Source organism: Curtobacterium sp. MCSS17_011, from assembly GCF_003224275.1.
In the GTDB taxonomy this organism is placed as follows: domain Bacteria; phylum Actinomycetota; class Actinomycetes; order Actinomycetales; family Microbacteriaceae; genus Curtobacterium.
Genome location: NZ_QKLE01000002.1, coordinates 170,510 through 267,251 on the forward strand (window position 1 = coordinate 170,510; position 96,742 = coordinate 267,251).

Genomic DNA, 96,742 nt, shown 5'->3' on the forward strand with positions numbered 1-96,742 from the left:
CAGATCCTCACCGAACCGAAGAACGCGCTGGTCAAGCAGTACCAGCGGATGTTCCAGATCGACGGCGTCGAGCTCGAGTTCGACCAGGGTGCGCTCGAGGCCATCGCGGACCTCGCGGTGCTCCGCCAGACGGGTGCCCGGGGGCTCCGCGCGATCCTCGAAGAGGTCCTCGGCCCGGTGATGTTCGACGTCCCGTCCGACGATGACGTGGCCCGGGTGGTGATCACCCGCGAGTCCGTGCTCGAGAACGCGGCGCCGACGATCGTGCCGCGGCCGCGGGCAAAGCGCGTCGAGAAGTCGGCGTAGCGCGCCGCCCCTTCGTCGTCCACAACAGACACGACCAGAACGACAGAACACCTCGAGATCTCGAGGTGTTCTGTCGTTTTGGTCGTGTCTTGCCGAGGCGCCGCCTACTCCAGCCCGCGGCGCCGCAGCAGCGGGCCGACCTCGGCGTCGCGGCCGCGGAAGTCCCGGTACGCCTCCAGCGGGTCCTTCGCCCCGCCGACCCCGAGCAGCCGCTCGGCGAACCGCTTGCCGGCCGCGCGGTCCAGCCCGCCGTTGTCGCGGAACCACTCCACCGTGTCGGCATCGAGCACCTCGGACCAGATGTACCCGTAGTACCCGGCGTCGTACCCGCCCGAGAACGTGTGCGCGAAGTACGTCGACGAGTACCGCGGCGGCACGGCCTCGACCGCGATGCCGGCGGACTCCAACGCCGAACGCTCGAAGTCCTCGACGGAGGTCACCGCCGCGGCGTCGGCCGCTGACAGCCGGTGCCAGGCCTGGTCGAGCAGCGCTGCGGCGAGGTACTCGGTGGTGCCGAAGCCCTCGTTGAACCCCTCGGACTCGCTGAGCCCCAGGACGAGCTCGGGCGGCAGGGGCGCGCCGGTCTCGTGGTGCTTCGCGTAGTTCGCCAGCACGGACGGCCACGACAGCCACATCTCGTTCACCTGGCTCGGGAACTCGACGAAGTCCCGCTCGACGTTCGTGCCGGAGAACCGCGGGTAGGTGGTGCGGGCGATGAGGCCGTGCAGGGCGTGCCCGAACTCGTGGAAGAGGGTCTCGACCTCGTCCTGGATGAGCAGGGTGGGGGAGCCGGCGGACGGCTTCGCGACGTTGAGGTTGTTGACCACGACGGGCAGGGTGCCGAGCAGCTCGGACTGCTCGACGACCGGGTTCATCCACGCGCCGCCGCGCTTGCCGTCGCGCGTGTAGAGGTCGAGCAGGTACAGCCCCACGGGCTCGCCCTCGTCGCCGGTGACCTCGAAGACCCGCACCTCGTCGTTGTAGCCGTGCAGGTCCGGGCGCTCGGTGAACGTCAGGCCGTACAGGGCGCCGGCGGCGTGGAAGACGCCGTCGTGCAGGACCCGGTCGGCCTCGAAGTACGGGCGGAGCGCGGTGCTGTCCGCCGCGAACTGCTCGCCACGCAGGATCTCGGTGGCGTACGCCCAGTCCCACGACTCTATGTCGAACCCGACCGTGCGCGACCGGACCGCGCGCTCGTCGTCGGCGTTCCGTGCCGCGGCGCCGACGAGCGAGGACAGCAGCCCGTCGACGGCCTCGGGGGTCTTCGCCGTCTCGTCGGCGGTGACCACGGCCGCGTGGTTCGGGAACCCGAGCAGCTCGGCGCGCTCGGCCCGCAGCCGGACGATGCGCAGCAGCACCTCGCGATTGTCGTACTGGTTGCCGCGACGACCGCGGGCGAGCGAGGCGCGCATGATCCGCTCGCGCAGGTCGCGGTTCGCCAGCGACGACAGCCACGGGTGTCCGGTGTACAGGGGCAGGGTGATGAGCCAGCCGTCCAGGCCCCGGTCGGCAGCAGCGGCGGCCGCGGCGGACTTCGCACCGTCGTCGAGCCCCTCGAGCTCGTCCTCGCTGGTCACGTGCACGGCGGAGTCGTTCGTGTCCTCGAGCAGGTTCCGCTCGAAGGTCGTCGTGAGGGTCGAGAGTTCCTGGTTGATCGCGGTCAGACGCTCCTTGCCCGCGTCGTCGAGCCCGGCACCCGCCAGGGTCATCTCGGCGTGGGTCCGCTCGACCAGGCGGAGTGCCTCGCCGGTCAGTCCGGCGGCCTCGGCACCGTCGAGCACCTCCTGCACGCGGGCGTACAGGCGGGAGTCGAGCGTGATCGCGTCGCGGTGGGCGGCGAGGAGCGGGGAGACCTCGGCCTCGAGGTCGTGCAACTCCGGGGTCGAGTCGGCCGACGACAGCGTGAAGAACACGTGGCTGACGCGGGTCAGCAGCTGCCCGGATCGCTCGAGTGCGACCAGGGTGTTCTCGACCGTCGGGGCGTGCGGGTCGGTGGCGATGGCCTCGACCTCGGCGCGCTGCTCGGCCATGCCGGCCTCGAACGCCGGTCGGTAGTGCTCGAGTCGCACGTCGCCGAAGGGCGGCAGGGCGTAGGGGAGGGTGCTCGGGACGTCGAACGGGGTTGCCATCTGCCCACCCTATGCACGGGTGCTGGAGTGCGTTCCTTCCCATGACGCCCGGACTGGGAAGCGAATTCGGGCGTACCTGGTCGAAACAACCCACCCGGTACGCCCGGAACCACCAGGTACGCCCGGAACGGCCAGGCACGCGCACCCGCGCCGGCGCGACCAACGAGCGGACGGGAGGCCCGTGGCGGTCTCGCCACGGGCCTCCCGTCCGCCCTGGGTCGCGTGTCAGCGCATCGCGGCGTCGATCAGGGTGACCGCGGCACGACGCGCGTGCGCGGCGGGCGCCGTGGTGCCGGCGATGGCGGCGGTGGTCTGCGCGCCCTCCGCGAGGAGTGCGAGCTGCGCCGCGAGCTCCTCGGCGTGCTCGGGGTCGGTGACGACCTCGGCGGTGAGCCCCTGCACGAACCGCTGGAACGAGTCCTTGTGCTTCCGCGCGATCTCGGCGACTGCGGGCGAGGTCGCGCCGAGCTCGCCGAAGGCGTTGATGAACCCGCAGCCGCGGAACGTGTCGTCGCCGAACCACGTCTCGAGGAAGTCGTAGACCGCGAGCAGCTTGTCGCGCGGGCTGGCAGCGGCCTCGACCGCGCCGTGCACGCCCTGCTCCCACATGTCGTGGCGGCCGGCGAGCACCGCGGCGATGAGCTGCTCCTTGCCGGGGAACGCCGCGTACAGCTTCTTGAGGGAGACCCCCGCGCCCGTGCGGATCTCGTCCATCCCCACGGACTGGATCCCGCGCGTGTAGAACAGCTGGTCGGCGACCTCGACGATGTGCGCTCGGACGTCCGGCTCGACAGTGCTGGTGGCCATGTGTGTACCCCGTTCCCTGAGTGTTCACCGTTCTCGACTTGCGGCGGGAACGGGCGTTCTCTACTGTAGTCCACATCGGCGGAGAACGATCGTTCTCCGCGATACTCAGGGAAGGAACGATCATGGGTGCCATCACCGTCGGAACCGAGAACAGCGTCGACATCGAACTCCACTACGAGGACAAGGGCCAGGGTCAGCCGATCGTGCTGATCCACGGCTTCCCCCTCGACGGCAACTCGTGGGAGGGGCAGGTCCCGATGCTCCTCGAGGCCGGATACCGCGTCATCACGTACGACCGCCGTGGCTTCGGCCAGTCCTCGCAGCCGTCCACCGGCTACGACTACGACACCTTCGCCGACGATCTGCACACGGTCCTCGAGATGCTCGACCTGCGCGACGTGATCCTCGTCGGCTTCTCGATGGGCACCGGCGAGATCGCCCGCTACATCGGCCGCCACGGTGAGGACCGGATCGCGAAGGTCGCGTTCCTCGCCTCCCTCGAGCCGTTCCTCGCCATCACCGACGACAACCCCGACGGCGCCGGCCCGATGTCGTTCTTCGAGGGAATCGCCGCCGACGTGGCGAAGGACCGCTACGCGTACTTCACGAGCTTCTACCAGGACTTCTTCAACCTGTCGGAGAACCTCGGCTCCCGCATCTCCGAGGAGCAGGTCCGCAACGCCTGGAACATCGCGGCCGGCTCCGGCTCGATCGCGTCCGCTGCAGCACCCCTGACCTGGCCGACCGACTTCCGCCAGGACATCCCGAAGGTCACCGTCCCCGCCCTGATCGTGCACGGCACGGCGGACAACATCCTGCCCATCGACGCCACCGGCCGACGCTTCACCCAGGCCCTGCCCGCGGCGGAGTACGTCGAGATCGAGGGCGCCCCGCACGGCCTGCTCACCACGCACACCGCCGAGGTGAACGAGGTCCTGCGCACCTGGCTCGCCGAGTCCTGATCCCTCGGCGATCACGCGGGCGCTCCCCGGAGGGGGCGTCCGCATCGTGAGCAGAAATGGTCGGGTCCCCACCGGGGACCCGACCATTTCTGCAGACCAAGGGGGACGCGCAGCGCGCCGCGCAGCGCGCCGCGCGCCGCGTCGCGCGCGCTAGTCCTCTTCGCCCGCGTCGTCGGGGTTCGTCACCTGGGCGTGCCCGAGCGCGTCGAGGTGGATCGAGGTGCCGTCGTCGAGCTCGACGATCGGCTTGCTCTCGAGGAAGGTCAGGGTCCAGCCCCACGTCGCCGTGTCGACGGACTCCGCCGCGAGCTCGTCCTCGACCTCGCGCACGGCGACGACCATCGCCTCGGGCAGTCGCGCAGGCGGCTCCCCACCCACGTTCCAGCGTGTGCCCAACTGCATCCGTGCCTCCAGTCCGTTCGTTTCGTGAGCAGGAACGGTCGGGTCCGCCTGACGGACCCGACCATTCCTGCTCACCATGCGTCGTGCGCGAGCCTACGACGCGGGCTGCTCCGCGAGCTCGATCTCGGTGACCGCGAGCTCGTCGCCGTCGACGAACGACAGGTTCTCGATCCGCCCCACGGCCGCCAGGTCCACCGCTGCGCGCTCGATGAGCACCCGCGTCTCGGCCGGCGCCGCGACGACCGCACGCGTCACGGGTGTCTTCTGGGACGCCTTCGCCGCCGTCTTCGCGCCGCGGATGCCGATGAGCGCCTGTCCGACGGCCGCGAGCAGCCCGGTGGGGGCCGCGTCGGTGGGCAGGTCGGCCGCGGTCGGCCAGGAGGCCCGGTGCACGCTGGTGTCGTGGGTCCAGGCCCACACCTCTTCCGTCGCGTACGGGAGGAACGGTGCCAGCAGTCGGAGCAGCACGTCGATGGCGCCGCGCAGCGCCAGGACCGCACTCGCCTGCGTCTCGTGGGTCGCGTCGGACGCGGTGCCGTAGGCGCGTTCCTTCACGAGCTCCAGGTAGTCGTCGCAGAACGTCCAGAAGAAGCGCTCGGTGATCTCGAGGGCACGGGCGTGGTCGAAGCCGTCGAACGCCGCGGTGGCCTGCTCGACGACCGCGCCGAGCTCGGCGAGCATGTCGACGTCGAGTGCCTCGGTGACGCTCGTGGCACCCTCGGGCAACGGGAAGCCGTAGACGAACTTCGCCGCGTTGAGCACCTTGATCGCCAGACGGCGGCCGACCTTGATCTGCTTCGGGTTCTGCGGGTCGAACGCCGCGTCGGTGCCGAGCTTGGACGAGGCCGCCCAGTAGCGGACCGCGTCGGCGCCGTGCTGCTCGAGGATCGACAGCGGCGTGACGACGTTGCCCTTCGACTTCGACATCTTCTTGCGGTCGGGGTCGACGATGAAGCCGGAGATCGAGGCGTGCTTCCACGGGACCACGTCGGCCTCGAGCTGGCTGCGGAGCACGGTGGTGAACAGCCAGGTGCGGATGATGTCCTGCGCCTGGGGGCGGACGTCGTACGGGTACACCAGGTCGTAGAGCGCCGGGTCGGTCTCCCACTTGCCCGCGAGCTGCGGGGTCAGCGACGAGGTGGCCCACGTGTCCATGACGTCGAGCTCGCCCTGGAACCCACCGGGCACGCCTCGCTGGTCCTCGGTGAAGCCGGGGGCGGGCTCGGAGGCCGGGTCGACGGGCAGCTGCGCCTCGGCCGGGACGATCGGCTGGTCGAACACCGGGTTGCCGTCGGCGTCGAGCGGGTACCAGACCGGCAGCGGCACGCCGAAGAAGCGCTGGCGCGAGATGAGCCAGTCGCCGGACAGTCCACCGACCCAGTTGTCGTAGCGGACGCGCATGAAGTCCGGGTGGAACGCGATCTCCTCGCCGCGCTGGCGGAGCGTGCTCTTCAGCTGCTCGTCGCGCGCACCGTTGACGATGTACCACTGGCGGGTCGACACGATCTCGAGGGGCTTATCGCCCTTCTCGAAGAACTTCACCGGGTGCTGGATCGTCTTGACGTCACCGATCAGCTCGCCGGACTCGGTCAGCGCGTCGACGACGACCTTCTTGGCCGAGAACACGGTCTTGCCGGCCATCTCGGCGTAGAGCTCCTGGCCCGTCGCCGACTCGATCCAGGCGGGCTCGTCCGAACGCACGCGGCCGTCGAAGCCGATGATCGCGCGGTTCGGCAGCTGCAGCTCGCGCCACCACACCACGTCGGTGGTGTCACCGAAGGTGCAGACCATCGCGATGCCGGCGCCCTTGTCCTTCTGCGCCAGGTGGTGTGCGAGCACCGGGACCTCGACGTCGAACAGGGGGGAGCGGACCGTGGTGCCGAAGAGGTCCTGGAACCGCTCGTCGTCCGGGTGCGCCACCAGGGCGACACAGGCGGGCAGGAGCTCGGGGCGGGTGGTCTGGATGACGACGTCGTCGCCGCCGTCGGTGCGGTGGAAGGCGATGCCGTGGTACGCGCCGGGCATCTCCTTGTCCTCGAGCTCGGCCTGGGCGACCGCGGTGCGGAACGTGACGTCCCACAGGGTCGGGGCGTCGGCCTGGTAGGCCTCGCCGCGCTCGAGGTTGCGCAGGAACGCGCGCTGGGCGCTGGCCCGCGAGGTGTCGTCGATGGTGCGGTACGACTGGGTCCAGTCGACCGACAGGGCGAGCGTGCGGAAGAGCTCCTCGAACTGCTGCTCGTCCTGCACGGTCAGGCGCTCGCACAGCTCGATGAAGTTGCGGCGGGACACGGGCAGCTGGTCGGCGGCCTTCGAGGACTTGCCGTCACCACCCTCGAACGGCGGCGTGAAGTCGGGATCGTACGGCAGGGTGGGGTCGCAGCGGACGCCGTAGTAGTTCTGCACCCGGCGCTCGGTCGGCAGGCCGTTGTCGTCCCAGCCCATCGGGTAGAAGACGTGCTTGCCGCGCATCCGCTCGAACCGGGCCTTGAGGTCGGTGTGCGTGTACGAGAACACGTGCCCGATGTGCAGCGAGCCGGAGGCGGTGGGCGGCGGGGTGTCGATCGACCAGACGGCGTCACGGTGACCGGCGGCCTCGCGGTCGAAGCGGTAGGTGCCGTCCTGTTCCCAGACGGGCCCCCAGACCTGCTCCAGTCCGTCGACGCTCGGCTTCTCGGGCATGGGTTTGGTCATGGTGCACCTTCCGTCCGTGTGTGCGGCACCGAGTCCGTGATGAGGTGCCTGAGTGTGCCGCGCCTGACGCGCGGTGCCCCCAATCGTAGCGGCCGCGCACGCGCGCGCAGCCCCGGACGACCGGCCGCTCGCGGCCATCACCGATCGGCGCGTAGCACACCGAACTGTCGGACACGCCCGGAGCCTGCTAGTCTTCCGGGGTTTGTCCGGCGAGCGCAGGGTTCGCAGGAGCTGCAACGTCGCCGTCCGCCGGACGCCCGAAGGAAGCACCGCACCCCGGAGGAACGACTTGGCACCGAACAACGCACCCCACCCGCACGGCGATCGGCCGTTGCGCACGAAGGGCGCCGCGAAGCGCGCTCGTCGCGATCTCACGAAGGACGACGTCACCGTCGTCGAGGAGTCGCTGCTCAAGCGTGCCGTCGCGGCTGCCGCGCTCGGCAACGCCATGGAGTGGTTCGACTTCGGCATCTTCGCGTACCTGACGGTCACGATCTCGCAGGTGTTCCTGCCGCAGGGCGACCCGGCCGCGAACATCGTCGCGACGTTCGGCTTCTTCGCCGCCGCGTTCATCGTGCGCCCGATCGGCGGTGCCGTGTTCGGCCCGATCGGCGACAAGATCGGCCGCCAGAAGGTCCTCGCGCTGACGATGATCCTGATGGCCGCCGGCACGCTCATGATCGGCCTGATCCCGTCGTACGACTCGATCGGTTTCTGGGCCCCGGTCCTGCTGCTCGTCGCCCGCTTCGTGCAGGGCTTCTCGACCGGTGGTGAGTACGGCGGCGCCGCGACCTTCATCGCCGAGTACTCGCCGGACAAGCGCCGCGGGTTCATGGGCTCCTGGCTCGAGTTCGGCACCCTCGCCGGCTACGTGCTCGGCGCCTCGATCGTCACCGGCCTGCAGTTCGGCCTGTCCGAGGACGCCCTGCTCAGCTGGGGCTGGCGCATCCCGTTCATCATCGCGGGCCCCCTCGGCCTGATCGGCCTCTACCTGCGCCTCAAGCTCGAGGAGACCCCGGCCTTCCAGAAGCAGCAGGAGCAGGCCGCCGAGCGCGAGGGCCAGAAGACCCCGTTCCTCAAGCTCTTCGCCGAGAACTGGCGCTCGCTCGTCATCTGCATCGGCCTGGTCCTGGTCTTCAACGTGACCGACTACATGCTGCTGTCGTACATGCCGACCTACCTGGAGCAGAACCTCGGCCAGAACGCCACGTTCGGCCTGATCCTCATCGTCATCGTGATGCTGCTCATGATGGTCGTCATCACCTTCGGTGGCCGACTGTCCGACAGGTTCGGGCGCCGTCCCGTGCTCGCCGCCGGCTGCATCGGCTTCATCCTGCTGTCCTGGCCGGCCCTCAAGCTGGTCCAGACGGGCACCGGCGTCGGCGTCTTCGCCGGGCTGCTGATCCTCGGCGTCGTGCTGGTCACGTTCACCTCGACCATGCCCTCGACGCTGCCCGCGCTGTTCCCGACGATCATCCGCTACGGCGCCCTCGCGATCGCGTTCAACGTGTCGGTGTCGCTCTTCGGCGGGACCACCCCGCTCGCGACCGCTGCGCTCATCAACGCCGCGAAGGACGCCGGGTACGGCTGGGCCGAGGACATCCCCGCGTTCTACCTGATGCTCGCCGCCGTGATCGGCCTGGTCGCGGTGTACTTCACCAAGGAGACCGCCGCGTCCCCGCTGATGGGCTCCGGCCCGACGGTCGGCTCCGAGGACGAGATCGCCGGCGTCATCGACGACTACAACGACCCGACGTCGGAGCTCGCGCAGTCCGACTGGGCGAAGGACTTCTCGACGAGCGAGATCCCGATCATCTCGGCCGACGCCGCCCAGAAGGAGCCGTCCGGCTCCTGACCACGGGCCGCCCCGCGGCAGACCCGGCCTGGAGGCACGGCGCACGTTCCGTCACGGAACGCGCGCCGTGCCTCCAGTCGGTTCCGGGCCCCGGTGACGTCACGCGCCCAGCGACAGTCCACGGGCGTGAGCCCGCGTGGACTGTCGCTCAGCCCGTGAGGTCGGTGGCGGGCCCGTCGGCTGCGGGGCCCGCTGCCAGCCGCTCGGCGGCGTGCAGCAGTCGCGCAGTCACCGGGTGGGCCGGATGGGCGAAGACCTCGGCGGCGGGGCCGTGCTCGACGATCGCGCCCCGGTGCACGACGAGCACCTCGTCGGCCATCCGCCGGACCGCCCGGAGGTCGTGCGACACGAACACCATCGCCACCCCGGTGTCGTCGCGGAGCCGTTCGAGCAGCCGCAGCACGGCGTCCTGCACGGTGGCGTCGAGGGCGGTCACCGGCTCGTCGAGCACGATCACCTCGGGGTCGGTCGCCAGCGCACGGGCGATCGCGAGCCGCTGTCGTTGTCCGCCCGACAGTGTGCGGGGGGAGCGGGACCGGAGCGCCGGGTCGAGGCCGACCTGCCGGAGTGCGGCGTCCACCCGGTGGCCGAGTGCACCGTGCGCCCGACGTTCGTCCCCGCGAGAGAGTGCGTCCGCGAGGACCCGCTCCACGCTCCACCGTTCGTCGAACGTCGCGCCGGGGTCCTGCACGACGGCCGCGACCCGGTGCCGTCGGGGGCGTCGTTCGCGCTCGGGCAGCGGGACCCAGGGCTCGTCGTCGAGGGTGACCGTGCCGGCGTCGGGCGTCTCGAGCCCGAGGAGCATCCGCGCCAGCGTCGTCTTGCCCGAGCCCGAGGCGCCGATCACCCCGAGCACCCGGCCACGTTCGAGCGCGAACGACACGTCGTCGACCGCGAGCAGCCCGCCGTACCCCCGCGAGAGCCCGTTCGCCGCGAGCACGCCGCCCCTCGCACCGTGCGAGGTCGGCGCGCAGGGAACGGCAGCGGGCGACGCAGCAGCGGACGACGCAGCAGCGGACGACGCTGCAGCAGGCGCCGCCGCAGCACCCGCCGCACGCACGAGCGCGCGGGTCGCGGGGTGCGCCGTCGCCGCGAAGACCTCGGCGACCGCGCCCTGCTCGACGATCCGGCCCTCGTGCACGACGGCGACCCGGTCGGCCCACCCGGCGACGAGCCCCAGGTCGTGCGTGATGACGAGCAGTCCGGCGCCCCGTGTCTGCGCCGCCCGCAGCTGCTCCATCACGGTGACCGCGACCCCGGCGTCGAGTGCCGTCGTCGGCTCGTCGGCGACCAGCAGTGCGGGGGACCCGACGGCGGCCGCGGCGATGAGGGCACGCTGTCGCATCCCGCCCGACAGTGTTCCGGCGAGCCGGCCGTCGGTCGCGATGTCCGGGTCGAGGCCCACCGCGGTCAGGGCGTCGCGCACGGCGTCCACGCGCTCGGCCGCACGCATCTCGGTGTGCAGGCGGAGGCTGTCGGCGACCTCGCGCCCGACGGGACGCAACGGGTCCAACGCGCCCAGGGCCTCCTGGCCGACGTAGCCGACCCGCGATCCCCGCAGCCGACGCCAGCGCCGGTCCGGGTACCCGCGGACGTCGACGTCGACGCCGTCGACCTCGAAGACGTCGGCGCGCACGGTGGCACCGGGCGCGGACAGGCCGAGCACGGCACGGGCGGTGACGGTCTTGCCGGAGCCGGAGGCGCCGACCAGGGCCACGCACTCGCCGGCGTCGACCCGCAGGTCGACACCGTGCACGATCGGGGTCCCGCCGATGGCGACGGTGAGCCCACGGACGTCGAGGACGGCGCTCACCGCGCGGCCCCGGTCCGTCGGATCGCCCGACCGAGCACGGTGACGGCGGTCGCGAGGACCACGATCGCGAGTCCGGGGAAGGTGCTCATCCACGGCGCGGTCTGCAGGTAGGTGCGACCGTCCGCGAGCATCGCGCCCCACTCCGGTGCGGGCGGGGGCGTGCCGACACCGAGGTAGCTGAGCGCCGAGGCCCACACGACCGCCTGCCCGACCCCGAGGGTGGCGACGGCGACGACCGGCCAGAGCGCCGTCGGCAGCACGTGCCGGACGACGGTGCGGGCGGGGGAGCGGCCGAGCAGCACCGCCGTCTCGACCACCTGCGAACTCCGGGCGGCCCGGACCAGACCGCGCACGATCCGGGCGTAGCCGGGAGCGGTCGCGAAGCCGACCGCGAGCACCGCCGGCACCGGACCCGGACCGGTCACGGCGATGACGACCAGGGCGACGAGCAGCAGCGGCAGGGCGAACGCGACCTCGGTGGCGCGGCCGATGACGGCGTCGAGCAGGCGTCCGAGTCGTCCGGCCCCGGCGCCGAGCCCGGCGACGACGCCGAGCAGGACGCCCGCCCCGCCGCCGATCAGGGTCGCGGCGACGCCGACGACGAGCGATGCCCGGGTCCCCGCGACCACCCGTGCCAGGACGTCGCGTCCGGACTCGTCCGTGCCGAACGGGTGCGCGCCGCTCGGCGGAGTCAGGGCGTCGGCGGGGTGCACCGCGAGCGGGTCCCCGCCACCCAGCAGGGCGGGCCAGGCCGCCGCGACGACGGCGACCAGGACGACCAGCCCCGCGGCGATGCCGCCGGCGCCGAGCGTCCCCCCACGGACGCGCTCGGTGCCGGCGGCGGTCTGGTGGCCGGGTGCTCCGGTCTGGAGGCCCGGGTCGGCGATCCCGCTCACCGCGCGCCCGCCGGACGGCCGGGTCCACGGCGGCGCGCGTTGCCAGGGCGGGAGGTCGCGTTCCGTGCGTTGCCACGTGGGTCGACGGCACGCTCGACGAGGTCGGCGACGGCCAGTACGACGACGTACGCGGCCGCCGACACCATCGCGATGCCGGCGACGAGCGGCATGTCCCGCTGGGTGACGGCGGTGACCAGGGCGCGGCCGATCCCGGGCAGGGCGAACACGGACTCGACGACCACGGCTCCGGAGACGAGCGACCCGAAGGCCCAGGCGGACAGCGCGATCCCGGGCAGGGCGGCGTGCCGGAGCAGGTGCCGCCCGAACAGCCCGAGGCGCGTCTCGCCCCGGCCCCGGGCGGCCAGGGCGAAGGCCGAGCGCTGTGCGTCCACCACGCCGTCGCGCACGGTCTCGGCCAGGTACCCGGCGACCGGCACGGCCACGGTCAGCACCGGGAGCACCCAGCCGCGCGCGGTGCCGTCGCTGACCGCCGGCACCCACCCCAGGGACGTGGCGAACACCACGATGAGCACGCTGCCGAGCCAGAAGTGCGGCATCACGCTCGCGGTGACGCTCAGGGCGCTCGTGAGCACGGCGGCGACCCGGCCGCGCTGCGTCGAGGCCCAGGCCGCGACGATCGCCAGCACCCAGGCGACGACGAGACCGGCGACCGCGAGCGTCAGCGTGACGGGCAGCTGCTGGGCGAGGAGCGTCGCGACCGGGGTGCGGAACGCGTACGAGTCCCCGAGCGCTCCGGTGGCCAGGCGTCCGAGGAACACCGCGTACTGCACCAGGACCGGTCGATCGAGGCCGTACTCGTGGCGGACCTGGGCGACGGCCTCGGCCGAGGCCTGCGAGCCCGGTCCGCCGAGGATCGCGAGCGCCGGGTCACCGGGGATGAGCCGGATCGCGACGAAGACGATCGTCGCGACGGCCCAGAGCACGCCGATGCCCCCGGCGAGCCGCCGGACGGCCCACCCGACCCATCGCATCCGGGTCAGCGGTCGATCCAGGCGGTGCCGAACCACGGCGTCGAGACCGGGGTCGTCTGGATGCCGTGCACGGCCGAGCGCACCAGGAAGTGGTTCTGCTGGTCGTAGAGGGGGAGCACGGTGTCGCTCGCCAGGATGGACTGCTGCGCCTGCTCGTACAGGTCGGCGCGCTCGTCGGCGTCCGAGGTGCCGGCGGCCTGCTCGAGCAGCCGGTCGAGCGCGGGGTCGTCGAGCTGGGCGAGGTTCGCGAAGTAGCCGGACGGCGCCGGCTCGATGCTCGCGCTGTCGTACAGGATCCGCAGGACGTCGGGGCCGACCTTCGTGTACGGGGCGCTGACGACGTCGTACTCGTTCGCGGCGAGGGCGGCGTACCAGCTGGACAAGTCGAGTTCGTCGAGCACGACCTTGAACCCGACGGCCTTCTCGGACGCCTGGATCTGCTGGAACAGGCTGCGCTCGGCCGGCACCGACTGGTTCGTCGAGACGGGGAAGGTCACGGTGAGCTGCTGACCGTCCTTCTCGCGGATGCCGTCGGACCCGACCTTCCACCCGGCGTCGTCGAGGAGCTGCTTCGCCTTGGTGGGGGAGTGGTCGAACCGGCTCTTCTCGGAGTACGCGAGCGGCTCAGCGCTCGAGAGCACCGAGTACGAGCGCTTCGCGGTGCCGAGGAACAGCGACTGCAGGCCGGGGTCGATCTCGGCACCGGCGATGAAGGCCTGGCGCACCGCCTCGTCGCGGAACACCCCGTGACCGGAGTTCAGCTCGAGCCGGTTCGAGGCGCCGGGGCGCGGGGCGTCGAGGTCGCGGATCGCGCCCTTCGACGACGCCACCTTGAGCTGGTCGGGCTGGGCGTTGTCGATCACGTCGACCTGGCCCGACTGCAGCGCGGCGTAGCGCGAGGTCGAGTCCGGCAGGAACCGCCACGTGATGCCGGACAGGCGCGGCTTCGTCGTCCCCCAGTAGTCGCTGTTCTTCGTCAGGGTCACGCGGTCGCCATGCTTCCAGCCGGTGACCTCGAAGGGGCCGGTTCCGACGGGGGACTCGCAGTTCGTCGCCTGCTTCCGCTCGAGCGCCTTCGGGGACTCCATGCCCACCCAGGGCTGCGAGAAAGACTCGAGCAGCGCGCTGTCCGGCCGGCTCAGCGTCAGCGTGACGGTGTGCTCGTCGGTGGCGGTCGCCTTCGAGATGGACTGCAGCGCCAGGTAGCCGGTGCTCGAGGCGGTGGCCGGGTCCTGCACGTGCTCGATGTTCGCCACGACCGCAGCGGCGTCGAACGGGGTGCCGTCCGTGAAGGTGACGTCGTCACGCAGGGTGAACGTCAGGGTCTTCCCGTCGTCGCTCGTGGTCCACTTCGTCGCGAGTTCCGGCGTGGGCTCGCCGTCCTCGAGCCCGACGAGTTCCTCGATGTACTGCGTCGCCAGGAGTGCCTGCGGGTAGTTGCCGCCGACGTGGGGGTCGAGGCAGGTCGGCTCGGCGTCGCCGGAGGCGTAGGTGAGCGTGCCGCCCGCGACGGGCGTGCTGCTCCCGGTGCTCGTGCCCGGTCCGCTGCAGGCAGCCAGGGTGAGCAGGATCGCCGAGGCGCCCGCGACTGCGGCGAGGGTTTTCTGTACTGAGTCCAAGATCATGGCTGATCGAGTCTAGCGGTTTACTGGGGCCCATGGACGAACCGATCCGCCGCGGTGGCCGACCCCGACGATCGAGCGCCGAGGTGCTCGCGGACGCCGCCGCCGAGCTCTTCCTCGAGCAGGGGTACGGACGCACCACGGTCGACCAGATCGCCGCCCGCGCCGGGGTCAGCCGCGCGACGTTCTTCAACTACTTCCCGGCGAAGGCCGACGTGATGTGGCTCGAGCTCGACGCCGCCGTCGCCGGCCTGCCCGGGTACCTCGCGGCGTCGACCGAGCCGAGCGTCGTCCGGGCCGTCGAGCAGGCGCTCCTCGCCGCAGCCCGTGCCCACGACCCCGAGCGGGTTCCGTGGGCCGTCGCGCAGGCCGAGGTGATGGGCATCGGGCCCGAGCTGGTGGCGGGCGTCGCGGTCCGGGTGACGGCGCAGCACGAGGCCGTCGCCGCCTTCGTCGCGAGCCGCACGGGGGAGCAGCCGAGGTCACTCTGGCCGCAGACGGTGTCCGGCGCGGTGCTCGGGGCCGCCGCCGCTGCGTTCGGGGTGTGGGTCACCGACGGGGTCGGCCGCCGTGCGCTCGTCGAGTACGTCGCGGCGGCGCTCACCCCGGTCGTCGCGGGCCTCGACGCCCGCTGACGCCGTCGTCTTTGCGTGACACCGCCTCGCCGGCGAGACGCCGCCGAATCCGGCGGCGTCTCGAGCACGTGGCGGCGTCTTGCTGACACGCCGGCGTCACCGCGCCGCGTGCGGGGCGGTGGACGTGACGGGCGGCGGACGGGAGGCCCGTGGCGGCCTTGCACCGCGCCTCCCGTCCGCCGCTCGGTCGCCCACGGAACACGCCGTCGTCTTCGCATGACGCCGCATCGATGGCGAGACGCCGCTGAATCCGGCGGCGTCTCGAGCACGTGGCGGCGTCAGACGAACACGCCGGCGTCTTGCGACACGAACCCCGCCGCCGGCCACCCACCCAGTCGACGCTCACTCCGTACGCAGGGTCCCCGCACCGCCGGACGCCACGTCCGAAGCCGTGCCGTCCCGCACGACCTCGGGCACGTCACCGTCGGTCGGCACCAGCGACTCGTCGCCCGGGTAGCTCAGGGTGAGGACGGCCTCCTCGATGTACGGGCTGTCCTCGAGCGACTTCTCCACCTCGCGCAACCGCACCGCGACGTGCTCCTCGGTCTCGTTGCCGGTCAGGTCGACGGCCGCGACGAGGTACACCCGCGACGGCCCCACGAACTCCAGGTGCAGGTAGGTGACCCGCTCGACCTGCGACCGGCCGAGCAGCTCGACGAGCACCGCGTTCTCGAGCTCCGGCGACGTGCTCTCGCCGAGCAGGAACCGCCGGTTGCGGTCGATCAGGACGATGGCGACGACCCCGAGCAGCACGCCGATCGCGATGGAACCGAGCGCGTCGAAGACCGCCAGCCCGGTGACCTGGTGCAGGAACACCCCGAGGAACGCCACCACCAGGCCGATCAGCGCCGCCGCGTCCTCGGCGAACACCGCACGGAGCGTCGGGTTCGACGACTGCAGCACGTGCCGCAGCACCGGCACCTTCCGCTTGGTCGCAGCACCGTGCGCCTGCCGGTACGCCTGCAGGAAGCTCGTGCCCTCCAGCAGGAACGCGAGCCCGAGCACGACGTAGTTGAGCACGACGTCCTCGGCCGGTCCGGTGTCCCCGAACTCCGAGATGCCGTGGTAGATCGAGACGATCGCCCCGGCGGTGAACAGGCCGAACGCGGCGAACATCGACCAGATGTACGTCTCGCGCCCGTACCCGAGCGGGTGCGCGGTGTCCCGCTTCTTGCCGCCCCGTCGTTCGGCGACGAGCAGGAACACCTCGTTGCCGGTGTCCGCCCACGAGTGCGCCGCCTCGGCCACCATGGAGGCCGAACCCGACACGAGCGAGGCGATCGTCTTCGCGATCGCGACGAGCAGGTTCGCCCCGAAGGCGATCAGGACGGTGACGAGTGACTCGGGGCGTTCTTCTGCGGGCATCACTCAAGCATGCTCCCGTCCGGTAAAGTCGTGTTCCAAGAGCGTCGATCCGGCCATCACCGGGGAGCTTCCGGAAGAACGCGGAGCGCACCAGTGACTCCGTCAGTAGAACCGGGCGGGTTCGGGACCGTCACCACCCCCGACACAGAGTGGTCGCACAGCGCACGTTGGGCGGCAAACGAGGTGGTACCGCGGAACCTGCTTTCCGTCCTCGTGGAGATCGAGCGAACCCACAAGGAGTCCCGGTGCCGTACCCGTTGAACGCCGATGCCGATGGCGTCGTCCCCTCCCCGAGCTTCCCCGCCGTCGAGCAGGGCATCCTCGCCTTCTGGAAGCGCGACGACACGTTCCAGGCGTCGATCGACCAGCGCGAGGGCTGCCCCGAGTGGACCTTCTACGACGGCCCGCCCTTCGCCAACGGGCTGCCGCACTACGGTCACCTGCTGACGGGGTACGCCAAGGACGTCTTCCCGCGCTACCAGACCATGCGGGGCAAGCAGGTGCACCGCCGCTTCGGCTGGGACACCCACGGCCTGCCCGCCGAGCTCGAGGCGATGCGGCAGCTCGGCATCACCGAGAAGCACGAGATCGACGCCATGGGCATCGACGTCTTCAACGCAGCCGCCAAGCAGTCCGTGCTGCAGTACACCGACGAGTGGCAGGAGTACGTCACCCGCCAGGCGCGCTGGGTCGACTTCGAGGACGACTACAAGACCCTCGACGTCACCTTCATGGAGAGCGTGCTCTGGGCGTGGAAGCAGCTCTGGGACAAGGGCCTGGCGTACGAGGGCTTCCGGGTCCTGCCGTACTGCTGGAACGACCAGACGCCGCTGTCCAACCACGAGCTGCGCATGGACGACGACGTCTACAAGATGCGCCAGGACCAGTCCGTCACGGTCTCCTTCCCGCTGCACGGCGACCGCGCTGCCGCGCTCGACCTGACCGGCGTGCGCGCGCTCGCCTGGACGACGACCCCCTGGACCCTCCCCACGAACGCCGCATTGGCAGTCGGACCGACGATCGCCTACGCGGTCGTACCGGCGGGCCCTGGAGGCGCGGCTGACGGTGCCGACGCCGGTTCCGTCTCCTACCTGCTCGCGTCGGACACCGTGGCCGCGCACGCGAAGGAGCTCGGCTACGCCTCGGGTGACGAGGCGCTCGCCGCCGTCGCGCGCACGCTGACGGGCGCCGAGCTCGACGGCGTCGAGTACGAGCGTCTGTTCGACCACCTGGCCGAGCAGGAGGGGTACGACAACGCCTGGCGCATCCTGGTCGCCGAGTACGTCGAGACCGGGGAGGGCACCGGCATCGTGCACCAGGCCCCGGCCTACGGTGCCGACGACCAAGAGGTCTGCGCAGCAGCCGGCATCCCCGTCGTGCTGTCGCTGGACGAGGGCGGCGTCTTCACGTCCCAGTTCGGCGAGGTCGCCGGGATGCTCTGGTCGGACGCGAACAAGCCGCTGACGAAGGCCGTCCGCGACGCCGGGCGACTGCTCCGCCAGGCGTCGTACGAGCACAGCTACCCGCACTGCTGGCGGTGCCGGAAGCCCCTCATCTACAAGGCCGTCTCGTCGTGGTTCGTCCGCGTCACCGAGCTCCGCGACCGCATGGGCCAGCTCAACCAGGACATCAACTGGGTGCCGGACAACGTCAAGGACGGCCAGTTCGGCAAGTGGGTCGGCAACGCCATCGACTGGTCGGTCTCGCGGAACCGCTACTTCGGCACGCCGATCCCGGTGTGGCAGTCCGACGACCCCGAGTACCCGCGCACCGACGTGTACGGCTCGCTCGCCGACATCGAGCGCGACTTCGGCCGCCTGCCGGTGAACGCCGAGGGCGAAGTCGACCTGCACCGCCCGTTCATCGACGACCTGACGCGGCCGAACCCCGACGACCCCACGGGCGGGTCAACGATGCGCCGGATCACCGACGTGTTCGACGTGTGGTTCGACTCCGGGTCGATGCCGTACGCCCAGGTGCACTACCCGTTCGAGAACCGAGCGTGGTTCGAGTCGCACAGCCCGGCCGACTTCATCGTCGAGTACATCGGGCAGACCCGCGGCTGGTTCTACGTCATGCACGTGCTCTCCACCGCGCTGTTCGACCGGCCGGCGTTCCAGAACGTCATCAGCCACGGCATCGTCCTCGGCTCGGACGGCCAGAAGATGTCGAAGTCGCTCCGGAACTACCCGGACGTCTCCGAGGTCTTCGACCGCGACGGTGCCGACGCCATGCGCTGGTTCCTGATGTCCTCGTCGGTGATCCGCGGCGGCAACCTCGTCGTCACCGAAGAGGGCATCCGCCAGGGCGTCCGCGAGTTCATGCTGCCGCTGTGGTCGACGTACTACTTCTTCACCCTGTACGCGAACGCCTCGGGTCCCGACGGCTACCGGGCCCAGCGCCGGACCGACTCGACCGACGTGCTCGACCGGTACCTGCTCGCGAAGACCCGGGTCCTCGTCACCGACGTCCGGACGCACCTCGACGCGCTCGACACCCCGCTCGCAGCCCAGGCCGTCCGCGACTTCGCCGACGTGCTGACCAACTGGTACGTCCGCCGTTCGCGCGACAAGTTCTGGACCGGGGCCGACGCCGACGCCGGGGCCGAGACCCGCGCGGCGTTCGACACCCTGTACACCGTGCTCGAGACGCTGACCCGGGTCGCCGCGCCGCTCGCGCCGCTCGTCACCGAGGAGATCTGGAAGGGCCTGACCGGTGGGCGCAGCGTCCACCTGACGGACTTCCCGGACCCCGACGAGTTCCCCGCCGACGACGCCCTCGTCGACGCGATGGACCGCGTGCGCGACGTCGCCTCGAAGGGGCTGGCGCTCCGCAAGGCCACGGGCAAGCGCGTCCGGCTTCCCCTCGCCACGCTGACCCTGGTCGTGCCGGACCCGGCGGCGGTCGAACCGTTCGCCGACATCCTGCGCGACGAGCTCAACGTGAAGCGGGTCGTGCTCGAGGAGCAGGCCGAGGAGTCGCTGGCGCAGTACGGCATCGAGCGGAAGCTCACCGTGAACGCCCGCGTCGCCGGTCCCCGCATCGGCAAGCAGGTGCAGCAGGTGATCCCGGCCGCCAAGAAGGGCGACTGGACCGCGACCGAGGCCGGCGTCACCGTCGGCGGCGTCGACCTGATCGAGGGGGAGTACTCGCTCGACCTCACCGTGGCCGACGCCTCGGTGGCGGTGGCGTTCCTCGACGGCGGCGGTTTCGTGGTGCTCGACACCGTGACCACGCCCGAGCTCGAGGCCGAGGGGCTCGCCCGCGACGTCGTCCGCGCCGTCCAGCAGGCCCGCCGAGACGCGGATCTCGACGTCAGCGACCGCATCGCCCTGACCCTCCGGGTGGACGACACGGCCGACGGCGCGGTCCGCGCGCACCAGGAGCTCATCGCGGGGGAGACCCTGGCGACGAGCGTCGAGATCGTGCCCCTCGGGGCGGACGACACCACCACCGACGTCGGTGACGGTGCGAAGGTATCCGTGGAGGTGGCACGCGCATGAGCGACGACGACCAGTACGACGACCACGAGGCGAACGAGGAGTTCGTCGGACACGACGAGTTCGACGGTCGCGACGAGGACGGCATCCGGATCCCGGTCGGCCCCTCCGGCGACGGTCCGTTCGAGGCCGTGCCCTACGGCGGCGACGACGACGAGGTCCGCCGCGTCGAAGCCGCCCTGTACGCCCGGATCGGTGAGCAGTCGCCCGAACACCGCCTGACCGCGACCCGCCGCGCCGTCGAGCTCCTCGGCGACCCACACCTGGCGTACCCGGTGATCCACATCACGGGGACGAACGGCAAGACGTCGACCGCGCGCACGATCGAGAGCATCGTCCGCGCCCACGGTCTGCGCACGGGCCTGATGACGAGTCCGCACCTGGTGTCGATCCGGGAGCGCATCGTCGTCGACGGCCAACCGATCGCTGCGGACCGGTTCGTCGAGAACTGGGACGACATCGCCCCGGTGCTCGAGATCACCGACCGCGAACTCGCTGACAAGGGCGAACTCCCGCTGACCTTCTTCGAGGCGCTGACCGTGCTGGCCCTGGCGTGCTTCGCCGAGGCACCGGTGGACGTCGCCGTGATCGAGGTCGGCATGGGCGGCGAGTGGGACTCCACCAACGTCGTGCAGAGCCAGGTCCAGGTGTTCACGCCGATCGCCATCGACCACGCGAAGCAGCTCGGCGCCACGGTGGCCGAGATCGCCCGCACCAAGTCGGGCATCGTCAAGCCGTCGTCCGCCGTGGTGTCGAGCCGGCAGGCCCCCGAGGCCATGGCCGAGCTCGAGCGCGCCGCCGAGCTCACCGAGTCCACGCTGGCCGTCGAGGGCACCGGTTTCTCGGTGCTGGACGTCACCCCCGCTGTGGGCGGCCAGCTCATCACCGTGCAGGGCATCGCCGGCCGCTACGACGACCTGTTCCTGCCGCTGTTCGGCCGGCACCAGGCCGACAACGCCGCCGTGGCCATCGCGGCGGTCGAGTCGTTCCTCGGACGCGGGGCCCAGGCCCTCGACGAGGACGTCCTGTCCGAGGGCATCGCCGGCACGACCAGCCCCGGTCGCCTGCAGCCCATCGCCACCGACCCGACCGTCGTCGTCGACGCCGCACACAACCCGCACGGCGCAAAGGCCCTCGCCGAGGCGCTGCCGGTCGCGTTCCCGTCGGAGCACGTCGTCGGCGTCGTCGGGATCCTCGGCGACAAGGACGCCCGCGGGTTCGTCCGCGCGCTCAAGGACACCGTTGCCACGTTCGTCGTGACGCAGCCACCGGGGGAGCGTGCGCTCGACGCGGACGAGTTCGCCCGGGTCGTCGTCGACGAGGTCGGTGAGGACCGCGTCGTCGTCGAGCCGTCCCTGGCGTCCGCGCTGCAGGAAGCGCGCAGCCTGGCCGACGAGGCGGATGCCGAGGACGCCCTCGTGCTCGTCGCGGGCTCCATCGTGATGGTGGGCGCGGTCATGGACCTCGTGCACCGCGAAGGCGAGGCGAAGTGACGGACGCACCACGTGCCTCCCGGCCGGGCCGCGCACCGCGCACCCGGAAGCCGCGCCGCGAACGCGGGGCGCAGGAGAGCCTGCTCTCGATCACCCTGGTGCTCGAGGCGATCATGTTCTTCTTCCCCATGCTCGTCGTGTTCGGCAAGGGCACGCTGCCGCCCGCCGCGGCCTTCGGCGGCGGCATCGGCGCGATCATCGTCCTCGCAGCTGCCTCACGTCTGACGGGCAACCCGGCCGGTGTATGGTTCGGGTGGCTGCTGCAGGCGGCCATCCTCGCCACCGGGTTCATCGAACCGTTCATGTTCGCGGTCGCCGTGGTGTTCCTGGCGCTGTGGGTCTTCTGCTTCGTCAAGGGCGGTCAACTGGACCGCCAGAACGCCGCGCGCCGAGCGGCCATGGGCGAGGACTGACCACCACATTCGACCCCGAACACAGGGAGTACTGCGTGTCCGACTTCGAAGAGACCCTCGTCCTCGTCAAGCCCGACGGCGTCGCCCGCCAGCTCACCGGCGAGATCCTCCGCCGGATCGAGGCCAAGGGCTACGAGCTCGTCGACCTGAAGATGCTCACCGCGCCGCGCGACCTGCTCGACGCCCACTACGAGGAGCACCAGGGCAAGCCGTTCTTCGAGCCGCTCGTCGAGTTCATGCAGTCCGGTCCGGTCGTCGCCGTGCGCGTCGCCGGCAACGGTGCGATCGCGGGCTTCCGCTCGCTCGCCGGCACCACCGACCCGACCTCGGCCGCGCCCGGCACCATCCGTGGTGACCTGGGCCGCGACTGGGGCCTCAAGGTCCAGCAGAACCTGGTCCACGGTTCGGACAGCCCCGAGTCGGCCGCGCGCGAGCTCGCGCTCTGGTTCGCCTGATCGACGGGGACGACGTGACGAACAACGACCGACCCACCAAGAACGAGCGGCGTCAGCACGCCCGAGAGGTCGCACGGCAGCGCGCCGACGCCGAGAAGCGCCGCAAGCGCCGCAACAGGTGGTTCCTGCAGGGCAGTATCGGCCTGGGCATCGTGGCGATCGCCGCGATCATCACCATCGTCGTGGTGAACGTGAACAACGCGCCCTCCGTCTCGGCGGCCGGGCCGAAGAACATGGCCACCGGCGCGATCCAGTTCACCGGCCAGGACGGCGAGGTCACCCCGGTGACCACGAAGGCCGTGCCCGCGAAGGGCACCCCGTCCGCGGTGCCGACGTCGAACACCGACGGCGCGGTCGCGGTCACCGAGTACGTCGACTGGGCGTGCCCGGTCTGCAAGCAGTTCGAGGCCGCCTACTCCGACCAGATCCTCGACAAGGTGAAGTCGGGCGACGCGACCCTGGCGATCCAGCCGGTGTCGATCCTCGACCGCAGCTACGCGGGCTCCCGGTACGCCAGCCGTGCCGCGAACGCCGCCATGTGCGTGGCGAACTACGCGCCGGACAAGTTCCTCGACGTGCAGACCCAGTTCTTCGAGAACCAGCCGGCCGAGGGCACCAAGGGCCTGACCAACTCCGAGATCGCGAAGCTCGTCAAGGCGGGTGGCGCGACCGGTTCGGACCTGTCCGAGTGCCTGTCGTCCGAACAGTTCAAGGGCTGGGTGACGAAGTCCACGCAGGCCGTCACCTCGAACGAGGCACTCGCGGGCGCGCAGGGCTTCGGTACGCCGACGATCGTCGTCGACGGCAAGCGCCTGGACGACCTGAGCACGGTCATCACCGCGATCGACGCCGCGGCGAAGTAACCGCACCGATCACGACGAACAGCCCCCGCTTTCGATCGGCGAGCGGGGGCTGTTCGTCGTACGACTAGGACGCTCCGCCGTGCTGCCGGACGAAGGCCGCGAACGCGTCCACGTCGGCGAGCGACGCCGAACCGTCGGCGTTGTACTGCTCGCCGTCGACGATGATCGTCGGCGTGCTCGTGATCCCGTCGAGCGACGAGTTCGGCACCGGGTCGTTCATCGCCCGGTTCGTGGCGTCGGCGACCCACCCGGCGAAGTCCTGCCCCGTGATGCACGGTGCCACAGCCGCGTCCTCCGCACCCGCTCGGCGCGCGAGGGACGCCAGCTCGTCGTTCGTGAGTCCGCGCGTGCTCTCCGAGGGCTGGTGCTCGTAGAGCGAGGTGTTGAACGCCAGGAACGCGTTCGGGTCGTGGTCCGCGACACAGGCGGCTGCCGCAGCCGAGCGGGTGGAGTACCGCGATCCGAGCGACACGCGGTCGAGCAGCCCGAGCGGATGCAGCTCGAGGGTGGCGCTGCCGTCCTCGACCCACTGCCGGATCCGGGGCATCTGGGCAGTCTCGAACTGGTTGCAGTACGGGCACATGTAGTCCGCGTAGATCGTGATCGCGGTCTTCGAGCCCTCCTGCACGGTCGGCGTCGGGGTCCCGCCGTCGGGCACCGCTCGCGTCTCGACGGGCACGATCCTGCCGTTCGCTCCGGTGAGCAGGACGCCGTCGCTCGCCGCGTTCCGCGGCCCGGGACCGGCGGGCTGCACGGAGTTCGCGATCACGAGGACGAGCACCGCGATCACCGCGAGCCCGCCGACGATGATGCCGCTGATGCCGAGCGTGCGGAGACGGCGGCGGCGCGACTGCTCCGCCACCCGTGCCGCTCGCGCGCGCTCACGTGCGGCGTCCCGCCGTGCCCTGCTGCTCTCGTTCTCGCTCATCGAACCCGAGCGTAGGGGCAGTGCGGACGGCTCAGAAGCTGGTGAGGACCGCGGGGAACTTGATGATGATCGTGACGATGATGACCAGGTAGTTCGCCAGCACGAACGCCCAGCTGAAGGGCAGGAGCGACCGCCCGACGCGCTGCGCTCCGGCCCCGAAGCGACCCTGGGCCGCGTTCCAGATCGTGAACACCCAGAACATCGGGATGGTCATCGACCAGACGAGCATGCACCACGGGCACAGGGCGCCGATGACGAAGACGGTCTGCGTGAACAGCCAGGTCACGAACACCCACGCCAGGAAGACGCCGGCGTTGAACACGATCCAGAACCAGCGCGAACCGTTCCGGAACCCGGCGAGCAGCAGCACCGCCACGGCGAGCGGGGCGACGAACCCCATGACGCCGAGCAACGGGTTCGGGAACCCGAACAGGTGCCCCTGCCAGCTGGCCATCACGTCGGAGCAGTTGATGAACGGGTTCACGTCGCAGCTCAGGACGGCCTTCGGGTTCTGGTACTTCGTGAACTCGTCGAGGACGAGCCGGAACGAGCCGAACAGGCCGACGAGCCCGGTGACGAGCAGGAAGACCGCCATCGCGATCGGACGACGGGGGGCAGGTGCAGACGCGGTCACGCGGTCATCATCGCATGCGGGTTCCGGTGCTTTCCGGGTGCGGCATGCGATAATGCCTGGAGGTCGTGCGGCCAACCGCACACCGAAGAGAGCTTTCCGAGCAGCACCCCACCGGGTGGTGCTCGGACGATCAGGTGCGGTGAGAGCGCACTGTGGTCGGGACAGCGTCACTCCGACGCCGAGCCGACCCGGGCCGGGTGCCCGGAGCGGAACGGGCGCGGACGCAAGCGAAGTCGACGCAGACCGGTCACGAGACAGCGAGCGCGGGGGCGTCGACGCCGCCCGCCACAACTACAGAATTCCCGCCGCCCGAAAGGGTGCGAGTGGGGCCGAGGAGTGCGCCAGTTCATGGTGGAGCAGAACAACGACAACACGACCAACGACGAGAACGCGCCGAAGCGCCGGAGCCGCCTGTTCGGCGGTCGCCGCGCCCGGTCGTCCGGCCAGGAGGCCCGTGAGGGCGCCGAGCAGGCACCCCACGCCGACGAGACGCTCGCGCTGACGGGCGGCGCTGACGCCCGTCCCGCGGCCGGCGTCGGGTCTCCCGACTCGCCGGATTCTCCCGGTTCGCCGGACTCCCCGGCATCGCCCGTCGAGCCGACCGACACCGGGGCGGTCTCCGTCGCGGTCGAGGCCGTCGCCGACAGCGGTGTCGAGCCGCACGACGTGAGCACGCTGACCGGTGACCTGCCGGTCGTCACGGGTGACCAGGCCACGGACGCGACCGACGGGGCGGACGCGGGCCGCGCCTCCCGTCCGGCGCAGGAGCAGGCGATGACCGAGGCGGGCGCACCCGCTGCTGCCGCCGAGGAGCCGTTCGTGCCGAAGGCCACGAGCACACTCAGCCTGATCTTCCACGCGCCGGTGCTGCCGGAGCTGCCGCAGCGTGCGCCCCGGTTCGATCGCGACCGCGACCGCGACCGCGACCGCGACGAGGACGACCGCTACGACCGCGAGGACCGATTCGACCGCGATCGCGACCGTGACGACCGAGACGACCAGGGCGGTTCGCGCCGTCGCTCGCGTCGCCGTGGATCGAGCGCCGACCGCGAAGCCCGCGAGCCGCGCGACCACCAGGAGCCGCGCCGTCGCGAGCCGGAGCTCATCACCGAGCCGCAGCGCATCAAGGGCTCGACCCGTCTCGAGGCGAAGAAGCAGCGCCGTCGGGACGGCCGCGATGCCGGACGCCGACGCCAGGTCGTGAGCGAGGACGAGTTCCTCGCCCGCCGCGAGAGCGTCGACCGCCAGATGATCGTGCGCTCCAGCACGTCGACGATCGAGATCGGCGTCCTCGAGGACGGCATCCTCGCCGAGCACTACATCACCAAGTCCGAGAACGTCTCGCTGATCGGCAACGTCTACCTCGGCAAGGTGCAGAACGTGCTGCCCTCGATGGAGGCGGCGTTCGTCGACATCGGCCGCGGTCGGAACGCCGTGCTCTACGCCGGCGAGGTCGACTGGAACTCCGTCGAGACCGGCAACCACGGTCGCCGCATCGAAGCAGCGCTCAAGCCGGGCGACAAGGTCCTCGTGCAGGTCACGAAGGACCCGGTCGGCCACAAGGGTGCGCGCCTGACCAGCCAGATCTCACTGCCGGGCCGCTACCTGGTCTACGTGCCGAACGGCTCGATGAACGGGATCTCGCGCAAGCTGCCGGACACCGAGCGTGCCCGCCTGAAGAAGATCCTGAAAGAGGTCCTGCCGGAGCACGCGGGCGTCATCGTGCGCACCGCTGCCGAAGGTGCGACCGAGGAGCAGCTCACCCGAGACGTGCAGCGCCTGACCAGCCAGTGGGAGGCCATCCAGAAGAAGGTCGCCGGTGGCCAGGCCCCGGTGATGCTGCACTCCGAGCCGGACCTGCTCATCAAGATCGTGCGTGATGTCTTCAACGAGGACTTCACGAAGCTGATCATCGACGGCGAGTCCGCCGGTGCGACCATCGACGAGTACCTGTCGGCCGTCGCCCCGGACCTGAAGGACCGCGTCGTCCGCTACGAGGGCCCCGACTCGTTCGAGGAGTTCCGACTCAACGAGCAGATCGACAAGGCGCTCGACCGCAAGGTCTGGCTGCCCTCCGGTGGTTCGCTCGTCATCGACCGCACCGAGGCCATGACGGTCGTCGACGTCAACACCGGCAAGTTCGTCGGTTCCGGCGGCAACCTCGAGGAGACGGTCACGAAGAACAACCTCGAGGCCGCTGAAGAACTCGTCCGCCAGCTCCGCCTGCGCGACATCGGCGGCATCATCGTCGTCGACTTCATCGACATGGTGCTCGAGGAGAACCGCGACCTCGTGCTCCGCCGCCTGGTCGAGTGCCTGAGCCGCGACCGCACGAAGCACCAGGTCGCCGAGATCACCTCGCTCGGCCTCGTGCAGATGACCCGCAAGAAGATCGGTGTCGGTCTGCGCGAGTCCCTCGACGAGGTCAACGCGAAGATCAACGACAACAACGCCGACCCGGGCCCGAGCAAGGGCCGTCGCAAGGGTCGCGGCGGGAACGGCACCGAGAACGGCCGCTCCGGCAACGGCGGCAACGGCGGCAACGGGAACTCCGGTTCCTCGGGGTCGTCCAACGGTGCGTCCGGCCAGGCGCACCAGATCACCGACGACGTGAAGAACGCGCTGTCGCGGATCGCCGCCTCGACCCTGTCGCACGACGAGCAGGAGGCGGCAGCTGCTGCGGCGACCGCGACGGAGGCCACGGCACCGTCGGCAGCCGACGCGTCCACCGCCACGGACAGCACGGGTGGCGAGCAGCCGGCCGGTTCGAAGCGCCGCCGTCGTGGCCGTGGTGGCCGCGGTGGAGACCAGCAGAGCAGCGACCAGCAGGCCGTTGCCCCGGCTTCGACCACCGACGCGCCGGAGGCACCCGCCGCCGAGCGGTCGGGCGCACCGGGCTCGTCGGCCACCGCTGAGCCCGACGTGATCGTCGAGTCCGAGGCGCGCGCGCTGAAGGCCAGCGCGCCGAAGGGCACTGCGCCGGCCGTCACCGAGCCCGCGTCCGCACCGAAGGCGAAGGCCCCGGCCCGTCGTCGCGTGAGCTCGAGCGCCACCGTCACCCCGACCGACAACACCGTCGCGATCCTCGACATCCCGATTGCCGCAGCGCCCAAGCGGGAGCCCCGTGCGGTCGCCCCGGACGCCGAGTCGCTGCTCGACTCGGTGCTCCAGGCGCTCCCGGAGCCGAAGCAGCCCGGACAGGGGCGCTCGCGCTCCCGCCGGGTCTCGTCGCCGAGCATCAGCGCTCCGGCCACGCCGACGGAGGAGCCGACCGACGACGCCGACGGCTCCGACGGCGCAGTGATCCTGGGGAACTGACGTGACGAACCCGGGCGACCCGCAGCAGCAGCGTGGGTACTACGGTGCGGGCTGGTCCCAGCCCGCACCGCCCGGCCCGGGTGCCCAGCAGCCCGGCGGCCCGGTGCCGCCGCAGCAGGGCGGTGTGCCGCCGTACGGCCGTCAGCCCGGTGCCGGCGCGCCGTACGCCCCGCCGCGTCCGCCACGTGCTCCTGCCGACCCACGCCGGGCCTTCGCGCCCGGGGCCTCGGTGACGAACACCGCCGGGGCGCTCATCGCCGTGGTGGCCCTGGTGCTCGTCCAGTTCGTGTCTGGACTGTTCGGTGTGCTCGGCACCTCGCTCGTGGTCAGTCCGTTCCAGCACTACGGCGCCGGGACGAGCCTGCTCGGCAGCTTCACGACCGGCGTCTTCGTGGCACCGTTCCCGTACTACGTCGGGGCGTTCCTCGCCCTGGCCTTCCTGACGCCGATCGACCGCCGCAGCCCGCTGCCGAGGCTCCTGCTCCGTGTCGTGCTCGCCGGTGCCGCGGGCACGGTGGCCCTGATGCTCGTCGGGGTCTTCACCGGATCGTTCGGCGCGGCCACGGCCGGCGGCTCGAAGCTCGTCATCGACGTCCTCACGCGGCCGCTGCAGAACGGCCTGCCGTTCACCGTGATGCTCTTGGCGACCGCCACCGCTGCCTGGCTCTGGCTCGGCCGCCCGCGCCGCGCACGTGGGACGGCGACGACCCCGGGCATGCCGGGCACGGTCCGGCCCGCCGACGCAGTTCCGCCGGCGACGATCCCGCAGCCGCGGCAGGCACCGTACGGGCAGGGGCGCGTGCAGCCCGACCCCCACGGCCAGCACGGCGGGCAGTACGGCGCCGGGCCGCGCTCCGACCAGCAGCAGCCCCCGGCGAACCCCTGGGGCCCTCCAGCGCCCCGCTGACCACGTGGAGGCCCTGCGAGCCGGCCCCGCACCGTGCGAGGTGCCTGGCGGTGCGGACCCGCGCCGGGCCTCCCGGCCGTCCGACGCGCCGTCAGCGGCCGCGCTTGTCGCGCTGCGCCACGCGCAACCCGCTGCGGATCAACCGCAGCACGAGCTCGCGACCGGTGACGGCCGAGGCGCCCGCGGCCACCAGTTCGTCGTACCGCGAGAGCGGGACGTCGTAGTGGTCGTGGTCGAACGCACGGCGCGGCACACCGGCACGCGCAGCGAACGCGTGGAGTTCCGCGTAGGATTCATCACTGACGAGGTGCGACCACAGTGTGTCGTGGGCGGGCCACGTCGGTGGGTCGATCAACACGGTCACCGTGCAATCGTACGGGTGTCGCCGTTTGACCGGACCCAGGGTGATCGAGTATTCTCGGTCCCTGGTGTCAGCGGGCCGTTCTGCCTGCGTCGCCGATCGGGCCCGGCCTTCCGGGAGCCGCTCGTGCAGAAGTGGGCACCCGAGACTTCCCTCAAGCAGAGTTACGTAAGGATTTCCACGTGGTTTACGCAGTAGTGCGCGCCGGCGGCCGTCAGGAGAAGGTCGAGGTCGGCACCATCCTGACCATCGACCGTGCCAAGGCCGACGACAAGGGCAACATCGACCTCGCCCCCGTGCTCCTCGTGGACGGTGACAAGATCACGTCGGCGGCTTCCGAGCTCGCGAACGTGACCGTCACCGCCGAGGTGCTCGACGACCTCCGTGGTCCCAAGGTCATCATCCAGAAGTTCAAGAACAAGACCGGGTACAAGAAGCGCCAGGGTTTCCGCGCTGAGCTGACCCGCGTCAAGATCACCAAGATCGCGTAAGGGAGTCAACTCATGGCACACAAGAAGGGTGCGAGTTCCACTCGCAACGGTCGTGACTCGAACGCACAGCGCCTCGGCGTGAAGCGCTTCGGTGGCGAGGTCGTCAACGCTGGCGAGATCATCGTCCGCCAGCGCGGAACCCACTTCCACCCGGGCGCCAACGTCGGCCGCGGTGGCGACGACACGCTGTTCGCCCTCTCGTCCGGTTCGGTCGAGTTCGGCACCAAGGGTGGCCGCAAGGTCATCAACATCGTGAACGCGTAGTCGTCCGAACGACTGCAGCTGGAGGGGCGGGCCGAGTGCCCGCCCCTCCTTCGCTTTTCCCGCCGACGATCCCGTCGGCACAACGAAACACCAGGAGTGGACCCATGGCGACCTTCGTCGACCGCGTGACCCTGCACCTCAGCGCGGGGCACGGCGGCAACGGCTGCGTGTCGGTCCGCCGTGAGAAGTTCAAGCCCCTCGCCGGGCCCGACGGCGGCAACGGCGGTGACGGCGGCGACATCGAGCTCGTGGCTGACCCCCAGGTGACGACGCTGCTCGGGTACCACCGTTCGCCGCACCGCTCGTCGAAGAACGGGCAGCCCGGCATGGGTGACCACCGCAGCGGCGTGAGCGGCGAGGTCCTCGAACTCCCGATGCCCGTCGGCACCGTGGTGTACGACGAGTCCGGCGAAGTCATCGCCGACCTCACCGAGCCCGGCATGCGCGTCGTCGTGGCCCCCGGCGGACAGGGCGGCCTCGGCAACGCGGCGCTCTCCACCACGAAGCGCAAGGCCCCGGGCTTCGCGCTGCTCGGCACCGAGGGCTGGGCGGGGGACATCAGCCTCGAGCTGAAGACCATCGCCGACGTCGCCCTGGTCGGGTTCCCGAGCGCCGGCAAGTCCTCGCTGATCGCGGCCGTCTCCGCCGCCAAGCCGAAGATCGCGGACTACCCGTTCACGACCCTCACCCCGAACCTCGGTGTCGTCGAGTCCGGTGACACCCGGTTCACCGTCGCCGACGTCCCCGGTCTGATCGAGGGTGCGTCCGAGGGCAAGGGCCTCGGCCTCGAGTTCCTCCGCCACGTCGAGCGGTGCGAGGCACTGCTGCACGTCATTGACTGCGCCACGCTCGACCCGGGCCGCGACCCGATCAGCGACCTCGACGTCATCCTGGGTGAGCTCGAGCGGTACCCGGTCCCCGAGGGTCAGGTGCCGTTGCTCGAGCGCCCCCAGCTCATCGCCCTGAACAAGGTCGACGTGCCCGAGGCGCAGGAGCTCGCCGAGTTCGTCACCGCCGAGCTCGAGGGGCGCGGGTACCGCGTGTTCCCGATCTCCACCGCGTCCCGCAAGGGGCTCCGCGAGCTGACGTTCGCACTGGCCGACATCGTCGAGCAGGCCCGCGCCGCCCGTGCGGCCGAGCCGCTGCCGGAGCGCATCGTGCTCCGCCCCCGATCGGTCAACGAGAAGCCCTTCACCGTGCGCGCCGAGGGCGGCGAGGAGCACCGCTTCTACCGTGTCCGGGGCGCCAAGCCGGAGCGCTGGGTGCAGCAGACCGACTTCACCAACGAAGAGGCGATCGGCTACCTGGCCGACCGGCTCGCGAAGCTCGGCGTCGAGGACGGCCTGTTCAAGGCCGGAGCCGTCGCCGGGTCGACCGTCGTCATCGGCGGCGACGGCGGCATGGTGTTCGACTGGGAGCCCACGCTCACGTCGACCGCGGAGCTCATCACGAGCGCCCGTGGCACCGACGCGCGTATCGGTGCGACCTCGCGGCCGACCCGCAACGAGCGGCGCGAGGAGTACTTCGAGCGGATGGACGCCAAGGCTGCCGCCCGTGCCGAGCTCGAGCAGGAGCGCGTCTCGGGGCTGTGGGTGGACGACGACGTGGTGACCAGCGACCAGCTCGGCACCAGCGACCGGGTCGAGACCAGCGACCAGAAGGACTGACCGCGGCATGACCGACACGACCGCCCGCACCGACCTCGGACCCGTCACCCGGCGCGAGGACATCCCGCGTGCGCGGCGGATCGTGGTCAAGGTCGGCTCGTCCTCGGTCAGCGGTGACGCCGCCGGCCAGATCGGCCCCTTGGTCGACGCGCTGGCTGCGGCCTACGGTCGGGGGACCGAGGTCGTGCTCGTGTCGTCCGGCGCGATCGCGACCGGGTTCCCGTTCCTCGGGCTCGAAGGCCGGCCGGACGACCTCGCCACGCAGCAGGCTGCGGCCGCCACCGGGCAGAACGTCCTGATGTTCCGGTACCAGAAGGAACTCGACCGGCACGGTGTCGTCGCGGCACAGATCCTGCTCACCGCGGGCGACCTGCAGAACCCCACGCACCGGGTGAACGCCCAGCGCGCGATCGACCGGTTGCTCGCGCTGCGCGTGCTCCCGATCGTGAACGAGAACGACACCGTCGCCACGCACGAGATCCGCTTCGGCGACAACGACCGGCTCGCGGCCCTGGTGGCCCGGCTGCTCGGGGCCGATGCCCTCGTGCTGCTCTCCGACGTCGAGGCGCTCTACACGGCACCCCCGGAGCAGCCCGGCGCGACCCGCATCGACGAGGTGCCGTTCGGCGACGAGCTGGCCGGGGTCACCTTCGGCTCGATCGGCACCGCCGGCGTCGGCACCGGGGGAGCGGGGACCAAGGTCGCCGCCGCGCGCCTGGCGGCCGAGGCGGGCACCGCGGTGCTCGTGACCGACACGGCGCTGGTCGACCGTGCGCTGGCGGGCGAACACCTCGGCACCTGGTTCCACCCCGCGCCGCGTCCCTGACACGGTTCGCAGCGCGCCGCGCCGGTGGCAGCGAGTGGTCACGACTCCCCGTCGGGAGCCGTCGTGTGGTCGGGAGCCGTCGCCGCGGGCGGCGCGGCGCGACGATCTGCGACCACTCGGCGGGCGGGGGACGACGTGTCGTGACCGGTCAGCGTGACCAGTCGACGGGGTGGACGCGACCGCCTGGAGGCCCGGTGCGGGTCCGGGGACCGGTGACGGGTCTCCAGGCGGTCACGACTCCCCGTTGCGTCGCGGTCGTGTGGTCGGGAACCGTCGCCTCCGGCGGCGCGGCGCGACGATCTGCGACCACTCGGCGGAGGGGGACGACGTGTCGTGACCGGTCGGCGCGGCCGGTCAACGGGGTGGACGCGACCGCCTGGAGGCCCGGTGCGTGTCCCGGGACCGGTGACGGGCCTCCAGGCGGTCAGGACTCCCCGTTGGGACGCGGTCGTGTGGTCGGGAACCGTCGCCGCGGGCGGCGCGGAGCGACGATCTGCGACCACTCGGCAGGCGTGGGACGACGTGTCGTGACCGGTCGGCGCGGCGGGCCGGGCCTGGAGGCACGGCGAGTGTCCGGCGCGCCCGTCATGAACCGGGGGCGGACCTAGAATCGGTCCATGTCGTCGATCGCGCCCGCCCCGACCCTGACCGACAAGCTCGTGGCGGCTCGGGCCGCCGCGTCGGCGCTCGCGACCGCGACGACCGCCGTCAAGGACGCGGCACTCGGTGCGATCGCCTCGGCGGTGCGTGCCGCGACCGACGAGATCGTGGCCGCGAACCACGACGACCTCGTCGCGGGCGAGGACGGCGGCCTGTCGTCCGGGCTGCTCGACCGGCTGCGACTCGACCCCGTCCGGATCGAGGCCCTGGCCGCCGCGGTCGAGCACGTCGTCGGGCTCACCGACCCCGTCGGCGAGCACGTGCGCGGGTCGCAGCTGCCGAACGGCCTCCAGCTCACGCAGGTGCGGGTGCCGTTCGGGGTCGTCGGGGCCATCTACGAGGCACGCCCGAACGTCACCGTCGACATCGCCTCGCTCGCGCTCAAGTCGGGCAACGCCGTCGTGCTCCGTGGCGGGTCGGCGGCACAGCGCACGAACGCGGTGCTCGTCGCCCGGATCCAGGACGCGGTCGAGTCGGTCGGGCTGCCGCGCGATCTGGTGCAGACCATCGACGAGTTCGGCCGTGCCGGCGCCACCGAGCTCATGCGCGCACGCGGCCTGGTCGACGTGCTCATCCCACGGGGGAGCGCCGCGCTCATCCAGACCGTCGTCACCGAGTCGCAGGTGCCCGTCATCGAGACCGGTGCGGGCGTCGTGCACGTGTTCCTCGACGCGTCCGCGCCCGAGCAGCGCGCGGTCGACATCGTCCTGAACAGCAAGGTGCAGCGGCCGAGCGTGTGCAACGCCCTCGAGACCCTCCTGGTGCACGAGGCCGCGGCCGAACGGCTCCTGCCGGTGCTGGCCGACCGGCTGCGGGCGTCCGGCGTCACCCTGCGCGGCGACGACGCCACGCGGGCGATCGTCTCCGGGGTGCTCCGCGCCACCGACGACGACTGGGCGACCGAGTCGATGGACCTCGACCTGTCGATCCGCGTCGTGCCCGATGTCGACGCGGCGATGGCGCACATCGCCCGGTGGTCCACGCACCACACGGAGTCGATCGTCACGAACGACGTCGACACCGCCGAACGGTTCCTGGCGACCGTGGACTCGGCGGTCGTGATGGTGAACGCCTCGACCCGGTTCACCGACGGCGGCGAGTTCGGTTTCGGGGCCGAGGTCGGCATCTCGACGCAGAAGCTGCACGCGCGCGGTCCGATGGGGCTGCCGGAGCTCACGAGCACGAAGTGGATCGTGCGCGGCTCCGGGCAGATCCGCGGCTAGACTGAACGGCGTCTTTCCCCGACCGAACGGAGCACGAACGATGACCCTCCTCGCAGAAGCTGCTGAGCACGCCTCCGGGGCGCCCGCGTTCGTGTTCCCGATGGTCGGCGCGCTCTTCTTCATCTTCCTCGGCTTCGTGACCTGGAGCTTCCGCGACGTGGCCTACCGTCACTCCCAGAAGTTCGAGGCCACCCGCCACCACGAGACGGGTGTCGACGAGTTCGGTCACACCAAGATCTGACCGACCACTCGATGCTCGAGACCACCGGACGGCCACGCATCGGCGTGATGGGTGGCACGTTCGACCCCATCCACCACGGGCACCTGGTCGCGGCGTCCGAGGTGGCGCGGGCGTTCGACCTCGACGAGGTCGTCTTCGTCCCCACCGGACAGCCGTACATGAAGTCCGACGTCACCGACGCCGAGCACCGGTACCTGATGACCGTGATCGCCACCGCGTCGAACCCGATGTTCACCGTCAGCCGCGTGGACATCGACCGCCCGGGCCCGACGTACACGGTCGACACCCTGCGAGACCTGCACGAACAGCGACCGGATGCCCAGCTGGTCTTCATCTCGGGCGCAGACGCCGTTCAGCAGATCGTCGACTGGAAAGACCATGATGGTCTCTGGGACCTGGCGCACTTCGTGGCCGTGACGCGTCCGGGACACGCCTTGAGCATCACCGGATTGCCCGAGCGGGACGTAAGCTTGCTCGAAGTCCCTGCACTGGCCATATCGTCGACGGATTGCCGTGACCGGGTTCGACGGGGGTTCCCCGTCTGGTACTTGGTTCCCGACGGTGTCGTCCAGTACATCTCCAAGCACCATCTGTATCGGAGCGTTGCATGAGTTCGTCCGACGCGCAGCCGCCCCTGTCGCGGCGCCAGGCGCGCGAGCGGGAGCGTGCCGCCGCGGCCGGTTCGCAGCCCGCGACGCCGCCGCCGACCGTCGCCACACCCGCCGCTGAGACCCCCGAGTCCCGTCGTCGCCCCGGGTCGCACGTCGCTCCGGCCCCCGGTGGTGCGGCCCAGTCGTCCACCCCTGCGTCGGCGCAGGCGGCCCCCGGGTCTGCTCCGTCCGTCCCGGTGTCGGCGCCCGCGGCCGGTGTGCCGCCGGTCCCGCCGGCCTCCGCGACCGAGATCGTCCCCGGCAGCGGTGGGCTCACCCGACGGCAGATCCGGCAGCTCCGTGCCGCCGAGCGCCAGGCGGTGCAGCCGGTGCCGCTGCAGGACCCCACGCCCCAGTCGTCCGACCGCACCGTCGAGGACGTCCTCGGGTCGGTGGACACGATCGACCCCACGGCCGCGCCGCCGAGCGCTCCGGACGCCGAGGCCACGCACGACCAGCAACCCGCTGCCCCGACGGTCCTCGACCAGGCCGCGGTCGCCCAGGCCACCGAGGCCGACGGCTCCCCGGACGCGCTCGAGCCCCTCGACGAGGCCGCCGCGCACGCCGAGGAGCCCCGCCGCCACCGGTCGACGTGGTCGCCTCCCGCCGACCTCGCCGAGACCGACGACTCCGGATCCGACGCCACCGACGCCGACGACTCCGGATCCGACGCCGCCGAGGCCGATGCCCCGGCGGTCGACGCGACCGACGATGCCCCGGCCGACGACACGACCGAGGACGCTCCGGCCGGGTCGGCCGACAGCACGCACGTTCCCGGGGCGCAGCCCGCCGTCACGCCGGTGCCGATCCCGACGAACACCGCCGCAGCGACTCCCGCGGTGTTCCCGCTCTCGCTCGACGCCGAGGACGACGACACCAACGAGGTGCCGCTGCCCGACCCCGCGACCGAGGCCCCGAAGGTCCCCGCGGCGTTCCAGCGTCCGACCGAGCCGAAGCCGGTGACCACGGCCTTCGCGCCGCCCGCCGGCCACTGGTCGCAGCAGGCGCACGACTCGAACGACTCCGAGGTACACGACGCCGAGACGGGCACCCGCCGTGTCGCGGTGACGAACACGAACGCGATCATCCTGCCGAACTCGGCCCTGGCCGACCCCACCGGTGCGCTCAACGCGACGGGCGAGGTGATCCTGACCGGGTCGATCGACCTGCCGGCGTCGCTGTCGTCGACGGGCTCGCACCGGCCGATCGACGGCGCCGAGGTCGACCGCCTGCTCGAGCAGCAGGACGAGCAGCCCGAGACCGACGCCAGCCCGGTCCGGGCCAGTCGCGCGGTGTCCAGTCACACCTCGACCCGTCAGGTCGTGCTCGCCGCCGCCAAGCCGAAGGAGTCGCGCACGCCGCTGATCCTCGGTGTGACGGTCGGCGCGGTCGGGCTGGCTGCGGCCGGCGTCATCATCACCGCGCTGCTCACCACCCACGCGTTCGGCGGCTGACCGCTGCCGTCCTCGACGTCCGTTCTCCACCACCCCGCCGACCCTGGCCTGGCCGCTGTCGGCGGGGTGGCTTATGATCGTGACCCATCAAGCGAACCGGCTGTCCGTCGGTTCGACGACCGGAAGGAATCCGTGACCGCATCCACTCGCGCACTGGAACTCGTGCAGGCCGCAGCACTCGCGGCCGACGCCAAGCAGGCCGAGGACCTCGTCGCTCTCGACGTGACCGGGCCGTTGCAGCTCACGGACGTGTTCCTGCTCGCAACCGGTCGGAACGAGCGCAACGTGCAGTCCATCGCCGATGCCGTCGAGGAACGCCTCCTCGAGCTCGGTGCCAAGACGCTCCGCCGCGAAGGCCGTGCCGAGGGCCGATGGGTCCTCATCGACTTCGGCGAGATCATCGTGCACGTCTTCCACGACGAAGACCGCCAGTACTACTCGCTCGAGCGTCTCTGGGCCGACTGCCCGACGATCCCGCTCGAGCTCCCGGTGGACCACACCGCCTGATCAGCGACGCGCCCGGGTGACGGCTTCGATTTCGTTGCCCGGCGTTCGCATGGTGTACGCTTCTATGGTGCCTCCGGGGAACCGGTTGGTGCAAAAGCAACACGATCTGGGTCTGTGGCGCAGCTGGTAGCGCACCTGCATGGCATGCAGGGGGTCAGGGGTTCGAGTCCCCTCAGATCCACCCTCAACCCCGCCGTTCCTCGGAACGGCGGGGTTTTTCGTGCACCCGGCGGGCCTCGGCGGCCCGATACGCTGAGCGCATGAGCAACGACGAGCCGCTGTCCGGGTCCCCGCTGACGATCGCCTCCGCCGGGTACACGGCCGACATCGCCACCGTCGGAGCGACACTGCGGACCCTGCAGCACGAGGGCCGAGACCTGGTCGTCCCGTTCGACGCCGACGAGGTCCGCCCGGTCTTCCGCGGTGCCGTCCTGGCCCCGTGGCCGAACCGGGTCGTCGACGGCGAGTACTCGTTCGGCGGCGTCGACCACGAGCTGGCCCTCACCGAGCCGGCACGGCACCACGCCCTGCACGGACTCGTCGCGTGGACGGACTTCCGTGTGCAGGAGAAGACGGACGACCGCGTGGTGCTCGACACGACCGTCCAGGCGCAGCAGGGCTACCCGTACCGCGTCGAGCTCACCGTGGAGTACCGGCTCGACGCCGAGGGGCTGCACACGACGATCACCGGCACGAACACCGGGGCCGAGGACGCGCCGTGGGGGACCGGTCCGCACCCGTACCTCGTCGCGGGTGCCGGCACCGTCGACGACTGGACCTTGACGCTCCCTGCCGCCCAGGTGCTCGAGGTGACGCCGGACCGACTCGTCCCGACCGACCTGGTCCCCGTGCACGACGAGTTCGACCTGCGGAAGCCCACGCTGATCGGCGACCGGTTCATCGACCACGCCTTCACCGGCTTCGACCGCGACGCCGCCGGTCTCGCCACCATCGCGGTCACGGCGGCGGACGGGCGCGGGGTCCGTGCGGCCTTCGGGTCGGAGTGCGGCTGGGCCCAGGTGCACACCGCCGACCACGTCGTCCCCGAGTACCACCGCGCCGGTCTCGCCGTCGAGCCGATGACGTGCGCCCCCGACGCCTTCAACGACGGCGAGGACCGCGGCCTCGTGGTGCTCGCGCCCGGTGCCTCGCACGCCGCCGCATGGACGATCGCCGCGATCTGAGCACCCCCGACCCCGGCGTCCGCGTCGAGGTCCGCCGACTCGACCCGGTCCCCGACCTCGCGGCGCTGGCGGCGCAGGTCGCCGGGGACCTGGTGTGGCTCGACTCCGGCTTGCCCGACGGTGCTCCCGCCACGGCTCGGCCCCGGGCGCGCTGGTCCGTGCTGGCGTGGACGGACGGGCCGTTCGCCGCCCGGTTCCGGCACCAGGATCGTCGTGCGCACCTGACCGTCGCCGCGCCCGCCGAGGAGTGGTTCGGGTCTGCCCGATCCGAGGAGCGTCCGGCCTTCGCGGTGCTGGCGGACCTGCTCCGACGCACGCCCCGCCTGCCTGAGCCGGTCGTCGGGTGCGGGTTCGCGCTGGGCTGGGTCGGGTTCCTCGGCTACGAGCTCGGCCGCGAGTCCGGCGGCCCGGACCGCACCGCCGACGGGCATGCCGACGCCGACCTGCGGTTCGTCGACCGAGCCGTCGTCGTCGACCACACCGGTGGCGCCTGGGCGCTCGCGCTCGTCGCCGAGGCGGAACCGGCGGCCAGTGCGCGCAACCGCGCGTGGCTCGAGGAGCTGAGCACCCCCACGACGTCGGCCGGCGTCGTGGACGCGGCCACGGGCCTCCCGGCCGGGGTGTCCGCGGCGACCGGACGCGTGACGCGTGCCGCCTACGAGCGGGCGGTCGACGTGTGCCGCGCGGAGATCCGCGAGGGGAACGCGTTCCAGGTCTGCCTCACCACCGCCTTCGCGGTCGGACAGGAGGCCCGTGGCGGCCCCGGTACGGACCCGCACCTGGGCGAGTACCTGCGGATGCGGGCGTCCGACCCGGTCCCGTTCGGCGCGTTCCTGCGGCTCGGCCCGCTGCGCGTGGCGAGCCGGTCACCGGAGCGGTTCCTGCGGGTCGACGCGGTCGGAGCGGTGCTCGCGGAACCGATCAAGGGCACGCGGCGGCGGCTCGCCGACGCGGTGGCGGACGCGGCCGCGCGGGACGACCTGGCGGCGAGCCCGAAGGACCGCGCCGAGAACGTGATGATCGTCGACCTGCTGCGGAACGACCTGCTTCGGACCGCGGTGCCCGGCTCGGTGCACGTCGAGCGGCTGTGCGCCGTCGAGACGTACGCCAGCGTGCACCAGCTGGTCTCGACGATCGGGGCGGTGCTGCCGTCGGGGACGTCGCGGGCCGACGTGGTGCACGCGGCGTTCCCGCCGGGGTCGATGACCGGGGCGCCGAAGAGCAGTGCCACGGCGATCGCGGACCGGCTCGAGGGGGCGCCGCGCGGGGTGTACTCGGGTGCGATCGGGTACTTCTCGGCCAGCGGGGCGGTCGACCTGTCGGTGGCGATCCGTAGCCTCGTGACCGTGCTCGACGAGTCGGGGGCGGTGCGCTCCCGGACCCTCGGAGCCGGGGGAGCGGTGACCTGGTCGTCGGTGCCCGCGGACGAGGCGGACGAGGTCGAGACCAAGACGCGGTCGGTGCTCGGCGGGGTCGGGGCGGTGGCCAGCTGGTGAGCTGATGCCCTGACCCGAACACGTGTTCGACCAGGACTGTCCACAGATGTCGGACGCGATTGACATCATCGAACACATGTTCGAATATGAGGGCATGCAGACGGCGGCGGCACTCCGGTCGCCCACCCCGGACCGGGGCGGGCGGAGCGGTGCTGCACGCGGCGGCAGCGGCGCGGGCGGTGGCAGTGCGCGCCGTGGGACGGACCACCTGAGCGATGCCCGGGCCGCGCTCGACCGCATCACGTCCCTGCGGTCCCGGGTGGCCGACATGGAGTCCACCCGGGTCGACACCGCCGGGCTCCCCACGGCCCCGGCGCTCGAACCCCTGCTGCCCGGCGGCGCGATCCGGGTCGGTGGCACCTACGCCGTCCCCGAGTCGGTGCTGCTCGCGATCACCATGCTGCAGGCGGCCTCGGCGGCCGGGGCGTGGTGTGCGGTCGTCGGGGTGCCGTCCTTCGGGATCGAAGCCGCCGCCGCCGCGGGGATCGACCTCGAACGGCTCGTGCTCGTCCCCGATCCCGGTGACCAGTGGCTCGCCGTGACGGCGGCGATGGCCGACGTCGCCCAGATCGTCCTCACCCGACCGCTCGGCCGGGTCGTGCCGGGCGACGTGGCACGCCTGTCGGCTCGGCTGCGACAGCGCGGTGGCGCACTCGTCGCGCTCGGCTCCTGGCCCGGGGCGGACGTCACGCTGCGGGTCACGTCCTCGACGTGGAGCGGCATCGGACAGGGCCACGGCCACCTGACGGAGCGCCGGGCCACCGTGACCGCGACCGGGCGTGCCGGCGCGGTGCGTCCGGCGACCGCCGAGCTGCTCCTGCCCGCGGCCGACGGTGCGGTCCGGGCCGCCACACCGGTGCCGACGGTGGGCTCCGGGGGCACCCGCGTGCTGCGGTCCGTGGCGGTGGCGTCGTGATCGCCCCCGGGCGCGTCCGGACCGACGCGATCACGCGGGGGGCAGCACTGCCCGAACCGCCCCCGACCCGGACGATCGTGCTCTGGTGCCCGGACTGGCCGGTCATTGCTGCGGCTCGGGCCGGTGGCACCCCGCCGGAGCAGCCACTCGCCCTGACCGCGAAGGGGCTCGTGTTCGCGAGTTCCGCGTCCGCGCGTGAGCAGGGTGTCGTGCGGGGGCTCCGCGTGCGTGAGGCGCAGGCGCGGTGCCCCGAGCTCCTCGTGCAGCCCTACGACGACGCCCTCGACCACCGCGCGTTCGAGCCCGTCATCCGTGCGGTCGAGGCAGCGGTCCCCGGAGTCGAGGTACTGCGGCCGGGCACCCTCGCGCTCCGCGCCCGTGGGCCGGCCCGGTACTACGGCGGTGAGCGCGCGGCGGCGGCGACCCTGGCCGGCATCGCAGCCGACCACGGCGCCCCCGCGGTGCGGGCCGGGGTGGCCGACACCCCGTTCGCGGCGGACCAGGCCGCCCGGGCCCGTCCCGTGCGTCCCGGTGAACGGGTGCGGCTCGTGCCCGTCGGGGGATCGGCGGACTTCCTCGCGCACCTGCCGCTCGGCGTGCTCGGCGACCCCGACCTCACGACGGTGCTCGACCGGCTCGGCATCACCACGCTCGGCGACTTCGCGGCACTCGGCGACGAGCAGGTGCGGGACCGCTTCGGCGTGGCCGGGGCGTTCCTGCACCGGTTGGCCGGGGGCCGCGACCCCCGCGAGATCGCGGCGCGGGAGATCCCGCCGGAACTCCGGGTCGAGGCGTCGTTCGAACCCCCGCTGGACCGTGCCGACCAGATCGCGTTCGCGTTCCGGCGCTCCGCCGACGACTTCGCCGAGCGACTCCGGGCCGCGGGGCTCGTGGCGACGACCATCCGTGTGGGGATCGTCGACGAGCGCGACATCCTGCTCGAACGGACCTGGGCGCACCCGCGCTGGTTCGACGCCGCCGACGTGGTCGACCGGGTGCGGTGGCAGCTCGCCGGCGGGGTGGACCCCAGCGGGCTCGAGGCGCCGGTCACCTCGGTCGTGCTCGAGCCGGTCGCCGTCGACGACATGGCGAACCACGAGCGCGGGCTGTGGGGCTCCGGGCCGGACGAGCGCGTGCACCACGGCCTCGCCCGGATCCAGGGCATGGTCGGCCACGACGGCGTGGTGAGTCCGCGCATCGGTGGTGGCCGCACCCTGTCCGAGCGCGTGGTGCTCGTGCCGTGGGGCGACGCGCCAGCCGGTGGTGAGCGTGCCCTGGCGACCGTGCGCGACCGTCCATGGCCCGGCAAGCTGCCCGGCCCGCCCCCCGCCACCGTGCTCGAGCGGCCCCGACCGGTCGACGTCGTCGCCGTCGGTGGTGCGAGCGTCGACGTCGACGAGCGCGGCGTGCTGTCCGGCGTACCCGAACGGTTCCGTGCCGAGGGCGACCGGGGCGGCGGCTTCTCGGCCGTGACGGCCTGGGCGGGTCCGTGGCCGCTCGTCGTGCGGTGGTGGGAGTCCGGCGGCCGACGCCTGCACCGGCTGCAGCTCGTCGACGCCGAGGGGCGTGCCTGGTACCTGGTGCTGGCGGACCACCGCTGGTGGGCCGAGGCGATCGCGACGTGACCCCGACCACCACCACCAACAGGAGCGTGACCTGATGGGCTACAGCAACCCACCCATCCCGTGGTCGCAGTTCGAGCGCGCGCTGTCCGACAAGCGGAGCCCGGGCACGGCGCACGACGGCGACGGCGGCGACAGCCCGGCGTGGTCGCGGAAGCGCGAGCCGTACGTCCCGTCACCGCTCGACACCGACGGCGGACCCGTGGTGCCGTACGCCGAACTGCACGCGCACTCGGCCTTCAGCTTCCTCGACGGCGCCAGCCAGCCCGAGCACCTGTTCGAAGAAGCCGCCCGGCTCCGACTGCACGCCCTCGCGCTCACCGACCACGACGGCTTCTACGGGGCCGCCCGGATGGCCGAGGTCGCCGAGTCGTACCCGCAGGTCGGCACCGTCTTCGGCACCGAGCTGTCCCTGGGGTTGACCGAACCGCAGAACGGTGTGCCCGACCCCGAGGGCTCGCACCTGCTCCTGCTCGCCGACGGCCAGGACGGCTACCACCGGCTCGCCGGCGCGGTGACGAGCGCACACCTGGCCGCCGGGTCCGAGAAGGGCAGCCCGCAGTACGACCTCGACGACCTCGCCGCGCGGGCGGACGGGCACTGGCGCGTCCTCACGGGGTGCCGGAAGGGCTCCGTGCGGCAGGCCCTCGAGCAGGGTGGGGAGTCCGCCGCCGAGACCGCGCTCCGGGTGCTGCTCGACCGGTTCGGCAGCCGCAACGTCGTCGTGGAGCTGCTCGACCACGGCGACCCGCTCGACAGCGCCCGCAACGACGCCCTGGCCGCCCTCGCCGCGAAGCACGCGCTGCCCCTGGTCGCCACCGGCAACGTGCACTACGCCACCCCCGACCGGTTCCCGGTGGCGACCGCACTCGCGGCGGTGCGCGCCCGCCGCAGCCTCGACGAGATCGACGGCTGGCTGCCGGCCGCCGACACCGCCCACCTGCGCTCCGGCGCCGAGATGGCCAGACGGTTCGGGCGCTACCCCGGCGCGATCGAGCGGACCGTGGAGCTCGCCGATGAGCTCGGGTTCCGGCTGAAGACCGTGCAGCCCGGGCTGCCCGACCTTGACGTCCCGGACGGACACACCGCGATGTCGTGGCTCCGCGAGCTCACGTGGACGGGTGCCCGGCGGTTCTACCCCGGCAGCGCCGACGGCGTCGACCCCCGCAAGCGGGAACGCATCGAGCGTGAGCTGTCCGTGATCGAGGAGAAGAACTTCCCGGGGTACTTCCTGATCGTGCGCGACATGGTGCAGTACGCCCGCGGTCGGGGCATCCTCTGCCAGGGGCGGGGCTCGGCGGCGAACTCGGCGGTCTGCTACCTGCTCGAGATCACCGCGGTGGACTCGATCCGGTACGGGCTGCCGTTCGAGCGGTTCCTGTCGGCGATGCGCGACGAGGAACCCGACATCGACGTCGACTTCGACTCGGACCGCCGCGAAGAGGTGATCCAGTACGTGTACGCCAAGTACGGCCGGCACAACGCCGCCCAGGTCGCGAACGTCATCACCTACCGGCCCAAGGGCGCGGTGCGTGACATGGCGAAGGCGCTCGGCCACAGCCCCGGGCAGCAGGACGCCTGGTCGAAGCAGGTCGAGCGGTGGGGTTCGGTGACCGAGAGCCAGGACCACGACATCCCACCGGCGGTCGTCGGGCTCGCGAGCGACGTCCTCGGGTTCCCGCGGCACCTCGGCATCCACTCCGGCGGCATGGTGCTGACCGACCGCCCGGTGGGCGAGGTCGTGCCGATCGAGCACGCCCGGATGGACGGCCGCACCGTGCTGCAGTGGGACAAGGACGACTGCGCCTACATGGGGCTCGTGAAGTTCGACATGCTCGGGCTCGGCATGCTCGCGGCCCTGCAGTACTCGTTCGACCTGGCGGCAGAGCACTGCGGGGAGCGCTGGGAGATGCACTCCATCCCGAAGGAAGAACAGGGGGTCTACGACCAGCTCTGCCGCGCGGACACGATCGGGGTGTTCCAGGTGGAGTCCCGCGCGCAGATGGGCACCCTGCCCCGACTGCTCCCGCGGCGGTTCTACGACCTGGTGATCGAGGTCGCACTCGTCCGACCCGGGCCCATCCAGGGCGGCGCAGTGCACCCGTACATCCGCCGGCGCACGGGCGAGGAACCGATCACCTACATGCACCCGGCGCTCGAACCCGTGCTCGAACGCACCCTCGGTGTCCCACTGTTCCAGGAGCAGCTGATGCAGATGGCGATCGCGGTCGGCAACTGCTCCGGTGACGACGCCGACCTGCTGCGACGGGCGATGGGGTCGAAGCGCGGGCACGAGAAGATCGACCGGTTGCGGGACAAGCTCTACACGGGGATGGCGGACAACGGCATCCACGGTGCGGACGCCGACGCGATCTACGCGAAGATCCAGGCCTTCGCGAACTTCGGCTTCGCGGAGAGCCACTCGATCAGCTTCGCCCTCATCGTCTACGCGAGCGCGTGGATGCGGCTGCACTACCCGGGGGCGTTCCTGGCGGCGCTGCTCCGGGCGCAGCCGATGGGGTTCTACTCACCGCAGACCCTGGTGGCCGACGCCCGACGGCACGGCGTCGGCGTGCTGCGACCGGACATCCTGCGGTCCGGGGTCGACGCCACGCTCGAACCGCTGCCGGACGGGGACGCCCCGGTCGGTGACGACGCGTGCCTCGCCACCGAGCAGCCCCCGGTGCTGCCCTTCGACAAGGCGCTCCCCGACGACACCGCGAGCCACCGTCGCGACGGTGCCTTCGCCGTGCGGCTCGGGCTCGCCGAGGTCGCGTCGCTCAGCCGGAAGAGCGCCGAGAAGATCGTCGCGGAGCGGGACGCCAACGGTCCCTTCCGCGACATGTCGGACCTGGCTCGGCGGGTCGGCTTGACCACGCCGCAGCTCGAGGCACTCGCCGCCGCCGACGCCTTCGCCCCGTTCGACATCGACCGCCGCGGTGCGATGTGGTCGGCCGCGCAGGCCGCCGCCGAGCGTCCGGACCAGTTGCCGGACACGCAGGTGTTCGTGCAGCCGCCGCTGTTCGGTCAGATGACGAGCGGTGACGTGCTGATCGCCGACATGTGGTCGACGGGCATGACGACCGACGACCACCCCGTCCGGCACGTGCGCGACCGGCTCGCCGCCCGCCGGGTGCTCAGCGTGCAGGACACCGCGACCGCCGAGACCGGACGACGGGTCGAGGTCGGCGGGATCGTGACCCACCGGCAGCGACCGGCGACGGCCTCCGGCATCACGTTCCTGAACGTCGAGGACGAGACGGGGCTCGTGAACGTCATCTGCAGCGTCGGGGTCTGGGGGCGCTTCCGCCGGGTCGCACGGGAGTCCCCGGCGGTGATCGTCCGGGGCATCCTCGAGCGGTCGCCCGACGGGGTGGTCAACCTGGTGGCGGACCGCATCGAGCACCTCTCGCTGTCCGTGCGCACCCGCTCGCGGGACTTCCAGTGAGCGGGCGTGCTCGAGCGAGCCGTCGTGCTCAGCGCACCTCGGGCAGGCTGATCGTGACCTCGAGCCCACCGGCGGGCACGTTGCGGAGCGACGCCGTGCCTCCCGCCCGTTCCGCCACCGCGCGCACGATCGCGAGTCCCAGCCCCGAGCCGCCCGGCAGGGCGCCGGCACCGGTCGACGGGTCAGGGTTCGGACGAGACGTCCGGGCCTCGTCCGGACGCGTGAAGCGGTCGAACGCCACCGGGATGAAGGACTCGGGCACGCCGGGACCGTCGTCGGTGATCTGCAGCACGCCCTGGCCGCCGGTGCTCCGCCAGGACACGAAGATGCCACCACCGCGGGGGAGTGCGGCCACGGCGTTGCCTGCGATGTTCGTGACGAGCTGGGCCATCCCGCCCGTGTCGATCCGGTAGCGCGGTTCCACGGTGCCGCCGCCGATGCCCGGGCCGGAACCGCCGACGGCGACGGGCGGCTCGAGGTCGAAGTCGACGGTGACGTCCTTCGCCGACGCGATGAGCCGGACGCGGTCGACCGCGGCCATCACCTCGTCACCCAGGTCCGACCACGCGGTCTCGGGGCGCCGGTCGCCGTCCTGTTCACGGCGCTCCGACTCCTCGATCCGCGACAGCGCGAGCAGGTCGTTCGCCAGCCGCGACAACCGCGCGACGCTGTGCTTGGCGCGTTCGATGTGGGCGGCGAGGGCGGCGGCGTCGTTCCCGTCGAGCGAGGCGAGGTCGAGCTGGGTCGTCAGGATCGCCAGGGGCGTCCGGAGCTCGTGGCTGGCATCCGACACCATCTGGCGTTCGCGCTCGGTTGCCTGACGGGTCCGGGCGAGGAAGGCGTTGAGCGTGGTCGCCAGGGACGCCAGCTCGTCCTGGGCGGGGCCCACCGGCAGTTCGGCACGCTCCGGGGCGACGGAGAGCCGTTCGGCCTCACGTCGCATCCGGTTCACCGGGCGCAGTGCGGTGGTCGCGAGCACCCAGGACGCCACGCCGAAGGCCACCAGGATGGCCAGGCCGGTCAACGACAGCGTCGTCGTGAGGTCGTCGACGACGATGGCTTCGGCCTGGGAGTTGCGGGCGGCGACGACGGTCCAACGGCCGGCCTCGTTGACGGGGTGCTCCACCACGACGCGGTACTCCGATCCGGAGACACGGATGATCGAGGTGCCGGCGGCGGTGGACCGCAGGCTGCCGAGCGCCTGCTCGACACGATCGGGCATCGTCGACAGCACGATCTCGCCGGACGGGGACACGACGGCGACGAGCTGCGCGTTGCCCGGCGGTGACAGGTCGGGGTCGCTGTCGACCTCGAGCGTGGCGACGTACGGGTCTGCGTCGGCGTCCAGCAGTGTGCGCGTCGCACTCGCGACGACGCTCACCACCTGGAACCGCATGACCAGGACGAGCAGCAGGATGACGATCGCGGCGATCGCTGTCGACCCGATCGTGATCCGGGCGCGCAGCGACAGCAGACGCAGCGGCCGGAACGGTCCGCCGCGTCGGCGGTCCGATCGTGGGGCGTCGTCGGCCCCGTTCACGCTCCGAGCAGATCCAGGCGGTACCCGCGACCGCGGACCGTGGCGATGGCGACCGTGGCCTCGTGCGCGGTGAGCTTCTTGCGCAGGTACGAGATGTACTGCTCGACCACGTTCGGGTCGACGTGCTGCGAACCGTCCCAGACCTCTTCGAGGATCTTCGGGCGGTCGACGACACTGCCGGCGGACCGGGCGAGCAGTCGGAGCAGGGCGAACTCGGTGGGGCTCACGGCGACGCGCTGCCCCTTGATCGAGATGCGGCGGGCCTCGGAGTCGATCGAGACGTCCCCGACCTCGATCGTGCGGGGAGCCCCGGCGGACTCGCGACGGCCGAGCGCTCGCAGCCGGGCCGTGAGCTCGGCGAAGGCGAAGGGCTTGGTGAGGTAGTCGTCCGCGCCGGCGTCGAGCCCGAACACGCGGTCGTCCACCGCGTCGCGCGCGGTCACGAGCAGGATGCGCACCGGGTCCTCGCGCTCACGGATCCGACGGGCGAGCTCGAAGCCGGACATGCCGGGCATCATCACGTCCACGACCGCCAGGTCGAACGCCTGCTCGCCGAGGGCGATGAGCGCCTCGACTCCGTTCTCGACCGCCGTCACGCGGTACCCCTCGGCCGCGAGTCCGCGCTCCATCAGGGCACGCATCTCGTCGTCGTCCTCGACCACCAACAGCCGCATAGTGGACCTCCTCGGACCCATCGTGGCATCGAACCAGCGCGGAGGGCCGTTCTCCGGCGCCGACTCGCTGAATCTCGTCACAGGACGAAGCAGAACGGTCTGTCCCACGTTCTAGGGACGTGAGCGTCGCTTGCTTCGTTGCTAGGCTCCGGCAGCGGACAGCGCGACCCGATGCGCCGCCCGCACTGGGGGATCATGAACGACTCGATCGACCACCCGGCCATCGTGCGCCTGCGCGCCGAACTGGACGCCGCGTGGAAGGGCATCGGCGCACTCGCGCAGCTGGAGGACGCGCCACGCGACCGGGTGGTCGCGGAGCTGCGGACGGCGGTCCCGGACGTGGCGAGCCGCGCTGCACGCGAGGTCGGCCCCGAAGCCGTCGTCGCCGAGATCAGCCGGTACGCCGATGTCGGCGTCCCGGGCTCGACCGACGTGGTGCCGACCGCGGTGATCTGGTCCGACGTCGTGCGGACGGCATCCGAAGCGGCCTGCGCCGCACGCTGACGTCGGCTGCCTAGTCGTCCTCGCCGAGCAGCTCCCCGCGCACCCGCCGGATGTCCTCGAGCAGTGCGCCGATGAGGACCCAGTGCCGGGAGTTCGGCCGGACCACCTCGAGCGGCGCGGTGAGCGCCGGCTCCGAGGCCTCCGCCCACGGCTCGTCGGCCGGTCCGGAGGCGGCGGCGGCCGCCCCGCCCACCCCTGGCACCGGGTCGAGCCGGGTCGACTCGACCCGTGCACTGAGTGCCCGCACGTCCGCGCCGATCCGCGCCACCTCGGTCGCGATGCCGTGCACCACCGGGTCGTCCCGCAGGTCCGGTGCGGTGTTGTCGCGGATCGCCCGAGTCATCCCGGTGACCCGGGTCACCAGGACGCGGAGGTGGTCGGTGATCGCCACGTCGCGGTCGAGGATCGTCCGGTGCCGGCCGCCGCGCGGGTTCATCGTGAGGGACTCACGCGCCGACCCCAGGGACGCCTCGGCCCTGGCGTGTTGCTGTCGGAGTGCCCGGGCCGCGACGAGGGCCTCGTCCCAGCGGTGGCGGTCCCACCCCTCGGTCAGGCCGATCGCGATCCGCTCGAACGCCACCGCGGTGTCGCGGGCGAGCCGGGCGACGGCGAGGTGCGCCGGCTCGAGCAGCACGGGCGGCACGATGAGCGCGTTCACGACCAGGGCGACGATCGCGCCGATCACGGTCTCGAGGATGCGGTCGGCGGAGTAGTTCGGCGTGACCACCCCGGCGGTGAGCACGAGCATCCCACTGATCCCCACCTGCGTGGCCGAGGTCGGGGTGAGCCGGAGCGCCCAGGCGATGAGGATCGCGAGCACGATGACGAGCAGCACGACGAACACGCCGTCGCCGAGCAGCAGGTGGAACCCGGTGGCCAGCACGACGCCGATCACGACGCCCGCGCTCCGCTCGAGCCCCTTCACGAACGACTGGTTGATGCTCGGCTGCACCACGAGCAGGGCGGCGATCGCCGCGAAGGTGGGGAACGGCCCCTGGATGACCAGGCGGCAGAGGAGCACGGCGGCGACCACCGCGACGGCGGTCTTCACGACCTGCAGGAACGGCGTGCGACTGGAGCTGCGGAGGCGCGCGACCGGGTTCACACGGACCACGGTAGCCACCGGCCGCGCGCCGAGCCGTGCACGAACGCGACGAAACCCGCGCGACACGGTTGACTGATGCCGTGTGGCCCAACCATGAGCGCGTCATCCCGCAGGCCTTCGCCGGCTCCGGGACCTCAGTCGTGGCCGCGCGGGCGCACTCCGTCGAGCCCTCGGGCAACGGCTACCTGTACGGCTACGAGGTCGACACGGTGGACCGCAACGGCCAGCGCGCCACGGTCCTGACCTACGTCGACACCGGCGGCACCCACGACCAGAACAGCGCGATCGTCACCGATCCGGCGACGGGCGACCCGGTGTCGGTGTGGGCGTACCCGAACGACCCCGGCCTGCCGGTGCTGCCGCAGGTCACCTTCCGCGACGCCGTCGCCGAGCTGCTGACCACGCTCGGCATGCCCGTCACCGACCCGGTGCTCACCGTGGCGGCGTACCGGCCCGGCAAGCGCGCGGTCGTGCGCGTCGACGCCCCCGAGCGCACCCTGTTCTTGAAGATCGTCCGTCCGCACCGGGTCGCGCCGATCGTGCAGTCGCACGAGCAGTTCGTCGCGGCCGGTCTGCCCGTGCCGCGTGTGCTGTCCAGCCGTGGCGACGGCCTGCTCGTGCTCGAGCGCATCCGCGGCGTGCCCGCCGGCAGCCGCATCCTCGACATCGCCGACGACCCCCGCTTCGTGGCGTCGCTCGCCGCGCTGAGCGGCCGGGTCGCCACCGTCCCGATGACCCAGCAGGCGCGCGCCGACGCGATGGACCACGCCGACTGGCACCGACGCACGCTCATCGCCGCCCTGCCGCGCGACGCCGAGGAGATCGACCGCCTGTACGACGCCATCGGCCGCCGCTCCATCGGCTGGTCGAGCTCGACCAAGCAGGTCGTGCACGGCGACCTGCACCTCGAGCAGGTGTTCGTCGACGAGGACGAGCCATGGCGCATCTCCGGCCTGCTCGACATCGACACCGCGGGCTGGGGCTTCCCGGTCCGTGACGTCGGCGCCGTCGTCGCCCACCTCGTGGTCACCGGGCTCTGGCACCGCTCCCGCGGGGACGCCGAGCGCGGCGCCGCCGCCGAGCGTCTCGCCGACGCGATCGCCCGCGACTGGGTCGCGCGGAACCCTCGCGAGGCCGACCGCATCGGACCGGCCATCGGCGCCCAGCTGCTCGCCCACGCCGGCGGTCAGGCGACCACCGGCTCCGCCAACGGGATCCAGACCGCCCAGCAGCTCCTCGCCGCGACGCAGGCCGCCTTGGCGGACGCGTCCCCGAGCCTCCCGACCGGTGGTTCGACCCGCCCGCGGTCCGCACCGCAGGTCTGAGACGCGACCGAAGGACGGACTGGAGGCGCGGGTCGGGCCCGCAACGGGCCTCCCGTCCGCCGTCGCGACGCGCGCGGGCAACGCGCCGGTCGCCTCTGTCGGCGGTCCCGGAGTAAACTGACCGCGCACGCACCGCGTTCCCGCGTGCCGCGTCGATTCCGGACGCAGCCGTCGATCACTTGATCGACGCGGGGACCGGGCCGTGGCCGCCCCGAGGGGGCACCACGTGCGTGTGACGACGCCGGATCCGGCGCGGACCGTCCGAACCTGCTCCCGGCAGGCGCTCGTGTGGAACGGCTCGCGGGAGTCCACCGGACGTCCCGATGCGGGGACCGGCGATGCGGTGGGCCACGGTGGCCCGCAGCTGAACCGGAGCCGCGCCAGGCCCCGGTGCAGGACTTCCCGCCCCACGGGCGGATCGCCCCGACGTGTGGGCGGAACAGGAGGAGCGTTGGCTCGATCAGGCACCCGGCGTGCTGCCGGCGGGACGCGGACCGCGTCACGTCGCACCAGGCCGCTGGACAACGACGGCGTCATCCCCGTCCTCGCCCGCGCTGTGCGCGAGGTCGAGGCCGCGGCACAGCGCGGACCGCTCAAGGCATCGAACCGGACGAAGTTCCAGGCGGTCGCCCTGCTCATGCGCGAAGAGCGCGCGCGGGTGAAGGCCGACGCGGAGCTCACGGACGCGCAGCGCGCCGAGCAGCTCAAGCGGCTCGACGGCGTGGCCACGATCCTGGCGAAGACGGCGGCGCGGGACACCAGCGTCATCCAGCTCCTCGCCGAAGAGGTGCAGGTCTCCGAGGCGACGCGTGCGGTCAAGCGGGACATGATGATCGCCGGCGGCATGGAACTGCAGCCGGAGGACCTCGTCATCGCGTCCGAGCCCGCCGCGGTCGTCGAGACCCCGGTGCGGGCCGTCGTGCCGCAGGCGGTCGTGCAGCGCCAGCTGGCGAACCCCTTCATGCCGCCGGACTTCGCCCTCGCCGACCAGCCCGTCGCGCACCCGCGTCGCCTGGCGAACTGGGAACTGTTCGGGCCGCTGTTCAAGTCGTTCGAGTACGGCGCGGGCGGGGGAGCGGCGTCGATGCAGCTGCCGGAGCCCACGACGCTGCACTCGCGCTCGGGCACCACGCTCATGAAGCACCAGGCGGAACTCGTCGCCGCCGCGGCGCAGGGCCACCGCACGTTCCTGCTCGCCGACGAGCCCGGCCTCGGCAAGACCGCGCAGTCGCTGCTCGCCGCCGACGCCGCGAACGCGTTCCCGCTGCTCGTCGTCGTGCCGAACGTCGTCAAGACGAACTGGGCGCGTGAAGCCGAGCGCTGGGTGCCGAACCACCGCGCCACCGTGATCCACGGGGACGGCAACGACCTCGACGGGTTCGCCGACATCGTCATCGTGAACTACGAGATCCTCGACCGGCACGCCGGGTGGCTCGGCAACTTCGGGTTCAAGGGGATGGTCGTCGACGAGGCGCACTTCATCAAGAACAAGGACTCCCAGCGCGCCCGGTTCGTGCTGCAGATCGCCGAGCGCATCCGGCAGCGCACCGCCGCGCCGCTGCTCATGGCGCTGACCGGTACTCCGCTGATCAACTCGGTCGAGGACTTCCGCACCATCTGGGAGTACCTCGGCTGGATCGACGACAAGAAGCCGCGCGCGAAGCTCATGAACGAGCTCGAGGAGATCGGCCTGACGCCGGCCGACCCCGGGTTCTTCGTCGAGGCCCGCCGTGCCGTCATCGACCAGGGCATCGTCCGACGCCGGAAGGTCGACGTGGCCGCGGACATCCCGGCTCGCCGGATCGCCGACATCCCCGTCGAGCTCGACGGGGACGAGGGTCGCTCGATCCGCGACGCCGAGCGCGAGCTCACCGCGAAGCTCGTCCGCCGCTACCACCAGGCGCTCGACGCCCGCACCGGGCAGGACCCCGTCGTCGGCATCGACCACAGGCTGGTCCGCCAGGTCGCACGCTGGGAGCTCGAGGACCAGGACGCCTCCTCGACCGGCGAGAACGTGTTCTCGATGGTCCGCCGCATCGGTCGGGCCAAGGCCCAGCTCGCAGCCGACTACGCGGCACAGCTCGCCTCGAACGTCGGCAAGGTCGTGTTCTTCGCGAAGCACCTCGACGTGATGGACCAGGCGGAAGAGGTGTTCGCCCGTCGCGGCCTGCGCACCGCCACGATCCGCGGCGACCAGACCCCGACGCAGCGCACGGCCGAGATCGACTCGTTCGTGAACGACCCCGACGTCGCCGTCATCGTCTGCTCGCTGACCGCCGCCGGTGTCGGCCTGAACCTGCAGGTGTCGTCGAACGTCGTGCTCGCCGAGCTGTCGTGGACGAGCGCCGAGCAGACCCAGGCGATCGACCGTGTGCACCGCATCGGGCAGGAAGAGCCCGTCACCGCGTGGCGCATCATCGCCGCGCAGACGATCGACACCAAGATCGCCGAGCTCATCGACTCGAAGGCGTCCCTGGCCGCCCGAGCGCTCGACGGTTCGGACGAAGAGGTCGTCGACTCCGGTGACATCCAGCTCGACGCGATGGCCGCGCTGTTGACCGAGGCGCTCGGCGGCTAGATCCGGCGCTCGGCGCTGTCCCGGACAGCAAAACACCGGTGTTCGTGCACTGAACCGCGTCATGCGCGTGTTCGGAGTGTGAACACCGGTGTTTTGCGAAGGGGTGCCGGAGGGCCGCCGCTCAGATGCGGGACTGCACCTCGGCCAGGGACGGGTTGGTCGCCGTCGTGCCGTCGGGGAACACCAGGGTCGGCACGGTCTGGTTGCCACCGTTGACCTGGGCGACGAGCTCGGCCGTGCCCGGGGTCTGCTCGATGTCGACCTCGGTGAAGGGCACCCCGGCCTTCGACATCTGGTTCTTCAGCCGGGCGCAGTAGCCGCACCACGTGGTGGTGAACATCGTGACGCCGCCGGCTTCGGGCGTGAACTGCTCGCGGGTGATCGTGTCGCTCATCCCTGCAGGCTAACCCCGGGTGCGGGGAAACCTCGCAGTGCCTGGTAGACAAGAGCGTGTGAGCCACACGCACCTCGAGATCGAGCGCACCTACGACCTGCCCGAGGGTGGTGCCCTCCCCGACCTCGTCGGCGCGGGCGGCATCCTCCGCACCGAGCACCAGGAGCCGTTCGAACTGGACGCGACCTACTGGGACACCGAGCGGTACGACCTGGTGGCCGCGCGGGTGACCGTCCGCCGCCGTACGGGTGGCCCAGACGCCGGCTGGCACATCAAGCGCTCGGAGTCGGACACGGTCCGCCACGAGCAGCAGTTCCCCCTGACCGACGACACCGACACAGTGCCCGACGAGGTCCTCGCCGCGCTCTTCACGGAGCGTCGCGGTCGCGGGCTGCGGCCCGTCGTCCGGATCACCACCACCCGCACCGTCACCCGACTGCTCGACGAGGACGGCGACCAGATCGCCGAGCTCGCCGACGACCAGGTCACCGCCCAGCGCCTCGACGACGATGCTCCGGAGACCCCGCGCACCTGGCGCGAGGTCGAGGTCGAGACCGTCGACGGCGTCGACCCGCAGATCGCCCACGAGCTGTTCGCGGCCCTCGACGGGCGCTTCGCGGCCGTCGGCGCCGGCCCCGCCGCCGTCGCGTCCAAGCTGGCACGGGGGCTGGCAGGAGCTCCGGCACCGCGCCTCCAGACCGAGGAGAAGCCGGCCAAGGGCACGACCGCACGCATCCTGGCGAAGCGGGTGCGCAAGCTGCGCGTCGCGCTGCTCGGCCAGGAGGCCCGGCTCCGCTCCGGCGACACGGCCGACCTCCGGCAGGCGGCCGACACCACCCTCGAGATCGCCGCGATCCTGGGCGCCTACCGCCCGGCGTTCCCCGACGGCGAGGCCGTCGACCGCGCCGCCGAGGCAGCGGACGGCCTGGCGGGCGTCACCGCCCGTGCAGCGCTGGCCGAGTACCTGATCGACCGGCTGCCGCGGGCGTCGTCGCCGGCGCAGGACGACCTGGTCGACGCGATGACCCGCGAGCGCATCCTCGCCTCGACCCGGGAACGTCGCGACCAGGCGGTGCGGGACGTCGTCGCGTTCCTGCACGGCGAGCCGTTCCTCGAACTGCTCGACGCCCTCGACGACGCTGCCGAGCGCCCGGCGCCGACGGCGTGGTCGCTCCGCGCACCGAAGCAGGTCGCGCAGGACGTCGGCGCCGACGTGAAGCCGCGCGTGCGCGAACTCGTCCGGGCCGCCGTCGCCGACGACACCTCGGACACCGCTGCCGAGCGCGAGGCCGCCGACCGGACCACCACCGAGGCTGCGTGGCAGGAGACGATGCGCGCCCGGATGGCGATGGACGTGCTCGGCGACGACGCGTTCCCGCACGCGCTGTGGAAGCGGATCGGCACGGCGGCCGACGTGCTGACCGAACGGGTCCGCTCGCTGCACGCCCTCGACATCCTGCGGGCGAACGCGGCCATCGCGGAGCGCGGGGGTGAGGGCACCTTCGGGTACGGGGTGCTCGCGGGGGACCGGGTGCGACTGGCCGAGGAGTCCTACGACGAGGCGGTGCACGCGCTCAACCGCGTGTGAGCGCCGCGCGCGCGCCACTGTTCGCTTGGTGAGCAGAAGAGGTCGGGTCCCGCGTTCGGACCCGACCTCTTCTGCTCACGAAGTGCGTGGCGCTGCTCAGCCCGCGGCGATCGGGTTGGCGTTGGCGGCGGCGGGCGTCTCGTCGGCGAGCCCGAGCACGTCGAGCAGCCAGGCGAGTTCGAACGCCCGCTCCTTCCACGATGCGTACCGCCCGCTCACGCCACCGTGGCCGGCGGACATCTCGGTCTTGAGCAGCACGGGGGCGCCGACCTCGCGGAGCTTCGCGGTCCACTTCGCGGGCTCGACGTACAGCACGCGGGTGTCGTTGATCGAGGTCACGGCGAGGATCCGCGGGTACTGCACGTCGTCGCGGACGTTCTCGTACGGGGTGTACTCGCTCATGTAGCGGTAGACCTCGGCGTCGTGCAGCGGGTCGCCCCACTCGTCCCACTCGATGACGGTGAGGGGTAGGTCCGGGTCGAGGATGCTCGTCAGCGCGTCGACGAACGGCACGGCGGCCAGGATGCCGGCGAACCGCTCGGGTGCGAGGTTGGCGACCGCACCCATCAGGAGCCCGCCCGCGCTGCCGCCCTCGGCCACGAGCCGGTCCGCGCTCGTCCGGCCGGACTCGATCAGGTGCTCGGCGACCGCGACGAAGTCGGTGAACGTGTTCTTCTTCGTCAGGGTCTTGCCGTTCTCGTACCAGTGCCGGCCGAGCTCACCGCCACCACGGACGTGCGCGACGGCGAAGACGACACCGCGGTCGAGCATCGACAGGCGCATGACGCTGAAGCCGGGGTCGATCGAGTGCTCGTACGAGCCGTAGCCGTAGAGGTGCAGCGGTGCCGGGGTACCGTCCTCGACGGCGTCACGACGCCAGACGAGCGAGATCGGCACGCGGGTGCCGTCCGACGCGGTCGCCCAGTCGCGCTCCTGCACGTAGTCGGCCGGGTCGTAGCCACCGAGCACGGGCTGGCGCTTCAGGACGGTGACCTCGCCGGTGGCCAGGTCGAGGTCGCTGACCTCGGAGGGGGTCACGAACGACGTGTACCCGATGCGGAGCGTCGGCTGCTCCCACTCCGGGTTGCCGCCGAGCCCCGCCGAGAACAGTGCTTCGTCGAAGGGGACCTCGTGCGCGTCGCCGTAGCCGTCGCCCTCGATCGGGATGATCGCGACGCGGGGGAGCGCCTCGGAGCGGTACTCCAGGGCGAGGTGTCCGGCGAAGGCGTCGACCGACTCGATGCGGCGCTCGGTGTGGTGCGCCACGACGACGCGGCGGTCACGCTCGGAGGTCGGGTCGTCGGCGGGGACGTCGACGAGCTCGAAGTTCTCGGCGCCGTCGTTGTGCAGCACCAGGAACCGGTCGCTGCCGCCGACGATGGCGTGCTCGATCTCGTACTCGACGCCCTCGCGGCGGGGCCAGACGACCTGGAACTCCCCGGTCGGGTCCGCGGCGTCGAGGACGTGCGCCTCGGACGTGATCTTCGAGCCGAGCTCGATGACGATGTACTGCGAGGAGCGGGTGACACCGACGCCGACCCAGTAGCGGTCGTCGGGTTCCTCGAACACCAGGACGTCCTCGGACGCCGCGGTGCCGACCGTGTGCCGCCAGATCTTGTCCGGACGCCAGGACTCGTCGACCGTGGGGTAGAACACGTAGCGCCCGGCCGGGTCGAACGTGGCGCCGGCCCCGGTGTTCGGGATCGCGTCGCCGAGGTCGGTCCCCGAGGCCAGGTCGCGCACGTGCAGGGTGTACCGCTCGTCACCCTCGACGTCGATGCCGTAGACCAGGCGGGTGCCGTCGTCGCTGATGTCGTAGGTACCGAGGGAGAAGAACTCGTGGCCGTCGGCCAGGGCGTTGCCGTCGAGGACCACCTGCTCGCCGGGGAGCGTCGACTCGCCCTCGACGACGGCGGGCGGCGTCCAGTCGTCGGGGCCGGCGACGGGCACGCGGCAGTGCACACCGTACTGACTGCCCTCGGCGGTGCGGGTGAAGTACCACCAGTCGCCCATGCGGACCGGCACCGAGAGGTCTGTCTCCTGCACGCGGCTCTTCACCTCGGCGAAGATGCGGTCCCGCAGCGGCGCGAGGTGCGCGGTCGCGGCGTCGGTGTGGGCGTTCTCGGCCTCGAGGTACGCCAGGGTGTCGGGGGATTCCTTGTCCCGCAGCCACTCGTAGTCGTCGACGAAGTCGATGCCGTGGTGGGTCCGTGTCACGGGCCGCTTGGCGGCGCTGGGCGGGGTGGATGCGGTGTGCTCGTTGCTCACCGTCCCACCCTATTCGCCCGTACCCCCGGTCAGGCCGCCGTACGCTCGCGGCCGCCCACAGCGGCGTGCACCCGCTGCTCGAACGCCTCGAGCTCGGCGACCACGGCGGGTGCGACCCACGCGCGGTCGCGGCGTCGACCGGTGACCGGACGGAGCACGCCCGCCAGCACCAGGTCGTGCGTGACGCGCTCGACCTCGTCGGCGGTGAGCAGGGTGTCCAGGTGCGCTTCGGTCAGGACGGGGTCGTCGGCGAGAGCCCTGCCGACCACGGCGTGCGGCCCCGATGCGCAGGGGCCGGTGGACCGATCGGCGTCGTGCTCGGCGAGCAGCAGGGCGCTCAGCGTCGCCTCGTCACACACCGTCCCGATCGCGAGGGCCAGATCGACCACGAACCCGGTGACCCGGCCGTCACGGTATTGCTCCAGGTGCCGGAAGTACCGCCGCCGATCAGCCGCGAGTGCGATGGCCACCGGTGCCGTCACCGTCGTCGTGACCCCGCGTCGCCGCAGCACGGCCCCGATCAGTGCCCGCCCGACCCGACCGTTGCCGTCGGTGAACGGGTGGATCGACTCGAACTGCGCGTGCGCGATGGCCGCCTGGGCGATCGGGTGCAGGTCCACGCGGTGCACGAACGCGAACAGGTCGGCCATCAGCGCTGCCACGAGGTCGGGCGGCGGCGGCACGTGCGTGGCGTCGCGGGGCGTGGCGCCGCCCCCGATCCAGTTCTGCACGTCGCGGTACCGGCCGGCGTGCCGCCCGTCCACCGGGTCGTCGCGCATCAGCAGATGGTGTGACTCGAGCAGGGAGGCCTCGGTGACGGTGCCCGAGTCCGCCGCGGAGACCAGGTGCTCGACGGCGCCGCCGGCCCGGACCACAGCGGTGGCGCCCGCGTTCGCCCGGATGCCGACGAGCGCGCGCGCCAGGTCGTCGATCGACGCGGACTCGTCCTCGATCCGGGACGACGCCACCGCTTCGGTCCGTCCGAGCACGGACCCGAGCGGCGCGAGTCCGGAGCCGTGGTGGACGTCGAGGGAACGCAGGGCCTTCGCACTCCGGTCGAGCAGCGCGAGGGTGTCGTCGTCGGGCGTCCAGCGAGCTCGTGCGATGAACGGGGGCAGCGACACCCGCACGGCGGTCACCAGCCGGTCGTCGCGGCATCCGCGGACCGCGCTCCGCCACGGGCGCTCCGCTTGGTCGTGGACGGGCCACTCGGGCGTGGGCCAGGTCTCGCTCCGGTGTGCCATCCCGCGACGGTAGGGCCGCCCGGACGTCCGGCGCCAGGAATCGGTATTCCGCCCGCTCGCCCCGCGTAGCGTTGGTGCCATGAGCAACTCCTTCGCGATCACCGGTGCCCACGTCGTCCCCGTCTCCGCTCCCGCCTTCGACGGTGGCGCGGTCGTCGTCGAGGACGGCCGGATCACCGCGATCGGTCCGGACGTCACCCCGCCCGAGGGCATGCCCGTGGTCGACGCCACCGGTTCGTGGCTGGTGCCCGGGTTCGTCGAGGCGCACGGACACGTCGGCATCCACGAGGAGGCCAACGGCGAGGCCGGCAACGACACGAACGAGATGACCGCGCCGAACACGGCCGGCGTCCGCGCGATCGACGCGATCGACATCGACGACGAGGGCTTCCGGGACGCGCTCGCCGGTGGGATCACGAGCATCGTCGTCAAGCCCGGCTCCGGCAACCCGATCGGCGGTCAGAGCGTCGCCATCAAGACGTGGGGCGGCCGGACGATCGACGAGCAGCTCATCTCCGACGCGGTGAGCGTGAAGAGCGCCCTCGGCGAGAACCCGAAGCGCGTCTACGGCGGCAAGGGCCAGACGCCCTCGACCCGGCTCGGTGTCGCGAAGATCATCCGCGACGCCTTCGTCGAGGCGCAGAACTACCGGGCCGCCCGTGACGCCGCCGCCGCGAAGGACGAGCCGTTCGCCCGCGACCTGACGAAGGAGACACTCGTCCGGGTGCTCGACGGCGAGCTCGTCTGGGACCAGCACACCCACCGCCACGACGACATCGCCACCGCGATCCGCCTGTCCGAGGAGTTCGGCTACCGGCTCGTCGTGAACCACGGCACCGAGGCCCACAAGATCGCCGACGTCCTGGCGGCGAAGGACATCCCGGTCATCTACGGGCCGCTCTTCACCAGTCGCTCGAAGGTCGAGCTCCGCGACCGCGGGATCCCGAACCTCGCCACCATCGCGGCAGCCGGGGTCCGGGTCGCCATCACGACGGACGCGCCGGTCGTGCCGATCAACATGCTCGTCGACCAGGCGACCGCCGCCGTGAAGGAGGGCCTGCCCGCCCAGACCGCACTCGAGGCGCTCACGGTCAACCCGGCGGAGTTCCTCGGCTTCGGCGACCGCGTCGGTCGCCTGGCCGAGGGCTACGACGCCGACCTGGTGCTCTGGGACGGCGATCCGCTCGACGCGACCAGCCGCGCGACGCGCGTCTGGATCGACGGCGAGCCCGTCTTCACGTGGGCCGACGGAGCCGGCGTCACCACCCCGCGCTGGTAGGGGCCACGAGACGCCGGCGTCTTGCGTGACGCGGTGGGCTCAGCCACACGCGGACGGGAGGGCCGTGTCGGGCCCGCCACGGGCCTCCCGTCCGTCAGGTGCCCGGTCGCGAGACGCCGTCGTTTCGGCGTGACGCCGTCACGCCCGCGAGACGCCTCCCGATTCCGCGGCGTCTCGCGGACACGACGGCGTCTTCCAGTCGAGCGGTCAGACCGTGCGTCAGACCTCGCGCGCCAGCAGGAAGTCGTTGATGCGCGTCGTGAGCTCGGCGTCGATCGGACGTGCGTCGCCGTTCACCGAACGGATCGGCGCCGCCTGCCGCACGCTCGACACGAGCCAGAGCGCGTCCGCGGCCGCCAGGTCGGCGAGCGTGACGAGCTCGTAGGCGGTCTCGATGCCCTCCTGCTGAGCGAAGCGGAACACGTCGGCCTGCGTCGTGCCGGCCAGGATCCCGATGTCGGTGCGGGGCGTGACGAGCCGGTCGCCCACCTTCATGATCAGGTTGGCGCGCGTGCCCTCGAGCACGTAGCCGTCGCTCGAGACGAACAGGGCGTCGTCGGCGCCGCGGCGGACGGCCTCGCGCAGGGCGGCCATGTTGACGCCGTACGACAGCGTCTTCGCGCCCTGCAGCAGCCACGGCGAGGTGCGCTCGACGTCGTGCCGGTACCCGCGGTCCAGGACGACGACGGAGATGCCCTCGGTGCGTGCGGCGGTGGAGTCGCCCGACGGCGCGGCGTACACCCAGCCGGTCGGGCGGGCGGTGCCCTCGACGCCGCGGGTCAGCACGGTCTTGGCGAAGGCCTCGCGCACCGGGTCGAGGCGCGCACAGACGGCCTCGATGGCCTGGCGCCAGGCCTCCGGGTCGGGGGCGGGCAGGTCGAGCATGGCGGCGGAGCGGCCGAAGCGGGCGAGGTGCGCCTCGAGGGCCTGGGGCCGGCCGTCGATCACCGTGATCGTCTCGAACACGCCGTCACCGCGCGTGACGCCGAGGTCCTGCACCTGCACGTGCTCCTCGAGTGGCTTCGCCCAGGTGAAGGCGTCCGCCGCGGGGTCGTGCGGCGCGGCGTCGCGGGAGGGCTGGTTGAGGACGGCGAGCACGGTTTCGGTCATGCCTCCATCCAACCGCAGCTCAGCCGGCTTCGGGCAGCGCGCCGAGCAGCTTCCACACGGCGGGCGTCAGCTCGGGGTGCTGCAGCGCGATCCGGCGCAGCCGGTGGTACTCCTCGCCCAGCCGGGTGCCCTGCCCCGACGCCGGGTGGCTCGACCACTGCGCGTGCCGCTTGCCGATCGCCTCGTCCAGGTCGACGGCGTCCGCGCGCAGGATCAGCACGACCTGCTCGTCGACGGTGGGGAGCGTCGGCATGAACTCCCACGGGTCCTCACCCTGGCGGCTCCGGTGCTCGACGAGCATCGAGATCTCTTCGGCAGCCTCGGCGCGCAGCACTTCGAGGCTGCGCCCGGTCCTGCGGGGCTCAGCCATGGTGCCCCCGCAGCACGCCTGCCATGGGAAGAGCGTACGACACTCCATCGGTCACACTGGACGCGTGACGCTTCGCGACGAGAGCAAGTCCCAGCATCCCCGGGTGGTGGTCGTGTACCTGCTGCGCGACGGCGAGGCAGGCCCCGAGGTGCTGCTGGGGGAGAAGCGCCGTGGCCTCGGCACCGGCCGTCTGGTCGGCCCCGGCGGCAAGCGCGAGCCCGGCGAGTCGGCGGTCGAGACCGCCGTGCGCGAGGTGCGTGAAGAGGTCGGCCTGCGGCTCGACGCGGTCGACCTGGAGGCCCGTGGCACGTTGGACTACCGGTTCCCGTACCGACCGTCCTGGTCCCAGGTCTCGGACGTCTTCGTCTGCCGCCGCTGGCAGGGAGACCCGTCGGGCTCCGACGAACTGGAGCCGCGGTGGATCCCCGTCGACGCCGTGCCCTACGACGCGATGTGGGACGACGCCCGCTACTGGTTGCCGGGGGTGCTCGCCGGGGGCAGCGTCCGCGCGCGGTTCACGTTCGCCGAGGACGACGCGACGGTGTCGGGGTTCACCGGCACCGGCGTGGGCGACTAGCGCGTCCGCTGGGTGCGGGTGCTGCCGGTGCGTGCTTCCTCGGCGGCGGCCATGACGTCGGCGTCGCCGCTCCGACCGCCCAGGGGGCGCACGAAGAAGTCGACGATGCCGACGACGATGGCACCGATCATCGAGAACATCGCCCACCCGACGAACAGCCCCGCGGTGCCGCGGCCGTCGGCGGGTGCGAGCAGGACACTCGCGGCGTAGAAACCGACCGTCAGCACGAGGAACACGACGACGACGGTGACGAGGACGCGGTGCCAGGTGATGCGCGGGTTCATCCGATCAGGATACGCGTCAGTGGCACCTCAGCGGTCCGCGTGCCGGCACGGATGATGCACGTGCATCGTGCGACAGAGCGCGCGTCGTTCGACTGGCGCATCGTCGGAACATGCGCACGCAGTAGATGCATGTGCATCATGCGACAGAACTCGCGTCGTTCGACTGGTGCACTGTCGGAAAGTGCGCAAGCAGTCGGTCTGCGCGAGCGGTGCGATCGTCAGGAACGAGCTACCGGTCCGCGTGCCGGCCGTGCTGCGGCTCGTCCGACGTGTCGGACCGAGCCGACGCCCTGGAGCCCTCGCTGCGGGGGACGGGACGGGTGCGCGGTCCGGTCCCCGCGCCTCCCGGCCGTTGCACCGGACCGGTGCGTTCGCCGCTCCGCACCACGGCGATCCGACCGGTCGGGGTCGCGCCCGGTTCGAGGCCGTCGCGACCACCGGTGAAGACGTCGCCGCCGGTGCGCTCGTCCTCCCAGTCGTCGTCCCGCAGCACGCTCAGGGTGCCGGTCTCGGTCGAGGTCAGGCCGTGGCGCTCGAGCTCGGCGTCGCGCTGCCCGCCGAGGAACTCGCGGTTGGCGGTGTTGGCGTCCTGGAACATCGTGGTCCGGCCGGTGACGATCGCCCGGATCCGTCGGCGCTCCCACCACTTCTTGCCGAAGTACATCAGCACCAGGCCGGCCGTGGCGTAGCAGGCCATCGTGATCAGGCCGCGGGCCGGGCCGGGGCCGACGCCGTAGACCTGGTGCTTGATCATGTCGACCATGCTCGAGCCGACCACGACGTTGTTCAGCCACGCGAAGGGCTCCGGCATGAACCACTTCGGGTAGGCGCCGCCGGACGACGGCATGGACAGGAAGACGAAGCAGACCATCGCGGGCGCGGCGATGAACCGGCCGACGAAGTAGCTCAGGCCGTTCACCGCCAGGCCGATCGCGACGATCCACCCCCAGGCGATGAGCACGAGCTGGATCCAGTGCCCGTGGATGGCGCCGAGCACCGGCCCGGCGAGCGTGTTCGTGATGAGCGAGATGACGAGTCCGCCGACCACGATGACCGTCATCCGGGTGCGGTGCCGGAGTGGGCCGCCCATGATGCCGATGAACATCGCGACCATGTAGCCGCCGATGCACCACGCGAGCATGACGTACATCGCGACGGTGCCGTACTCGTCCCACGCAGGCAGCGGTGCGAGCTCGGTGACCTTCGGGGTCGCGACGCCCATTCCGGTGAGCACCGCGGTGAGGGTGGCGGGCACGAGGCTCGCGACCTGGAACTGGTGCGCGCTGGCCTTGAAGAACTCGTTCGCCGCAGGGTCGTACGCGACCGCCATCGAGCCGCCCAACACGTCGCGCTTCGCCTGCGCCAGCGAGTCGTACGAGTGGAACACGAACTCGCCCGGCAACGCCCGCTGCACCGCCTGCACGAACGTCGGGTCACTGCCGATCAAGGCGATCGGGACGTCGTGCGGGTGCGGGGCGTGGAAGGCGAAGACGTAGCACAGGCAGAACCCGACGATGAAGAACAGCGGCATCCACAGCTGCAGACCGATGAGCTGCAGCGACGGGTGCAGCGTCGAGTACCAGCGGCGGTACGCGCTGTGTTGCTGCGGCGCGGGGACGGGAGCCTGCCGCCGGGGTGCCGAACGGGCGTGTCCGGCGACCTTGCCACCACGACGCGGCTTGGTCCCCCGTGCGGAAGGCCGGGTGCCGCGCGGCTTCGGTGGCGTCGGACGGGAACCGCCGGGGCGCTCCGGTCCGTCGTCGTTCCTGGGGACGTCGTTCCGCGGCGTGCTCACTCGGCGCTCTGCTCCTGCTCTCGATCGGAGCGCCAGGATACGCCCGGGGTGCTCAGGAGCGACTGCGCGACGCCTGCGCCGAGTCCATCGCGAGCTCCTCGGCGTCGAGGGTCACGAGCACACGGCGCATGACCTCCTCGTCGAGGTTCCCCTTCTCCCGCTCCTCGAGCACGATCTCGCGGCGGCGGTCGAGGAGCTCGCGTCGGATGTCCTGGATCTGCGAGCCCCGGAGGCGCAGTGCGACGTTCCGCCCTTCGTCCTCTTCTTCTTCCGCGTCCTGACGGAAGGTCTCGGCCTGACGCTCGAGGCGCGCCTTCAGCCGGTTCACCACGGAGTCGACCGCTTCCGAGCCGTACTGCTTCGCCCACGCCGGACGCCGCTTCTCGAGCAGCTCGATCGCGGCCTCGGTGGTGCGCTGGTTGAGCCGCATCTCGCTGCGGACGTCCTCCTCGCCCTCGGCCGGGTCCTGCACCTTGAGCGCACGGATGACGAACGGCAGGGTGAGTCCCTGCAGCAGCAGGGTGCCGACGGTGACGAAGAAGGCGATGATGAAGATCGTGTCCTGCGCCGGGATCTGTGTCGGACTCGCGACGACGGACACGGCTGCGGCCAGGGTCACCACGCCGCGCATGCCCGTCCACGAGATGACGGTGAGCTCCCGCCAGTTGAGCTTCGGCTCGGCGGAACCGCGCATCCACCGCAGCGAGGGGTGCCCACGGGACAGCTTGATCCGCAGTGGCCGGAGCCACTTCCCGTTGATGCGGTTGCGCGCGTAGGACTCGAACACGAACAGCGGTCGCACCAGGATGACGACGACGAGCACGACGGCCGCGGCGGTGAGCGTCTGCCCGAGACTCCGCTCGCTCTCGACGAGGTCCTGCACGACGGTGTTGAGCTGCAGGCCGATGAGCGCGAACACGAAGCCCTCGAGGATGACGTCGATGCTCGTCCAGAGCGGGCGCTCCTGCAATCGGGTGGCGTAGCCCTCCTTCGGCGAGTTGTAGCCGATGTACAGGCCCGCGGTGACCACTGCGATGACCCCGGAGCCGGACAGGTCCTCGGCGAGGATGTAGGCGACGAAGGGCAGCAGGATGCTCATGATCGTCTCGACCACGGGGTCGTTGATGCGCATCCGGATCCAGTGCACGACGACGCCGAGCACGATGCCGACGACGAGGCCCACCCCGATCGCCAGCCCGAAGATCCCGAGGTCCTGCCAGACCGTCAGCGACGTGCCCGCGATGATGAGCGTGAACACGCGCACCAGGGTCAGCGAGGCCGCGTCGTTGATCAGGCTCTCGCCGGACAGCACGGTCATGACGCGCCGGGGGAGACCGAGCTTCCGGCCGATCGCGGCGGCGGACACGGCATCCGGCGGGGCGACGATCGCACCGAGCAGGATCGCCGCCGGGAGCGTCATGTCCGGGATGAGCAGGTACGCCACACCACCGACCACGAGCGCGGTCACGATCACCAGGAAGATGCCGAGCCGTCGGATCTGCTTGATGGACCCGCGGAAGCTCTGCCACGACACGTCGAGGGCCGCCGAGTAGAGCAGCGGTGGCAGGATGACCGTGAGGATCACCTCGGAGTCGATCTCCATCGGGGGCAGCCCGGGCAGGAACGAGGCGGCCAGCGCGACCGCCGTGACGAGCAGTGGAGCGGGGAGGCCCTTGGCCCGGGCGAACCCCGTCACCGCGAGCGATCCGATCAGCAGGATGAGGAGCTCAGCGGTGTCCATGGGACTCATTCTCCCATCGGCATGGTTCCGAAGCTGAACGAGTGTGAAGCTGCGGTGAACAACAGGTTGCGGGTCAGGTTTGCTCGAAGGGCCGACGCCTGGGACACTTGCCCGCGGTGGACATCACACTCATAGTCGTCCTGGTCATCGCGTTGGCCCTCTTCTTCGACTTCACAAACGGTTTTCACGACACCGCCAACGCGATGGCGACCCCGATCGCGACCGGCGCCATGAAGCCCAAGGTGGCGGTCACCGTCGCTGCGGTGCTCAACCTGGTCGGTGCGTTCCTCAGCACCGCCGTGGCGACGTCGATCTCGCACGGGTTGATCAACGAGGGCCCCGGTGGCGTCGCCATCAGCCCGGAGATGATCTTCGCGGGCCTGATCGGGGCAGTCGTCTGGAACATGATCACGTGGCTCCGCGGGCTGCCGTCGTCGTCGTCGCACGCGCTGTTCGGTGGGCTGATCGGTGCCGCGATCGTCGGTGCCGGGTTCCAGTCCGTCAACTACGTCGCGCTGATGACGGTCGTGATCATCCCGGCGTTCGCGTCGCCCGTGATCGCCGCCCTCGTGTCGTTCCTGTCGACGCGCATCGCGTACCGGATCACCCGGCGCCCGGTGTTCCCGAACGAGCGCGGTGGCTTCCGCATCGGACAGGTCTTCACCAGCTCGATGGTGTCGCTCGCGCACGGCACGAACGACGCGCAGAAGACGATGGGCGTCATCACGCTGACGCTCATCGCATCGGGCGCGCAGTCCTCGAACCAGGGCGTGCAGTTCTGGGTCGTCGTCGCCTGCGCGATGGCGATCGCCCTCGGCACCTACACCGGCGGCTGGCGCATCATCCGCACCCTCGGCTCGGGCATCACCGAGATCCGTGCGACGCAGGGCTTCGCCGCCGAGGCCTCGACCGCCGCGACGATCCTCGCCTCGAGCCACCTCGGCTTCGCACTGTCCACCACCCAGGTGTCCTCGGGCTCGATCATCGGTGCCGGTCTCGGCCGCCGTGGGTCGAAGATCCAGTGGTCGACCGCCGGCAAGATCGTCATCGCGTGGTTCATCACGCTGCCGGCCGCCGCCGCGGTGGGCGCGATCGCCTCAGCCATCGCACGGCTGGGCGTCGCGGGTCTCGTGATCGACGCCCTGGTCGGTGCCGCGGTCATCCTCGGTCTGTACCTCTGGTCCCTCCGGAAGCCGCACGAGCAGGCGTCCGCGATCGAGGTGGACGTCGCCGCCAACGCGGTCCTCACCCGCAAGGAGCTGCGCGACATGCAGCGCAAGAAGCGCGCGGACGCTGTCGCACAGCGTCGCGCCGAACTGAGCCGTGAGCGCACGCTCCGTCGCATGGCGGCCCGCAAGGGAGGCCGTCGCTGATGGGCATCGACTGGTTCGCGTTCCTCACCGTGGCGCTCGTCGCCGTCGTGTCGGCGTGCTTCGTCGTCGCCGTGTACTCGGTCGGCCTCCGTCTGTGGAGTGCCGCCGACACCCGCGCCGGCAAGTTCACCGTGAAGGACGACGGCACGATCGGCCCGGCGACCGCCGGCTTCCCGAACCCCGCCGGCGCATCGGCGGCGAGTCGAGCGCTCCGTGCCGCTGCCGTCGCGTGCTTCGTCGTGTGCGGCATCGTCGTGCTCTACGGCATCTACCTGATCGTTCCGCAGTTCCACTGACGGGAACGCTCACCGGGTGAGCAGAAGACGCCGGGTCGTCCCTCGCGACCCGGCGTCTTCTGCTCGCTCGTCGTGCATTCGCCGCGCCCGCAGCGCGAGCGTCGGACGGGCGGGAGGCCCGTGTCCGCCGCTGCTTCCACCCCGCCATTCCGCCCGCTCGCGTCCGGGCGTGACGGCGGGGCGGACGGGAGGCCCGTGGCGGCCTGGCACCGCGCCTCCAGGCCGTCGCGGGCGAGCGGGCGAAATGCCGCCGTGCGTCGCGAAGGCGACCACGGTATTCCGCCCGCTCGCCCGGGCGGCGCGCTTGGTGAGCAGAAGATGTCGCGTCCCGCAGCGCGACCCGACCTCTTCTGCTCACGAAGCGACGGGAGGCCTGTGGCGGGCGCGCCGCCGGTCCCGCCAGCCCGGCGCGTTCCCGGACCGGCTGGACGGACGGGACTACCCTCGACGTGTGACCGGCAACGAGGAGGCACCTGTGACGACGACGCGGACCGAGAGCGACTCGCTGGGATCACGGGAGGTCCCGATCGACGCGTACTGGGGCATCAACACGTTGCGGGCACTGGAGAACTTCCCGATCACCTCCGTGCCGATCGCCGTGTACCCGGACCTCATCGAGGCGCTCGTCACCGTGAAGCAGGCGGCAGCGCGGGCGAACCGGGCGATCGGTGTCCTCGACGAGGAGCGCGCCGGGGCGATCGACCGCGCGGCGCAGGAGGTCCGTGACGGAGCGCTCCGCGAGCAGTTCGTCGTCGACGTCGTGCAGGGCGGCGCGGGCACGAGCACGAACATGAACACGAACGAAGTGCTCGCGAACCGGGCACTCGAACTCCTCGGGCGGGAGCGGGGCGACTACGCGTACCTGCACCCGATCGACCACGTGAACCGCAGCCAGTCGACGAACGACACGTACCCGACGAGCATCAAGATCGCGATGATCTTCGGCGTCCGTCGGCTCATCGTGCAGCTCGAGGAACTCTCCGCGGCGTTCGCCGAGCGTGGTCGCGCCTTCGCCGACGTGCTGAAGGTCGGCCGCACCCAGCTGCAGGACGCGGTGCCGATGACCCTCGGGCAGGAGTTCACCGGCTTCTCGCACACGATCCAGGAGGACGCCGACCTGCTCCGCAAGGTGATGCCGCTGCTCGCCGAGATGAACCTCGGCGCGACGGCGATCGGCACCGGGATCACCGCGGACCCGCTCTACCGCGACGAGGTCCGCCGGCAGCTGCAGGAGGCGAGCGGCATCGACGTCGTGACCGCGCCGGACCTCATCGAGGCGACGAGCGACGCCGGCTCGTTCATGACGCTGTCCGGCACCGTGAAGCGCAGCGCCGCGAAGCTCTCGAAGATCTGCAACGACCTGCGCCTGCTGTCGTCCGGACCGCAGGCGGGCCTGGGGGAGATCACCCTGCCGGCACGTCAGGCGGGCTCGTCGATCATGCCGGGCAAGGTCAACCCCGTGATCCCCGAGGTCGTGAACCAGATCGCCTACGCGGTCGCCGGGGCCGACACCACCGTGACGATGGCAGCGGAGAGCGGGCAGCTCCAGTTGAACGCCTTCGAGCCGATCATCGCCCACTCGATCCTGCAGTCGCTGCAGTGGATGGCCCGCGGCTGCGCGACCCTGCGTGAGCACTGCGTCGTCGGCATCGAGGCGAACGAGGCGAAGCTCGCGGCCCAGGTCGACACGAACGTCGGCGTCGTCACCGCGCTCACGCCGTACATCGGGTACGCGGCGGCTGCGTCGATCGCACACACGGCGCTGACCACCTCGACCCCGATCTCGACGCTCGTCGTGGCGGCGGGGCTCATGGAGGAGGACCAGGTCATGCGGGTGCTCAGCCCGGCACGGCTGTCGGGGATCGAGCTGGCGACGGGTGCGATCCCGATCATCACCGAGGAGATGCTGGACGCCGAGGCGCGCAAGTACTGACGTGGGGCGGGCGCGTGCAGGCACACGCGCACGCCGGCACAAGCGCGGGCACGCGCCCACGCACCCGCGACCCCGTCACGGCAGGGGGCGCTCGCCCACCCGCACCTGCTGCGCCATCGCCCGCAGGTGCTCCTCGCCCGGGGTGAGCTCGGCGTCCTCCTCCTCGGCCACCCGCGCGGCCTCGGCCCGGACGTGCTGCGCGGCCGCGATGTCCTGGTCCCGCCAGCGCGCGAGCGTGAAGTTGCGCGTGACGTCGCGCAGCGGGAGCCGGATCGACTCGTCGGCCTCGATGCCGGCGAGCAGCTGCCGCATCCGGATCACCTCGGAGTCGAGCTCCCCGCCGACCACGAGCACGAAGTTCGAGATGTACAGGTACACCAGCAGCAGGATCGCGCCACCGAGCCACCCGTACGCCCGGTTCCCGCCGCCGAGGGTCTCCACGTAGAGCGCGAACCCCAGGGTGGCGATGGCCCAGGTCACGATCGCGAACGCGGCACCCGCGGACACCCACCGCAACTGCGGGGTCTTCACGTTCGGCGTCGCGTAGTAGAGCACCGCCACCATCACGACGAGGTCGGCCGCGAGCACGGGCCACTTCACCACGTTCCACACGTCGTCGATCCAGGGCGCCCACCCGAGCTGTCGGATGACGGCCTCGGAGATCGTCGGCGTGCCGAGCAGGATGACGATGGCGACGGCGCCGCCGACCATGACGAGCAGCGTGACGAGGAGCATCATGCTGCGGAACTTCCAGATCCGCCGACCCTCCTCGACCTCGTACGCGGTGTTCATCGCCCGCCCGAACGCCGTCGCGTAGCCGGACAGCGACCAGAGCGTCAGCACGACGCCCATCGTGAACCCGAGCCACGGGTTGTCCAGGGTCAGCAGCTGCCGGAGCGGCCCCTCGAGGTGCTCGGCGGTCTCCGGCCGGACGATGAACCCGAGGACCTCGACGATGTCGGTCAGGCTGTCGCCCTTGCGGTCGACGATCGACAGCGCCGACACGACCGCCAGCGCGGTCGGGAACACCGTCAGCAGTGCGAAGAACGTCAGCGACGCGGCCGCGTCGACGACGCGGTGCCGGATCACCGAGTGGTAGGTGCGCCGGACGACGGCGCGGACTCCCGTCCGCTGGAGGTCGCGCGATGCGCTGTCCGGCATGTGTCGTACGGTACCCGACAGGTGCGGTCCTGGAGGCGCGGTGCGGCGTCCCCACGGGCCTCCCGTCCGCCTGTGGGTCGCGCTGGTGCACCTGCAAGACACCGGTGTTTACGCTCCGCACCACGGAACGCGGGTGTTCCACGCGCGAACACCGGTGATCCGCGGCCCCGACCCGCCCGTCAGTTCGCGTGCGGGTGCAGGGCGTCGTAGCGGCGGAACGACGGGACCATGCGGAGGAGCAGCGCGACGAGGCCGATGATCAGCACGCCGCCGATGACCGGCGGGTACGCGATGCCGGCCGCGACGACCAGGCCGGCGTACAGGTCGCCGAGCCGCGGGCCGCCCGTGACGACCACGATGAAGATGCCCTGCAGTCGCCCGCGCATGCCGTCCGGCGACGCCGCCTGCAAGATCGTGTTGCGGAACACCGAGCTGACGTTGTCCGCGCCGCCGGCCATCGCCAGGAACAGCGCCGCGAGCCCGAGTGCCGGCAGGATCTCGACGCCGAACGCCTCACCCGTGCGGCCGCCGAGCACGTGCGCCAGCGCGATGACCACACCGAACGCCGCGATCGCCCCGCCGTACGCGGTGATGGCCCATCCGACGGCCTCGCCCTGGCGTCGGACGTGCCCGAGCGGCCCGGAGAAGACGCTCGACAGCAGCGCTCCGATCGCGTACGCGGCGGTGAGGGTGCCGACGGTGATCGAACCGCCACCGATGACCAGTGCGCCGATCGCGGGGAACAGCACGCGCGGCTGCCCGAACGTCATCGCGACGATGTCGAGCACGAACGTCATCGTGATGTTGCGCGACCGCCGCAGGAACTTCGCGCCCTCGATGAGCGACCCGAGCCCGGGGCGCAGCGCGTCGTGGTCGGCGGCCATCCGCGGCAGCGTGAAGACCCCGAGGAACGCGAACGTGAAGAGCACGACGTCGATGGTGTAGGTCGGGGCGAACCCGACGGTCGCGATGAGCACACCGGCGATCGCCGGACCCACGGTGACCTGGAACCCCGACGCGATCCCGCCCAGTGCGCTCGCCGCGGGCAGCAGGTCGGTGCCGACGAGCCGCGGGACGATGGCCGAGCGGGAGGCGTTGCTGACGGTGGCGGCCACGGCGTTCACCGTCGCGAGCACGTAGAGCAGCGCGACGCTGTGCAGGTCGAGCCAGGCGTGCGTGGCGATCAGGGCGACCGCGACCCACGCGATGACGGACGACACGAGGGCGACGAGGCGCCGGTCGAAGGCATCCGCGAGCATCCCGCCGTACAGGCCGGCGACGATCATCGGCACGAGCGCGATGACACCGACCAGGGCCACGGCGAAGGTCGAGCGGGTGATCTCGTAGACCTCGAGCCCGACGGCGACGGTGGTCATCTGGGTGCCGATGCCGGCGATCGCGGTGCCGGCCCAGAGGCGGGCGAAGGCGGGGGAGCGGCGGAGCGGGGTGAGGTCGGCGAGCAGGCGGCGGCGCGGCGGAGCGGGAGTCGATGGTGTCACGGTGGAACCATTCTGCGGGCTGGACGCTCGTTGCGCGTGCCCGGTGCGCGCTCTGGTTGACTGATCGGCATGACTGACCTGAACAGCAAGCCCGAGTTCGACGCCCCCGAGGGCCCCGCCCCCACCGAGCTCGTCATCACCGACATCGTCGAGGGCTCCGGCGAGGAAGCGTCGTCCGGCTCGACCGTCAAGGTCCACTACGCCGGCGTCGAGTACGAGACCGGCGAGGAGTTCGACAGCTCCTGGAACCGCGGTGAGCCCATCGACTTCCCGCTCGCGGCCCTGGTGCGCGGCTGGCAGGAGGGCATCCCCGGCATGAAGGTCGGCGGCCGACGCAAGCTCGTCGTCCCGCCGGAGCTCGCCTACGGCCCTGCCGGCGGTGGCCACTTCCTGTCCGGCAAGACCCTCATCTTCGTGATCGACCTGCTCGGGGTCCGCTGATGCAGGTCGGCGCCCCGACAATCGAGCTGAACGACGGCCACCGGTTCCCGGAACTCGGCCTCGGCACCTACGGCCTGAACGGCGACGAGGGCGCGGCGGCGGTCGGCACCGCGATCACGAGCGGCTACCGGCTGCTCGACACGGCGCTGAACTACGGCAACGAGGACGCCGTCGGCCGCGCCGTCCGCGAGTCCGAGGTGGCACGCGAGGACCTCGTCGTCACCTCGAAGCTCCCGGGCCGGCACCACGGCTACGACGAGGCGCACCGCTCGATCGACGAGACCCTCGGCAACCTGGGGCTCGACCACGTCGACCTGTACCTGATCCACTGGCCGAACCCGTCGGTGGACAGGTTCGTCGACACCTGGAAGGCGTTCGTCGACCTGCGTGACAGCGGCAAGGTCCGCTCCATCGGCGTCTCGAACTTCACGCCGGAGCACCTCCGCCGCATCGTCGACGCCACCGGGGTCGCCCCGGCCGTCAACCAGGTGGAGCTGCACCCGTACTTCCCCCAGGCGGAACTGCGGAAGGTGCACCAGGAGCTCGGCATCGTGACCGAGAGCTGGAGCCCGCTCGCGAAGCGGTCGGAACTGCTCACCGAGCAGCCGATCGTCGACGCCGCCGCGGCGCACGGTGTGGCCCCCGGCCAGGTCGTGCTGCGCTGGCACGTCCAGCTCGGTGCCGTGCCGGTGCCGAAGTCGGGCGACGCCGCCCGCCAGAAGGAGAACCTCGACGTCTTCGGCTTCGAGCTGACCGACGACGAGGTGCAGGCGATCTCCGCGCTCGAGCGCGGTCGTCTGTGGGACGGCGACCCGGACACGCACGAAGAGATGTAGACGTGTCGCGTCCGCCGGGCGCACGGACGCACGGACCGGAGGCGCGGTGCCAGCTGGCACCGCGCCTCCAGTCATCCGTGTCGGTGCGCCGGGACTACACTGAACACCCCTCTTTCCCGAAGGGTTGCGTGTGTCCGAACCGACCGAGATCGACCGTGAACGCGGCTACGTCGACGGCCTCTTCCGCCGTCTCGACGAGCTGACCGCCGAGGCCGAACAGCGCCTCGCCGAGACCCGCCGACAGGCGGTCGGCGGGAACCACCAGAGCCGCAGCGAGCGCGACGCGTACGCGCGGCTCTACGAGGACACCGTCGCGACGCTCGAGCGGGTGGGGGACCGCCTGGTCTTCGGCCGCCTCGAGGTCGCCGAGCCCGACAACTCCGACGACACGTTCCGCTACATCGGCCGCGTGGGGCTTCGCGACGCCGAGCACCGGCCGCTGCTGCTCGACTGGCGCGTCCCCGGTGCGAGCGCCTTCTACCAGGCCACCGCCGCGCACCCGATGGGCATGCGGTCTCGCCGGCACCTGTCCCTGCAGGGCCGTCGGGTCGTCGGCGTCGAGGACGAGGTGTTCGACGCCTCGCTCTACGACGACGAGCGCACCCACCTGCAGGGCGAAGGGGCACTGCTCGCCGCGGTGACCGCCGAGCGCACCGGCCGGATGACCGACATCGTCGCGACGATCCAGGGCGAGCAGGACCGCATCATCCGCTCCCCGCTCGAGGGCGTGCTCATCGTGCAGGGCGGCCCCGGCACCGGCAAGACCGCCGTGGCGTTGCACCGGGCCGCCTACCTGCTCTACTCGTACCGGGAGCGGCTACGGGGCTCCGGCGTGCTCATGGTCGGTCCGTCCCCGGCGTTCCTGACGTACATCGAGCAGGTGCTCCCGTCGCTCGGCGAGACCGGTGTCGTGATGGCGTCGCTCGGCTCGCTCTACCCGGGCGTGCACGCGACGACGCACGACACCCGCGACGTCGCCGCCGTGAAGGGTGCAGCGCAGACGGCGTCGCTCCTGCGCCGCGCGGTGCGCTCGCGCCAGGTCGTGCCGACCGAGTCGGTCACGCTCGACGTCGAGGGCGAGCGGCTCGTCGTGCCGCCGCAGCTCGTCGCCGACGCCATGAAGCGTGCGCAGGACCGCGGCAAGCCGCACAACGCCGCCCGCGTCACGTTCAACAAGATCGCCCTCGACGCGATGACCCGCCTGCTCGCCGAGCAGCTGCGGGAGCGCGGCACCACGGTGGACGAGGCCGACGAGAAGGTCCTGCGCGAGGACATCCGGAGCTCGTACGACGCCCGCGTGCTGCTCAACACCGCGTGGTTGCCGCTGCCGCCGGAGAAGTTCCTCGAGGACCTCTACGCCCGGCCGAACTGGCTCGCCTCGCTCACCCCCGACTGGACCCCCGAGCGCCGTGCCCTGCTGCAGCGTGCCCGAGGCGCAGCCTGGACCGTCGAGGACGTCCCCCTGCTCGACGAGGCAGCCGAACTGCTCGGCCCGTTCGACCCGACCGGTGGCGCAGCAAAGCGCGCGGCGAAGGCCAGCCGGAACCGCGACATCGAGAACGCCCGCCAGGCGATCGAGAACATGGGTGTCGAGGGCATCGTCAGTGCCGAGCAGGTCGCCGGCTCGTTCGCCGAGGGCGGCGATCCCCGCTCCACGGCGGAGCGCGCTGCCGACGACCGCGAGTGGACCTACGGGCACATCGTCGTGGACGAGGCGCAGGAGCTCTCGCCGATGCAGTGGCGCGTGCTCGCCCGGCGCAACCCACTGCGCTCGTTCACGATCGTCGGTGACATGGCCCAGGGCTCCTCGCCGGGTGCCGCACGCACCTGGGACGACGTCATCGGGGCGCTCGCGCGTCGCCGCCGGGGCCGTGCGCCGCAGGTGCCGCTCGACCACCGCATCGAGCAGCTCACCGTCAACTACCGCACCCCGCGCTCCATCGTCGAGGCCGCGGGGGCCTTCGCCGACAGTGCCGGGCTGACGGTCACCCGCAACGAGGCCGTACGCGACGGCGATCCCGTCGAGCGCGTCCGCGTCGCCCGGGCCGACCTGCTCGACACCGTCGTGGCGGTCGCCGACGCCGAGCGGACCCGGATCGGCTCCGGCACCATCGGCGTCATCGTCCCCGAGGCCCAGGTCGACACGATCCGGCAGCGGCTCGCCCGCACCGAGGCGGACGTCCGGGGCCTCGCCTCGCCGAACGCCGGCTCGCTCACGGTGCTGACGGGTGCGGACGCCAAGGGCCTGGAGTTCGACGGCGTGCTGCTCGTCGACCCGGACGGCGTGGGGGCCGACGCCGCCCGTGCCGCCGCCGCGGTGTACGTCGCGATGACGCGTCCGACCCGTCGCCTGACGGTCATCGACGTCGACTGACGATCGCGCACGCGTCCTCGCGTGCGTCCTCGCCCACTCCGTGAGCAGGAATGGTCGGGTCCGCTGGGCCCACGCGACCATTGCTGCTCACGATCGGTCGGTGGTGGCGTCTCCGCGGGGCGGACGGGAGGCCCGCTGCGGGCCCGCCACGGGCCTGCCGGCTCAGGTCGGGTCGCCTTCGGACCGCACCCGCGCGACCAGGTCGGCCCACGGACCGTCGAGGCGGCGACCGGGGATCGTCACGGTCGTGCGTTCGAGGCTGATCGTCCAGCTGAAGTCGTCGGGGACGGGCGGGGCCGTCGGCGCAGGGGTGCGTTGCAGCGCGTCGACGACGTCGGACCACGCCGCGGGGTCGCTGCTCGTGTCGGTGTCGACCCGCCAGCGCCGTGTGGTGCCGGCGAAGCCCCCGGAGCGGCGGACCTCGATGCGCATGCCCCCGACGCTACGCCCGGGTGGCGCGCTCAGTCGAGCACGCCCACCCGCTGCCAGGCCTGACGGACCGCGGTCTGCTCGGCGGAGCCGTCCCCGAACCGTCGCCCGGCCGCGTCGACGGTGACGGTGGCGAAGCCCGCGAAGTCGATCGACGCGGTCACCTCGGGCGACGTCAGGGCGTCCCACCAGACGGCACCGGCACCCAGCCAGGCGGGGCCGCCGATGGCCGTGGCCGCCAGGAAGAACGCGTGGTTCGGGATGCCGGAGTTCGTGTGGACCCCGCCGGCGTCGTCGGTGGTGACGACGAACCCGCCCATGGTGGCCGGTTGCGGGTCCTTGCCGAGCACCGGGTCGTCGTACGCGGTGCCCGGGGCCCGCATCGACCGGAGCGCATCGCCCCGCACGGCGTCGGTGAAGAGCCCCTCGCCGATGAGCCAGCTGGCCTGTTCCGCCGACTGCCCCGCCGCGTACTGGGCGACGAGGGAACCGAAGACGTCGCTGATCGACTCGTTGAGGGCGCCGGACTGCCCCTGGTAGGTCAGGTCGGCCGTGTACTGCGTGACGCCGTGCGCGAGCTCGTGGCCGATGACGTCGAGCGCGACGGTGAAGCGCCGGAACACCTCGTCGTCGCCGTCACCGAACACCATCCGGCTGCCGTCCCAGTAGGCGTTGTCGTAGTCCTGGCCGTAGTGCACGGTCGCGTCGAGGGGGAGCCCGGCGCCGTCGATCGACACCCGGTCGAAGACCTCGAGCCAGAAGGCGTGCGTCGCGCCGAGGCCCGCGTAGGCCTCGTCGACCGCGGCGTCACCGGAGTCGGCGTCGCCCTCGCGCCGGACGACGGTGCCGGGCAGCGTGGTGGTGCCGTGCGCGTCGGTGATCGTGCGCTGCGGGGAGCGGTCGACGGTGCCGCTGGCGCCGCGCGGTGCGATCAGGTGCTCGTGCTTCGGCGCCTGCACGGTGTCGAGCGAAGCGAGCGCGGTACGTGCCGCCGAGGCCGCTCGGGGGAACGCGTCGGCGTCGGCGACGGCGCGGAGCAGGTAGGGCGGGACGACGGAGCGGAAGCGGTCGGTCGCGGTCATGCGCACATGCAACCACCGGGCACCGACACGGCCCTGCGCGGCCCTCCCGCGGCGGTGGTCAGTCGCGCTTGCGGTGCTCGACGAGGGCCAGCGCGTACGACTCCCACCACTGGCCGGCCGCGGGGCCGCCGTTGCAGGTGCCGTCGCTGAGCCCCGGCGTCTTGACCCAGAGCAGGGCGTCGAGCCGGGTGCTGCCGCCGGTGACGTGCGGCTCCTGGCCGAGGCCGGCGCCCTCGGGGTTGCACCACGTGCCACGCCACCCCTGCCCGTTGCGGGACACGTCGATGACGAAGTGCGGGTCGCCACCGATCGCGTCGGCGAGCTCGTCGGCGTACGGGCGCTCCTGGTCGACGCGGTAGAAGTTCGACACGTTCGTGAAGAAGCCCTGCACCTCGTCGACGCCGGCCTGCCGCAGCCAGTCCGCCATGGTGGCGGTCGGCACACGGTTCTCGTTGCCGCCGTCCAGGTACACGGTGAGCCCGTGGCCGGTCAGCGCGTCGACGGCCTTCCGCAGCAGGGGCAGGCGTTCGTCGCGCAGTCGCTCGCAGTTCTGGATCTGGGCGATCGAGTCGGGTTCGACGAGCACGACGGCGTGCGAGCCGGCCATCGCCCGGACGGCGGACCGGACCCACGGCAGGTAGGCGTCGTCCTCGGTGCCGCCCTTGGAGTAGCTGCCGCAGTCGCGGTCCGGGATGTTGTAGAGGACGAACACGGGGGTGGCACCACGGTCCTCCGCCGTGCTGACGACCGACCGGATCGTCGAGCGGGTCTCGGCCCGCGAAGTGTTCGTCAGCCAGGTCGCGATCGGCTGGTCGGCGATCACGGCGATCTGCTCGGCGGTCGCGGCGTCGCCCTCGGCCCGTGCCTGTCGCTCGCGGAGGCCGGCCTGGTTCACGGCCGTCGGCTGGCGCGCGAGCCCGCCCGGGAACGCCTCGGCCGCGGTCTTCCGCTCGGCGACGGTGCGCCCGCTCGGGGTGGCGTCGCCGTCCGGCTGGCCGCCGTTCCACGGGCCGACGACCACGAGCGTCGTGACGACCGCGGCGACGACGACCGCCGCAGCGGCGATCCACCCCCACTGCCGCAGGCCGCTCGAGCGGTTGCGGCGTTCGGCGCTGGGTGCCTCGTGCTCCGGCATGCTGCGGTGCTCCTGATCTGACCGTGCGGTGTCGGTGGTGCGGGCACCGATCGCGCCCGGACCCATGCTGACAGGTACGGGGGAGTCCTGACCAGCGCCGATCCGTGATCGCCCAGGTGTCGTACCGACGGCTGACAGGAGCGCTCCAGCGTCCGCGCAGGACCATGCAGCACACTGTCCGGATGTTCCGTCGACTCCTCCTCCTCGCCCTGACCGCGGCGTACGCCTGGGTGATCTGGCGGATGACGCTGACCCCGCAGGTCTTCACCTCGGCCCAGAACTCGCTCGTGCTGCACGCGATCGCATGGGTGCAGCAGCTGCCGCACGGTGCCTGGTTCACGTACGAGCGCACCGAGTTCCTCGCCAACATCGCGATGTTCGTGCCGGTCGGGATGCTCGCGGCGCTGTGGCTGCCCCGTCGCTGGTGGATCCTCGGCGCGCTCGTCGCGGTCGTCCTGTCCACGGGCATCGAGTTCGCCCAGGCCACCTACCTGCCGTACCGCGTCGCGGACCCGCGCGACGTGCTGTCGAACGGCCTCGGCGGACTGCTCGGCGCGACGCTCGTCGGGCTCGTCCGCAGTCTGCTGCCGGAACGTCGACGTCGACGCCGTCTGCATCCCAGGACCGCCTAGGACTCTGGTAGTCTTGGGCGGTTGCCGTCGAACGGCCGCGGACAAAGAGCGCTCGCGCATCAGGCACGGGCACCGCGCAACGGACAGGAAGGGGATCACCATGGCACTTGACGCACAGGTCAAGCAGGAGATCATCGAAGAGTACGCGACCCACCCGGGCGACACCGGATCCCCCGAGGTCCAGGTCGCCGTTCTGACGCGTCGTATCAACGACCTGAACGAGCACCTCAAGGAGCACAAGCACGACCACCACTCGCGTCGTGGTCTGCTCCTCATGGTCGGTCAGCGTCGCCGTCTCCTCGGTTACCTCTCCGACGTCGACATCGCCCGCTACCGTGCGCTCATCGAGCGCCTCGGCCTGCGTCGCTAGTCGACCGACACACGCTTGACCGAACGCCCCGGCCCTCCTCGTGAGGACCGGGGCGTTCTCCGTTCCCGGACCTGGTGCGTCTTCGGTCGGTCAGGACACGTCGCCCGCGCTGAGCCCGCGGTCACGACTCGTCGGCTCCCGCGGTCTCACGCGACACTTCGTGACCGCTCCGCAGTCAGCGCGCGGGGAGTCGTGACCGATCGGCACGCTGCTCGACGGCGGGAATGGTTGTGGCGGCAACCCGGTTGGATGCTATGTTCATGCAAACGCATCGAAAGTCGGGAAGCATCATGACCACCATCGCCGTCGTCTCCGCCGGACTCTCCGAGCCCAGCTCCACCCGCCTGCTCGCCGACCGTCTGGGTGAGGCAGCCGTCGCGTCGCTCGTCGCCGAGGGGACCCCCGCACACGTCGTGCACGTCGAGCTCCGGCCGCTCGCGCACGAGGTCACCGACGCGATGCTGACCGGGTTCGCGGCCCCTGCGCTCTCCGCAGCGATGGCCGCTGTGGTCGAGGCCGACGCCGTCGTGTTCGTCACGCCGATCTTCACCGCGGGCGTCAGCGGCCTGGCCAAGTCGTTCCTGGACGTGCTCGACAAGGACTCGATGGCCGACATGCCCGTCCTGCTCGGCGCCACCGGTGGGACCTCGCGGCACTCGCTCGCGATCGACCACGCCCTCCGGCCCGTCTTCGCGTACCTGCGTGCGGCGATCGTGCCGACCGGGGTGTTCGCCGCGACCGACGACTGGGGGACCGACGGTGACGCGGCCGCCCTGGACGGTCGCATCCGCCGGGCAGGAGCCCACCTGGCCTGGGCGATCCGGGCCTCCAGGAGGGCACCGCAGGAAGCCGACGCGCTCCCCGCGACCCCGGACTTCGCGAGCCTGCTCGGCGGCCTCGGTCACTGACCCGGTGCCGAGACGCCGTCGTGTTCACGAGACGCCGCCGAACCCGGCGACGTCTCGGGCGTTCGGCGGCGTCTCGGCGAGACGACGGCGTCGACCGGACGCAGCCACTGGACGCAGCGACCGGACGCAACGACCGGACGCCGCTGACCGACGCGCGACCAGCCCAGCGCTCAGTACCAGTGCGGGTTGACGCTCATCTCGTGGCCCCACGCCCCGCAGGGTGACCCGTAGGCGCTCTTGATGTAGGCGAGCCCCCAGTTGATCTGCGTCGCAGCGTTCGTCCGCCAGTCGGCTCCGGCCACCGCCATCTTCTCGGCCGGCAGCGACTGCGGGATGCCGTAGGCGCCGCTCGAAGCGTTCAGGGCGTTCGCCCGCCACCCGGACTCCTGCGTCCACAGCGACACCAGGCACGAGAACTGGTCGTCGCCCCACCCGTAGGACGCCAGGGCGCCACGCGCGTAGGCCTGGGCGCCGGCCGGGTCGACGACGACACCACCGGTGCTCGGGTAGGACGTGCCGGAGCCGCCGCTGCTCGCGCTGCCGCCGCCGGTGTTCGCCGCGGCCGCGTTCGCCGCCGCCTCGGCCGCCGCCGCTGCAGCCCGCTTCCGCTGCTGCTCCGCCTTCTGCGCGGCGACCCGCTGACCGAGCTCGTACCCGGCCTCCTGCTCCGCGGTGCTGTCCTTGAGCGACGCGAGCTGCGCGTACAGCTCGTCGCTGTGCTGCTCCGTCGACTCGACGGCGGCGTCCGCCGCCTGTTCCGCCGACTTCGCCGCGGCCGAGCGCTCCTCGGCCGCCTGCGCGCGCGTCGCGCGCTCCGTCTCGGCCCGCTGGGCCTGCTCGTGCAGCGACGACGCCGTGCCGGCAGCGACGGAAGCCTCGTCCATGACGCCGGACCACGTCTCCGACAGCTGGTCGAGTGCACCGAGCTGGTAGAGCAGCTGGTCCGGGTTCTCCGCGGTCGCGATCCGGGTGGTCATCTGGTTCGTGCTGCCGTCGCGGTACAGGTTCGCGGCCAGTTGACCGGCCCGCTGCTGAGCGCGGTCCGCCGTCTCACTCGCGTGCTGCGCCTGGGCCTGGAGGCTCGTGGCGGCCTGGGTGGCCGACGCCAACTCCGCCTCGGCTGCGTCCGCCTTCGACGAGGCCACCAGGGCGGCCTGCGACTTCGCCGCGGCTTCGTCCTGCGCGGACTGCAGCGCGGCCTGGACCTTCTGCACCTCGGCCCGCTTCGCGGTCTCGTTGCCCTTCGCGCGCTGCACGTCCTGCCACGTCGGGTACTCGGTCGCGTTCGCGGGGACAGCGGTGAGTGCCGGGGCGACGAGCGCGCCGACGACCACGGCGGCCGCGACGAGCACGCCCCGCGAGGGGGTGAGACGCATGGCGGCAGGCTACCGATGTTCACCAGCAGTCCAGCGAGCCGCGCCGCCCACAGCCTGAGGACTGGTAAAGTCCATCATGTCCGAGGACTCATTCCCCGGACGTCACACACAACACTGCGCAGGCCGGGCACGGAGCTGGTCATCGGTGGTGGCTCGCGGGCCGGAACGGTTTCCCGAGTGCTTCTACTGCTGGCCAGACATGCGTCCGGAACGATCGGCGCGCACGCACCATCGAGTGCCGTCGCCACGGCCTGCCGGAAACACATCAAGGAGGCGCCCTTTTGGAGGGTCCCGAGATCAAGTTCGCCGAAGCCGTCATCGACAACGGCAAGTACGGCAAGCGCACCGTCCGGTTCGAGACCGGCCGGCTCGCACAGCAGGCCCAGGGCGCGGTCGCCGCGTACCTCGACGAGGAAACGATGCTCCTCTCGGCCACCAGCGCCGGCAAGCACCCGCGTGAGGGCTTCGACTTCTTCCCGCTGACCGTCGACGTCGAGGAGCGTTCCTACGCCGCCGGCAAGATCCCCGGTTCGTTCTTCCGCCGCGAAGGCCGTCCGTCGACCGAGGCCATCCTCGTCTGCCGTCTCATCGACCGGCCGCTGCGCCCGTCGTTCGTCGACGGACTGCGCAACGAGGTCCAGATCGTCATCACCGTCCTGAGCATCGCTCCGGACGAGTTCTACGACGCGCTCGCCATCAACGCCGCGTCCGCGTCGACGCAGATCTCCGGTCTGCCGTTCTCCGGCCCGATCGCCGGTGTGCGCCTCGCGCTGATCGGTGACCAGTGGGTCGCGTTCCCGAAGGCCTCGCAGCTGGCCGACGCCGTGTTCGACCTCACCGTCGCCGGCCGTGTCGTCACGGACGAGGCGGGCAACGAGGACGTCGCGATCATGATGGTCGAGGCCGAAGCCACCGAGCACGCCTGGGACCTCATCCAGGGCGGCGCCACCAAGCCCGACGAGGCCATCGTCGCCCAGGGCCTCGAGGCGGCGAAGCCGTTCCTCAAGTCCCTCGTCGACGCGCAGGCCAAGCTCGCCGCACAGTCGGCCAAGGAGATCCAGGACTACCCGGTCTTCCCGCCGTACGCGCCCGAGGTCTACTCGGCTGTGGAAGCCCTCGCGCTCTCCGAGCTCGGTGACGTCTACAAGATCGCCGCCAAGACCGAGCGTCAGGACGCCGACGACGCGCTCAAGTCGCGCGTGAAGGAGGCCATCGCCGCCAAGGTCGAGGCCGGCGAGCTGCCGACCGAAGCCAACGGCCAGGTCAGCGCCGCGTACAAGTCGGTCACGAAGAAGGTCGTCCGCGGCCGCATCCTGACCGAGCAGGTCCGCATGGACGGTCGCGGCCTCGCCGACATCCGTCCGCTCGACGCCGAGGTCGCCGTGATCCCGCGCGTCCACGGTTCGGCGATCTTCCAGCGCGGCGAGACGCAGATCCTCGGCGTCACGACGCTGAACATGCTCAAGATGGAGCAGCAGATCGACTCGCTGTCGCCCGTCACGAAGAAGCGCTACCTGCACCACTACAACTTCCCGCCCTACTCGACCGGTGAGACCGGCCGCGTTGGTTCGCCGAAGCGTCGCGAAATCGGGCACGGCTTCCTCGCCGAGCGCGCCCTCGTGCCGGTGCTGCCGTCGCGTGACGAGTTCCCCTACGCCATCCGTCAGGTCTCCGAGGCGCTCAGCTCCAACGGCTCGACCTCGATGGGTTCCGTCTGCGCCTCGACCCTCTCGCTGCTCAACGCCGGTGTGCCCCTCAAGGCCCCGGTCGCCGGCATCGCGATGGGCCTGGTGTCCGACACCGTCGACGGTCAGACCCGCTACGCGGCCCTGACCGACATCCTCGGTGCGGAAGACGCGCTCGGCGACATGGACTTCAAGGTCGCCGGTACCTCGGAGTTCGTCACCGCGATCCAGCTCGACACCAAGCTCGACGGCATTCCGTCGACGGTGCTCGACGCGGCGCTCAAGCAGGCGAAGGAGGCCCGCTCGGCCATCCTCGGTGTGCTGAACGAGGCCATCGACGCCCCCGACGAGATGGCGGACACCGCTCCTCGCGTCATCTCGGTGCAGATCCCCGTCGACAAGATCGGCGAGCTGATCGGCCCGAAGGGCAAGACGATCAACGGCATCCAGGACACCACGGGCGCCGACATCTCGATCGAGGACAACGGCACGGTCTACATCGGCGCCGTCGACGGTCCGTCGGCCGAGGCCGCTCGTGCCCAGGTCAACGCGATCGCGAACCCGACCAACCCGGAGATCGGGGACCAGTTCCTCGGCACCGTCGTGAAGATCGCCACCTTCGGCGCCTTCGTGTCCCTGCTCCCGGGCCGTGACGGTCTGCTCCACGTCTCCGAGGTCCGCAAGCTCGCCGGTGGCAAGCGTGTGGAGAACGTCGAAGACGTGCTCGGCGTCGGCCAGAAGGTCCTGGTCGAGGTGACCAAGGTGGACGATCGCGGCAAGCTGTCGCTCGCGCCGGTCGTGACCGACGAGACCGAGGGTGACTCCACCTCGGCCGAGACGGTACGCGCCCACGCCGAGGACCCGGCCGAGGGCTGATCCTCCCCGCGTCCTGACGCACGAACGGCCGCCGTCCCTTCCGGGGCGGCGGCCGTTCGCCGCTGCGGGGGCGTGCGTGCGTTGGCCGTGCGTGCTTTGGCTGCGTGCGTGCTTTCGCGGCCAGCGACACCTCACGGGCACGGCGCCGCGTGAACTGTCGTCGGCCGCGAAAGATCGCGGCGCGGTGCCGCGTGCCGGTCAGGCCGCGGGGGTCTCCTGCGTGCCCATGAGCTGCGCGCGCCCGAGCAGGTGCCCGCGGAGCATGAAGCCCACGACCGCGGGGGTCGCGTCCGCGGGGACCTCGAGCACGGGGACGTCGAGGGCGCTCAGCGTGAAGAAGTAGCGGTGCACACCGTGGCCCGCGGGCGGAGCAGCCCCGAGGAACGTGTCCGTGCCGAACTCGTTGCGGCGGCGGAGTGCCTCGGCGGGCAGCAGGGCGTCATCGGTGCCGGCGCCTGCGGGGAGCGAGGTCGCCGAGCCCGGGATGTCGCTCAGGCTCCAGTGCCAGAAGCCGGAGCCGGTCGGGGCGTCGGGGTCGTAGACGGTCAGGACGAAGCTCTTCGTGCCCTCGGGCGCGTCCGACCACTCGAGTGCGGGGGAACGGTCCTCACCGCCGACGTCGGAGCCGCGTGCCGAGGTGGGCAGCTCGCCTCCGTCGGCGAAGTCGGGGCTCGTCAGGGTGAAGGACGGGACGTCGGGCAGGTTCCAGTTGGGGTCGTTGGCCATGTCCCAAGCCAACACCCGACGGCTCGGGCTGTGCTCCGTGCGCGCGCGGGGCTGTGGGAGTTCGCACGCGACGGCCTGGAGGCACGGTACGGGCCCGCCGCGGGCCTCCCGTCCGCCTGCGGTCACCTCGACCGCCCTGCGGAAGCGACAGATCCGCATCGCGTGGGTGCGTCAGTGCCGCGAAGGCGACAGGATGGCACGAACTGTTCGCGGTGATCTGTCGCTTTCGCGAGGGCGACAGCCGAACGCGACAGATCTGGTGACAGCCGGGCGTCAGCCCGCGAGCACCCGGTCGACCACACGGTTGAGCGCAGCGGTGGCGGCGATCGCGTCGCCGGCGTACGCCCCGGCCATCGCACCGTCGCGCGCGAGCATGAGTTCGTCGGCGCCGTCGCCGGGCAGGGGGTGCCCGGCTTCCTGCAGCAGGGTCGCGAGTCGCTCGGTGTACCAGTCGCGGTGCACGGCGACGACCTGGCGCACCGGGTCGCGCGGGTCGTGGTACTCGGCGGCGGCGTGCAGGAACGCACAGCCGCGGAACGCCGGGTCGTTGACGTCGTCGGCCAGGGCGGCGACCCACGCACGGACGGCCCGCTCGGGGGAGCCGGCGTCGGCGATGAGCTGCTCCATCCGCTCCTGCACGCGCTCGTGCTGGGTGCGGATGTAGGCGAGGATCAGGTTGTCCTTCGACCCGTAGTGCTTGTAGAACGTCGCCTTCGTGACGCTCGCCTCGGAGATGAGACGGTCGACGCCGACGCTGTGGATGCCCTCTTCGTAGAAGAGTCGCGTGGCGGTCTCGAGGACGCGGACCTTCGCGCCGCCGGAGCGGGGAGTCGGGGGGACGCTCGACCCGTCCGGCGACGCGAGGTTCGTGCTCGGGCCGGGGAGACGCTGGACGGCCGGTTGGGGGGAATCGACCGTCACAGCGTGTACTCCTCGGACTCATCGGCTCCGCGACCGGAGTGGGGGGACTCGGTGGTCGCGCAGGACTGATGTCCCGAGCCGCCGGATCGGAACTTAGGGGGGCTTTCGATCCGGCGTGGCCAACAGTAGCACAAGGAGGACAGACAGACGAGTCGGTCTGTCCACACTTTCTGTACCCCACTTCGAGTGGCACGCGACCGAGACCGGGAAACTGGGCGGGAGGCCTCGACGGATCAGTAGGCTCGTCTGCGATGAACCAGCCAGTGCCACTGCCGCTCGGGGCCCCGGACACGTCGTTCCTGACGTCCGGCGGGGCCTTCGTCCGTCGCACCGTGCTGCCCTCGGGCGTCCGTGTGCTGACCGAGGCGGTGCCGGGCGCCGCGTCGACGAGCATCGGGTTCTGGGTCGGCGTCGGTTCGCGGGACGAGCGCGACGGGCAGTTCGGGTCGACGCACTTCCTCGAACACCTGCTCTTCAAGGGCACCGAGACCCGGTCGGCGCTCGACATCGCCATCGCCTTCGACTCGGTCGGCGGTGAGCACAACGCCGCGACCGCCAAGGAGTACACCTGCTACTACGCACGGGTCCGGGACACCGACGTCCCGATGGCCGTGAACGTCATCGGTGACATGGTCACCGGCTCGGTGCTCGAACCGGACGCCTTCGCCGTCGAGCGCGGGGTCATCCTCGAAGAGCTCGCGATGGCCGCCGACGACCCGGCCGACGTCGCCGGCGAGGCGTTCTTCGCCGCGGCCTTCGGCGGACACCCCCTCGGCCGTCCGATCGGCGGCACCCCGGACAGCATCCGTGCGGTCCAGCGCGACGAGGTGCTGGCCCACTACCGCGAGCACTACGCGCCGAACGGCATCGTCGTGACCGCCGCCGGTGCCGTCGACCACGACCGGTTCTGCGAGCTCGTCGCCGGTGTCTTCCACGACGCGCCAGACGCCGACCCGCTGCCGCGCCGCACGCCCGAGACGGTTGCCGACCCGGTCGAGCCGAAGCTGTCCGTGGTGCACCGCCCCACCGAACAGGTGAGCATGCTCCGCGGGTCGCAGGGCCTCGACCTGCGTGACGACCGCCGTCCCTCGCTCAGCGTCCTGAACGCCGTGCTCGGTGGGGGCATGAGTTCGCGCCTGTTCCAGGAGGTCCGCGAGCGCCGCGGTCTGGCCTACGCGGTGTCGTCGTTCGCCCCCGCGTACCTGGACAACGGTGCCTTCGGTGTCTACGCCGGCTGCGCGCCGGACAACGTCGCGGGTGTCATCGACATCGTCGACGCGGAGTTCCGCCGGATGGTCGACCACGGCATCACCGACGACGAGCTCCGCCGTGCCAAGGGGCAGATCGAGGGTGCGCTGACGCTCTCGCTCGAGGACTCCGACGCCCGCATGACCCGCCTCGGCCGCTCCGAACTCGGTACGGGGGAGTACACCGACCTGTCGACGGCGCTCGAGCGCGTCGACCGCGTCACCACCGACGGCGTGCTCGAACTCGCGCGCGACCTGCTCACCCGGCCGACGATCACCTCGGTGGTCGGCGCCGTGCAGCAGGACGAACTCGCCGCGGCGATCGGGATCGGCAGCTGAGCGCGGACATGTCGCACTACCTGTACCTCGTCCGGCACGGCGAACACCAGGACGCCGAACACGGCCTGCGGGACGGCAAGCTCTCCGAACGCGGCAAGCGTCAGGCGACCCTGATCGCCGATCGTCTCGGCGGCGTGCCCTTCGACGGTGTGTACCACTCGCCGCTCGAGGCACCGAGCGAGACCGCGGCGTTCCTGTCGCAGCGCCTGCCGTCGATCCAGCCCGAGCCCTCGACGCTGCTGTTCGACTGCATCCCCTCGGGCCCGACCCCGGACATGCCGCACGCCTACCAGGGCTGGTACGGCGGCATCACCGAAGAGGAGATCGTCGCCGGGCAGGCCCAGATGGGCGACGCCGTGTCGGAGTGGTTCACCCCCGCGCGCGAGGACCGGCACGACCTGCTCATCACCCACAACGCCGTGATCGGCTGGTTCGTGCGCGAGGCGTTCCAGGCCCCCGAGTGGCGCTGGATGGGCACCAACGTCGCCCACACCGCGCTCACGATCATCCGGATCCGTTCGGCCAAGCCCGCCGAGGTCGTCACACTGAACGACCTGGCCCACCTGCCGGTGGAGCTCCGCACCGGTCTGCCGGTCGACCAGCCCGTCTAGCGGCTGCCGGTCCGGTCCGCGGCGGTGCGGCCGGGAGGCCCGTGGCGGCTCAGGCGATCGGCTTGCGGTACCAGGCGGTCGCGTTCGGGTTCTCGTTGAACGGCTCGACCCGCTGGTACCCGCGGCCGCGGTACATCGCGCCGGCCGCCACGAGCGAGTCGTTCGTGTCGAGGACGATGCTCGTCGCACCGAGGTCGGCCCCCGCGCGCTCGAGCAGGTCCATCACGGCCGTCGCCACGCCCTTGCCGCGCCCGGCCGGCGTCACGAAGACGTGCTTGACCTCGAACCGGACGTCGACGGCACCGGTCGCGTCGACCCCGTCCGCGATCCGCCGGAGACCGCCGCAACCGACCGCGGTGCCGTCCTCGTACGCCACCGCGAAGACACCGTTCGGCGGCGTGAACTCCGCAGCGGGGGTGCGCTTCCGCGAGTACGAGCCCTGCGTGCTCGGGAACGTCGCCTCACGCTCGTCCAGGTACGCGTCGAGCAGCTCGTCGACCTCGGGCAGATCGGCCGGCACGGTCCTGACCTCGACTGACATGCGTCGATCCTAGGATGGACCGCATGGTCACTCCCGTCGCCGTCGTCGGCGCCACCGGTCGTCTCGGGGGCCTCGTGGCCTCCGTCGTCGAGGAACTCCCGGAGTTCGAGCTCGTCGCCCGTCTGTCCTCGAAGGACGGCGTGCACGACGCGCCGCCGTCGGTCTTCGGCGGCGCGGCGCTCGTCGTCGACGTGACGGTCCCGTCGCTCAGCCCGGCGATCGTCGAGAACGCGCTGTCGAGCGGCGCGAACGTGCTCGTCGGCACCTCCGGCTGGTCACTCGACCGCCTCGCGAAGCTCCGCACCGGTCTGCAGGAACGCCCTGAGCAGGGGGTGCTCGTCGTCCCGAACTTCTCGATCGGCTCGGTGCTCGGCACGCACCTGGCGACGATCGCGGCACCGTGGTTCCCGGCCGCCGAGATCGTCGAGACCCACCACGCCGGCAAGATCGACTCGCCCTCGGGCACCGCGGTGCGCACCGCCGAGCTGATGGCCGACGCCCGTCGCGAGGTCGGCCCCGTGGACGCCCCGCACGTCGACCAGCGCGCCCGCGGCCAGCAGGTCGCCAGCGTGCCGATCCACTCGCTCCGACTGCCAGGGGTGAAGGCGGTGCAGGACGTCGTGCTGAGCGGCCCCGGCGAGACGCTGACGATCCGGCACGACACGAACGACGACGTCGCCTACGTGGCCGGCATCCGTGCGGCGCTGGCGAACGTCGTCGCGGCGCGGGGCCTCACCGTGGGCCTCGGCAGCGTCCTCGGCATCGGCTGAGGCGTCGTGGGTCGGATGGAGCGGGCCGGACGCACGATCCGCTCGCCGTTCTGGGGCGCGGCGCTGATGGCGGTGCTGCTCGCCCTGTACATCGTGCTGGTCGGGCAGCGCGCCGTCGCCTTCATCGCGACCGGCATCCCGGTCGGCATCGGCATCGGCGTCGCGCTGTTCGTCGTCGCCGCGATCGGGGCGCTCCTGCTCGTGCTGGAGTTCCGCTTCGGCATCCGCATCACCCGGCTCGGCGCGCGGCTCGAGGCCGAGGGCGGAACCCCGGACGACGTCGTCCCGGTGCGGCCGTCGGGTCGGCCGATCCGCGACGCCGCCGACGAGCTGTTCCCGCGGTACCGCGACGCGGTCGAACAGAACCCGGCCGACTGGCGTGCCTGGTACCGGCTCGGTGTCGTCTACGACGCCGCCGGCGACCGCAAGCGCGCGCGGTCGGCGATGCGCACCGCCCTGGCCCGCGCCATCGAACGCTGACCACGGGCTCGGCGTCGATCAGAAGACGGCGTCGATCGCGTCCGCAGCCTGCGGATACCGGAACGTGTAGCCGGACTCGAGCAGCTTCGTGGGGACCATCCGCTGGCTCGACAGGAGCATGTCGTCGGCGGCGTCCCGCAGCGCCAGGCGCAGGGCGAACTCGGGGATCCGGAACAGGTAGGGGCGGTGCAGCACCTCGGCGACGTGCTTCGTGATGCGGTCGGCGACGACGGGCTCGGGGCCCGCCAGGTTCACCGGGCCGGAGACCTCCGGGGCCGCGGTGGCCAGGTGCAGGATCGCACCGACCTCGTCCTCGAGGGCGATCCAGGGCCAGTGCTGGCCACCGGTGCCCAGTCGGCTCCCGACGCCGAGCTTCGTCAGCGGGACGATCGGCGCGAGCGCACCACCGCCCTTGCCGATGACGATGCCGGTGCGGAGCGTGACGACCCGCACCCCGGCGGGAGCGGCGTTCGCGGCGGCTTCCCACGCGGTGCAGACGTCGGCGAGGAAGCCCGAGCCCGGGGCGGCGTCGTCCTGCAGCACGTCGGCCGGGCGGTCGCCGTACACGCCCGAGGCCGATCCCGACAAGAACAGCGCCGGGGGAGTGGCGGCGTGCCGCATCGCCTCGACCAGGGTGTCGGTGGCGTCGATGCGCGAGCTGCGGATCTCCCCGCGGTAGGCGTCCGTCCACGGCAGCTTGCCGATGTTCGCGCCGGCGAGGTTGATCACCACGTCGGCACCGTCGACGATCGCGGGGTCGAGTGGACGCCGCCCCGGCGCCCAGCGGAACTCGGTCGCGGTGCGCGCTTCGCGGCGGACGAGCGTGGTGACGTGGTGCCCCGCTTCGCGCAGGGCGCGGACGAGGGGCGTCCCGATGAACCCGGACGAGCCGGCCACCAGGATCGAGAGCGGTTGTACCGTCGTGTCGGGCATGCCCGCAACGCTACTCACACCGACGTAGGCTTCTGTGTGTGACCGACAGCGAGACCGTACAGCCCGACGCCTCCGTCCCGACGCCCTACGAAGACCTGCTCCGCCGGGTCCTGACCGAGGGATCGCCGAAGGGCGACCGCACCGGCACCGGGACCCGCAGCCTGTTCGGCGCGCAGCTCCGCTACGACCTGTCGAAGGGCTTCCCGCTCGTCAGCACCAAGCGCGTGCACTTCAAGTCGGTCGCGTACGAGCTCCTCTGGTTCCTGCGCGGCGAGGGCAACGCGACCTGGCTGCAGGAGCACGGCGTCCGGATCTGGAACGAGTGGGCGGACGCCGACGGCGACCTCGGCCCGGTGTACGGCGTGCAGTGGCGATCGTGGCCGACCCCGTCGGGCGAACACGTCGACCAGATCGCGCAGGTCATCGAGCAGATCAAGGCGAACCCGGACAGCCGCCGGCTCATCGTCTCGGCGTGGAACGTCGCCGACGTGCCGGACATGGCGCTCGCCCCGTGCCATGCGTTCTTCCAGTTCCACGTGAACGACGGCAAGCTCTCGTGCCAGCTCTACCAGCGGAGCGCCGACATGTTCCTCGGCGTCCCGTTCAACATCGCCTCGTACGCGCTGCTCACCCACATGATCGCGGCGCAGACCGGGCTCGAGGTCGGCGACTTCGTCTGGACCGGCGGCGACTGCCACATCTACGACAACCACGTCGAGCAGGTCGAGGAGCAGCTGTCCCGCACGGCGTACCCGATGCCGACGCTCGAACTCGCACCGCGCGACTCGATCGACGACTACGAGTACGAGGACTTCACCGTCGTCGGCTACGAGCACCACCCGGCGATCAAGGCCGCGGTCGCCGTCTGATGATCGGCATGGTCTGGGCCCGCTCGACCACCGGTGTCATCGGTGCCGACGGCGGCATGCCCTGGCACGTGCCCGAGGACCTGGCGCACTTCAAGCAGGTCACCGGCGACGCGACCGTGCTGATGGGCCGGCGCACCTGGGAGTCCCTGCCCGAGCGCTTCCGGCCGTTGCCCGGTCGGCGCAACGTCGTGCTCACCCGTGACACGACGTGGTCGGCCGCCGGCGCCGAGGTCGTGCACGACCTGCAGGCCACGCTCGAGGGTGCAGAAGGCGCCGACGAGACCGTCTGGGTCATCGGCGGCGGCCAGGTGTACGGCGCCGCGCTCGACTCGGCCGACCACGTCTCCGAGACCCTGATCGACGTCGACGTCGCGGGGGACACCGCGGCGCCCGAACTCGGTGACGACTGGATCCTGGTCGACGACGGGCCGTGGCAGGAGTCCCGCGACGGCGGCACCCGCTACCGGTTCCTGGAGTGGCAGCGCCGCGCCTGAGTGCCCGATGTCGCCGGGCGCGACCGGCGGGGCGGACGCGATCCGGGCCTCCCGGCCGCGCCGCAGGCGGTCCACCGTCCACACGGACGGCCGTCCTCGCGCACATCCCCGGTACGCTGGTGCCCGTGTCCCCGCGTGAGAATCCCTTCGGTCAGGTCCTCGTCGCCCTCGTGACCCCGTTCACGGCCGACGGTGAGGTCGACTGGCCCGGCGTCGAGCAGCACATCGACGACTGCATCAGCGCCGGCGCCGACGGCATCGTCGTCACCGGCACGACCGGTGAGACGTCGACGCTGACCGACCCGGAGAAGCTCCGGCTGGTCGAGGTCGGCAAGTCCGTCGCCGCCGGCCGCGCGAAGATCATCACGGGCGGCGGCTCGAACGAGACCGCCCACGCGATCCACCTGTACAAGCAGAGCGAGCGCGCCGGTGCCGACGGCGTCATGATCGTCACTCCGTACTACAACAAGCCGACGCAGTCGGGTGTCCTCACGCACTTCCGGATGATCGCCGACGCCACCGACCTGCCGGTGATCCTGTACGACATCCCCGGCCGCACCGGCATCCCGATCACGTACGACACGATCCTGCGTGCGTCGAAGCACCCGAACATCCTCGCCGTGAAGGACGCCAAGGGCGACTTCGCCGAGGTCTCGCGTGTGCTGAACAACACCGATCTCATGTACTTCTCCGGCGACGACACGAACGTGCTCCCGCACCTGTCGATCGGCGCCACGGGCCTGATCGGCGTGACCGCGAACATCACGTCGGCGCCGTACCGCACCATCGTCGACGCCGTGAACCGGGGCGACCTGGCCACCGCGACGGCCGAGCACAAGCGACTCGAGCCACTCGTCCGCGCCGTGATGACGCACGTTCCCGGTACCGTGGCCGCGAAGTACATCCTGCACGGGCTCGGCCGCATCGGCAGCCCGCGCGTCCGACTGCCGCTCGTCGGCCCCGAGGACTCCGAGGCGTACGCCATCGAGACCTCGCTCGAAGCCGTGCGTGACGTGCCCGGCGCCGACTTCTCGAACTTCCGCCCCGACCGCAACGCGGCGGCCGGCGGTGCACTACCGAAGGTGCCAGGCACCACCCGCTAGCGAACACCGTGGCGCGCAGTACGCGCGTCGCCCGAATCCGTAGGACCGAATGCCCACACAGATCTCCGAACCGCAGCCGCTCGAAGCCGGCACCCTCCGCGTCGTCCCCATCGGGGGCCTCGGCGAGATCGGTCGCAACATGACCGTCTACGAGTACGAGGGCAAGCTGCTCATCGTCGACGCCGGCGTGCTGTTCCCCGAGGAGCACCAGCCCGGTGTCGACCTGATCCTGCCGGACTTCTCGCCGATCCGTGACCGCCTCGACGACGTCCTCGGTGTCGTGCTCACGCACGGCCACGAAGACCACATCGGCGCCGTCCCGTACCTGCTCAAGCTCCGCGACGACATCCCGCTGATCGGCTCCACGCTGACCCTCGCGCTGGTCGAGGCGAAGCTCAAGGAGCACCGGATCAAGCCGTACACGCTCGTCGTGGCCGAGGACCAGACCGAGCAGATCGGCCCGTTCCACCTCGAGTTCGTCGCCGTGAACCACTCCATCCCGGACGCCCTCGCCGTCGCGATCACGACCCCCGCCGGTCGTGTGCTGCACACGGGCGACTTCAAGATGGACCAACTCCCGCTGGACGACCGCATCACCGACCTCCGTGCGTTCGCCCGTCTGGGCGAGGCCGGCGTGGACCTGTTCCTGCCGGACTCCACGAACGCTGACGTGCCGGGCTTCACCGCTCCGGAGCGCGACATCGGCCCGGTGCTCGAGAACATCATCACGCGCGCCCGCAAGAAGGTCGTCGTGGCGAGCTTCTCGTCGCACGTGCACCGTGTGCAGCAGGTCCTCGACGCCGCCGCGGCCGCCAATCGCAAGGTCGCGTTCATGGGTCGCTCGATGATCCGCAACATGACGATCGCCGCCGAGCTCGGGTACCTGCGGGTGCCGGAGAACGTGCTCATCGACACGAAGAAGGCGAAGAACGTCCCCGACGACCAGATCGTCTACATGTCGACCGGGTCGCAGGGTGAGCCGATGGCCGTCCTGGCCCGCATGGCGAACCTCGAGCACCAGATCGAGATCGGCGAGGGCGACACCGTCATCCTCGCGTCGTCGCTCATCCCGGGCAACGAGAACGCCGTGTACCGCGTCATCGACGGGCTGACCAAGCTCGGCGCGAAGGTCGTGCACAAGGGCAACGCGAAGGTGCACGTCTCCGGACACGCCTCCGCCGGCGAGCTGCTCTACTGCTACAACATCCTGCGGCCGCGCAACGTGCTGCCGGTCCACGGCGAGCACCGCCACCTGTACGCGAACGCCGACCTGGCGATCCAGACGGGTGTGCCGCCGCGCAACGTCATCCTCGGGCAGGACGGCATCGTCGTCGACCTGAAGGACGGCGTCGCCACGGTCGCCGGTCAGCTCGACATCGGCTACGTCTACGTCGACGGCTCGACCGTCGGTGAGATCACCGACGCCGACCTGAAGGACCGCCGTGTCCTGGCAGAAGAGGGCTTCATCTCGATCTTCGCGGCGGTGGACTTCACCACCGGGCAGTGCGTGATCGGCCCGGAGATCCAGTCCCGCGGGTTCGCCGAGACCGACGCCGTGTTCGACGACGTCCGCCCGCAGATCGCCAAGGCACTGGCCGAGGCCGCCGCCAACGGCACCCGCGACTCGCACGCGTTCGCGCAGGTGGTCCGACGCACCGTCGGCCGCTGGGTGAACACGAAGCACCGTCGTCGCCCGATGATCGTCCCGGTGGTCATCGAGGCGTAGCGCCGGTTCGCGGGCGTGCTCGCGTTCGCGGGTGCGTTCGCGTTCGCGTTCGCGTTCGCGTCGGTCCTGCCCGGGAGGCCCGTCCAGCGTCCGTCACGGACGCTGCGGCGGGCCTTCCTGCGTTTGTCCTGAGCGGGCGTTAGGGTTCTGCCCATGGCCGGAGGCACCAAGTCGACCACGCGCTCGCGCGCGTCCACGTCGTCCCGTGGCAACGGGACGCGCGGTTCGTCGCGCACCCAGGCCACGACGAAGAAGCTGCCGCAGGCCGCACCCACGCCGGTGTTCCGCGAGCAGAACCCCCTCGTGACCTTCTGGCTCGCGATGGCGCACGGCGTCGGGGCGATGTTCCGGCTGCTCGGCAAGGAGACCCTCGAGAAGGACCAGCGGCGCGACGGGTTCCCGTTCCTGCTGTTCCTGCTGGCCATCGCCGGCGGGGTCGTCGAGTGGCTCAACCCGACCAACAGCGTCTCGGTCGCACTCGACGCGTACACGTTCGGCGGGCTCTTCGGCCGCCTGGCGTTCGCCCTGCCGGTGATCATGATCGTCTTCGCCGGGTGGCTGTTCCGGCACCCGGCATCGGTGCACGACAACACCCGGATCGGCATCGGCCTGGGCATCCTGATCGTGTCGATCGCCTCGCTGTGCCACGTCTTCGGCGGCCGGCCGAGTGCGGCTGACGGCATGCCCGCGCTGGCCGCAGCCGGTGGCGTGCTCGGGTGGGTGGTCATCGGCTGGCTCGTCACGATCGCGACCGCCTGGGTGGCCGTGCCCGTGGCGATCGTGCTGCTCGTGCTCTCGCTCTTCATCATCACCAAGACGCCGCCGAACAAGCTCGGTCGCCGGCTGCACGAGCTCTACGCCTACCTGTTCGGCGCACCGGCCCCCGCGGCGGAGCCCGAAGCCGACGCCGCCGCGGCCGAGCCAGCCCCTCGTGCCCGCACCTCGAAGCGCGGCAAGAAGGGCGACACCGACTTCCAGCTGTTCGACGACCTCGGGTTCGGCGACGAGCAGGCCGGTGCCGACGCGGAAGCCGGTGGCGACAACGTGCCGTGGTGGCGCCGGAACAAGTCCGGGCGTGAAGAGGACCCGGCGTACGACAGCCCCGTGCTGCCCCCGGCCACCGGTGTCGCACCGACGGCGCCGCCCGCCGCGGCGGCTGCACCCGCTGCCCCGGTGGGCAACCCCAACGCGGGCGCTGCTGCCG

The 96,742-nt window shown here is 71.6% G+C and carries 82 protein-coding genes, 1 tRNA gene and 1 pseudogene (1 of these 84 only partly in view); 51 read left to right on the forward strand and 33 right to left on the reverse strand.

Annotated features, from left to right (window positions below):
* On the forward strand, positions 1-306 hold the end of the coding sequence (clpX, locus tag DEJ17_RS02210) for an ATP-dependent Clp protease ATP-binding subunit ClpX (protein WP_017886000.1). 975 nt of this gene lie to the left of the window's left edge; 306 of the gene's 1,281 nt are visible here — the last part of the coding sequence; its start codon lies beyond the left edge, outside the window; its stop codon occupies positions 304-306.
* A gap of 104 nt (positions 307-410) precedes the next feature.
* On the opposite strand, the gene DEJ17_RS02215 is transcribed toward clpX, so the two are convergent.
* Both DEJ17_RS02215 and DEJ17_RS02220 read right to left on the reverse strand, forming a co-directional pair.
* Positions 411-2,435: a M3 family metallopeptidase gene (locus DEJ17_RS02215; protein ID WP_110891864.1), complete on the reverse strand. Its 2,025-nt coding sequence runs from the start codon at positions 2,433-2,435 to the stop codon at positions 411-413.
* A gap of 225 nt (positions 2,436-2,660) precedes the next feature.
* Positions 2,661-3,242 (reverse strand): TetR/AcrR family transcriptional regulator, encoded by a 582-nt coding sequence (locus DEJ17_RS02220; protein ID WP_110891865.1) that lies wholly within the window; start codon positions 3,240-3,242, stop codon positions 2,661-2,663.
* Positions 3,243-3,364: 122 nt separating this feature from the next.
* Here DEJ17_RS02220 and DEJ17_RS02225 point away from each other — a divergent pair, with 122 nt between their 5' ends.
* Complete coding sequence (locus DEJ17_RS02225; protein ID WP_110891866.1) at positions 3,365-4,204, forward strand: alpha/beta fold hydrolase; 840 nt, start codon at positions 3,365-3,367, stop codon at positions 4,202-4,204.
* Positions 4,205-4,354: 150 nt separating this feature from the next.
* On the opposite strand, the gene DEJ17_RS02230 is transcribed toward DEJ17_RS02225, so the two are convergent.
* Positions 4,355-4,606, reverse strand: coding sequence for a hypothetical protein (locus DEJ17_RS02230; RefSeq protein WP_181420996.1), 252 nt, complete (start codon positions 4,604-4,606; stop codon positions 4,355-4,357).
* 93 nt (positions 4,607-4,699) lie between these two features.
* Entirely contained in the window at positions 4,700-7,297 is a 2,598-nt protein-coding gene (gene valS, locus DEJ17_RS02235) for a valine--tRNA ligase (RefSeq protein ID WP_258366615.1), read from the reverse strand.
* A gap of 289 nt (positions 7,298-7,586) precedes the next feature.
* On the opposite strand from valS, the gene proP reads away from it, so the two are divergent.
* A complete protein-coding gene (gene proP, locus DEJ17_RS02240; protein WP_258366616.1) occupies positions 7,587-9,152 on the forward strand; it encodes a glycine betaine/L-proline transporter ProP in 1,566 nt (521 codons plus the stop codon).
* A 148-nt stretch (positions 9,153-9,300) separates the two neighbouring features.
* On the opposite strand, the gene DEJ17_RS02245 is transcribed toward proP, so the two are convergent.
* The 4 genes from DEJ17_RS02245 to DEJ17_RS02260 are packed head-to-tail and all read right to left on the reverse strand — an operon-like array spanning position 9,301 to position 14,478.
* Positions 9,301-10,965, reverse strand: coding sequence for an ABC transporter ATP-binding protein (locus DEJ17_RS02245; protein ID WP_110891868.1), 1,665 nt, complete (start codon positions 10,963-10,965; stop codon positions 9,301-9,303).
* On the reverse strand, positions 10,962-11,861 hold the full coding sequence (locus DEJ17_RS02250) for an ABC transporter permease (RefSeq protein ID WP_110891869.1): 900 nt from the start codon (positions 11,859-11,861) through the stop codon (positions 10,962-10,964). The genes DEJ17_RS02245 and DEJ17_RS02250 overlap by 4 nt, the downstream gene beginning before the upstream one ends.
* On the reverse strand, positions 11,858-12,853 hold the full coding sequence (locus DEJ17_RS02255; RefSeq protein WP_110891870.1) for an ABC transporter permease: 996 nt from the start codon (positions 12,851-12,853) through the stop codon (positions 11,858-11,860). Before DEJ17_RS02255 ends, DEJ17_RS02250 begins: the two co-directional genes overlap by 4 nt.
* A gap of 5 nt (positions 12,854-12,858) precedes the next feature.
* Entirely contained in the window at positions 12,859-14,478 is a 1,620-nt protein-coding gene (locus DEJ17_RS02260; RefSeq protein WP_110891871.1) for an ABC transporter substrate-binding protein, read from the reverse strand.
* A 32-nt stretch (positions 14,479-14,510) separates the two neighbouring features.
* Here DEJ17_RS02260 and DEJ17_RS02265 point away from each other — a divergent pair, with 32 nt between their 5' ends.
* The gene (locus DEJ17_RS02265; protein ID WP_110891872.1) at positions 14,511-15,110 is read left to right on the forward strand and encodes a TetR family transcriptional regulator; all 600 of its coding nucleotides are present in this window, start codon (positions 14,511-14,513) and stop codon (positions 15,108-15,110) included.
* Positions 15,111-15,452: 342 nt separating this feature from the next.
* On the opposite strand, the gene DEJ17_RS02270 is transcribed toward DEJ17_RS02265, so the two are convergent.
* Positions 15,453-16,475: a cation diffusion facilitator family transporter gene (locus DEJ17_RS02270; RefSeq protein WP_110891873.1), complete on the reverse strand. Its 1,023-nt coding sequence runs from the start codon at positions 16,473-16,475 to the stop codon at positions 15,453-15,455.
* A 245-nt stretch (positions 16,476-16,720) separates the two neighbouring features.
* Between DEJ17_RS02270 and ileS the strand changes: the two genes are divergently transcribed.
* From ileS to DEJ17_RS02295, 5 genes are read left to right on the forward strand one after another with little or no spacing between them, the layout of a single operon-like run.
* Positions 16,721-19,978 (forward strand): isoleucine--tRNA ligase, encoded by a 3,258-nt coding sequence (gene ileS / locus DEJ17_RS02275; protein ID WP_110891874.1) that lies wholly within the window; start codon positions 16,721-16,723, stop codon positions 19,976-19,978.
* The gene (locus tag DEJ17_RS02280) at positions 19,975-21,468 is read left to right on the forward strand and encodes a folylpolyglutamate synthase/dihydrofolate synthase family protein (RefSeq protein WP_181420997.1); all 1,494 of its coding nucleotides are present in this window, start codon (positions 19,975-19,977) and stop codon (positions 21,466-21,468) included. Before ileS ends, DEJ17_RS02280 begins: the two co-directional genes overlap by 4 nt.
* A complete protein-coding gene (locus tag DEJ17_RS02285; protein WP_110891875.1) occupies positions 21,465-21,881 on the forward strand; it encodes a DUF4233 domain-containing protein in 417 nt (138 codons plus the stop codon). Before DEJ17_RS02280 ends, DEJ17_RS02285 begins: the two co-directional genes overlap by 4 nt.
* Before the next feature lie 35 nt (positions 21,882-21,916).
* Entirely contained in the window at positions 21,917-22,336 is a 420-nt protein-coding gene (ndk, locus tag DEJ17_RS02290) for a nucleoside-diphosphate kinase (protein WP_017885984.1), read from the forward strand.
* A gap of 14 nt (positions 22,337-22,350) precedes the next feature.
* Complete coding sequence (locus DEJ17_RS02295) at positions 22,351-23,199, forward strand: thioredoxin domain-containing protein (protein ID WP_110891876.1); 849 nt, start codon at positions 22,351-22,353, stop codon at positions 23,197-23,199.
* 64 nt (positions 23,200-23,263) lie between these two features.
* Here the strand turns inward: DEJ17_RS02295 and DEJ17_RS02300 are convergent, their stop codons facing one another.
* Positions 23,264-24,127 carry a thioredoxin domain-containing protein gene (locus DEJ17_RS02300; protein WP_110891877.1) on the reverse strand — a complete coding sequence of 288 codons (864 nt, stop codon included), beginning with the start codon at positions 24,125-24,127 and terminating at the stop codon, positions 23,264-23,266.
* Between the two features lie 31 nt (positions 24,128-24,158).
* Entirely contained in the window at positions 24,159-24,761 is a 603-nt protein-coding gene (locus tag DEJ17_RS02305; protein ID WP_258366617.1) for a vitamin K epoxide reductase family protein, read from the reverse strand.
* 348 nt (positions 24,762-25,109) lie between these two features.
* Between DEJ17_RS02305 and DEJ17_RS02310 the strand changes: the two genes are divergently transcribed.
* The gene (locus DEJ17_RS02310) at positions 25,110-28,079 is read left to right on the forward strand and encodes an Rne/Rng family ribonuclease (protein ID WP_110891940.1); all 2,970 of its coding nucleotides are present in this window, start codon (positions 25,110-25,112) and stop codon (positions 28,077-28,079) included.
* 1 nt (position 28,080) lies between these two features.
* Positions 28,081-28,986, forward strand: a complete 906-nt coding sequence (locus DEJ17_RS02315) for a hypothetical protein (protein ID WP_110891879.1) — start codon at positions 28,081-28,083, stop codon at positions 28,984-28,986.
* 91 nt (positions 28,987-29,077) lie between these two features.
* Here the strand turns inward: DEJ17_RS02315 and DEJ17_RS02320 are convergent, their stop codons facing one another.
* The gene (locus DEJ17_RS02320; RefSeq protein ID WP_110891880.1) at positions 29,078-29,350 is read right to left on the reverse strand and encodes a DUF4031 domain-containing protein; all 273 of its coding nucleotides are present in this window, start codon (positions 29,348-29,350) and stop codon (positions 29,078-29,080) included.
* Between the two features lie 179 nt (positions 29,351-29,529).
* On the opposite strand from DEJ17_RS02320, the gene rplU reads away from it, so the two are divergent.
* From rplU to DEJ17_RS02395, 15 genes are all read left to right on the forward strand, one after another.
* The gene (rplU, locus tag DEJ17_RS02325; RefSeq protein ID WP_027464715.1) at positions 29,530-29,838 is read left to right on the forward strand and encodes a 50S ribosomal protein L21; all 309 of its coding nucleotides are present in this window, start codon (positions 29,530-29,532) and stop codon (positions 29,836-29,838) included.
* Positions 29,839-29,850: 12 nt separating this feature from the next.
* Positions 29,851-30,102 carry a 50S ribosomal protein L27 gene (gene rpmA, locus DEJ17_RS02330; RefSeq protein WP_017885976.1) on the forward strand — a complete coding sequence of 84 codons (252 nt, stop codon included), beginning with the start codon at positions 29,851-29,853 and terminating at the stop codon, positions 30,100-30,102.
* A gap of 104 nt (positions 30,103-30,206) precedes the next feature.
* Positions 30,207-31,769 carry a GTPase ObgE gene (obgE, locus tag DEJ17_RS02335; protein ID WP_110891881.1) on the forward strand — a complete coding sequence of 521 codons (1,563 nt, stop codon included), beginning with the start codon at positions 30,207-30,209 and terminating at the stop codon, positions 31,767-31,769.
* Between the two features lie 7 nt (positions 31,770-31,776).
* Positions 31,777-32,595, forward strand: coding sequence for a glutamate 5-kinase (proB, locus tag DEJ17_RS02340; protein ID WP_258366618.1), 819 nt, complete (start codon positions 31,777-31,779; stop codon positions 32,593-32,595).
* Positions 32,596-33,212: 617 nt separating this feature from the next.
* The gene (locus tag DEJ17_RS02345; RefSeq protein ID WP_110891882.1) at positions 33,213-34,478 is read left to right on the forward strand and encodes a glutamate-5-semialdehyde dehydrogenase; all 1,266 of its coding nucleotides are present in this window, start codon (positions 33,213-33,215) and stop codon (positions 34,476-34,478) included.
* 40 nt (positions 34,479-34,518) lie between these two features.
* Positions 34,519-34,719, forward strand: coding sequence for a hypothetical protein (locus tag DEJ17_RS02350; RefSeq protein ID WP_035807661.1), 201 nt, complete (start codon positions 34,519-34,521; stop codon positions 34,717-34,719).
* A gap of 11 nt (positions 34,720-34,730) precedes the next feature.
* Positions 34,731-35,330 carry a nicotinate-nucleotide adenylyltransferase gene (gene nadD, locus DEJ17_RS02355; protein WP_110859233.1) on the forward strand — a complete coding sequence of 200 codons (600 nt, stop codon included), beginning with the start codon at positions 34,731-34,733 and terminating at the stop codon, positions 35,328-35,330.
* Positions 35,327-36,823 carry a hypothetical protein gene (locus tag DEJ17_RS02360; RefSeq protein ID WP_110891883.1) on the forward strand — a complete coding sequence of 499 codons (1,497 nt, stop codon included), beginning with the start codon at positions 35,327-35,329 and terminating at the stop codon, positions 36,821-36,823. Before nadD ends, DEJ17_RS02360 begins: the two co-directional genes overlap by 4 nt.
* 132 nt (positions 36,824-36,955) lie before the next feature.
* The gene (gene rsfS / locus DEJ17_RS02365; RefSeq protein ID WP_110891884.1) at positions 36,956-37,330 is read left to right on the forward strand and encodes a ribosome silencing factor; all 375 of its coding nucleotides are present in this window, start codon (positions 36,956-36,958) and stop codon (positions 37,328-37,330) included.
* A 108-nt stretch (positions 37,331-37,438) separates the two neighbouring features.
* Positions 37,439-37,511: transfer RNA gene (locus DEJ17_RS02370), tRNA-Ala, on the forward strand.
* A gap of 79 nt (positions 37,512-37,590) precedes the next feature.
* On the forward strand, positions 37,591-38,514 hold the full coding sequence (locus DEJ17_RS02375) for an aldose 1-epimerase family protein (RefSeq protein WP_110891885.1): 924 nt from the start codon (positions 37,591-37,593) through the stop codon (positions 38,512-38,514).
* The gene (locus DEJ17_RS02380) at positions 38,493-40,010 is read left to right on the forward strand and encodes an anthranilate synthase component I family protein (RefSeq protein WP_110891886.1); all 1,518 of its coding nucleotides are present in this window, start codon (positions 38,493-38,495) and stop codon (positions 40,008-40,010) included. The genes DEJ17_RS02375 and DEJ17_RS02380 overlap by 22 nt, the downstream gene beginning before the upstream one ends.
* A 46-nt stretch (positions 40,011-40,056) precedes the next feature.
* Positions 40,057-40,926, forward strand: coding sequence for a hypothetical protein (locus tag DEJ17_RS02385; protein ID WP_181420998.1), 870 nt, complete (start codon positions 40,057-40,059; stop codon positions 40,924-40,926).
* Complete coding sequence (locus tag DEJ17_RS02390; RefSeq protein WP_110891887.1) at positions 40,923-42,551, forward strand: DNA polymerase Y family protein; 1,629 nt, start codon at positions 40,923-40,925, stop codon at positions 42,549-42,551. Before DEJ17_RS02385 ends, DEJ17_RS02390 begins: the two co-directional genes overlap by 4 nt.
* A 34-nt stretch (positions 42,552-42,585) precedes the next feature.
* Positions 42,586-45,996 (forward strand): error-prone DNA polymerase, encoded by a 3,411-nt coding sequence (locus tag DEJ17_RS02395; protein ID WP_110891888.1) that lies wholly within the window; start codon positions 42,586-42,588, stop codon positions 45,994-45,996.
* A gap of 28 nt (positions 45,997-46,024) precedes the next feature.
* On the opposite strand, the gene DEJ17_RS02400 is transcribed toward DEJ17_RS02395, so the two are convergent.
* Both DEJ17_RS02400 and DEJ17_RS02405 read right to left on the reverse strand, forming a co-directional pair.
* Positions 46,025-47,536: a cell wall metabolism sensor histidine kinase WalK gene (locus DEJ17_RS02400; RefSeq protein WP_110891889.1), complete on the reverse strand. Its 1,512-nt coding sequence runs from the start codon at positions 47,534-47,536 to the stop codon at positions 46,025-46,027.
* A complete protein-coding gene (locus DEJ17_RS02405) occupies positions 47,533-48,210 on the reverse strand; it encodes a response regulator transcription factor (RefSeq protein ID WP_017885962.1) in 678 nt (225 codons plus the stop codon). The genes DEJ17_RS02400 and DEJ17_RS02405 overlap by 4 nt, the downstream gene beginning before the upstream one ends.
* 195 nt (positions 48,211-48,405) lie before the next feature.
* Between DEJ17_RS02405 and DEJ17_RS02410 the strand changes: the two genes are divergently transcribed.
* Positions 48,406-48,714 carry a hypothetical protein gene (locus DEJ17_RS02410; RefSeq protein WP_146239584.1) on the forward strand — a complete coding sequence of 103 codons (309 nt, stop codon included), beginning with the start codon at positions 48,406-48,408 and terminating at the stop codon, positions 48,712-48,714.
* A 10-nt stretch (positions 48,715-48,724) separates the two neighbouring features.
* Here DEJ17_RS02410 and DEJ17_RS02415 read toward each other — a convergent pair whose 3' ends face one another.
* Positions 48,725-49,819: an aromatic acid exporter family protein gene (locus DEJ17_RS02415; protein WP_110891942.1), complete on the reverse strand. Its 1,095-nt coding sequence runs from the start codon at positions 49,817-49,819 to the stop codon at positions 48,725-48,727.
* An 80-nt stretch (positions 49,820-49,899) separates the two neighbouring features.
* Between DEJ17_RS02415 and DEJ17_RS02420 the strand changes: the two genes are divergently transcribed.
* A complete protein-coding gene (locus DEJ17_RS02420) occupies positions 49,900-51,144 on the forward strand; it encodes a phosphotransferase enzyme family protein (RefSeq protein ID WP_110891891.1) in 1,245 nt (414 codons plus the stop codon).
* Between the two features lie 451 nt (positions 51,145-51,595).
* Entirely contained in the window at positions 51,596-53,722 is a 2,127-nt protein-coding gene (locus tag DEJ17_RS02425) for a DEAD/DEAH box helicase (protein ID WP_181420999.1), read from the forward strand.
* 121 nt (positions 53,723-53,843) lie between these two features.
* Here DEJ17_RS02425 and DEJ17_RS02430 read toward each other — a convergent pair whose 3' ends face one another.
* Complete coding sequence (locus tag DEJ17_RS02430; RefSeq protein ID WP_110891893.1) at positions 53,844-54,116, reverse strand: mycoredoxin; 273 nt, start codon at positions 54,114-54,116, stop codon at positions 53,844-53,846.
* A gap of 58 nt (positions 54,117-54,174) precedes the next feature.
* Here DEJ17_RS02430 and DEJ17_RS02435 point away from each other — a divergent pair, with 58 nt between their 5' ends.
* On the forward strand, positions 54,175-55,704 hold the full coding sequence (locus DEJ17_RS02435; protein WP_181421000.1) for a CYTH domain-containing protein: 1,530 nt from the start codon (positions 54,175-54,177) through the stop codon (positions 55,702-55,704).
* 96 nt (positions 55,705-55,800) lie between these two features.
* Here DEJ17_RS02435 and DEJ17_RS02440 read toward each other — a convergent pair whose 3' ends face one another.
* Together DEJ17_RS02440 and DEJ17_RS02445 are read right to left on the reverse strand one after the other, a co-directional pair.
* On the reverse strand, positions 55,801-57,972 hold the full coding sequence (locus DEJ17_RS02440; RefSeq protein ID WP_110891895.1) for a S9 family peptidase: 2,172 nt from the start codon (positions 57,970-57,972) through the stop codon (positions 55,801-55,803).
* A gap of 29 nt (positions 57,973-58,001) precedes the next feature.
* Positions 58,002-59,216, reverse strand: coding sequence for a Fic family protein (locus DEJ17_RS02445; RefSeq protein ID WP_181421001.1), 1,215 nt, complete (start codon positions 59,214-59,216; stop codon positions 58,002-58,004).
* Positions 59,217-59,295: 79 nt separating this feature from the next.
* Here DEJ17_RS02445 and DEJ17_RS02450 point away from each other — a divergent pair, with 79 nt between their 5' ends.
* On the forward strand, positions 59,296-60,495 hold the full coding sequence (locus DEJ17_RS02450; protein ID WP_110891897.1) for an amidohydrolase: 1,200 nt from the start codon (positions 59,296-59,298) through the stop codon (positions 60,493-60,495).
* A gap of 219 nt (positions 60,496-60,714) precedes the next feature.
* Here the strand turns inward: DEJ17_RS02450 and DEJ17_RS02455 are convergent, their stop codons facing one another.
* Together DEJ17_RS02455 and DEJ17_RS02460 are read right to left on the reverse strand one after the other, a co-directional pair.
* The gene (locus DEJ17_RS02455) at positions 60,715-61,605 is read right to left on the reverse strand and encodes an aminodeoxychorismate lyase (RefSeq protein WP_110891898.1); all 891 of its coding nucleotides are present in this window, start codon (positions 61,603-61,605) and stop codon (positions 60,715-60,717) included.
* 19 nt (positions 61,606-61,624) lie between these two features.
* Positions 61,625-61,975 (reverse strand): tryptophan synthase subunit alpha, encoded by a 351-nt coding sequence (locus tag DEJ17_RS02460; RefSeq protein WP_027464736.1) that lies wholly within the window; start codon positions 61,973-61,975, stop codon positions 61,625-61,627.
* 64 nt (positions 61,976-62,039) lie between these two features.
* Here DEJ17_RS02460 and DEJ17_RS02465 point away from each other — a divergent pair, with 64 nt between their 5' ends.
* Positions 62,040-62,552, forward strand: a complete 513-nt coding sequence (locus DEJ17_RS02465) for an 8-oxo-dGTP diphosphatase (protein WP_181421002.1) — start codon at positions 62,040-62,042, stop codon at positions 62,550-62,552.
* Here the strand turns inward: DEJ17_RS02465 and DEJ17_RS02470 are convergent.
* From DEJ17_RS02470 to DEJ17_RS02480, 3 genes are all read right to left on the reverse strand, one after another.
* A complete protein-coding gene (locus tag DEJ17_RS02470) occupies positions 62,549-62,836 on the reverse strand; it encodes a hypothetical protein (RefSeq protein ID WP_110891900.1) in 288 nt (95 codons plus the stop codon). The genes DEJ17_RS02465 and DEJ17_RS02470 overlap by 4 nt on opposite strands.
* Before the next feature lie 229 nt (positions 62,837-63,065).
* Positions 63,066-64,631 (reverse strand): ABC transporter permease, encoded by a 1,566-nt coding sequence (locus DEJ17_RS02475; protein WP_110891901.1) that lies wholly within the window; start codon positions 64,629-64,631, stop codon positions 63,066-63,068.
* A gap of 52 nt (positions 64,632-64,683) precedes the next feature.
* Complete coding sequence (locus tag DEJ17_RS02480) at positions 64,684-66,372, reverse strand: sodium:proton antiporter (protein ID WP_110891902.1); 1,689 nt, start codon at positions 66,370-66,372, stop codon at positions 64,684-64,686.
* Positions 66,373-66,488: 116 nt separating this feature from the next.
* Here DEJ17_RS02480 and DEJ17_RS02485 point away from each other — a divergent pair, with 116 nt between their 5' ends.
* The 3 genes from DEJ17_RS02485 to DEJ17_RS02495 all read left to right on the forward strand — a co-directional run bounded on the left by DEJ17_RS02485 (position 66,489) and on the right by DEJ17_RS02495 (position 69,974).
* On the forward strand, positions 66,489-67,745 hold the full coding sequence (locus DEJ17_RS02485; protein ID WP_110891903.1) for an inorganic phosphate transporter: 1,257 nt from the start codon (positions 66,489-66,491) through the stop codon (positions 67,743-67,745).
* Positions 67,745-68,041 (forward strand): hypothetical protein, encoded by a 297-nt coding sequence (locus DEJ17_RS02490; protein WP_110891904.1) that lies wholly within the window; start codon positions 67,745-67,747, stop codon positions 68,039-68,041. Before DEJ17_RS02485 ends, DEJ17_RS02490 begins: the two co-directional genes overlap by 1 nt.
* A gap of 451 nt (positions 68,042-68,492) precedes the next feature.
* Complete coding sequence (locus DEJ17_RS02495; protein WP_110891905.1) at positions 68,493-69,974, forward strand: aspartate ammonia-lyase; 1,482 nt, start codon at positions 68,493-68,495, stop codon at positions 69,972-69,974.
* A gap of 75 nt (positions 69,975-70,049) precedes the next feature.
* On the opposite strand, the gene DEJ17_RS02500 is transcribed toward DEJ17_RS02495, so the two are convergent.
* Together DEJ17_RS02500 and DEJ17_RS02505 are read right to left on the reverse strand one after the other, a co-directional pair.
* Positions 70,050-71,135, reverse strand: coding sequence for a YihY/virulence factor BrkB family protein (locus DEJ17_RS02500; RefSeq protein ID WP_110891906.1), 1,086 nt, complete (start codon positions 71,133-71,135; stop codon positions 70,050-70,052).
* 179 nt (positions 71,136-71,314) lie between these two features.
* Complete coding sequence (locus tag DEJ17_RS02505) at positions 71,315-72,634, reverse strand: MFS transporter (RefSeq protein WP_110891907.1); 1,320 nt, start codon at positions 72,632-72,634, stop codon at positions 71,315-71,317.
* A gap of 69 nt (positions 72,635-72,703) precedes the next feature.
* Between DEJ17_RS02505 and DEJ17_RS02510 the strand changes: the two genes are divergently transcribed.
* From DEJ17_RS02510 to DEJ17_RS02520, 3 genes are all read left to right on the forward strand, one after another.
* Entirely contained in the window at positions 72,704-73,075 is a 372-nt protein-coding gene (locus DEJ17_RS02510) for an FKBP-type peptidyl-prolyl cis-trans isomerase (RefSeq protein ID WP_110859255.1), read from the forward strand.
* On the forward strand, positions 73,075-73,911 hold the full coding sequence (locus tag DEJ17_RS02515; RefSeq protein ID WP_110891908.1) for an aldo/keto reductase: 837 nt from the start codon (positions 73,075-73,077) through the stop codon (positions 73,909-73,911). Before DEJ17_RS02510 ends, DEJ17_RS02515 begins: the two co-directional genes overlap by 1 nt.
* Positions 73,912-74,041: 130 nt before the next feature.
* Positions 74,042-76,285, forward strand: a complete 2,244-nt coding sequence (locus tag DEJ17_RS02520; RefSeq protein WP_258366620.1) for an ATP-binding domain-containing protein — start codon at positions 74,042-74,044, stop codon at positions 76,283-76,285.
* A 162-nt stretch (positions 76,286-76,447) separates the two neighbouring features.
* Here DEJ17_RS02520 and DEJ17_RS02525 read toward each other — a convergent pair whose 3' ends face one another.
* From DEJ17_RS02525 to DEJ17_RS02535, 3 genes are read right to left on the reverse strand one after another with little or no spacing between them, the layout of a single operon-like run.
* Positions 76,448-76,717, reverse strand: coding sequence for a protealysin inhibitor emfourin (locus DEJ17_RS02525; RefSeq protein ID WP_110891910.1), 270 nt, complete (start codon positions 76,715-76,717; stop codon positions 76,448-76,450).
* 29 nt (positions 76,718-76,746) lie between these two features.
* On the reverse strand, positions 76,747-77,796 hold the full coding sequence (locus DEJ17_RS02530; protein WP_110891911.1) for a M4 family metallopeptidase: 1,050 nt from the start codon (positions 77,794-77,796) through the stop codon (positions 76,747-76,749).
* Positions 77,797-77,854: 58 nt separating this feature from the next.
* Positions 77,855-78,931, reverse strand: coding sequence for a glycoside hydrolase family 6 protein (locus DEJ17_RS02535; RefSeq protein WP_181421003.1), 1,077 nt, complete (start codon positions 78,929-78,931; stop codon positions 77,855-77,857).
* A 182-nt stretch (positions 78,932-79,113) separates the two neighbouring features.
* Between DEJ17_RS02535 and DEJ17_RS02540 the strand changes: the two genes are divergently transcribed.
* The 3 genes from DEJ17_RS02540 to DEJ17_RS02550 all read left to right on the forward strand — a co-directional run bounded on the left by DEJ17_RS02540 (position 79,114) and on the right by DEJ17_RS02550 (position 80,841).
* On the forward strand, positions 79,114-79,563 hold the full coding sequence (locus DEJ17_RS02540) for a VanZ family protein (protein WP_181421004.1): 450 nt from the start codon (positions 79,114-79,116) through the stop codon (positions 79,561-79,563).
* Between the two features lie 100 nt (positions 79,564-79,663).
* On the forward strand, positions 79,664-79,933 hold the full coding sequence (gene rpsO / locus DEJ17_RS02545) for a 30S ribosomal protein S15 (RefSeq protein WP_071270776.1): 270 nt from the start codon (positions 79,664-79,666) through the stop codon (positions 79,931-79,933).
* Positions 79,934-80,223: 290 nt separating this feature from the next.
* Positions 80,224-80,841 carry a CE1759 family FMN reductase gene (locus tag DEJ17_RS02550; RefSeq protein ID WP_110891914.1) on the forward strand — a complete coding sequence of 206 codons (618 nt, stop codon included), beginning with the start codon at positions 80,224-80,226 and terminating at the stop codon, positions 80,839-80,841.
* Positions 80,842-81,011: 170 nt separating this feature from the next.
* Here the strand turns inward: DEJ17_RS02550 and DEJ17_RS02555 are convergent, their stop codons facing one another.
* Complete coding sequence (locus DEJ17_RS02555) at positions 81,012-82,217, reverse strand: hypothetical protein (protein ID WP_110891915.1); 1,206 nt, start codon at positions 82,215-82,217, stop codon at positions 81,012-81,014.
* Between the two features lie 281 nt (positions 82,218-82,498).
* On the opposite strand from DEJ17_RS02555, the gene DEJ17_RS02560 reads away from it, so the two are divergent.
* Complete coding sequence (locus DEJ17_RS02560) at positions 82,499-84,778, forward strand: polyribonucleotide nucleotidyltransferase (protein ID WP_110891916.1); 2,280 nt, start codon at positions 82,499-82,501, stop codon at positions 84,776-84,778.
* 198 nt (positions 84,779-84,976) lie between these two features.
* On the opposite strand, the gene DEJ17_RS02565 is transcribed toward DEJ17_RS02560, so the two are convergent.
* Both DEJ17_RS02565 and DEJ17_RS02570 read right to left on the reverse strand, forming a co-directional pair.
* The gene (locus DEJ17_RS02565) at positions 84,977-85,504 is read right to left on the reverse strand and encodes a YbhB/YbcL family Raf kinase inhibitor-like protein (protein ID WP_110891917.1); all 528 of its coding nucleotides are present in this window, start codon (positions 85,502-85,504) and stop codon (positions 84,977-84,979) included.
* A gap of 273 nt (positions 85,505-85,777) precedes the next feature.
* A complete protein-coding gene (locus DEJ17_RS02570; RefSeq protein WP_110891918.1) occupies positions 85,778-86,425 on the reverse strand; it encodes a TetR/AcrR family transcriptional regulator in 648 nt (215 codons plus the stop codon).
* A 251-nt stretch (positions 86,426-86,676) separates the two neighbouring features.
* Between DEJ17_RS02570 and DEJ17_RS02575 the strand changes: the two genes are divergently transcribed.
* Both DEJ17_RS02575 and DEJ17_RS02580 read left to right on the forward strand, forming a co-directional pair.
* A complete protein-coding gene (locus DEJ17_RS02575) occupies positions 86,677-88,011 on the forward strand; it encodes a pitrilysin family protein (RefSeq protein WP_110891919.1) in 1,335 nt (444 codons plus the stop codon).
* 8 nt (positions 88,012-88,019) lie between these two features.
* Positions 88,020-88,622, forward strand: a complete 603-nt coding sequence (locus DEJ17_RS02580; protein WP_027464756.1) for a histidine phosphatase family protein — start codon at positions 88,020-88,022, stop codon at positions 88,620-88,622.
* Positions 88,623-88,671: 49 nt separating this feature from the next.
* On the opposite strand, the gene DEJ17_RS02585 is transcribed toward DEJ17_RS02580, so the two are convergent.
* Positions 88,672-89,163 carry a GNAT family N-acetyltransferase gene (locus DEJ17_RS02585; RefSeq protein ID WP_110891920.1) on the reverse strand — a complete coding sequence of 164 codons (492 nt, stop codon included), beginning with the start codon at positions 89,161-89,163 and terminating at the stop codon, positions 88,672-88,674.
* A gap of 23 nt (positions 89,164-89,186) precedes the next feature.
* Between DEJ17_RS02585 and DEJ17_RS02590 the strand changes: the two genes are divergently transcribed.
* Both DEJ17_RS02590 and DEJ17_RS02595 read left to right on the forward strand, forming a co-directional pair.
* Entirely contained in the window at positions 89,187-89,933 is a 747-nt protein-coding gene (locus DEJ17_RS02590; protein WP_258366622.1) for a 4-hydroxy-tetrahydrodipicolinate reductase, read from the forward strand.
* A 15-nt stretch (positions 89,934-89,948) separates the two neighbouring features.
* Positions 89,949-90,413 (forward strand): tetratricopeptide repeat protein, encoded by a 465-nt coding sequence (locus DEJ17_RS02595; protein WP_110891922.1) that lies wholly within the window; start codon positions 89,949-89,951, stop codon positions 90,411-90,413.
* An 18-nt stretch (positions 90,414-90,431) separates the two neighbouring features.
* Here DEJ17_RS02595 and DEJ17_RS02600 read toward each other — a convergent pair whose 3' ends face one another.
* The gene (locus DEJ17_RS02600) at positions 90,432-91,346 is read right to left on the reverse strand and encodes a TIGR01777 family oxidoreductase (protein WP_110891923.1); all 915 of its coding nucleotides are present in this window, start codon (positions 91,344-91,346) and stop codon (positions 90,432-90,434) included.
* 38 nt (positions 91,347-91,384) lie between these two features.
* Between DEJ17_RS02600 and DEJ17_RS02605 the strand changes: the two genes are divergently transcribed.
* The 5 genes and pseudogenes from DEJ17_RS02605 to DEJ17_RS02625 all read left to right on the forward strand — a co-directional run.
* Positions 91,385-92,215 carry a thymidylate synthase gene (locus DEJ17_RS02605; RefSeq protein ID WP_110891924.1) on the forward strand — a complete coding sequence of 277 codons (831 nt, stop codon included), beginning with the start codon at positions 91,385-91,387 and terminating at the stop codon, positions 92,213-92,215.
* The gene (locus DEJ17_RS02610) at positions 92,215-92,709 is read left to right on the forward strand and encodes a dihydrofolate reductase (RefSeq protein WP_110891925.1); all 495 of its coding nucleotides are present in this window, start codon (positions 92,215-92,217) and stop codon (positions 92,707-92,709) included. Before DEJ17_RS02605 ends, DEJ17_RS02610 begins: the two co-directional genes overlap by 1 nt.
* Before the next feature lie 125 nt (positions 92,710-92,834).
* The gene (dapA, locus tag DEJ17_RS02615) at positions 92,835-93,812 is read left to right on the forward strand and encodes a 4-hydroxy-tetrahydrodipicolinate synthase (RefSeq protein WP_110891943.1); all 978 of its coding nucleotides are present in this window, start codon (positions 92,835-92,837) and stop codon (positions 93,810-93,812) included.
* A 49-nt stretch (positions 93,813-93,861) separates the two neighbouring features.
* Positions 93,862-95,538, forward strand: coding sequence for a ribonuclease J (locus DEJ17_RS02620; RefSeq protein ID WP_110891926.1), 1,677 nt, complete (start codon positions 93,862-93,864; stop codon positions 95,536-95,538).
* A gap of 153 nt (positions 95,539-95,691) precedes the next feature.
* A pseudogene (locus DEJ17_RS02625) lies at positions 95,692-96,742 on the forward strand (cell division protein FtsK); the annotation flags it as partial.

Bases quoted from the DNA above. Each gene is read 5' to 3' on its own strand.
- DEJ17_RS02450 (WP_110891897.1), top strand. From the start codon at position 59,296: ATGAGCAACTCCTTCGCGATCACCGGTGCCCACGTCGTCCCCGTCTCC.
- nadD (WP_110859233.1), top strand. From the start codon at position 34,731: ATGCTCGAGACCACCGGACGGCCACGCATCGGCGTGATGGGTGGCACG.
- DEJ17_RS02280 (WP_181420997.1), top strand. From the start codon at position 19,975: ATGAGCGACGACGACCAGTACGACGACCACGAGGCGAACGAGGAGTTC.
- DEJ17_RS02350 (WP_035807661.1), top strand. From the start codon at position 34,519: ATGACCCTCCTCGCAGAAGCTGCTGAGCACGCCTCCGGGGCGCCCGCG.
- DEJ17_RS02260 (WP_110891871.1), bottom strand. From the start codon at position 14,478: ATGATCTTGGACTCAGTACAGAAAACCCTCGCCGCAGTCGCGGGCGCC.
- DEJ17_RS02585 (WP_110891920.1), bottom strand. From the start codon at position 89,163: ATGTCAGTCGAGGTCAGGACCGTGCCGGCCGATCTGCCCGAGGTCGAC.
- obgE (WP_110891881.1), top strand. From the start codon at position 30,207: ATGGCGACCTTCGTCGACCGCGTGACCCTGCACCTCAGCGCGGGGCAC.
- DEJ17_RS02580 (WP_027464756.1), top strand. From the start codon at position 88,020: ATGTCGCACTACCTGTACCTCGTCCGGCACGGCGAACACCAGGACGCC.
- DEJ17_RS02345 (WP_110891882.1), top strand. From the start codon at position 33,213: ATGTCGTCGATCGCGCCCGCCCCGACCCTGACCGACAAGCTCGTGGCG.
- DEJ17_RS02480 (WP_110891902.1), bottom strand. From the start codon at position 66,372: ATGGACACCGCTGAGCTCCTCATCCTGCTGATCGGATCGCTCGCGGTG.
- DEJ17_RS02300 (WP_110891877.1), bottom strand. From the start codon at position 24,127: ATGAGCGAGAACGAGAGCAGCAGGGCACGGCGGGACGCCGCACGTGAG.
- DEJ17_RS02395 (WP_110891888.1), top strand. From the start codon at position 42,586: ATGGGCTACAGCAACCCACCCATCCCGTGGTCGCAGTTCGAGCGCGCG.
- DEJ17_RS02600 (WP_110891923.1), bottom strand. From the start codon at position 91,346: ATGCCCGACACGACGGTACAACCGCTCTCGATCCTGGTGGCCGGCTCG.
- DEJ17_RS02500 (WP_110891906.1), bottom strand. From the start codon at position 71,135: ATGCCGGACAGCGCATCGCGCGACCTCCAGCGGACGGGAGTCCGCGCC.
- DEJ17_RS02380 (WP_110891886.1), top strand. From the start codon at position 38,493: ATGGACGATCGCCGCGATCTGAGCACCCCCGACCCCGGCGTCCGCGTC.
- DEJ17_RS02215 (WP_110891864.1), bottom strand. From the start codon at position 2,435: ATGGCAACCCCGTTCGACGTCCCGAGCACCCTCCCCTACGCCCTGCCG.
- DEJ17_RS02310 (WP_110891940.1), top strand. From the start codon at position 25,110: ATGGTGGAGCAGAACAACGACAACACGACCAACGACGAGAACGCGCCG.
- DEJ17_RS02535 (WP_181421003.1), bottom strand. From the start codon at position 78,931: ATGCCGGAGCACGAGGCACCCAGCGCCGAACGCCGCAACCGCTCGAGC.
- DEJ17_RS02265 (WP_110891872.1), top strand. From the start codon at position 14,511: ATGGACGAACCGATCCGCCGCGGTGGCCGACCCCGACGATCGAGCGCC.
- DEJ17_RS02255 (WP_110891870.1), bottom strand. From the start codon at position 12,853: ATGCGATGGGTCGGGTGGGCCGTCCGGCGGCTCGCCGGGGGCATCGGC.
- DEJ17_RS02525 (WP_110891910.1), bottom strand. From the start codon at position 76,717: ATGCGCATCGAGGTCCGCCGCTCCGGGGGCTTCGCCGGCACCACACGG.
- DEJ17_RS02575 (WP_110891919.1), top strand. From the start codon at position 86,677: ATGAACCAGCCAGTGCCACTGCCGCTCGGGGCCCCGGACACGTCGTTC.
- DEJ17_RS02470 (WP_110891900.1), bottom strand. From the start codon at position 62,836: ATGAACCCGCGCATCACCTGGCACCGCGTCCTCGTCACCGTCGTCGTC.
- DEJ17_RS02490 (WP_110891904.1), top strand. From the start codon at position 67,745: ATGGGCATCGACTGGTTCGCGTTCCTCACCGTGGCGCTCGTCGCCGTC.
- DEJ17_RS02540 (WP_181421004.1), top strand. From the start codon at position 79,114: ATGTTCCGTCGACTCCTCCTCCTCGCCCTGACCGCGGCGTACGCCTGG.
- DEJ17_RS02515 (WP_110891908.1), top strand. From the start codon at position 73,075: ATGCAGGTCGGCGCCCCGACAATCGAGCTGAACGACGGCCACCGGTTC.
- DEJ17_RS02270 (WP_110891873.1), bottom strand. From the start codon at position 16,475: ATGCCCGCAGAAGAACGCCCCGAGTCACTCGTCACCGTCCTGATCGCC.
- DEJ17_RS02510 (WP_110859255.1), top strand. From the start codon at position 72,704: ATGACTGACCTGAACAGCAAGCCCGAGTTCGACGCCCCCGAGGGCCCC.
- DEJ17_RS02220 (WP_110891865.1), bottom strand. From the start codon at position 3,242: ATGGCCACCAGCACTGTCGAGCCGGACGTCCGAGCGCACATCGTCGAG.
- DEJ17_RS02460 (WP_027464736.1), bottom strand. From the start codon at position 61,975: ATGGCTGAGCCCCGCAGGACCGGGCGCAGCCTCGAAGTGCTGCGCGCC.
- DEJ17_RS02565 (WP_110891917.1), bottom strand. From the start codon at position 85,504: ATGGCCAACGACCCCAACTGGAACCTGCCCGACGTCCCGTCCTTCACC.
- DEJ17_RS02610 (WP_110891925.1), top strand. From the start codon at position 92,215: ATGATCGGCATGGTCTGGGCCCGCTCGACCACCGGTGTCATCGGTGCC.
- rpmA (WP_017885976.1), top strand. From the start codon at position 29,851: ATGGCACACAAGAAGGGTGCGAGTTCCACTCGCAACGGTCGTGACTCG.
- rpsO (WP_071270776.1), top strand. From the start codon at position 79,664: ATGGCACTTGACGCACAGGTCAAGCAGGAGATCATCGAAGAGTACGCG.
- DEJ17_RS02620 (WP_110891926.1), top strand. From the start codon at position 93,862: ATGCCCACACAGATCTCCGAACCGCAGCCGCTCGAAGCCGGCACCCTC.
- DEJ17_RS02375 (WP_110891885.1), top strand. From the start codon at position 37,591: ATGAGCAACGACGAGCCGCTGTCCGGGTCCCCGCTGACGATCGCCTCC.
- DEJ17_RS02455 (WP_110891898.1), bottom strand. From the start codon at position 61,605: ATGACCGAAACCGTGCTCGCCGTCCTCAACCAGCCCTCCCGCGACGCC.
- valS (WP_258366615.1), bottom strand. From the start codon at position 7,297: ATGACCAAACCCATGCCCGAGAAGCCGAGCGTCGACGGACTGGAGCAG.
- proB (WP_258366618.1), top strand. From the start codon at position 31,777: ATGACCGACACGACCGCCCGCACCGACCTCGGACCCGTCACCCGGCGC.
- DEJ17_RS02430 (WP_110891893.1), bottom strand. From the start codon at position 54,116: ATGAGCGACACGATCACCCGCGAGCAGTTCACGCCCGAAGCCGGCGGC.
- DEJ17_RS02445 (WP_181421001.1), bottom strand. From the start codon at position 59,216: ATGGCACACCGGAGCGAGACCTGGCCCACGCCCGAGTGGCCCGTCCAC.
- DEJ17_RS02225 (WP_110891866.1), top strand. From the start codon at position 3,365: ATGGGTGCCATCACCGTCGGAACCGAGAACAGCGTCGACATCGAACTC.
- DEJ17_RS02410 (WP_146239584.1), top strand. From the start codon at position 48,406: ATGAACGACTCGATCGACCACCCGGCCATCGTGCGCCTGCGCGCCGAA.
- DEJ17_RS02550 (WP_110891914.1), top strand. From the start codon at position 80,224: ATGACCACCATCGCCGTCGTCTCCGCCGGACTCTCCGAGCCCAGCTCC.
- DEJ17_RS02595 (WP_110891922.1), top strand. From the start codon at position 89,949: ATGGAGCGGGCCGGACGCACGATCCGCTCGCCGTTCTGGGGCGCGGCG.
- DEJ17_RS02405 (WP_017885962.1), bottom strand. From the start codon at position 48,210: ATGCGGCTGTTGGTGGTCGAGGACGACGACGAGATGCGTGCCCTGATG.
- DEJ17_RS02360 (WP_110891883.1), top strand. From the start codon at position 35,327: ATGAGTTCGTCCGACGCGCAGCCGCCCCTGTCGCGGCGCCAGGCGCGC.
- DEJ17_RS02530 (WP_110891911.1), bottom strand. From the start codon at position 77,796: ATGACCGCGACCGACCGCTTCCGCTCCGTCGTCCCGCCCTACCTGCTC.
- DEJ17_RS02385 (WP_181420998.1), top strand. From the start codon at position 40,057: ATGTCGGACGCGATTGACATCATCGAACACATGTTCGAATATGAGGGC.
- DEJ17_RS02590 (WP_258366622.1), top strand. From the start codon at position 89,187: ATGGTCACTCCCGTCGCCGTCGTCGGCGCCACCGGTCGTCTCGGGGGC.
- DEJ17_RS02555 (WP_110891915.1), bottom strand. From the start codon at position 82,217: ATGCGTCTCACCCCCTCGCGGGGCGTGCTCGTCGCGGCCGCCGTGGTC.
- DEJ17_RS02230 (WP_181420996.1), bottom strand. From the start codon at position 4,606: ATGCAGTTGGGCACACGCTGGAACGTGGGTGGGGAGCCGCCTGCGCGA.